The sequence below is a fragment of the Streptomyces sp. R44 genome, assembly GCF_041053105.1.
Lineage (GTDB): Bacteria > Actinomycetota > Actinomycetes > Streptomycetales > Streptomycetaceae > Streptomyces.
Map to the genome: position 1 here is coordinate 2,756,087 of NZ_CP163444.1, position 115,343 is coordinate 2,871,429.

Genomic DNA, 115,343 nt, shown 5'->3' on the forward strand with positions numbered 1-115,343 from the left:
AAGGCGCGGTACAGCGCCCCGTTGGTCGTGCCCTGCATCGGAATCTCCCACTCCCCCAGCGTCTCGACGACCTGACCGCCCGTGCCGAGCTTCCAGCGAAGCAGCCCGTGGGCGCGGTCGTCCGGATCAAGGGTGGAGGGTACCCCGCGCAGGTCGTAGACGGCGGCGCCGAGCGCGTGGGCGTCGAGCATCATGCGCCACTGGAGGGCGTTGGAGGGCCGGACCTCGCGGCGGTGGTCGGCGGAGGCGCCGGTCTGGTACCAGACGCGGCCGCCGACGGTGAGCATCGTGTGCGCGGCGAGGATCTCGCCCTCGTGGCGGGCGAGGTAGAGCCTCATGCGGCCGGGCTGCTCGGCGTTGAGGACGGCGTACTGGCGCTCGTAGTAGGCGAGGGAGCGGCCGAGGCGGAAGCCGTCGCGTTCCTCGGTGATGCGCAGCAGCCGGTAGAACTCGGGGAGGTCGGCGGCGGAGCCGACGACGACCTCGACGCCGGACTTGCGGGCCTTGCGGACGTTGCGCCGCCACTCCTGGTTGAGGCCGGTCCACAGGTCGTCGGTGCTGCGGCCGGCGAGCGGGACCTGGAAGACGTGCCGGGGCTGGGCGTCGGCGCCGTCCTCGGAGTCGCCGCCGCACTTGCGCCAGCCGCGGGCGCGCAGGCGTTCGGCGACGGCGGTTCCCAGCGGGTCGACCTCGTCGGCGAGGACGTCGGAGAGCCGGCGGCCCGCTCCGGTGCCGGCCTTGACGATGGCGGCGTTCCACCGGCGGTAGGCGGGTCCGGGTCCCATGCGGACGGCGAAGGCGCCCAGGGAGCGCAGATGGCCGAGGAGCGGGGCGAGCCAGCCGTCGAGGTCGGGGTCGGCCCAGTCGGCGACGGGCCCTTCGGGCAGATAGGCGAAGTACTTCCGGGTGCCGGGGAAGGGCCGGAGGAGGACGAGCGCGACGCCCGAGAGGGCCTCTCCTTCCCGTCCCCACCCGACCAGTTGGTGGCTCCAGCCGTCCTTCACCTGCGCCCAGGAGGGGAGTTGGAGGAAGCTGGGCCCCTCGGCGCCGGAGCGGGAGTCGAGGAACGCGCGGTACGCCTCGGGGGTCACGGGCCCGAGCCTGACCGGTCCTGCGGGGGCGCGGCGGTCGGTGGGTGCGGCCGTCACGAGCAGCGCTGACACAACGGGAGCCTCCTTGTTCCGCCCCTCGGTGGTGGGGCGCACAGCAGGCTCACAGCCGAATTCGACGGATGCGCGCGGCGATTGTGACCGGACGATGACCGTTCCGCCGCAGCCGCCGTCACAGAGGCGTCCGGCGCCCCGGGGGCGCTCGCCGGCGGCCTACAGTCCAGGACATCCCACCCTTTCTCCCTCACTCGCGGAGGTCTGCCGTGCTGCCGATACGCACATCCCGTCCCGCCCTGGCGGTCGTCGCGCTGACCGTGTCCCTCACCGCCTGCACGGCCCAGGCGGCCGACGGGGGCTCGTCCGGGGCGCGGGCCGGGGCGTCCGAGGCGGCGCCCCCGGCGAAGGTGACGGTGGTGAAGAAGACGGCCGGCAGCCCGGTGACGGTGACGGCGTCCGGCGGCACGCTCGCGGCGGTGCGGGTCGTGGACGCCGAGGGCGGTGTCCTGGAGGGCCGTACGGACGCGGGCGGTACGAGCTGGGTCTCGGACCGCAAGGCGGTGCCCGGCACCTCCTACACGGTCGAGGTGACGTCCCGTACCGCCGACGGCAAGGAGTCGACCAGCCGGTCGTCCTTCGCCACCCCGGAGCCCCGGAAGGTCAACAAGGTGACCCTGGCGCCCGGCAAGAACACCACGGTCGGCATCGCCCACCCCCTCTCGATCGTCTTCGACCTGCCGGTGACGCGGAAGGCGGACGTGGAGAAGCAGCTCAAGGTGACCACCTCGAACAACACCGAGGGTTCCTGGGGCTGGGTCAAGGACTACTCGGGTCGGGACCGGGTGGACTGGCGGCCGCGGGAGTACTGGAAGCCGGGCACGAAGGTCACCCTCGCAGCGGACCTCGACGGCACGGACTCGGGCGGCGGCTGGTTCGTACGGGACTACCGCACCGGCTTCACCGTCGGAGCGGCGCAGGTCGTCAAGGTCGACCTGGACGCACACCGACTGAGTGTCGTACGGGACGGGCGGACGGTCCGCACGATCCCCGTCTCCGGCGGCACCCCCGGCGGCGACAAGCGGTCCTGGCGGGGGACGGCCGTGCTGATGGCGAAGGAGGGCACCATCAACATGAACTCGGAGACGGTCGGCCTCGGCGACGCCTACAACAAGATGGTCAACTACTCGATGCGGCTGACGTGGTCCGGGATGTACACGCACGCGGCGCCGTGGAACGCGGCGTACTTCGGCCGGGAGAACCACAGTTCCGGGTGCATCGGGATGAGCGACGCGAACGCGGCCTCGTTCTACGCGTCGGTGAACGTGGGCGACCCCTTCGAGATCAAGGGGCGGGAGACGAAGGGGACGGTGGCCGAGGGCAACGGGTACGGGGCGTGGAACCTGAACTGGGAGCAGTGGAAGGCGAAGAGCGCCCTCGGCTGAACGGTCAGCCCAGGGCCTTGCGCCAGTCCCGCATCTCCCAGATCAGGACCTCCGCGTCGGACGTGGCGGCCAGTGCGGCTCCCCCGGTGCCGGTGAGCCGGGCCGCGTCGCCCGGCGCCAGCTCCTCGTCGCCCAGCGACACCCCGCCGCGCACCACGTGGACGTACGCGAAGTCGGCGGGCGGCACCTCCGCGGACTCGCCCGCCCCGAGGCGGTGGACGTGCAGGACCGCCCCGGCCGCCGGGAGGTCGTACGCGTCCTCCAGGTCCCGCACCACCTGGTACGACGGCTCGCCGCCCGGCGACAGCGGGGCGAGCCACATCTGGACGAAGACCAGGGGGGCGGCGCCGTCGTTGCGTTCGACGTGACGGACGCCGCCCGCCGCGCCGAGGTGCTGGAGGTCGCCGGGACGGACCACCGACGTGTGGCCGGTGCTGTCGGTATGGGTCAGCTCGCCCTCGACCACCCACGTCACGATCTCCGTGTGGCTGTGCGGGTGCTCGTCGAAGCCCGCCCCCGGCGCGAGCCGCTCCTCGTTGCAGGCGAGGAGCGCGCCGAAGCGGAGGTTGTCGGGGTCGTAGTGCGGCCCGAAGGACAGGGCGTGCCGGGTCTCGATCCCGGCCGCCGGGTCGCCCCCGGGGTAGCGCTCGGTGGCGCGCTGAATGCGTATCACGGACGTACCGTAGCCCCGACCCCGCACGCCGGCGTCCCGATAAGGCAGTCTTGTCCCCGTGCCTGAACCCGTGAACGCCGCCCATCCGCACGCCGCGACCCTGAAACGCCTCGAACAGTCGTCCGGGCGGCTCGCCGCCGGCGCCATCGCCCGCATGGACGAGACGCTGCCGTGGTACCGCGCGATGCCGCCCGAGAACCGGTCGTGGATCGGCCTGGTCGCCCAGGCCGGTATCGCCGCGTTCACCGAGTGGTTCCGGCACCCGGAGACCCCGCAGGCCATCTCGACGGACGTCTTCGGCACCGCGCCCCGCGAGCTGACCCGCGCGATCACCCTGCGCCAGACCGTGGAGATGGTCCGCACGACCATCGAGGTCATGGAGTCGGCGATCGAGGAGGTCGCCGCCCCCGGCGACGAGTCCGTGCTCCGCGAGGCGCTCCTGGTCTACGCCCGCGAGATCGCGTTCGCGACCGCCCAGGTGTACGCGCAGGCCGCCGAGGCACGGGGCGCCTGGGACGCCCGCCTGGAGTCGCTCGTCGTCAACGCCGTGCTCTCGGGCGAGGCCGACGAGGGCGCCGTGTCCCGCGCCGCCGCCCTCGGCTGGAACTCGCCCGACCACGTGTGCGTCATCCTCGGCACCGCCCCCGACGGGGACAGCGAGCTCACCGTCGAGGCGATCCGCCGGGCCGCCCGGCACGCCAAGCTCCAGGTCCTCACCGGCGTCCTCGGCGACCGGCTCGTCGTCATCGCCGGCGGCAACGACAACCCCCTCGCCGTCGCCAAGGCGCTGATCGGGCCCTACGCGCCCGGGCCCGTCGTCGCCGGCCCCGTCGTGCCCGATCTGCTCGCCGCGACCCGGTCCGCGCAGGCCGCCGCCGCCGGACTCAAGGCCTGCTCCGCCTGGCAGGACGCGCCCAGGCCGGTCCTGGCGGACGATCTCCTCCCGGAGCGCGCCATCGCCTCCGACCCTTCGGCCCGCGAGCAGCTGGTGGAGGAGATCTACAGACCACTGGAGGAAGCGGGCTCGGCGCTGCTCGAAACTCTCAGTGTCTATCTGGAGCAGGCGAGCAGCCTGGAAGGCGCGGCACGGATGCTCTTCGTCCACCCGAACACCGTGCGCTACCGGCTCCGACGTGTGACCGACGTCACCGGCTGGTCACCCTCCGATGTTCGCTCCGCGTTCACGCTGCGGATCGCCCTGATCCTGGGACGCTTGGCCGACGGAGATCCGCAGTCCTAGACTTTTGTCGAACACCAACAATTCCCCCGACGGTTCTTCGTCCTTGTCCCCACGGGCGCTCGGAGCCGTCCCCAAGAGAGAGTGTGAGGGTGCTCGTACTCGTCGCTCCCGGCCAAGGCGCCCAGACGCCCGGCTTCCTGACCCCCTGGCTCGAACTCCCCGGCGCAGCCGACCGCCTCGCGGCCTGGTCCGACGCGATCGGGCTCGACCTCGTCCACTACGGCACGAAGGCGGACGCGGACGACATCCGTGACACCGCCGTGGCACAGCCCCTCCTCGTCGCCGCCGGCCTGCTGTCCGCGGCCGCGCTCGGCGACGGGACCTCCGCCGCCGAGTCGGCGCGCGTCGCCGGCGTCGTCGCCGGTCACAGCGTGGGCGAGTTCACCGCCGCCGCCTTCGCGGGCGTCCTCGACGACGAAGCCGCGCTGCGCCTCGTCCGTACCCGTGGTCTCGCCATGGCCGAGGCCGCCGCGATCACCGCGACGGGCATGTCGGCACTGCTCGGCGGCGACCCCGAGGTCACCGTCCCGCACCTGGAGAAGCTCGGCCTGACCCCGGCCAACGTGAACGGCGCCGGCCAGATCGTGGCCGCCGGCACCCTGGAGCAGCTGGCCGCCCTGGAGGCGGACAAGCCCGAGGGCGTCCGCCGGGTCGTCGCGCTCAAGGTCGCCGGCGCGTTCCACACGCACCACATGGCCCCCGCCGTGGCGAAGCTGGAGGAGGCGGCGAAGGAGCTGTCCCCCGCCGCCCCGACCACCCGCTACGTCTCCAACAAGGACGGGCAGGTCGTCACCGACGGCGCCGAGGTCGTGGCCCGCCTGGTCGGCCAGGTCGCGAACCCGGTCCGCTGGGACCTGTGCATGGAGACCTTCCAGGCGCTCGGCGCGACCGCGCTGATCGAGGTGTGCCCCGGCGGCACCCTGACCGGCATCGCCAAGCGCGCCCTGCCGGGCGTGGCCACCGTCGCCCTCAAGACTCCCGACGACCTCGACGCGGCCCGTACGCTCATCGCCGAGCACGCGGCCGTCTGACAAGGAGTGTCGAGAAACATGTCGAAGATCAAGCCCAGCAAGGGCGCCCCGTACGCGCGGATCCTCGGTGTGGGCGGCTACCGCCCCACCCGGGTCGTGCCGAACGAGGTGATCCTCGAGAAGATCGACTCGTCCGACGAGTGGATCCGCTCGCGCTCCGGCATCGCCACCCGCCACTGGGCCTCTCCGGAGGAGACGGTCGCCGCCATGTCGGTGGAGGCCTCGGGCAAGGCCATCGCCGACGCCGGGATCAGCCCCGAGCAGATCGGCGCCGTGATCGTCTCCACGGTCTCGCACTTCAAGCAGACCCCGGCCGTCGCCACCGAGATCGCCGACAAGATCGGCGCCGGGAAGCCGGCAGCGTTCGACATCTCCGCCGGCTGCGCGGGCTTCGGCTACGGCCTGACGCTCGCCAAGGGCATGATCGTCGAGGGCTCGGCCGAGTACGTCCTCGTCATCGGCGTGGAGCGGCTCAGCGACCTGACGGATCTGGAGGACCGCGCGACGGCCTTCCTGTTCGGCGACGGCGCCGGCGCCGTGGTCGTCGGCCCCTCGGACGAGCCGCACATCGGCCCCACCGTGTGGGGTTCCGAGGGCGACAAGTCCGAGACGATCAAGCAGACCGTGCCGTGGAACGAGTTCCACGGCGGCGACGTCTCGAACCTGCCCCTCAACGAGCAGGGCGAGATCAAGTTCCCCGCCATCACGCAGGAGGGCCAGGCGGTCTTCCGCTGGGCCGTCTTCGAGATGGCGAAGGTCGCCCAGCAGGCGCTGGACGCCGCCGGCATCTCGGCGGACGACCTCGACGTCTTCATCCCGCACCAGGCGAACATGCGGATCATCGACTCGATGGTGAAGACTCTGAAGCTGCCGGAGCACGTCACGGTCGCCCGTGACGTGGAGACCACCGGCAACACCTCGGCCGCCTCGATCCCGCTCGCGATGGAGCGGCTCCTGGCGACCGGGCAGGCGAAGAGCGGCGACACCGCGCTCGTCATCGGCTTCGGGGCGGGTCTCGTCTTCGCCGCGACGGTCGTTACCCTCCCCTAGGCACACCGGATCTTCCGGTAGCCGTTTTCCTCAGTACAGACACAAGAAGGAGCGCCACATGGCCGCCACCGAGAAGGAGATCGTCGACGGTCTCGCCGAGATCGTCAACGAGATCGCCGGCATCCCCGTCGAGGACGTCCAGCTGGACAAGTCCTTCACCGACGACCTGGACGTCGACTCGCTGTCCATGGTCGAGGTCGTCGTCGCCGCCGAAGAGCGCTTCGACGTCAAGATCCCCGACGAGGACGTCAAGAACCTCAAGACCGTGGGCGACGCCGCCGCCTACATCCTGAAGCACCAGGACTGATTCGGTCCTCGCTGACTCGGTTCGCCACCCGGCGGTGGCGCCGTATTTCGACCATCACACACGTGGAGAAAGAATTCCTGTGAGCTCGACCAATCGCACCGTGGTCGTCACCGGTCTCGGCGCAACCACACCGCTGGGTGGCGACTCCGCATCGACCTGGGAAGGTCTGATCGCGGGACGCTCCGGCGTCAAGCCCCTCGAGGGCGAGCGCTTCGCCGAACTGCCCGTCCAGATCGCGGCCCTCGCCGCGGTCGACCCCGGCGACGTGCTGCCCCGCCCGCTGGCCCGCAAGCTGGACCGCTCGGCGCAGTTCGCGCTGATCGCGGCCCGTGAGGCGTGGGCCGACGCGGGCTACACCGGCCCGGCCGGTGAGGACGAGAAGATCGTGCCCGAGCGGCTCGGCTCCGTCATCGCCTCCGGCATCGGCGGTGTGACCACGCTGCTCGACCAGTACGACGTGCTGAAGGAGAAGGGCGTCCGCCGCGTCTCCCCGCACACCGTCCCCATGCTCATGCCCAACAGCCCCTCCGCGAACGTCGGCCTGGAGGTGAACGCCCGGGCGGGCGTCCACACCCCCGTCTCCGCGTGCGCGTCGGGTGCCGAGGCGATCGGCTACGCCGTCGAGATGATCCGTACCGGCCGTGCCGACGTGGTCGTCGCCGGCGGTACCGAGGCCGCGATCCACCCGCTGCCGATCGCCGCCTTCGCCAACATGATGGCGATGTCCAAGAACAACGACGAGCCGACGAAGGCCTCGCGTCCCTACGACACCGGCCGCGACGGCTTCGTGCTCGGCGAGGGCGCGGGTGTCGTGATCCTGGAGTCCGAGGAGCACGCGAAGGCCCGCGGCGCCCGCATCTACTGCGAGGTGCTCGGCCAGGGTCTGTCGGCCGACAGCCACCACATCGCGCAGCCCGAGCCGACCGGCCGGGGCATCGCCGCCGCGATGCAGAACCTGCTGGACTCGACGGACCTCAAGCCGTCCGAGGTCGTCCACCTCAACGCGCACGCCACGTCGACGCCGCAGGGTGACGTCGCCGAGATCAAGGCGCTGCGGAAGGTCCTGGGCGACGACCTGGACCACGTCGCGATCTCCGCGACGAAGTCGATGACCGGTCACCTCCTGGGTGGCGCGGGCGGCATCGAGACCGTCGCGACGGTCCTGGCCCTCCACAACCGCCTGGCCCCGCCGACGATCAACGTCGACGACCTGGACCCGGACGTCGAGGCGGACATCGTCCGCGACGAGCCCCGCGAACTCCCGCAGGGCACGATCGCCGCGATCAACAACAGCTTCGGGTTCGGCGGCCACAACGTGGTGCTGGCGTTCCGCACCGTGTGACCCGCGACTGAACAGCGAGGCCCGCTCCCAGCACGGGGGCGGGCCTCCGCCGTACCCGCCGGACGGAGTCCGGCACAGCGTCCCGAAGCCCGCGAAGCGGTGCGAGGGGCGCACGAGGAAGAGGCCAACAGCTTCGGCTTCGGCGGCCACAACGTGGTGCTGGCGTTCCGCACCGTGTGACCCGCGCCTGAACAGCGAGGCCCGCTCCCAGCACGGGGGCGGGCCTCCGCCGTACCCGCCGGACGGAGTCCGGCACAGCGTCCCGAAGCCCGCGAAGCGGTGCGAGGGGCGCACGAGGAAGAGGCCAACAGCTTCGGCTTCGGCGGCCACAACGTGGTGCTGGCGTTCCGCACCGTGTGACCCGCGCCTGAACAGCGAGGCCCACTCCCAGCACGGGGGCGGGCCTCCGCCGTACCCGCCGGACGGAGTCCGGCACAGCGTCCCGAAGCCCGCGAAGCGGTGCGAGGGGCACGAGGAGGAAGAGGCCAACAGCTTCGGCTTCGGCGGCCACAACGTGGTGCTGGCGTTCCGCACCGTGTGACCCGCGCCTGAACAGCGAGGCCCACTCCCAGCACGGGGGCGGGCCTCCGCCGTACCCGCCGGACGGAGTCCGGCACAGCGTCCCGAAGCCCGCGAAGCGGTGCGAGGGGCGCACGAGGAAGAAGCCAACAGCTTCGGCTTCGGCGGCCACAACGTGGTGCTGGCGTTCCGCACCGTGTGACCCGCGCCTGAACAGCGAGGCCCACTCCCAGCACGGGGGCGGGCCTCCGCCGTACCCGCCGGACGGAGTCCGGCACAGCGTCCCGAAGCCCGCGAAGCGGTGCGAGGGGCGCACGAGGAAGAGGCCAACAGCTTCGGCTTCGGCGGCCACAACGTGGTGCTGGCGTTCCGCACCGTGTGACCCGCGCCTGAACAGCGAGGCCCACTCCCAGCACGGGGGGCGGGCCTCCGCCGTACCCGGGACCCCGGCACAGCGTCCCGAAGCCCGCGAAGCGGTGCGAGGGGCGCACGAGGAAGAGGCCAACAGCTTCGGCTTCGGCGGCCACAACGTGGTGCTGGCGGCACCGTGTGACCCGCGCCTGAACAGCGAGGCCCACCCCCCGGGGACGGGGACCGCCGTTCCCCCGCCGGACGGAGTCCGGCACAGCGTCCCGAAGCCCGCGAAGCGGTGCGAGGGGCGCACGAGGAAGAGGCCAACAGCTTCGGCTTCGGCGGCCACAACGTGGTGCTGGCGTTCCGCACCGTGTGACCCGCGCCTGAACAGCGAGGCCCACCCCCTGGTCGGGGGTGGGCCTTTCTCGTGGGTCAGCGGAGGGCGAAGGCTGCCGGTTCGCCCTGGAGGAGGATCTGGTTGAGGACGACGTGGCCGCCGGGGACGGGGACCAGTTCCGGGTGGATGGAGACCGTCGGCCGCTTGCCCGCGTCGGGTTCGAGAACCCTGCGGACCTTGCCCGTCGAGCGGTCGAGGAGGGTGACGGAGGCGTCGAACCCCAGGTAGGCGACGCTGCCGTCGGGCTCCGCCGCGAGCGCCATCAGCTGTTCCTCGCTGTGGTGCGCCCATACCTTCCGGCCGTCCTTCAGGGAGTACGCGACGACCGTACTGGGCGAGATCGAGTCCTTCTCGGCGAAGGTGATGAGGAGGCCGTCGAGGACGAGCGGCCTGACGGTACGGCCGTCGGCCACGCTCCAGAGGGCGGAGAGGGCGCCCTCGGGGCCGGTGAGCGGCACGGTCGCGGTGGGGGCTCCCTCGTCGTCGAAGCCCAGGAAGGCGTGGGTACCGCGGGCGTCCGCCTCGTCGACGTCGACGACGACCGGGGAGACGGAGACCACCGACGCCCTGGCCGCCGACTCGACGGGCAGGTCCCGGGTCCACCGCCGGTCTCCGGTACGGGTGTCCAGGGCGACCAGCCGTGCGCCCTTGCCGCACTGCTCGACGAGGCGGGTACGGGTGGCGTCGGCGTCGAGCGCGAGGACCGTGCAGTCCTTGCCGAGCCGGCGCTGCCAGCGTTGTTCTCCGGTCTCGGTGGACCGGCCCCGTACGGCTCCGTCCTCGGCGGTGACGGCGGTGGCGCCGCCGACGGCGAGCGCGCCGCCGTCGAGACCCTCGCCGCCGAGTTGCCGCTTCCACAGGACCTTGCCGTCCGAGGCGCGGACGGCGAGCAGGGTCGCGCAGGGCTTCTCGTACCGGCCGTGCGCGACCAGGCCCACGCCCTCTCCGGTCTTCGGGGACATGGCGCAGAGCGCCTCGCGTGGGGGCGCGGGCACGCTCCAGCGGAGGGAGCCGTCGGCGGAGTCGTAGGCGAAGAGTCCGTCGATCCGTCCGTGGGCGACGGTGGGGCCGAGGCCCCAGGAGCCGACGCCCTTGTCGCCCCTCTGACCGGCGGCCGGGACCAACCACCCGACGGAGGGCTTCGCGTCGGAGGACGCCGAGGGTTTCGCGGGCGCCCCGGCCTCGGTGCCGTCCCCGGCCTCGGTGTCGTCCCCGGCCGTGAGCGTCCAGATGCCGCCGGCGAGGAGGGCGAGCGCCCAGACCACGGCGGCGGCGACGAGCGAGGACCGGCCGGGCCGTACGGGTTTCACGGCAGCGTCGTGCTCGGCGAGGTCCGAAACCGCGTCCCGTACCTCCTCCGGGGCCTCGGAGTCCCTACCGCGCCGCCGTACCGCGAGGAGCGTCGTCCCCACCGCCCCGCACGCGAGGGCGCACACGAGCGCCGCCCAGCCCGTCGGCCAGGCACCGCCGGCGACACCCGCCCCCAGGAAGACCGCCGCCGCGCCGAACGCGGCGCCCGGTGTACCGTCACGCATCGCTTCTCCCACCCGGCGCGCCCCCTGCGCGCCCGCGCGGAATCTACAACCCGCTGGTGAAGGGCGTCAGACGACCTGGTGAAGCCAGCGGACGGGGGCGCCCTCGCCCGCGTACCGGAAAGGTTCCAGCTCGTCGTCCCAGGGCTTTCCGAGCAGCTTGGCGATCTCCGCCTCCAGCTGGGTCTCGCCCTGCGCGGAGCGGGCGAGGGCGGCCCGCAGCCGGTCCTCGGGGATCAGGATGTCCCCGTGCATGCCGGTGACGGCGTGGAAGATGCCCAGGTCGGGGGTGGCGCTGTAGCGCTCGCCCTCGGCCGTGGGGCAGGGCTCCGCGGTGACCTCGAAGCGGAGCATCTGCCAGCCGCGGAGCGCGGAGGCGAGTTTGGAGGCGGTGCCGGTCTGGCCCTGCCAGGAGAACTCGGCTCTCCAGGTGCCGGGGGACGCCGGCTGGCGGATCCAGTCGAGCTGGACCCTCGCACCGAGGACGCCCGCGACCGCCCATTCGACGTGCGGGCACAGCGCGCGCGGTGCGGAGTGTACGTACAGGACTCCACGTGTCGTCACCGGGACCTCCAGTGTGGGACGAGGTTCGCCTTGCCCAGCGGCCTCAGTAAACAGCATCAGGAGCAGAACATCGCAAACCCTCAAAAAGGGGACAGCATGTGACGTGATGTAATTTACCGGAGCCGGTCGGCGAAGGCGCCTCTGGTTCGACGGGGGAAAAGCTACCGTGCCGCACCGTCATCGGTGTGACGTACGGTCGGTCCGGGGGCCGGTGAACACGAAGCTTTCACCCACCAGGACGCCGAACGAGGGGGCACGGGATGCGTGGCCGAGGCCGATTCCGTACCGCTGTCACCGCCGCGACGGCCGCGCTGCTGTGCGGCGGGGTGCTCTCCGGCTGCACGGTCGGGGACCCGGCGGCGAAGGCGCCCTCGGCAAGACCGGTGCCGAGGCCGACCCCGCTGTGGGACGTCTCCCCCGCCTCCGTCGCGGCCGTCGGCGACTCCGTGACCCGCGCCTTCGACGCCTGTTCGGTGTTGTCGGACTGCCCCGAGGTGTCGTGGGCGACCGGAACGGACGCCGCCGTCAACAGTCTGGCGCTGCGGCTGCTCGGCCCGGAGAAGGTGGCCACCCGCAGCTGGAACCTGGCCAGGACGGGTGCGCGGATGGCCGAGCTCCCGGAGCAGATGGCCGGGGCGGCCGCCGAGAAGCCCGAGCTGGTGACGGTGATGATGGGGGCGAACGACGCCTGTCGGGCCACCCCGGATCTGATGACCCCGGTGGCCGATTTCCGTGCCTCCTTCGAGTCGGCCCTCGCCCGGCTGCGGGCGGGCGCACCGAAGGCGCAGGTGTACGTGGCGAGCGTGCCGGACCTGAAGCACCTGTGGTCCACGGGGCGGGTGAGTCCGCTGGGGCGCCAGGTGTGGAAGCTGGGGATCTGCGGGGCGATGCTGGCGGACGCGGAGGACCTGGGTCCGGCGGCCGAGCGGCGGCGGGCTTCGGTGCGGGACCGGGTGGTGGCGTACAACGAGGTCCTGGAGCAGGTCTGCGCGAAGGACGCGCGCTGCCGGTACGACGGCGGGGCGGTCTTCGGGTTCCGCTTCGGCGGCGGGCAGTTGAGCCCCTGGGACTGGTTCCATCCGAGCAAGGACGGGCAGGCGCGGCTCGCGGAGCTCGCGTACCGGCGGATCACGAAGGAGTGAGGGACCCCGGGGCGGTTGTCAGGTTCCGCCCCGGGGCCGGTTCACGGGATTCCCGGGAGGGTCAGACCTCCAGGGTGGCGGTCAGGCGCCCGTCCGTCAGGGAGTGGGCGGCGACGACCTCGTACGCGCCGGTGACGAAGGCCCAGTCGTTCTTCTCCTCGTCCCAGATCTCGAAGGCGCGGCGCGGCAGCGCGATCTCGGTCTCGACGGTCTCGCCGGGCGCGGCCTCGACGCTCGCGAAGCCGGCGAGCCAGCGGGCGGGGCGCTCGGCGGTCGTGTTCCGCGCGCCGATCGGCGGAGTCGCGACCGGGGCCAGATAGATCTGGACGGTCTCGCGGCCGGGGCGGTCGCCGGTGTTGGTGATCCGGACGGTGACCGTGTCGGGGGCCGCGACCAGGGAGTCGTACGACCAGGTGGTGTAGCCGAGGCCGTGGCCGAAGGGGTACGCGGGGACGGCGCCGGCCTTGTCCCAGGCGCGGTAGCCGATGAAGACGCCCTCGGTGTAGTGCAGTTCGCCGTCCGTCGGGGTGACCTCGGTGACGGGGACGTCGGCGAGGGCGACGGGCCAGGTGGTGGGGAGGCGCCCGCCGGGCTCCTCGGCGCCGGTGAGGACGTCGGCGAGGGCGGCGCCGCCCTCCTGTCCGGGGAACCAGCTGAGCAGGATCGCGGCCACGTCCTCGCGCCAGGGGAGTTCGACCGGGGAGCCGGCGTTGACGACGACGACGGTGTTCGGGTTGGCGGCGGCGACGGCCCGTACGAGGTCGTCCTGGCGGCCGGGGAGGGCGAGGTCCTTGCGGTCGAAGCCCTCGGACTCGACGCGTTCGGTGGTGGCGACGACCACGACGGCGGTGTCGGCGGCGCGGGCGGCCGCGACGGCCTCGGCGATCAGTTCGTCGGGGTCACGGCGGGGACCGAGGTGGACGAAGGAGAACATGACGGCCGGGAGCGGGGCCGCGAACTCCTTGTCGAGGGTGTGCAGCAGGGAGACCTCGACGGTCTCGCCGGCGGTGAGCGTGACCTTGGCGCGCTCGACCGGGGAGCCGAAGAAGGCCTCGAAGGGGTCGGTCTCGGGGCCCATGACCTGGACGCCGTCGAAGACGGTCCCGCCGGCGACGCGGAGGGTGAAGGCGCCGAGGCCGCGGGTGCCGAAGGCATGTTCGCCGGACTCGCGCGGGGTGAAGGTGCCGACGACCTCGATGGAGGCGAGGGCCTCGTGGGTGACGCCCTCGGGGAGGTCGTCGCCGATCCACTGGACCTGGCCGTTGGGCAGGGAGCCCTCGCCGATGACGTTCCCGGCGGCGTCACGGCAGCGGGCGCGGAGGGTGAACCCAGGTGAGACGGAGCCGGCGGGGGCGAGTTCCTCGCTGGGGTCGGCGCCGACCGTGTAGGTCAGGGCGCCCTCGGGGAGGGTGGCGGTGAGGCCGTCGAGCGGGGAGACGACGTGGTCGGGGAAGACCTGGGCGGAGCCACCGCCGAGGACGCGGGCGTCGCGGGCGGCGGCGCCGGAGAGCGCGACGGTGCCGTTCCTCAGCGGGAGGGCGTTCGCGTTCCGCACCAGGACGAAGCCGCGGCGGGCGATCTCGCGGGCGAGGGCGTCGCCGTCGAGGGCGGCGGGGTGCTCGGTGACGACGGGCGGGGCGCCTTCGAGGGCGCCGACGCGGGCGGCGAGCCGCAGGACGTTGCGTACGGCCGTGTCGACGGCGGACTCCTCGACCTCGCCGGCGCGGACGGCGGCGGCGAGGGCCGGGCCGTAGACCGTGTCGGGTCCCGGCATGGCGACGTCGAGGCCGCCGGCGATGTCGGCGGTGGTGGAGCGGGCGGCCATCCAGTCGGAGACGTTGTAGCCGTCGAAGCCCCACTCGCCGCGCAGGACCTCGTTCACGAGCTGGTGGTGCTCGGTCATCGTCACGCCGTTGACCTGGTTGTAGGCGGTCATGATGCCCCAGGGGCGGGCGTTCCTGACGATGGCCTCGAAGGGGGCGAGGTAGAGCTCGCGGAGGGGGCGCGGGGCGATCCGGTTGTCGACGGTGAAGCGGTCGGTCTCGGCGTCGTTGGCGACGTAGTGCTTGACGGTGGTGCCGACGCCGCCGTCCTGGACGCCCTGGACGTAGCCGGTGCCGATGGCGCCGGTGAGGTACGGGTCCTCGCTGTAGGCCTCGAAGTGGCGGCCGCCGAGGGGGGTGCGGTGCAGGTTGACCGTGGGCGCGAGGAGGACGTGGACGCCCTTGCGGCGGGCCTCCTGGGCGAGGAGGCGGCCGGCCCGGCGGGCGAGCGCGGGGTCCCAGGTGGCGGCGAGGGCGGTCGGGGACGGCAGGGCGATCGACGGGTCGTCGGCGGTCCAGCGGACGCCGCGGACGCCGATGGGGCCGTCGGACATGACCAGGGACTTCAGGCCGATCTCCGGCAGGGCGGGCAGGGACCACATGTCCTGGCCGGCGAGCAGCCGGGTCTTGGCGTCCAGGTCGAGCTTGCCGAGCGCCGCCTCGACGACCGTGTTCCTCACGGTCTCCGCGCTGGTCTCCGCCATGGCCGTACCTCCTCGTTGACGTACCGAATGACCCCGATGCGCTCATCGTGCACCCACCTACCTGTAGATCGGTAGGTGACGTGATCATTCTGTTACTTCCCTGTCGTCGGGAGGGGGTACGGTCCTGTCGGACGAACCTGCGAAAGGGGGCCACGGCGATGGTGCGGGCCAGAAGCGAGGAGCGACGCGCGGACATCCTGCGCGCCGCCCTCGAAGTGATCGCCGAGCGCGGCTACCGGGGCGCCACCCTCGGCTCGGTCGCCGAGCGCGTCGGGCTGACCCAGCAGGGACTGCTGCACTACTTCCCGACGAAGGAGGCGCTGCTCGTCGCGGTCCTGGAGGAGCGCGACCGCTGGGACACCAGCGGCGGCCGGGACCGCGAGGGCTGGCGGCTCGACCTCCTGGAGTCCCTCGTCGAGTACAACGCGATGCGGCCCGGGATCGTGCAGACCTTCTCCGCGCTGCTCGGCGAGAGCGTCACCGACGGGCACCCGGCGCGGGAGTTCTTCACCGAGCGGTACGCGCAGGTGCGGGCCAACATGGCGGACGTCCTGCGCCTGGAGTTCGGCGAGCGGCTGCCCGGCGGCCTCACCCCGGAGCGCGCGGCCCCGCTGCTCACGGCGGTGATGGACGGCCTCCAGTACCAGTGGCTCCTGGATCCCTCGGCGGTGGACATGCCGGGCGCCTTCCGCGACTTCCTGCGGCTGCTGGCCGGACCGGAGGGCCGCGACTAGCGCGCCACCGCCGCCAGGTCCTCGCCGAGCAGGGCCGGGTCCTCCGTCAGGAGGGTGTGGACGGCCTCCAGGACGGGGAGCTTCGCCGCCGAGGTGGCCAGGGCGACGTCCTTCGCGGCGAGGGCGAGCGGGAAGTACGAGCCGGTGGCGGTGGCCCGGGCGACGGCGCCCGAGAGGGGGCCCGCGCCGAGGGTGCGCAGGGCGAGCTCGCGGGGCAGGCCGAGGGAGCCGGCGAGGGTGAGGGCCTCGGCGACGAGGGCGACCCCGCCGATGGCGGCGTTGATGAGGACCAGCTTGAGGGCGGCGCCGGTGCCGGGGCCGCCGCAGGGCGTGACCGTCCCGAGCCGGTCGAGGACGGCGGCGACGGGCGCGGTGTCGCCGCCCGCGAGGATGAGCAGTTCACCGGCGGCGGCCCGGTCGACGCTGCCCATGACGGGCGCGTCGATCAGGGTGACCCCGGCGGGGAGCCGGGCGGCGAGGGCGGCGACGGTGTCCGGGCCGACCGTCGAGGTGTCGATCCAGTGGGTGCCGGGGCGCAGCGCGGGGATCAGTGCGTCCGCGACGGCGAGGGCGGCGGCCGGGTCGGCGAGCATCGTGACGACGACGTCGGCGTCGCGGACGGCCTCGGCGGCGCTCGTGGCGCGGACGGCGCCGTCGGCGACGAGGGCGTTGGCCTTGGCGGCCGTACGGTTCCAGACGGTGAGGGGGTGGCCGGCGTCGAGGAGGCGGCGGGCCATGGGCAGGCCCATGGAGCCGAGACCGAGGAAGGCGATCTTCTGGGGGCTCTTCTGCGGGGTGGTGTCCATGACGTCGACGCTAGGACCGGCTCTCCCATGCGACAAGCGAATGTCTAGCATGCCTCCCATGCCTCATTCTCATGGCTTGTACGAGGTGTTCCTCGCCGTCGCCCGCGCGGGCTCCTTCACCGCCGCCGCCCGGCAGCTCGGCTACACGCAGTCCGCGGTCTCGCGGCAGATCCAGTCCCTGGAGGACGAGGTCGGCGCGGAGCTCTTCGAGCGGCTGCCGCGCGGGGTGCGCCTGAGCGAGGCGGGCCGGGTGCTCGTTCCGCACGCGGAGGCGGTCCGGGACCGCCTGGCCACCGCCCGGGCGGAGGTGGAGGCGCTGCGCTCCCTGGACGGCGGACTGCTGCGGCTCGGCTCCTTCTCCAGCGCCACGGCGGCCCTGGTCCCGCGCGCCCAGGCCGCGTTCCGGGAGCGGCACCCGGGGGTGACGGTCAGCCGGGTGGAGGGGCCGTCCGTGAAGCATCTGCGCCTGGTGGCCGCCGGGGAGGAGGACCTCGCGGTGGTCGGCCCGCCCCAGGACGCTCCCCCGCCGCCGGGCGTGACGCTGCATCACCTCCTGGACGAGCCGATGCTGGTGGCGCTCGCGCGGGGGCACGCGCGCGCGGGGCGGCGGTCGGTGCGGCTCGCGGAGCTCGCGGACGAGGAGTGGATCGTCGGCAACGAGCGCCTGGAGGACACCCTGTTCCGCCCGGCGGTCGCGGCCGGGTTCCGCCCGCGCACCGGACTGCTCGCCCACGACTGGATCGCCAAGCTCGGCGCGGTCGCGGCGGGACTGGGCGTCACGCTCGTTCCGGCGCTCGCGGCGGCCTCGGTCCGCCCGGACGTCACGCTCGTCACGATCCACCCGGAGGACGTCCCGTACCGCCGGATCTGCGCGGCCACGCCGCCGGCCCCCACGGTCGCGGCGAGCGCCTTCCTCGCCGTCCTGCGTGAGACGGCCCGGAAGCTAACAGACTCAATGCCATATTGACCCTTACACGCCTGCGAGGGAGGATGACCGCCATGATCGTCGCAGCCACCCAGTTCGCCCCGGTCGCCGGGGACATCGACGCCAACGTCCGCACCGTCGCCGGTCTGGTCCGGGCGGCCGGGGCGGAGGGGGCCCGGGTCGTGGTCTTCTCCGAGCTCTCGCTCACCGGGTACGAGCCGTCCCTGATCCGGGACACGCCCGGCCTCGTCCTCACCGAGGACGATCCCCGCCTCGCCCCGGTACGGGACGCGTGCCGGGCCGCCGGTGCGGCGGCCGTGGTCAACGGGCCGGTGCGGACGGAGGGTTCGGGTGCGGGGCTCACCACGCTCGTGATCGGCCCCGACGGCTCGCTGCTCGCCCGATACGACAAGCAGCACCTGTACGGCGTCGAGGCCGAGATCTTCGCGCCGGGCGCCACCGACGGGCGGTTCACGCTCGACGGGGTCCGCTTCGCCCTGGCCACCTGCTACGACAACCGCTTCCCCGAGCTCGCCGAGCGGGCCGCCGCCGACGACTGCGCCGTGTATCTGGCGAGTTCGGTGCTCGGCGCAGACAACGACTCCTTCGAGAAGGTGTATCCGGCGCGGGCCCGGGACTTCGGTCTGTACGTGGTGCTCGGCAACGTCCTGGGGGCCAACGAGGACGGCGTGGGCTGCGGCCTGGCCGGGGCCTGGGGGCCGGACGGCGGGCGGATCGCGGACGCGGGCTCCGAGGAGCCGGGGTTCGTGCTCGCCGAGGTGGGCTGAGCACGGAGGAAGGGCCGGACGGTCGTGGGACATACGACCGTCCGGCCCTCCGGGGAGGCTGACGCGGAACCCCCGGTCCGCGACGTCACCCCGCCCCCGTTACGGGGCGCTCAGGCCCAGCGTGTACGCGCCGGAGCCGCTGTACGCGTGGACCACGTACCGGTAGTAGCCCGCCGTGCCGTAGTAGCTGGTGTCCTCGTCGGCGGTCGCCGTGCCGCCGACGGCCACGTCCGCCCACGTCGACCCGTTCCACTTCTGCAGGTACAGGTCGAAGTCGGTGCCGGCCGGGCCGCGCAGGCAGCCCACGTGGGTGCCGGAGGTCGCCGAGTAGTAGTACGAGCCGTCCGGCTGGGCCTCGGCCTGTCCGGAGCTCAGGTTGCCCTGGTACGTGTACTCGGTGCCGTCGCAGCCGGTGGGCGGGGTCGTGGTGCCGACCGACAGCTGGTAGGTGACCGTGTGCGTGGCGGAGCCCGTACCGGTGACGGTGATCGGGTAGGTGCCGTTGGCGGTGCCCGCGGCGACCTGGACGGTCATCGTGGACGAGGAGCCCGAGGTCACCGAGGCGGGGCTGAAGGAGACGGTGACCCCGCTCGGGGCGCCGCTCGCGGAGAGCTGCACGGTCTGCGCGCTGCCGCCGGTGGTGGAGGTGTTCACCGTGGAGGTGACGGAGGCACCCGGCTGCGCCGAGCCCGAGGACGGGTTCAGGGCGAGCGAGAAGTCCGGGGTGGTGGTGCCGCCGCAGTCGGTCTCACCGGACTGGGCCGGCACGCCGACCGCGTTCCAGGCCGCCTTCACGGCGTTGCACTCGGCGCTGCCGTAGGTGTTCTTGGCGCTGGTCAGGGTCGCCTTGCGGGCCGCGAGGTGGTTCCAGGAGGAGGTCTTCATGAGCAGGGCGCCCATGAAGATCTTGCCGGCCTTCTGGATGCCGATGCCGGTCACCGAGGACGGACCGCCGGAACATATCGGGCTGCTGGGCTTGCCGCCGCCCGGGTTGGAGCCCTCGGCGAGCAGGTAGAACCAGTGGTTCTGCGGGCCGGCCGCCGCGTGCACCTCGGTGCCGGAGGTCAACTGCGGGTAGCAGTTGGGGGCGTTGTCGGCGAGCGAGGGGTTGTACATGTAGCGGATCGGCTTGTTGTCGCCGAGGAAGTTCAGCTTCTCGCCGACCGTGTAGTCCGGGGTGTCGTTCGGGTTGTTGGCGTAGTGCTCGGTGAGCGCGCCGAAGATGTCGCCCGTCGACTCGTTCATGCCGCCGTTCTCGTTGGACGAGCCCGAGCTGCCCGGCGTCCGGTCGAAGATCTCGTGGCCGTACTCGTGGGCGACGACGTCGATGCCGGTGAGCTGCATCGTGCCGTTCTGGTTGCGGCCGTACGTCGTCTTCGTACCGTCGTAGTACGCGTTGACCTCGGCGAGTCCGGCGCGGGCCGGGACCATGCCGCCCTGCCCGTTCTGGCCGTTGTAGCCGAACCACTCCTTGAGCATGGAGTGTTCCTTCTGCGCCGCGTACATGATGTCGACACAGGCCGTCACCAGGTCGTTGGCGGTGCCGTTGCCCCACGGCGAGGAGCCCGTGTAGGCGCTGCCGTTCTGGCCGCCGCACTTGAAGCCGGAGCGGACGGGGTCCGTCATGGAGGTGGCGGCGGTGTCGATGGTGACGTTGCCGTTGTGGTAGCCGCGGCCGTCGGCGTGCAGGATCTTGTCGGTGGCCTGGGCGACAGCCCCTGTGCGCGCGTCGACATAGGTGGCGAGGGAGCTCGGGGCGTCCTGGGCGGTGCGGCCGATGACCAGGGTGTGCCAGGCGAGGACGGCCTTGCCGCCCTTCAGGAGCACGGTCAGCTCGGGGGCGCTCGCGCTCTCGACCGAGGCCAGCTGCCCGCGGGCGGTGGCGAGGGCCGCGTCGGCCGTCACCGTCGCCTTCGTGGAGAGCCGGATCGCGGGGGCCGGGGCGCCGGTGACCTCGCGGACCTTGCCGGAGCTGTCGGAGACGACGACCGCGTCGCCGCCGACGACCGGCAGGCCGCGGTAGGTGCGCTCGTACGAGGCGTAGTACAGGCCGTTCGTCCACGGGGTGACGGACGTCCGGACGAGGTCCTCGTCGGCGCCGTGCCGCAGCTCGTCGAGACCGCTGCTCGCGGCCTTGTCGGCGGCGGCGAGGGCGAGCGCCTTGCCGTGCCCCGGGGGTACGGGCTGCGCCTGCGGGGTCGCCGCGGTCGCCGGTCCGACGAGGGCGGTCGCGAGGCTCGCCGAGAGCGCCAGGGCGGCCACGGCCGCCGTGAGTCTGGTCGGGTGCAACGTCGTGCTCCGTTCAAGGGTGGGGGAGACGGATCATCGCGCCGAGTATGGGCGTGGACATGGCGAGTTCGGGACATCTCACGCGGCATAAGACGCGGGTTATGGTGCAGACCAGCCACCGCTGCGTACGCTGCTGAAATGCAGCTGGAGTTGAGGCATCTCGAAGCCGTCTGCCGGATAGCCGAAGCGGGCAGTCTGGGGCGGGCCGCCGGGCGCCTCGGGGTCTCGCAGCCCGCCCTCTCCGCGCAGCTCCGCCGCATCGAGCGGGTGGCCGGCGGGGAGCTCTTCCTGCGCGGCCGGCACGGCGTGGAACCCACCCCGCTGGGCGAGTTCGTGCTCTCCAAGGCGCGGCTCGTGCTCGGCGAGATGGACGCGCTGGCCGCCGGGGCGCGGGCCGCCGCCCCGCACACCCCGCTGCGGCTCGGCTGCATCCTGCTCGTCCTCGTCGACCGGCTCCTCGGGGAACTGGAGGAGGTCATGGCGGGTCAGGAGATCGCGGTCACCGTGGAACACTCGGCGACGACGCTGACCCGGCAGCTCGGCGCGGGACGGTACGACGCCGTGCTGTACGGGGAGGTCAACGACCACGAGGTGCCGCTGCCCGAGGGGACGAGCGCCCGCACCCTCGTCCCCAAGGAGCCGTTCTGCGTGCGGCTCTCGGCGGCGCACCCGCTGGCGGGCCGGGAGCGGATCGCGCTCGCCGAGCTCGCCGGCGAGTCCTGGATGACGCTGGTGGAGGACGACGACGGCGGCCCCGAGGCGCTGGTCGCGGCCTGCGAGAAGGCCGGGTTCACGCCCTCGCTGCGGCACCGGGTCGCCGACCGCAAGATGCACTACGACCTGATCGCGGCCGGCCGGGCGATCTCGATGAGCCAGCCGACGGCCCCGGCGGCCGAGGGCACGGTCCTGCGGCCCCTGGAGGGCGATCCGGTGACGGGGCGGATCCGGCTCGCCTGGAACCGGGCTGCGGTCTCCGTCAAGCAGGCGGAGCTGCTGTACCGGACGGCGGCCCGCGCCTACCTCGCGAACGTCGACAACAATGCCTTCCACCGGTCCTGGTGGGACGCGCGGCCGGAGCTGCACCCGGCCCTTGAAGGCTGATGTGGCCTAAGATTCCCGACATTCAGTAACGTAGAGTGATGCTACGATTACCGACATGAAGATCGTAGTGCAGGTCAAGCTGATGCCGGAGGCCGGTCAGGCCTCCGCGCTGTCGGCGACCCTGCTTACGGTCAACGAGGCCGCGAACTGGGTCTCCGATGTGGCGTTCGAGAGACGTGTCCCGCGTGAGTACGAGCTTCGGAAGCACACATACGCCGAATTGAAGGCGCGTGGGCTGGGGGCGCAAGCCGCCCAGCACGTCATCAAGAAGACCCGGGAGGCCTACACCACGCTGAAGGCGAACATCCGCGCCGGGAACCTGGGCAGGCCGGGGTCGAAGCGCAGAGTCAAAGCGGAGTCGAAGCCCATCGCCTTCCGGACCGACTCCGCGCAGCCGTACGACGACCGGTGCCTTTCCTGGCAATACGACGCCGGAACGGTGTCGATCTGGACGACGGCCGGACGGCTCAAGAACGTCCGCTTCGCCTGCTCCCCGGGCGCGCTCAAGACGCTCCGCGAGCACCGCAAGGGCGAGTCCGACCTCATCGAACGCGGCGGCGTGTTCTACCTCGTAGCCGTCTGCGACATCCCCGAGGCCGATCAGTACGAGCCCGGCGGGTTCATCGGCGTCGATCTCGGCATCGCCAACATCGCCACCACGTCCACCGGCTTCCGGGCCGCCGGGCGCGGCCTGAACCGGTACCGGGCCCGGCAAGCCGGCCTACGGAGGAAGCTCCAGGCCAAGGGCACCAAGTCAGCGAAGCGTCTGCTCAAGAGGCGCTCCCGGAAGGAAGCCCGGCACGCCGCCAACGTCAACCACGTCATCTCGAAGACCATCGTCGCCACCGCTGAACGCACCGGCTCCGGTATCGCCCTTGAAGACCTCACGGGCATCCGCAGCCGGGTACGGCACCGCAAGGACCAGCGGACTTCCCTGCATTCGTGGAGCTTCCACCAGCTTGGCCAGTACATCGAGTACAAGGCAAAGCGGGCCGGAGTGCCGCTGGTCTACGTCGATCCGGCGTACACCAGTCAGCAGTGCTCCCAGTGCGGCCATATCGACCGGCGCAACCGCCTGTCACAACCGACGTTCGCCTGCCGGTCCTGCGGGACCCTCATGCACGCGGACGACAATGCGTCCCACAACATCGGCCACAAGGGCCAGACCGTGTGGACCGCGGGGCGTGAGTCACGCGTCCCAGCCACACCGTAAGGGTGTCCGGACGGAGGAGCCCACCTGGCAGCCGGCCAGGCGCTACCTCCAAGCCCGGCCCATCAGGGCAGGGTCAAGTTGACTGGCGGAGGTGATGCACCTCCTGGTCGCCACCGGCGGAAGGAAGGTTGCCGCCTTCCTGACCGTTTTCCTCGGAGTCGTCGGCGGAGGTCTCCCCGCGCAGGTCACGGGCCATCAGCGTCGCTCCGGCGACCGCTCCCGGCATGAGGAGGACGGCGACGAAGGGCACCAGGAAGGCGAGCGTCAGCGGAACGCCGAAGCCCAGGGCGGCCGTCCGGCGCCCGCGGAGCAGCCGCAGCCGCTCCTTCAGCTCGACGCCCCGGCGCTGGAGCGCCACGGCCGTCAGTTCCTCGGTGAGGAAGAAGCCGGAGACGCAGAAGCCGATGGCCGGGACGACGGTCTGGCCGACGACGGGGATGAACCCGCAGGCGAAGAGCAGGACGCCGTAGAGCGCGACCCGCAGCAGGACCCGCAGGCTGTCACGGGCCGAGATCCACAGCTCGCGCCAGAGCGGCAGGCCCGACTCGGGCACCTCGCCGCCCTCGCTGCGGTCGACCTCCTCGGACAGCGACTCGTAGAAGGGCTGGCCGACGAGGAGGGTGACGGCGGTGAAGGTGATGACCGCGAGGAAGAGCCCGAAGGCGAAGACGAGCCCGGTCAGGGTTCCGCGGAAGATGCCGAGCCAGGGCGAGCTCCAGTCGTCGGCGAACGGCGTCGCCCACGCGGCCAGGTCGTCGGCGCCGTAACCGAGGCCGACGAGCGCCCCCGCGTAGAGGACGAGCGTCACGAGCCCGGGCAGCAGCCCGAAGCCGAACCACCGACCGTGCTGTCCGACCCACTTCTGGCCCTGCAACAGGTATCTGAAACCCACCCCGAGATCACGCATGGGGGAAACCCTAACCGTCGGTGGTACGGAAGGACTCCAGGGCCGTGTCGAAGTGACGGCGGGCCTCGGCGGCGCGGCCCACCGGGGCCGAGGCCCACAGGTCGTAGAGGGTGCCGGCCTGCTCCCAGCAGAGGTCGACGGTGTGCCGGGGGCCCTCGGCGCCGGTGAAGCCGTCCCAGGTGAACTCCCAGCGGGCGGCGGGCAGTCCCTTGTGGCGCGTCTCCTCGACCGTGGCGTCGCGGTAGCCCTTGTTGGTCTTCGGCCCGGCCGCGTCGGCGGTGCGCATCACCCCGATCGCCCCGCCGGGCGGGATCGCCCGGATCCTGATCCCGACCCAGACGGCCCCGTCCCCCGTCGTGTAGAAGACCCGCTCGCCGTCGGTCGAGCGGTCCGCCCCGGCGGGCACGGCGAGGGTGAAGCCGCGCTCGTCCCGGACGGCGGTGTATCCGGCGGGGACGGGCGCGGGTGTCGCCGAGGAGCTCCGCCCACCGGTGGGCGAGGGCCCCGCCCCCGCGGGCGGCTCGTCGCGACCGGCGAGCAGCACGGCCACCGTCACCGCCGCGACGGAGGCGGCGACGGCGGCGACGACGAAGGGCAGCGCGAGCCCGCCACGGCGGGAGGGGTCGGCGGGGGCGGCGGCGGGGTGCCGTGGCTCCGGGGTGGTGTCCCTGGCGGTGTCCCGGGCGGTCGGCGGGTGGGGGTCCGGCGCCGGCTGGGGTCCGGCCGCGCACGCGGCGAGCAGGCGGCGGGCCTCGGCGGCGCCCAGGCGGCGGTCCGGGTCGCGTTCGAGGAGGCCCTGGACGACCGGGACGAGCGGTCCCATCCGTTCGGAGGGCCGGATCTCCTCGTACACGATCGCGTGCAGGACGGCGCCGATGGAGTCCCGGCGGAACGGCGACGTGCCCGTCGCCGCCGCGCAGAGCAGCGCGCCGAGCGACCACAGGTCGGAGGCGGGTCCCGCGTCGTCGCCCCGCATCCGCTCGGGTGCCGTGTACTCCGGGGTGCCGATGAAGACGCCGGTGCGGCTGAGCGTCGTCGCGCCGGGGAGGCTGGCGATGCCGAAGTCGGTGAGCACCGCCCTGCCGGTGCCCTCCTCCAGGAGGACGTTGGCGGGTTTCACGTCCCGGTGCAGTACGTCGCGGGCGTGGGCGGCGCACAGCGCGTCGAGCAGGTCGAGCCCGAGCCGCGCGGTCTCTTGCGGGGACAGCACCTCGCCGGCGGCCAGCCGGTCGGCGAGCGAGCCGCCGTCGACGAGCTCCATCACCAGGGCGGGCTGCCCCCGGTGCTCGACGACGTCGTGGACGACGATCACGTGCGGGTGGCGGACCTGGGCGACGACCCGGGCCTCCCGCAGGGCGCCCGCCGGGTCGGCGCCGGAGTCGAGCGCGAGCGTCTTGACGGCGACCTGGCGTCCGAGCAGCTCGTCGGTGGCCCGCCGGACGACGCCCATGCCGCCCTGGCCGAGCCGCTCGCCGAGGCGGTACCGCCCGCCGATCAGCTCGTGATCGGCCTGTTCCGACCCGTCGTACGCCACCACTCGTTCCCCCAGTCCGCAGGACACGGACATGATGCCGCAGCGCGTCCGGACACGGCGAGGGCCGCACCCCGGTCGGGGTGCGGCCCTCGCGCTACGCGTGCGTGACTCAGAGACTCAGACGGCGAGCTCGACCGTGATGTTGCCGCGGGTCGCCTTGGAGTACGGGCAGACCTGGTGGGCCTTCTCGATCAGGCTCTTGGCGGTCTCGGCGTCCACGTTCGGGATGGTCGCCGAGATCTTGACGATGATGCCGAAGCCGTCGTCGTTCTTGCCGATGCCGACCTGGGCGGTGACCGTCGAGCCGGAGACGTCGGCGTTCTCGTTGCGGGCGACGACGCCGAGGGCGCCCTGGAAGCAGGCGCTGTAGCCGGCCGCGAAGAGCTGCTCGGGGTTGGTGCCCGCGCCGGAGCCGCCCATGGCCTTCGGCGGGTTCACGACGACGTCGAGCTGACCGTCGTCGGTGGCGACGCGGCCGTCACGGCCGTTCTCGGCGGTGGCGACGGCGGTGTACAGGACGTCGGAGTGCTGGATCGACATGCTGTTGTCTTCCTTCTTCGGTTCGCCGCGACTCGCGCCCACGATCGCGACGGCTGAGGGAAGACTAGCGGGTCGCCGAGACGATCATCTTTCCGGTGTTGTCGCCGCGCAGCAGGCCGAGGAAGGCGTCCACGCCGTTCTCGATGCCCTCGACGAAGGTCTCGCGGTGCTTCAGCTCGCCCGAGGCGAGCCAGCCGCCGACCTCCTGGACGAACTGGTTCTGCAGGCCGTAGTGGTCGCCGACGAGGACGCCCTGGAGCCGCAGCCGCTTGCCGATGATCATCGCCATGTTCCGCGGACCGGGGACCGGCTCGGTGTCGTTGTACTGGGCGATCATGCCGCAGATGGTGGCGCGGCCGTGCACGTTGAGCGAGGAGATCGCGGCTTCGAGGTGGTCCCCGCCGACGTTGTCGAAGTAGACGTCGATGCCGTCCGGGGCGGCCTCGCGGAGCTGGTCCTTGACCGGGCCGTTCTTGTAGTTGAAGGCGGCGTCGAAGCCGAGCTCCTCGACGAGGAACTTGACCTTCTCGTCGGAGCCGGCCGAGCCGATGACCCGGGAGGCGCCCTTGAGCTTCGCCATCTGGCCGACCTGGCTGCCGACGGCGCCGGCCGCGCCGGAGACGAAGACGGCGTCGCCCTCCTTGAAGGAGGCGACCTCGAAGAGGCCGGCGTAGGCCGTGAGGCCGGTCATGCCGAGCACGCCGAGGTACGCGGAGAGGGGCGCGAGCGCCGGGTCGACCTTGGTGGCGCCCTTGGCCGGGACGTCGGCGTACTCGCGCCAGCCGAGGCCGTGCAGGACGTGGTCGCCGACGGCGAAGCCCTCGGCGTTGGAGGCGATGACCTCACCGACCGCGCCGCCGTCCATGGGGTGGTCGAGCTGGAAGGGCGGGATGTACGACTTCACGTCGTTCATCCGGCCGCGCATGTACGGGTCGACGGAGAAGTGCAGGTTGCGCACGAGGATGCGGCCCTCGGCCGGCTCGGCGACCGGGGTCTCGCGCAGGGCGAAGTCCGCCGGAACGGGCCAGCCGTGCGGACGGGCGACGAGGTGCCACTCACGGCTGGACGCGGGAAGAACGGACATGAGCACGGCCTCCAGGCAAAGCTTGACATCACAAAAGGTTCACTGACTGAAACAACCATGCGCCTGGATATTTCATGTTGTCAAGTATCTGGGTAGACTGAGTCCCATGGCCACCACACGCACGGACCCCCTGACCCTCGAAGTCGTCGAGCTGATCGGCACGGTCGTGGCGCGCTACTACGAGGAGTACGAGCAGGCGGCCGCGCAGCACGCGCTGACCGGCGCCCAGGCCCGCGTCCTCGGCCTGCTCTCGCTCGATCCGCTGCCGATGCGCCGCATCGCGCAGAAGCTGAAGTGCGAGCCCTCCAACATCACCGGGATCGTCGACCGCCTGGAGGCCCGCGGTCTGGTCGAGCGCAAGCCCGACCCGGACGACCGGCGGGTCAAGCTGGCCGTCCCCACGGACGAGGGCCGGGACACCGCCCGCCGCCTCCGCGAGTCCCTCGACTTCGCGCGCGAACCGCTCGGCGAGCTGACCGAGGCCGAGCGGACCCTGCTGCGGGACCTGCTGAAGCGGATGCTGGGCGTCGACGCGGCGTAAGGCCGGCCCGCGCTACACGCACCACCAGAGGAACCGGGTGCACGTCGGCTCCGGGCTGGGCGTCGGGCTCTGGCTCGGCGTGGGGCCGGTGGTCGACGGCCCGGGCGTACCGGGCGCACCCGAGCCGGTCGGCGCCGGGCCGCTCGCCGTCGGGGACGCGGTCGCGCCGGGCGGGGCGGACGGGGAGGCGGGTCCCGTGGTCGCCGGCGCGGTGGCCGGGGCGCCACCGGTCCCCCGGCCGGCGCCGGAGCCGGCACCCGTGCCCGTACCGGAGCCCGTACCACTACCCGTACCCGAGCCGGATCCCGAGCCGCTGCTCACCTGGCGGGGGCGTGCGGGGACGGAGCTCGGTGCGTCCGTCGCCGGGGCCGGGCTCGTCCCCTCCGGCGTCTCGGAGGGCTCCGCGGGCGTGGGAGGCATCGGGGTCTCGGTGACCTCCAGCTCCTCGACGGCCGTGGCGGCGCCGTCCTGCGGCGGGTCATCGAGGGCGAGCTTCGCCAGGGTCAGCGTCCCGGCCGCGAGGACCAGCCCCACCGTTCCCACCAGGACCGTACGGCCCCGGCGCGAGCGCGAGCCCCTCCCCCGCCGGGCGGTGGAGCGGCCCCGCGAGGCGGCGCGACGCCCGCCGGGGGCGGGGCGCGGCGGTTCGAGGACGTCCAGCTCGAAGACGTGCTCGGGCGCGGGCCGGTCGGGGTCGTCGTGGTCCCCGGACGCCTCCGGGGGGTCGTAGGTCCCGGACGCGTCCGGGGGCACCGGCGCGTCCGGGGGCACCGATGTCCCGGGCGACTCGTAGATCGCGGGGCGCATCGGCTCACCGTAGACGCCGGGGCGGGGCGGCTCGCCGTAGGCCGATTGCCCGTTCGGCGCACCGTAGGCCGCCTGCCCGTTCGGCGCACCGTAGGCCGATTGCCCGTTCGGCGCACCGTAGGCCGCGGGCGCGGGCGGCCCGCCGTACGGCGCCGACTGGTTCTGCCCGCCGTACGGCGCGGCCTGGTTCTGCCCGCCGTACAGCGCGGACTGGTTCGGCGTCTCGTAGACCGCGGGCCGGGTCGGCCCGCCGTAGCTGTGGTCCGGGGTGTGGACCGGTATGTGGGGGGTCTCGTACCGCAGTTCCTCGACGGGAGTCCCGCACCCGGCACAGGCGAGGGCCCCGTTGAGATGCCGCCGGCACGCGTGGCAGTAGTCCATGGGGCCCGCAGGCTATGTCGCCCGGTGCGGCGTCAGGTAGGCGCGGAAGTGAGGATCCTGTGTGGAAACCGCAGGTCGTCGGCGGTGCGCCGCGATTCTCCCGCTTCGGGTGGGATGACCTCCGCCGTGCTCCTCACCCGGAGTGCGGCCGCCGACACGGCCCGCACCGGAGCCCCGGGCGGCGCAGCCCAGCGCGCGCCGCGCCCCGGACGGCCGGACGATGCGAACAGGACCGCGAATCGCGACCCGCCTCGCCCGTGCCAGCACCGCACTCCGGAGGATCCGCCGTGACCGTCAGCCTTGAGCAGCTGCGTCGTTGCCATGTCGCCGTCGACCTGGGTGCCGCCCGCACCCGGGTCTTCGTCAAGGGCGCCGGACTCGTCGTCGACGAGCCGAGCGTCGCCGCAGTCAACACCCGTACCGGAGCGCTGATCGCCGTCGGCGCCCTCGCCGAGAAGATGACCGGCCGCACCCCCGACTACATCCGGGTCGTGCGCCCGGTCTCGGGCGGCACGGTCGTCGACATCGAGATGGCGCAGCGGATGCTCCGTCACCTCCTCGGCGAGAAGCTGCGCCGGCAGCTGCGCCGCAAGCCCCGGCTGCGCGCGGCGGCCTGCACCCCGCACGACAGCGATCCGCTGGCGCAGCGCGCCGCCGTGGAGACCCTCGTCGGTCTCGGGGCGCGCCGGGTCGAGCTGGTCGACACCCTGATCGCGGCGGCCGTGGGCTGCGGGCTTCCCGTCGAGCAGCCGACCGCGACGATGATCCTGGTGTGCGGGGCGGCGACCACGCAGGTCGCGGTGCTCTCGCTCGGCGCGATCGTCACGGCGGAGCGGATGCCGGTCGGCGGCGACGCCATCGACCACGCCGTCATCCAGCACCTGCGCCACCACCACGAGCTGATGCTGCCGAGCCAGTCGGTGCGCCCGCTGCAACTCGCCCTCAGCGGCAACGGCCTGACCACGCAGGGTCCCGCCTGGACGGAGATCCACGGCCGGGACGTCGCCACGGGCCTGGCCCGTTCGGTGACCGTCGACACCGCCGCCGTGCGGGACGCGATCCACACGCCGCTGACGGCGGTCCTCGACGGCATCGGGAAGGTGCTGCGGGACTGCCCGCCGGACCTGGTGGCCGACCTCGCGGACCGCGGGATCATGATGGTCGGCGGCAGCGCCCTGCTGCCGGGGCTCGACCAGATGCTGCGCGAGGCGACCGGGATGCCGGTGCACATCGCGGAACGGCCGGACGTCTGCGCGGTCCTCGGCCTCGGCGCGATGCTGGAGGGCAGGGTCCAGCCGATGGTCCTCGACCCGCTGGCCGAGCGCGACCCGCTCGCCGACGAGGACTGATATCGACCGGAACCGGGGGATTCGTACGACAATGAGACCATGACGATCATGGACGAGGACGCCGAGGCCGAGGACGCGGACACCGAGGACGGCACGAAAGCTCCCCGCCTGCCCATGCTGCTCGAAGCGGTCCTCAGCGTCGGCACGGACCTCGAACTCCGCGCCACCCTCCAGCACATCGTGGACTCCGCCACCGAGCTGACCGGAGCCCGCCACGGGGCGCTCGGGGTCGTCGACCCCGAGCGTCACCGCCTCACCGAGCTCTTCACCTCCGGCATGACGGACGAGGAGCGGCAGCGGATCGGCCGTCCCGACGACCTGACGGCCGATGCGCACCCGGCCGGCGTCACCCGGGACCGGCTCGGTGTCCCGATCCGGGTGCACACCCAGGTCTTCGGCCATCTGTACCTCACCGAGAAGCGCGCGGGCGGCTTCACCGAGGAGGACCTCGCCCTGCTGCGGGTCCTCGCCTCCCAGGCCGGGATCGCCATCGGCAACGCCCGGCTGTACGAGACGGCCCGCAAGCGGGAGCGCTGGATCGAGGGCGCGGCCGCGGTGACCACGGCGCTGCTCACCGGCGCCCCCGCCGAGAACGCCCTGACGACGGTCGCCGAGCGGGCCCGCATCCTCGCCGACGCCTCGGCCGGGGTGGTCCTCCAGCCCACCGAGGAGGGCGGGATGGAGATCGTCGCCGCCTCCACCATGGACGATCCGGGGGACCTGGTCGGCACGACGATCGCGCCCGGCTCCCCCGTCCTGGTCCAACTCCTGGGCGGGGAGCCGGTCTTCATCGAGGACTCGGCGACGGACCCCCGGATGACCACCCCCGTACGGTCCCGTTTCGGGCCGTCGATGATGCTGCCGCTGCAGAGCGGCGGGAAGCTCATCGGCACCCTCGCCCTGCCCCGGCGGCGCGGCGGCGCGCCCTACTCGGCCGTGGACCGGCTGCTCGCCTCGCAGTTCGCCTCGCAGGCGGCGCTCGCGCTGGTCCTCGCGGACGCGCGGCACGACCGGGAGCGGCTCGCGGTCTTCGAGGACCGCGACCGGATCGCACGGGACCTGCACGACCTGGTGGTGCAGCGGCTGTTCGCCACCGAGATGATGCTGGAGTCCACGCGTCGGCGGGCCGCCGGCTCCTCCGACGAGAACCTGCTGCTCGGCCGGGCCGTGGACGAACTGGACTCGACGATCCAGGAGGTCCGCACGACCATCTTCGCCCTCCAGCAGCCGCCCGCGGACGCGCCGGCCTCCTTCCGGGGACGGGTGCTGTGCGAGACCGGCGGTGCGGCGGCCCTGCTGGGCTTCCAGCCGTCCGTGCACTTCTCGGGCGCGGTCGACACGCTCGTGGACGAGGAGACGGCGGACAAGCTCCTCGCCGTGCTGCGCGGAGCGCTCGCGGCCGCGCACCGGCGGGCCGGGGTCGGTGCGATCACGGTCGAGGTGTCGGCGGGAGAGGGCGGCGTCCGGCTGCGCGTGGAGGACGACGGCGCGCCGCCGACGACGGTGACCTGGCCCTGACCCGTACGGCCCAACCCGGCGCGCCGGGCTTTGTCCCCGGATCTTGACTGATGACGTGACCACCGAGACCAAGCCCCCGACAGCGGCGGCCTACCGCAATCTGGTGATGGCCACGATCGGCTTCACGCTCACCTTCTGGGCGTGGGACCTGATCGCACCGATCGCGAGCTGGTACGGGGACCGGCTCGAACTCAGCTCCTTCCAGCAGTCGCTGCTGGTGGCGGTGCCCGTCCTGGTCGGCTCGGTCGGTCGCATCCCGGCCGGGGCGCTGACCGACAGGTACGGGGCGAAGCTGATGTTCCCGCTGGTGTCGGCGCTGACGATCGTCCCGGTGCTGCTGCTGATCGTGGTGAAGGACAGCTACGGCCTGATGCTGGTCGTCGGCTTCCTCCTCGGCCTCGGCGGCACGACGTTCGCCATCGGCATCCCGCTGGTCAACTCCTGGTTCCCGCCCGCCAAGCGCGGTCTGGCGCTCGGGGTGTTCGGCATGGGCATGGGCGGGGTGGCGCTCTCCGGCTACTTCACGCCCCGGATCGCCAGGCACGGCGAGGACCTGCCGTTCATCGTGGTGGCGATCGCGCTGGCGGCGTACGCGGTGCTCGCCGCGTTCCTGATCACGGACCGCCCGGACCGTCCGGTGCCGACGGCGTCCCTGGCGAGCCGCCTGGGCTCGGCGGCCCGGCTGCGGGTGACCTGGGAGCTGTCGGCGCTGTACGCGATCGGGTTCGGCGGCATCGTGGCGTTCGGCGTGTACCTGCCGACGTACCTGAAGACCTGGTACGCACTCGACCCGACGGACGCGGGCACGAAGGCGGCCGGGTTCGCCCTGGTGACGGTCGTGTTCCGCCCGATCGGCGGCTGGCTCTCGGACCGGATCCATCCGGCGCTCGTCACGGCCGTCGCGCTGGGGGTGGTCGCCCTCCTCGCGATCGTCCAGGCCTTCGACCCGCCCCTGAACCCGGGCGGCACGACGGCCCTGCTCATCATGGCCGCCGGGCTCGGCACGGCGAGCGGCTCCGTCTTCGCCCTGGTCTCCCAGGTCACCCCGCAGGCCAAGGTCGGCAGCGTGACGGGCATCGTCGGCGCGATGGGCGGCCTCGGCGGCTTCCTGCCGCCGTTGGTGATGGGCGCGATCTACAGCGCGAAGGGCTCGTACTCGATCGGCTTCATGCTGCTGTCGGACCTGGCGCTGGCGGGGTGTGTGTACGCGTACGGGCGGATGCGGGGGATCGTGCCGGGCGCCGGGGAACCGGACCCCGAGCGGGCCAAGGTCACGGCGGACCGCTCGTAGGGGCAGTCCTGAGGACGCCCCTGGGGGCAGCCCTCAGGCACCGGGCAGCCCTCAGGCGCCCACCCCCAGGAAGCGCAGTACGGCCAGGACCCGGCGGTGGTCGGCGTCCGCCTTGGGGAGATCGAGCTTGGACAGGATGCTGTTGATGTGCTTGGCGACCGCGCTCTCGCTGACCACGAGCCCGGCGGCGATGCCCGCGTTGGAGCGGCCCTCGGCCATGAGGGCGAGCACCTCCCGTTCGCGGGCCGTCAGCCGGTCCAGCGGATCGTTCGACCGCCGTACCAGCAACTGGGCGACGACCTGCGGATCGAGCGCGGTACCACCGTCCGCCACCCGCCGCAGCGCCTCGACGAACTCCTCCACGTCCGCGACCCGCTGCTTGAGCAGATACCCCACACCGCTGGTGTTGGCGGCGAGCAGGTCGGCCGCGTAACGCTCCTCGACGTACTGGGAGAGCAGCAGCAGGGCGGTCGACGGCCGGCTGCGGCGGATCGACAGCGCAGCACGGACCCCCTCGTCCGTGAAGCCCGGCGGCATCCGGACGTCCACCAGCGCGAGGTCGGGCCGGTGCTCCTCGACGGCGGCGAGGAGACCCTGCGCGTCGCCCACCTCGGCGGCCACCTCGAAGCCGGCCATCTCCACCACCTTGACCAGGCCCATCCGCAACAGCACGGAGTCCTCGGCGATCACCGCACGCCGCCTGCCGGACTTCTCGTGTCCCGTGCCGGCAACGGCACCCTTCAGCTCTGGCACGGCAGCTCCACGCTCATCATGGTCGGTCCCCCCAGGGGACTGCTCATCCGGAATGTTCCGTCGACGGACCGCACGCGCTGGGCGAGCCCCGTCAGGCCGCTTCCCTTCCCGGGGTCGGCCCCGCCCAGGCCGTCGTCCGCGATCACCACCCGCAGTATTCCGCCCAGCAGGGTGGCCGTCACCTCCGCCCGGGTCGCGTCCCGTGCGTGCTTGGCGACGTTCGTCAGCGCTTCGGAGACCACGAAGTAGGCGACGGCCTCCACGGCTGGCGCGCATCGCCACGGCAGGTCCGCCCTCAGCCGCACGGGCAGCGGGGCGCGGGCCGCGAGTCCCGACAGCGCCGCGTCGAGACCGAGTTCGTCCAGGACGGCGGGATGCAGCCCCCGCACGAGACCGCTCAGCTCCTCGATCGCCTCCTTCGCCTCCCGGTGTGCCGTGTCGATCACCTCGCGCGCCTCCGGCGGCAGATCCACCAGGGTGGCCTTGGCCAGGCCCAGGTTCAGCGCGAGGGACACCAGTCGCTGCTGCGCGCCGTCGTGCAGGTCCCGTTCGATGCGCCGTCGTTCCGCGTTCGCGGCGTCCACCGCGCCGGCCCGGCTCTCGGTGAGGTCCTCGACCCGCCGCGCCAGGTCCTCCTCCCTGCTGCGGCCGAGCAGGGTGGGGACCACCTGGGTCTCCAGGCGTACGAGGGCCGCCGCCAGGGGCGGGACGGCGGCCAGCACGGCCAGTCCCGCCACGGAGACGTAGGCCGCCTGCGTGGCGTAGCCGAGGTGGTCCATCCGCCACTGCCGGGGCAGCGCGTAGACCCACAGCGAGGCCAGGGCCGCGGCGGCTCCGGCCACCAGCAGCGCGACCACCAGCGCTTCGAGCCCGCCGAACAGCGCCCCGGCCAGGCTGTGGTAGCCGAACTGTCGCCATGGCCGCCGCCATCCCGGGCGGGGGATGTCGATCCCGAGCAGCCGCCGGAAGCGCCAGGACTGGGCCACGGTCAGCGCCGGCACGGAGACCGCCGTCACCAGGAGCGCGAGCCCGAGGACGTACGGCGCGCTGCCGTCGTTTCCCGCGACGATCTCCCACACGAGGCCGAGGACCACGAACAGCAGGAAGCCCATGAGGAGATGGAGCGGCACCCCGAGAGCGAGGAACGAGGTGTCGCGCGTCAGCCGGGTGAGCGCCCGCCGCAGCCGGGGCCGGATCTTCATGATCCCACCGTAGGGGCCGGTCCCCACGGCCTGCCATGAACCTGTCGTCCGCAACGGGGGTGTAGCCAGTGCCACCCCAGGACGGACAACGGTGTTACTGACTCCGGGGGCCGGAGACCGGAGGGTTGATCACGAGCCCGACGGCCGGGTTCGCGACAGCGAAAGAGACCTCCGACATGGCCACCACCTCCCTCATCCCCCTTGCCGCTGACGCCAGTCGCCCCTCCGCCGACATCCCTCGCCTCAGCCTCGCCCGCCGCCGGCAGGCCCGCCTGCTCATGGGCGCCGGCCTCGCCCTGCTGCCCTGGCTCGGTTACCTCGCCGGCACCCTGCCGCCCGCCGAGGCCGCCGCCTGGGTCACCCTCGACGCCCTGGAGGCCGCCGCGCTGCTCACCGCCGGCAGCCGTCTGTCGCGCGGCGACGCCCGTCACCGCGCGCCCGCGGCCGCGGCGGCGGTGCTCCTCCTCGCCGACGCCTGCATCGATCTCGCCACCTGCGCCTCCGGCCCGGAACTGGCCGTCGCCGTCGCCATGGCCGTGGCCGCGGAACTCCCCCTCGCGGCCCTGTGCGCGGTCATCGCCGCGCGCCCGTCACGGAGTGGTCCCCGACCCGGGTCATCGGCCACGCCGCTCCCGCGGCCCGGGCAGAATTCCTCCTGGTAGCCCCTGCCGTCGACGACCCGAGGAGTACGACCGGTGAGTGCGCTCTTGCCCGCCCTGCAGGACCCGTCCGACCGCCCCGCCCTGCGCTTCGGCCCGGACGTCCTGACCTACGACGAACTCGCCCGCGCCGCCTCCGCCCTCGCCGCCCGCATCCGTACCGCCCGGCGCGTCGCCGTGTGGGCGACGCCCTCCGCCCGTACCGCCGTCGCCGTCGTCGCCGCTCTGCTGGCCGGCGTCCCCGCCGTACCGCTCAACCCCCGCACCGGTGAGCGGGAGCTGGCGCACATCCTCGGCGACAGCGAGCCCGACCTCGTGCTCGCGGGGCCGGAGGACGAGCTGCCGACCGCGCTCCCCCGTATCGACGTGGAGCTCACCGGGGACGAGACGACCCCCTGGCCCCCCGTCGACCCCGAGTCCCCCGCGCTCGTCGTCTACACCTCCGGCACCACCGGTCCTCCGAAGGGCGTGCTCCTCTCCCACCGGGCCGTCGCCGCCTCCCTCGACGCGCTGGCCGAGGCCTGGGCCTGGACGGAGGACGACGTCCTGGTGCACGCGCTGCCGTTGTTCCACGTCCACGGGCTCGTCCTCGGCATCCTGGGCCCGCTGCGGCGCGGTGGCGAGGTCCGGCACCTGGGGGCCTTCTCGACGGAGGGCGTCCGGCGGGAGCTGGGCGACGGGGGGACCATGCTCTTCGGCGTACCGACGATGTACCACCGGATCGCCGACGCCCTGGACGGGGACGCGCGCCTCACCGGCGCCCTGGCCCGCGCCCGGCTCCTCGTCTCCGGATCCGCCGCGCTCCCCGTGCACGACCACGAGCGGATCACCGCCGCGACGGGCCGGACCGTCGTGGAGCGGTACGGGATGACCGAGACGCTCATGAACACCAGCGTGCGGCCGGGCGGCGAGCCCCGCCCGGGGACCGTCGGGACCCCGCTCGCGGGCGTGGACCTGCGGCTCGTGGACGAGGACGGCTCCGTGCTCGCGGAGCTCGACGGGGAGTCGGTCGGCGAGGTGCAGGTGCGCGGACCGAACCTCTTCTCCGGCTATCTCAACCGGCCGGACGCGACGGCCGCCGCCTTCGACGGCGACTGGTTCCGCACCGGCGACATGGCGGTCCGTGAGGCGGACGGCGGGGTGCGTCTGGTGGGCCGCAAGGCGACGGACCTGATCAAGAGCGGCGGCTACAAGATCGGGGCGGGCGAGATCGAGAACGCGCTGCTCGACCACCCCGGCGTCCGCGAGGCCGCCGTCACGGGCGAGCCCGACCCGGACCTCGGCGAGCGGATCGTGGCCTGGGTGGTGCCGCAGGACGGGGAGAAGCCGCCGGCCGAGGCGGATCTGGCCGACCACGTGGCGGGGCTGCTCGCCCCGCACAAGCGTCCCCGGGTGGTCCGCTACCTCGACGCCCTCCCCCGCAACGACATGGGCAAGGTGCTGAAGAAGGCGTTGCCGGGCGCACGTTGACCGAGTGAAGGCCGGGCCCCCGGCAGAAAGGGGGCCCGGCCTTCCCTACGTACCTACTTCACGCCGACCGCGCGGATCAGCTCCTGCGTCACGGAGCCGCCCCGGTCGTCGCTCGCCCCGGCCCGCAGCGAGACGGAGCCCGCCCCGGACGGGATCCGCAGCTCACCGGTCCAGGAGGCGCCGCGCCACGACTTCTTGAGGGCGACCTTCGTCCAGGTCGTGCCCTCGTCGTAGGAGACCTCCAGGGTGCCGGTGCCGATCGTGCCGGTGCCGGCCGCGCCCTGGACGTACGAGGCGGAGATCCCGACGGGCAGCCGGCTGCCGGCGCGGACGTCGCCGTACAGGTCGGTGTCCAGGTCGAGGCCGAGGTTGAGCAGCGGCAGGTAGGTGACCTTGTCGGAGGGCGTCTCGGCGGAGCGGAAGGTCCACTCGCTGTGGCCCTTGGTGGCGAGCCGCCAGCGGTCCGCGGCGAGCGCGGTGTCGGTGACGACCTTGTACGTGGCCTCCTCCGCCGGCGCGTCCCAGGCGTAGGCGCCGGAGCTCTTCTTGCGGTCGACGCGGACGCCGTTCACGTACACCTCGGTGTACTGGGTCATCGTGTCGTCGCTCCACACGTTGCCGAAGCCGGTGTGGTCGCCGCCGGAGTCGCCCCAGCCGGGGGTGTTGAAGCGCAGGTCGTTGCCGGTGCGCTGCTGGCCCCAGCCGAGGCCGGTGCCCAGCCAGGGGTGCCAGACGGGGCCGAACCAGTCGAGGGCGACGCGGCTGCCGCCCCGGTAGACGGACTGGCCGCCGCGCTGCTCCAGGGAGTCGCCGAGGTCGACGGACTCGTGCCAGCGCTGGCCGGTGCCGGTGGAGACGTACTCGGTGCGCTCGGCCGGGAAGGCGATCCACTCCTTGAAGCCGAAGCCGATCCGGAAGGTGTCGGTGAGGGAGTAGCGGAACTCGCCGCCGAGCTCCTTGCGCCTGGTCGGCATGCGGAACGTGGAGTCGATGGTGGCGAGTTCGTCCTCGTCGGGCCGGAGGACGAGGTCCGTGCCGATGGCGCCGGGGTGCCCTTCGGAGAGGTCGTAGGTGTACGGGGTGAAGCGGGTGCCGGTGAGGTCGGCGCGCAGGCCGCGGGCGGCGCCGGCGGCGAGCCGGGCGGCGTCGGCGGTGTTCACGGTGGCGACGGCGAGCGGCCGGTCCTCGTAGGCGTCGGTGCCGAACCACGTCATGAGCCGGCCGGGCCGGTCGTCGGTGACGAACAGGGCCTTGGCGCCCGCGTCCTGGGCGGTCTGGGCGAGCCGCGTCGGGTCGGCGCCCTCGGTGAGCCGGACGAGCACGGCCTTGCCGGTGACGTCCTTGCCGGTGTACTCGGCGGGGGTGCCGGTGCCCGCGTCGGCGAGGCCGAGGCGGTGGCGGCCTTCGAGGAGGGTGCCGCCGGCCTGCGGGGTGGCGTCGGAGAGCCGGACGCCGTCGACGGACGCTTCCAGGAGCGGCTTGCCGAGCCGCCAGACGGTCCGGTACTCGAAGGTGCCGGTGGCGGGCTTGCGGGTGGGCGCGGCGAAGATCGAGTCGTACGTCGCGGGGACCTGGACGGCTCCGCCGTAGGAGGCGCCGTTCGCCTTCCGGTCGAACTCCATGAGGAGCTGGCGGGTCTCGGTGCGCTTCTCGACCTCGGCGCGGATCTCGCGGAGCCGCCGCCCGTCGAGGGTGATCTCGCGGTCGCGGTCGAGGACGATCTCGGGCTCGGTGAGGAAGCCGAGGCCGAGGGAGTCCGCGCCGTGGGAGCCGCGCACGTCGAGGAAGGTGTCGACGGTGTACGTGCCGGGCTTGAGGCGCAGTTCGAGGGTGCCGGACTCGCCGACGGCGGCCGGGAAGGGGTCCTCGCCCTCGGCGAGCTTCTGCACGCCGAGGTGGGCGGGGGCGGGGGCGCCGTCGCGGTCCTTGACGTGGACGGTGAGGGTGTAGCGCTCCTCCTCCTTCACCAGGCCGAGCGCGGTGTGCGCGACGGGCGTCCCGCCGGCGGTGGCGGTGATCCGGCCGGAGGACTGTCCGACGGGGGCCCGGGTGCCGTCGCCGGTGACGGTGGTGGACGCGGAGCCGTGGGCGGGGACGGTGAGGGCGGTGTCGGCGAGGGTGGCGACGCCGGCGGGCATGCCCTCGACGGCGAGGTTCAGCTCGACGGGGGCGTCGGAGGAGTTGGTGTAGGTGACGGTCCGGGTGACCGGCTTGCTCTCCTGGTACGGCCAGGAGGTGAAGCCCAGGTCGGCGGAGCCGGTGGCGGTGATGTCCGCGGCGATCGCGGCGGCGACGTCGACCCGGCCGGCGCCGAGTTCGTACGCGCCGGCGTCGAGGGTCTTCGAGGAGGACATGAGCGCGTTCTTGAGCTGGGCGCCGGTCCAGTCGGGGTGCTGCTCGGCGAGCAGCGCGGCGACGCCGGCGACGTGCGGGGTCGCCATCGACGTCCCGCTCATCGAGGTGTAGGGGCCGCTGCCGGAGACGAGCCGGGAGCGGGCGGCGAGGATGTCCACGCCGGGCGCCGACACGTCGGGCTTGAGGGCCTGGTCGCCGTGGCGGGGGCCCTGGCTGGTGAAGTAGGCGGCGCGGTCGGCGGAGTCGACGGCGCCGACGGTGAGCGCGGAGTCGGCGGCGCCGGGCGAGCCGATGGAGCCGGGGTAGCCGGAGTTTCCGGCGGCGATGACGAAGAGGGCGCCGGTCTCGGCGGAGAGGGTGTTGACGGCCTGGGCCATCGGGTCGGTGCCGTCGCTGGGTTCGCGGGAGCCGAGGCTCATCGAGACGATCTTCGCGTCGATGTCCTTGGCGGCCCATTCCATGCCCGCGATGATCTGCGACTCGGTGCCGGAGCCCTCGTCGCTGAGGACCTTGCCGACGGCGAGGGTGGCGCCGGGGGCGACGCCCTTCTCCTTGCCGTCGCTCGCGGCGCCGGAGCCGCCGACGGTGGAGGAGACGTGGGTGCCGTGGCCGTTGCGGTCGGCGACCTCCTGGCCCTCGATGAAGGACCTGGTCTCGGTGATCCGGCCCGCGAGGTCGGGGTGGCCGAGGTCGGCGCCGGTGTCGAGGACGGCGACCTTGACGCCCTTGCCGGTGAGCCCGGCCTCCCAGGCCTTCGGGGTGCCGATCTGGGTGTTGGACTCGGCCATGGCGGCGTCGACGCGGCCGTCGAGCCAGACCTTGCCGGGACCGGGGTCGGCGGCGCGGGCGGTCCGGGTGCCGCGCGCGGTGAAGTCCTGCCAGAAGGCGGCGGGGTCGGTGGCGGTGACGGCGGCGCCGCCGATGCTGGGCAGGGTACGGACGGTCCGGGTGCCGCGCGGGGCGGCGGCGCCGCTCCGGGCGGTCGTGGCTCCGTTCGTGACGATCAGCGGGAGGTCGCCGGTGATGCCCTGCTCGACGAGGCCGGTGACGTCGAAGAGGCGCGGGTCGAGGGCGCCGGAGTCCAGGTAGGGGCGGGCCTCGTCGGGGACGACGGTGACGCGGCCGTTCACGGTCCGGCTGCGTATCGCGCCGGTGGCGCCCTTCGCCCGGTCGACGGTGACGGTCCTGGCGCCGTCGCCGAGCTCGGTGAGGGTGACCCGGTCGCCGGTGACGAGGGTGACGGTGCTGCTCGTCGCGGGCGCCTTGAAGGTGTCCGGCACAGGGGGGGCGGTGTTCGCGGCGGCGGCGGTCTGCCCGGCCGAGAGCATCACGAGGGAGATGCCCGCGGCGAGCAGCGCGGCCCTCCCTCTGTCGAAGGGTGCGGTCCTCGACGTCATCGTGGGAACTCCTCGCGGACCCGGGGTCGGGGTGGTTCCGGGTGCCGCGAGGAGTCTTGGCCTGTGGGGCGGGAGTTGACCCCTGTCACTCCTGGCGGTTATGTGCCGTGGCGGCCAACCGCCAGGAGCGGACGGGTCGTTGGGGACATTCGGTCACGGAGTCGGATCGAGGGCGTCATAGCGGCGGAATCCGCGTCCGTAGAGGGCGAGGAGTCCGATCGCCAGGACGCAGGCGATCCCGCCGCCGGTGATGGCGACCGCGGGCGAGGTGAGGTCGGCGACGGAGCCCGCGAGGAAGTCGCCGAGCCGGGGCCCGCCCGCGACGACCACGATGAAGACGCCCTGGAGCCGGCCGCGCATCTCGTCCGGGGCGGCGACCTGCATCATCGTGTTCCGGAAGATCATCGAGACGGTGTCGGAGTAGCCGGCGAGGGCGAGCAGCAGCAGCCCGAGCCAGAGGTTCCGGGTCAGTCCGAAGACGGCGATGGCGGTGCCCCAGGCGGCGACGGCGAGGAGGATCGCCTGCCCGTGGTGGCGGATGCGGCCCTGCCAGCCGGAGAGGACGCCGCCGAGGAGCGCCCCGAAGGCGGGGGCGGCGACGAGGAGTCCGGTGGTCTTCGCGTCGCCGCCGAACCAGAGGACGGCGACGGCCGGGAACAGGGCGCGGGGGTGGGCGAGGATCATCGCGCAGAAGTCCGAGAAGAACGTCATGCGCAGGTTGGGGCGGGTGGCGAGGAAGCGCAGCCCGTCGAGGACGGAGGCCCGCTTGCCGCCCGACCGCTCCGGGAGCATGGACGGCAGCCGCCACATGGCGTAGAGGCTCGCGGAGAAGGCGGCGACGTCCACGAGGTACGCGGTCTGGTAGCCGGCGAGCCCCACGATCAGGCCGCCGAGGCTCGGCCCGACGAGCATGCCGAAGGTCATGACCATCGAGTTGAGCGCGTTGGCGGCGCGCAGCTGCTCGGGCGGCAGGAGCCGGGGGATCATCGCCGAGCGGGCGGGCGCGTTGAGCGCGGTGCACACGGCCTGGAGGGCGACGATCCCGTACAGGAACCAGACGTGGTGGAAGCCGGTGATCGCGGCGCCGGCGAGGGCGACGGAGAGCGCGGCGGAGCCGCTCGCGCTGGCGAGGCCGAGCTTGCGGCGGTCGACGGTGTCGGCGATGGCACCGCCGTACAGGCCGAAGACGACGAGCGGGACGAGGGCGAAGAGTCCGACGAGCCCGACGGAGAAGGGCGAGCGGGTGATGTCGTACACCTGGAGGGAGACGGCGAGCGACGTCATGCCCTGGCCGACCCAGGAGACGGTGTTCCCGAACCAGAGGCGGCGGTAGTCCGCGGAGGTGCGCAGCGGGGTCAGGTCGGCGAAGACCTTGCGGCGGTCCTGCTCCTGCTTCTCGGTGTCCTGGGTGGCGGTCACGCGATGTCGTACCGCAGCTCGGGGCGCTCCCAGTGGATGCGTCCGGTGGGGCGCACGGTGCCGGTGCGGACGGCGCCGGTCCGCAGGTAGAACTCCTCGGCGGGCGGGTGGGCGACGACCCGCACGGAGCCGAGCCCGGCGGTCCTGGCCTGCTCGGTCATGTGGTCCATGAGGAGCCGGCCTATGCCGCGCCCCTGGGCGGCGTCGGCGACGAACGCGAGGTCGAGCTCGGCCTCGTCGACGAGGAGCGCGTAGAACCCGAGGACGCGGCCGCCGTCGGCGTCGTCGACGGCGACGTAGACGGGGTGGTGCTCGATGTACGGCCCGCCGACCTGGTAGCCCTCGACCATGGCGGCGTAGTCGCCCCGGTAGGCCCGGGAGGTCCGCACGAGCCGGGTGAGCCGTGGGGAGTCGTCGGCGGTGGCGCGCCGGATGGTGATGTCGGACATGGATCGAGTATAGGAGCGAGGGCGGCTGATGCTCCTTACAATTTCATGAACGCGAAACGGAAGCCCCTTCCGCTCACCGCTCGGCGAGCCTCATCGGCTGCGGCCCCGGGGAGAGGACGATGCGCGGGACCGGGCGGGGCGGGCGCGGGGCGACGGGGGTCAGGCGCCAGTGCGAGGCGATCGCGGCGAGCGCGAGTCCGGCCTCGGCCGTGCCGAACACGTCGCCGACGCACTTGGTGGCGCCGAGTCCGAACGGCAGCCAGGCGTCCCGTGGCACGCCCGCGTCGGCCCACCGGCCGGGGTCGAAGAGCGCGGGTTCCGGGAAGAGGTCGGGCCGCCGGTGGAGGAGGTAGAGGCAGCAGATGACGGTGGCCCCGGGCGGCAGCGTCAGCCCGGCCAGCTCGGTCTCGCGGACGGCGGTGCGGGTGACCGCCCAGGCCGGCGGATAGAGGCGGAGCACCTCGCGCACCACGTCGCGGGTGTACGGCAGGCGGGGCAGGTCGGCTCCCGTGACCGGCCCTCCGGCCAGGACCCCGTCGAGCTCCGCGTGCAGCCGGGCGGCGGCCTCGGGGTGGTCGGCCAGGAGGCGCAGGGCCCAGGCGACGACGGACGAGGTGGTCTCGGCGCCCGCCAGGACCAGGGTGGCGACCTGGTCGCCGAGCTCGGCGTCCGACAGCGCCCGGCCGTGCTCGTCGCGCACGGCGAGGAGCAGCGAGAGCGCGTCGCCGTGGTCGACGCCGGCCGCCCGGTACGCGGCGACGATGGCGGCGACGCCGGTACGCCAGCGGGCGAGGGCCCGGCGGTAGCGGCGGCGGGCCGGCGAGGGCACCCGGTCGACGGCGGGCGCCACGACCCGTGTGTAGACCCCGCGCAGCAGGATTTCGAGGGCTTCGCGCAGTTCCTCGGCGGCGTGCGGGGTGATGCCGGCGGAGAACAGGGTGCGGACGGCGACGGCGGTCGTGAGCCGGAACGCCTCCTCGGTGACGTCGACGACCGCTCCCGGCCGCCAGCGGGCGGTCAGGGCCTGGGTCTCGGCCGCCATCACGGCGGTGTAGCGGGGCAGGAGGGAGGGGTGGAAGGCGGGCTGGAGGGCCCGCCGCTGGTCGCGGTGCTCGGCGTTCGGGCAGGTGGCGAGGCCGTTCCCGAGGAGGGCGCGGACCTTCTCGTACAGGACGCCGCTGCGGTCGAAGGAGCGCCGGTCGGTGAGGACGCGGCGGACGAGCGCGGGGTGCGTCACGACGTGCGCGGTCCGGGTCCCCATCCGCACGCGGACGACGTCACCGTGACCGGGCAGGGAGTCGAGGAAGGCGAGGGGCCGGCCGGCCAGGTGGGGCAGATGCCCGAGCAGGGGCCAGGCCCCGGGCGCGTCGCCGTGGCGGGGCGGGGGCAGGGTCCGGAGCGCGGCCTCGGACGGGGGTGCGGGTGTCGGGTCGTCCGGACGGTTCACGGTGCGATCACCCTTCCCCGCGCCCTGGCGAACGCCCCTTCTCCGGCCCGGCGTTCGTGTTCCGCGAGGGCCGACTCCCAGGCCTCGGGGAGGCGTTCGGCGCCGGGGAGGGCCCGGTCGGTGAGGAAGGTGACGTGGAGGCGGCGGCGGTGCGTGACCCAGGCGACGAAGAGCGGCTGGCCCGGGACCATGACCGGCAGGGCGTACACCCCGGTCGCGGGGGTTCCGGCGAAGCCGAGGGGCCGGCGGACCCGGAGGTCGGCCACGCTGAGCGGGGTGTAGCGGGCGTCGATGCTGCGGGACAGCGCCAACCGGCCGATGCCGTACGGGAGTCTGCGCAGGATCACCCGGTGCGCGTCGGCGAGGCGGGCGAGCCGGGCGTGGTCGAGGGCCTGCCCGAGGCGGGCGAGCCGCCGCGCCGGGTCGGGTTCGCCGCAGGGGAGGTCGACGCCGGCGACGGCGACCCGGTTGCCGAGCAGGGGGCGCGGGTCGTCGGGGTCGCGGACGCCGATCCCGAGGTTGGCGCGGAGCGCCAGGCCGTGGCCGGGGCCGTCCGGACCCCAGCCGTCGGGGTGCCAGGCGCGCAGCGCCTCGGTCGTCAGGGCCAGGCAGAGCTGCGGGACGGTCGCCCCGGTGAGGCGCCCGAGCGCGTGCAGCCGGGCGGTGTCGACGTCGGCGAACCCGGCGGCGTAGGCCTGGGCGGGCGGGATGTCGAGGGTCGGCCACCAGGTGACCCGGCGTGGCGGCCGGAACTCGGGGAGGACGGCAGCCCAGTCCACGGGCCGGGGCGCCCGGAAGGAGAGACCACGCGCGGGCGGCGGCTCCTCGGGGCCGAGGAGCCGCTCCAGGGTCGCGACGGCGGCGGCACCGTCCTGGAAGGCGTGATGGGCCCGGTAGCAGAGCCCCCACCGCCCGTCGCCCACGCCACGGACGAGCCAGATCCCCCACAACGGCCGCTCGCGCGAAAGGGGTTGCCGCAGGAGTCCGGCGACGACCGTCAACGGGTCGGCGCCTCCGGATAGCTCGTACAGGTGATCGTCGGGGTCGAAGCCGGGGTCGGGCTCCCAGCGCGGGCGTCGCGGGCTCCCCGCGAGCCGGTGGGCGAGCTCCGGAAGCCGGCCGACGCGACCCCTCAGGTGCTCCAACACCCTTTCCCGGGAGGGCGGTTCGCCGTCGAGGACGACCAGGCCGCCGAGGTGCAGGGCGGAGTCCGTCGCATGCAGCTCCGCCACGTCGAGGGAGAGCCGGTCGAGCACCGCGAGCGGCACCGCCGCGGAAGATCGAATTGGATCTGAAGATCGCACAGGGCGCTACGATACGTCATCATGCAATCGCAAAGCGTGACGGAATGCGTGACGGATGGCATGCCCCCCGACTTCCTCGACGACGAGGCCGTGGCGGCCTGGACCGCCTCCGGAGCCCCCCTCGTCGACCTCCTCCGCCAGGCGCACACCCCGGGCCGGCTGACCGGATTCCGCCGCGGCGGCCGGGCATCGCTGCTGGTCACGGAGGCCCGGCACGTGCACCAGGTGCTCGGCCTCGGCGGCGAGCGGTACGTGAAGCGCTCGCACCGGGCGAGACCCCTCCTCGGCGACGGCATGATCACCGCGACGGGCGAGGCCTGGCGGTCCCAACGGAAGCTGCTCCAGCCGATGTTCACCGGCCGGGCCATCCAGCGCTGGGAGCGGCACATCGCGGAGGCGGCGGCGGGGGTGGTCGGCCGCTGGTCGGAGCGGGCCCGCCGCGGCGAGCCGACGGACATCGCGGAGGACGTGCAGTTCTTCACCGTCGACACGATCTGGCGCTCGCTCACCGACCGGCCCCTGGACCGGGAGACGTACGTCGACCTGGCGGCCGTGCAGGACGTCGTCGCTGCGCTCCCCGCCGAGGTCGGCGGCGCGAGCACGCTGCCGCCGGAGACGGAGGCGGCGCTCGCCGCGCTCGACGAGCGGATGTACCGGGCGCTCGCCGACGCCCGGGCCCGCCACCCGGCGGACGGCGCCGCGTCGAGCGTCCTGGACCGGCTGCTCGACGCGGCCGGGACGGATCCGGCGTACACGGACCGGTTGATCCGCGACGAGCTCGTCACCCTGCTGGTCGCCGGGTACGAGAGCAGTGCCCGCACGCTGACCTGGGCGTTCGTCCTGCTCGACGCGCACCCGGAGGTCATGGAGCGGGCCGCGGGGGACGCGGGGGCCGTCGAGGCGGTGCTGTCCGAGACGCTGCGGCTCTACCCGACGGGCTGGCTGCTGCCCCGACACAGCGCGGCGGACGAGACGCTGGACGGCTGGGCGATCCCCGCCGGGACGGACCTCCTCGTCTGCCCCTACCTCACCCACCGCGACCCGGAGGTCTGGCCGGAGCCCGAGGTCTTCGACCCGGGCCGCTTCCCGGCCCGCTCGCCGCTGCCGCCCGGCGCGTACCTCCCCTTCGGCATGGGTCCGCGGGCCTGTCTGGGGACCCGATTCGCGATGCGGGAGATGGAGGTGCTGCTCGGCGCGCTCCTCGCCAGGTTCGAGGTGGAGACGACCGAACCGGTGGGCGAGCCCGTGTTCGGCATCAACCTGCGCCCGGCGGGCCCGCTGCGCGCACGCGTCCGCGAGCGCGCATGACCCCGCCGGCACCCGGGAGTCAGGGCTCCGAGCGCGTCGACTACGTCGACCCCCGGGACCGGGTGGTGACCCAGGGCGGCCGTGCCGCCGGGCCTCCCGACGGGCTGCTCCGCCGGTACGCGGCGACCGTCTGCACCGACCACGGCGGCCGGGTCCTCCTCTACCGGCGGACCGCCTCGGCACCCGCCTACCCGGGTCACTACGACGTCCTGATCGGCGGGGCGGTCCGCAGCGGCGAGGAGTACCGCGCGGCCGCGCTGCGGGAGCTCCGCGAGGAGCTGGGCTGGGAGCAGGCGCCCGGGCTCGCCGAGGCGTACCGGATCCGCGTGGACGATCCGCACGGCGCCTGCTTCCTGACCGTCCACCGCTGGCTGGCGGACCGCGCGCCCCGGCCCGATCCGCGGGAGATCGCCTGGTGCGGCTTCGTCGCGCCGCTCGCGGTCCTGACCGGCGGCTACACCCCGCTGGTCCCGGCCGGCGCGGAGGCCGTGAGGCGCCTCTTCCCCTGCTGAACGCCGCCGCTTTTCGTACGACACCTGTGAAGGACACCATGACGCACTGCGCGCTGCCCTTATCCGGCGCCTCCCTCGCCGCCCCCGGCCCCCGGCCGGACCCCCTCCCGGGAACCGGGCCGCTCGACCGCGCCCGGGCCCGGCTCGCCACCCGGGTGGTGGCGGCCGCGGGACCCGACGGGCTGCTCCGGGCCCCCTGCGACAGCCGGCTCCTGGAATCCGCCCTGGCCCTGCGGCTGCTCACGGTGACGGGCGTGGACCCGGACGCCCAGGAGCGGCTCACCCGCCGGCTGAAGACCGCCGTCGACGAGGGCGCTCCCGACCCCGTGCAGGAGGCCGCGGCGCGGGCGGCCCTCGGCGAGTACGTGGACGGGCGGGGCGCGCTCGCCCGGCTGCTCGGCGGCTTCGACCACTTCACCGCGGGGCGCAAGCGGCTGATGTTCCGGATGCTCCTGGCGGAGCTGGGCGCCGACTCCTTCCCCGAACTCCCCTCCCCCGAGGCCCTGTTCGAGGCCCGTGGCCAACAGCGGTGGCTGATCACGGAGATGGCCGCCCTCAAGGTCCTGTACGCCCACGGGTCCGGTGCGGCGCGGCTCGTCACGGAGGAGGACTGGCGGGCCCTCGAACCCTGTGCGCTGCCCGGCCCGCCCCCGTACGGCAACCATCTCGCCCGGGTCCTGGCGCTGCTCGCGCTGTGGCGGCGGCCCCGGTACGCGGCGGCCGTACGGGAGCGGGCGCGGGAGCTGCGCGGCTGGCTGCGCGAGGACGGCGGGCTGCCGTTCCTCACGGGCATGGACGTGTTCGCGACGGCGACCGGCGGGCTGGCCCTGGCCGGGGCGGGCGCCCCGGCCCACACCCTGCGGGTCCTCGCGACCGCCCTGGCGGAGCACCGGAACGCCGACGGCGGCTGGGGTTTCGACCGGCGGGTCGCGCAGAGCGACGTGGACGACACCGCGTACTGCGTGGAGTTCCTGCGGGCGACGGACCCGGGTCTTTTCGGCGCCGAGGTGGCGGCCGGCGAGCGGTACCTCCTGGCCCGGCAGGGCGCGGACGGCGGCTTCCCGACCTTCGAACGGGGCACCGCCTCCGAGGTCGCGATAACGGCGGCCGCAGTGAACGCGCTCGCCCCCGAGCCCGCGCACCGGCCCGCGGTGGAGTCCGCCGTCCGGTTCGCCGTGGCCCGGGCGGAGGCCGCCGGGCCGTTCGAACGCAGCTGGAGCCTCAACGAGAGCAACGCCCTGTTCCGTTCCGTCCTCGCGTACGACTCCTTCCTGGCGGTGGCGCCCGGCCGTCCGGCCGCGACCGAAGTGGCGCGGGCCCGGGCGCGGGCGGTGGCCCGGCTGGTCGACACGCAGAACGCGGACGGCGGCTGGGGGCACGTGCCGTCCGATCCGAGCGACCCGATCAGTACCGCGTACGCGCTGATCGCGGTGGCGCGGACGCCGACCGTGCCGTCCGCCCGGGGTGCGACCGGGCGGGCGGTACGCCACCTGCTGGAGCGGCAGCGGCCGGACGGCGGCTTCGTGTCCCGCCCCGACCAGGCCGGGCCGCGCCCGCTCGCGTACCACGTGCCGCTGCTGACGGACGTGTGCGTGCTGCTCGGCCTGAACCACGCGCGCGCGTACGCGACCCGTATCTCTCCCGAGGAGCGTCCATGACCTTCGACGAACTGAAGACCCTGCTCGTCCAGCTGGGCCTCGACCCGGCGGACATCACCCCCGAGGCCGGCCGTGAGGAGGCCGGGCTCGACTCGCTCCTGCTCACCGAGCTCGCCCTGGTCCTGCGCAAGGAACGGGGTGTCCCGGTGCCCGAGGAGGAGCTGTACGCGGCGCCCACGGTAGCCGCGATCGAGGAGCTCGTCTCGCGGTACGCGGAGGTGGTCTGATGGCCGCCGCGCGGCACGCCGCCGCCGTCACCGGCATCGGTCTCTTCACCCCCGCCGGCGCGGACGCCCCCACGACCTGGGAGACCGTCCGCGCCGGGAAGGCCACCGCCGTCCTCGAAGAGCGGGACGGGCTGCGCCATCTCGCCTGCCGGGCGCCCGGTCTTCCCGGGGACCTCGGCCGGGCGGTGACGGCCCGGCGGCCCGACCGCAGCGCGCTCCTCGCGCTGGTCGCGGCGCGGGAGGCGCTCGCCGACGCCGGCCTGGACCCGGCCGGCTGGGACGGGGCGCGGGTCGGCGTGGTCGTCGGGATCGGGGCGGGCGGTGTCCTCACCTTCGAGGCGCAGCAGGAGGTGCTGCGGACGGACGGCCCCCGGGACATGTCGCCGTTCGCGGTGCCGGGCGCGCTGCCGAACGGGGTCGCCGGGCAGCTGGCCGTCGCGTTCGGGATCCGCGGGCCGTCGGCGGCGGTGACCACGGCGTGCGCGGCGGGGGCGACGGCGATCGGCACGGCGCTCGATCTGCTGGCCCTGGGGCGGTGCGACATCGTCCTGGCGGGCGGGGCGGAGGCCTCGCTGAGCCCCTTCTACATCGCGGGCTTCGACCGGCTCCGCGCGCTGTCGCGCCGGTTCGAGGACCCGGCGGGCGGGCTGCGGCCGTTCGACAAGGACCGGGAGGGCTTCGTGATGGCGGAGGGCGCCGGGTTCCTGGTCCTGGAGCGCCCGGCGGACGCCGCCGCGCGCGGGGCCGGGGTGCGGGCGCTGATCGCCGGGTACGGGGCGACCTCGGACGCGCACCACGTGGTGGCGCCCCGGCCCGACGGCTCGGGCCTGGCGGCGGCGGTGCGGGGCGCGCTCGCGGAGGCGGGCGCGACGCCGGGCGAGGTCGGCCTGGTCAACGCGCACGGGACGGGTACGCCGAAGGGCGACGCCGTGGAGGCGGCAGTGCTCGCGGCGCTCTTTCCGCACCGGCCGCCGGTGACGTCGACGAAGGGGGTGACCGGGCATCTGCTCGGCGCGGCGGGGGCGGTGGAGGCGGCGCTCACGGTGCTGTCCCTGGAGGAGGAGACCGTGCCGCCGACCGCGAACTTCGCGGAGCCGGGCGAGGGCATCGACCTGGACGTCCCCACGACGGCCCGGGCCGCGCGGCTCCGGCTCGCCGTCTCCACCTCGGTGGGCTTCGGCGGGCACAACGCGGCCCTGGTGGTCGCGGCGCCCTGAGATCCGTACGACACGCGCGCCGAGCGCCTGAGCCTCAGAGGCCGGTCGCGCAGGACGCGAGGTCGTCCGGGTCGACCGCGTCGAGCCGGGCGGCGAGCGCGTCGAGCCGCTCCCGCAGCTCGACGATCTCGTCGAGCCCGAGGCCGGTGGCGGCGGCGATCCGGCGCGGCACGCCGAGGGCCTTCTCGCGCAGGGCGGTGCCGTCGCCGGTGAGGCGGACGGTGACGGACCGCTCGTCCTCGGGGCTGCGGCGCCGCTCGACGTATCCGGCCGCTTCGAGCCTCTTGAGCAGCGGCGACAGCGTCCCGGAGTCGAGCCGCAGCCGCTCACCGATCCCCTTCACGGGCAGCTCACCGTGCTCCCAGAGCACGAGCATGGCCAGGTACTGGGGATAGGTGAGCCCGAGCTCCTTGAGGGCCTCGCGGTAGACGCCGTTGAAGGCGCGGGTCGCCGCGTGCAGCGAGAAGCAGATCTGGTGGTCGAGCCGGAGGAATTCGGCGTCCGGGACCGAGTCGAGCGTCTCCATGACTCCAGGATACGCGAGACCCCTCACACGCCATTAAGTTGTGCACAACTAAATCGTGCGCTACAAATAAGAGGTCACCACTTCCCGGAACCCGGACAGGACGGAAGAACACCCATGGACGCGATCTACACCGCAGTCGCCACCGCCAACGGCCGCGAGGGCCGCGCCGTCAGCTCCGACGGCCACATCGACCTCCCCCTCGCCCACCCGCAGGCGCTCGGCGGCAACGGCCAGGGCACCAACCCCGAGCAGCTCTTCGCCGCCGGGTACGCGGCCTGCTTCGCCAGCGCCATGGGCGTCGTCGCCCGCCAGGAGAAGATCGACATCTCCGAGGCCTCCGTCACCGCCGAGGTCTCCATCGGCAAGGACCCGGCCGACGGCGGCTTCGGGCTCGCGGTCGTGATGCGCGCCGAGTTCCCCGACCACCTCCAGGGGGAGGCGGGCCTCACCCTTCTGAAGAAGACGCACGCCTTCTGCCCGTACTCGAAGGCCACCCGCGGGAACATCGAGGTCGAGCTCGTCGTCGAGTAGTCCGGCGCGCGGATCAGCGCGTGGTTTTCTGTTGGTTCCCGTACGCCCCCGGTGGTCATCGACCCACCGGGGGCGTTCGGTTGTGAGTTTTCACGTTCGGGCACGGGGGGTTCGTCTGCCGTACGACGGGCAGTCATGGGACGGCCGCCGGGCGGTGGTTCACGGGCGCTCTTCTGTGGGGCGCCCGTCGGCCGGTCCGCCCGGCCGTCGCACCCGCACCCCCACCGTCGTACTCACACCCGGAGGGCAACTCCCCCATGGCCGACCTCAACCGCCGCCGGTTCCTTCAGCTGACCGGCGGCGCCGCCGCGTTCACGATGCTCTCGGAGAGCATCGCCCGCGCCGCCGCGATACCGGCGCAGGGCTCCACCGGCACGATCCAGGACATCGAGCACATCGTGGTCCTGATGCAGGAGAACCGTTCCTTCGACCACTATTTCGGGGCGATGAAGGGCGTACGGGGCTTCGGCGACCCGCGCCCCGTGACCCTGCCCAGCGGGAAGTCGGTCTGGAACCAGTCGGACGGCAGCAAGGTCACGCTCCCCTTCCGGCCGACCAGCGACAAGCTGGGCATGGAGTACCTCCAGGGCCTCAACCACGACTGGGCGGGCGGCCAGAGCGCCTTCAACAAGGGCAGGTACGACAACTGGATCCCGGCCAAGACCAAGGCCACGATGGCCCACCTCACCCGTGAGGACATCCCCTTCCACTACGCGCTCGCCGACGCCTTCACCATCTGCGACGCGTACCACTGTTCGTTCATCGGCGCGACCGACCCCAACCGCTACTACCTGTGGACCGGTTACGTCGGCAACGACGGCACGGGCGGCGGCCCCGTCCTGAACAACGCCGAGGCGGGCTACGGCTGGACCACCTACCCCGAGCGCCTGGAGGCGTCGGGCGTCTCCTGGAAGATCTACCAGGACATCGGCGACGGCCTGAACGCCGCCGGCTCCTGGGGCTGGATCAGCGACGCCTTCCGCGGCAACTACGGCGACAACTCCCTGCTCTACTTCAACAACTACCGCAACGCCCAGCCCGGCAACCCGCTGTACGACAAGGCCCGCACCGGCACGAACGCCAAGGCCGGCGAGGGCTTCTTCGACAAGCTCCGCGCCGACGTCCAGGCCGGCGCCCTCCCCCAGATCTCCTGGATCGCCGCGCCCGAGGCCTTCTCCGAGCACGCCAACTGGCCGGCGAACTACGGCGCCTGGTACATCGCGCAGGTCCTGGACGCGCTGACCTCGAACCCGGACGTGTGGGCCCGTACGGCCCTGTTCATCACGTACGACGAGAACGACGGCTTCTTCGACCACGTGGTCCCGCCGTACGCCCCCGGCTCGGCGGCGCAGGGCCTCTCGACGGCCCCCACCGCCCTCGACCACTTCGGCGGCAAGACCGGCTACGTGGCCGGCCCCTACGGCCTGGGCCCCCGCGTCCCGATGATCGTCGTCTCCCCCTGGTCCAAGGGCGGCTACACCTGCTCGGAGACCTTCGACCACACCTCGGTCATCCGCTTCATGGAGAGCCGCTTCGGGGTGCGCGAGCCCAACATCTCGCCCTGGCGCCGGGCGATCTGCGGCGACCTGACCTCGGCGTTCGACTTCACGCGCACGGACGCCCAGCCGGCCGCGCTCCCGCCGACGGCCGGCTACTACCCGCCGGACAAGAACCGTCACCCGGACTTCCTGGCCACGGCCCCGGCGGTCGGCACGATGCCGCGCCAGGAGCCGGGCGCCAAGCCCACCCGCCCGCTGAAGTACGCCCCGTACGTGGACGGCGCGGCGGACGTGACGGCGGGCACCTACCGCCTCACCTTCAGCGGCGGTCCGGCGGCGGGCGCCCAGTTCTACGTGACCTCGGCGAACCGCACCGACGCCCCGTGGACGTACACGGCCGAGGCGAACAAGTCGATCGCGGACACCTGGAACACCAAGTACTCCAAGAGCCTCACCGACCTCACGGTCCACGGCCCCAACGGCTTCCTCCGCCGCTTCCGCTCCCCCGGCAAGACGGCGGTCCCCGAGGTGTCGGCCCGCCACAACGCGAGCACCGGCGCCCTCGACCTGACCTTCACGAACGCGGGCACCACCGCCACCGTGACCGTCACCGACGCCTACGGCGGCTCCCCCACGACCCTCTCGGTCGCCAAGGGCGCCACCGTCACCCACACCGTCGACGCCCCCGCCGCCCACCGCTGGTACGACGTCACCGTCACGTCCTCCGCGAGCGCGGACTACCTCCGCCGCCTCGCCGGCCACGTGGAGACGGGCGCGCCCGGCCAGTCGGACCCGGGCATCCTGACGTACTGAGTCCCTCGACGAGGGCCCGTACCCACCTCCCCGGTGCGTACGGGCCCTCGTCCGCTCCCGGCCGTCCGTCAGCCGAAGCGGCCCTCCACGTAGTCCGCGGTGCGCTGGTCACGGGGGCTGGAGAACATGGCGTCCGTGGGGCCGTACTCGACGATCACGCCCGGGGTCGCCTGCTCGGCGAGGAAGAAGGCGCACTGGTCGGAGACCCGGGCCGCCTGCTGCATGTTGTGGGTGACGATCACGATCGTCACCTCGTCCGCGAGCTCCCGGACGGTCTCCTCGATACGCCGTGTCGAGGTGGGGTCGAGCGCCGAACACGGCTCGTCCATCAGCAGGATGCGCGGCCGGACCGCAAGGGACCGGGCGATGCACAGGCGCTGCTGCTGGCCGCCGGAGAGCGCGCCGCCCGGCTGGCGCAGCCGGTCACGGACCTCCTTCCACAGGCCGGCCCGGGTCAGGCACTCCTCCACCAGGCCGTCCCGGTCGGGTCCGGAGACCCGGGTGCCGGTCAGCTTCAGGCCGGCGGTGACGTTGTCGTACACCGACATGGCGGGGAACGGGTTCGGCTTCTGGAAGACCATGCCGATGTTGCGGCGGGCCTCGGTGAGACGGCGCCCGCGCGCGTAGATGTCGTCGCCGTCCAGGAGCACCTCGCCGGCGAGTTCGGCGCCCGGGATCAGCTCGTGCATCCGGTTCAGGATGCGCAGGAACGTCGACTTGCCGCAGCCGGAGGGCCCGATCAGCGCGGTGACCCGGCCGGCCGGCATGGTCAGCGAGACCCGGTTGAGGACCTTGCGGGGCCCGAACCAGGCGGAGAGGGAACGTGCGTCCAGGTGGGAAGCCACGACTGTCCTTACAGGAGGTTGGGAAGGAGGAACGCCATCCGGTCGCCGACCGTGAGCCCGAACGCGAGCAGGACGGGGAAGCCGACCAGCCACACATGGGCCCGGGGCACCCGCGACCTCGCCCAGACGAGACCGGCGGCGGCGAGCAGCAGGGCGTGCGACCACAGGACCAGCGGCAGCCAGGACGACGGCTGTCCCGCGAGCGGGAGTTCGTCGGCCGGGACGCGCTCGAAGCGGAAGGCGGGGACGACGCCGGGCTGCGGCGGGGTGATCAGGTCCGCGTCGACCTGGAGGACCCCGTCCGGCCGGTACGGGGAGCCGGTCGCGGTCATCAGGGTGAGCCGGCCCGTCCCGGCCCGGAGGGCGGGCGGCTTCGGGTCGCCCGCGCGCCGGACGCCGCGCACCCGGTAGCTGTGCTCGCCCTGGCCGGTGGTGACCTTGATGGTCTCGCCGGGCTGCAGGCTCGCGAGGTGCCGGAACGGTCCGCCGTAGCCCGCCCGGCGGCCCATGACGATGCTGAGGCCCGCCTGCCCGGGCAGCACGGTGTCGCGGCGGTGCCCCGGTCCCGAGGCCAGCACCTCCGCGGAACTGCCCTCGCGGATCACCTCCTTGACCCCGAGCTGGGGGATCGAGAGGAGGGCGATGGGCGTGCCGGGTTCGGTGGAGGCGCCGATCGGCGTGGTGGCGTTGGCCAGGGTCGAGCGGACGTCCGCGTAGCCGACGCGGCGGTCCCGCTCGTGGCGGAGGTGGCCGAGCGGGCCGACCTCGGCGACGAAGCCGAGGAGCAGCGCGCCGAGGATCGTCAGGATGCCGCCGACGGCCCACAGCGGGCTGTTGCGGGGCGCGCGGCCGGCCGGGACCGGGGAGGCGCCGGGCCTCCCCGGCCCGGCGGGGGCGGGACGCACGTCCACCAGGGTGGGGGTGGCTGTCATCGCGTGTGCTCCGTACGTCAGTGGGGGCCGAAGGTGATCAGTCCGCGGCGGCGCGCCCACCGGACGGCGAGGGCGCCGGCGGCGAGCAGGGCGGCGCTGAGCAGCCCGAGGAGGAGGGGGTCGGTGCCGGTGTGCGCGAGCCCGCCACCGCCATGGCCGCCGTTGCCGCCGTTGCCGTCGCCGGTGCCGCCGGATCCGGAGCCCGAGGCGTCGCCGGTGCCGCCGCCTGCCGTGGAGGGGCCGGTGGCCGAGGCCCTCGGCGGGATGCTGGTGGAGATGCCGACGCTGTCACCGCCGGTGGCGGTCGCGGTCGGCGAGGGCGAGGCGGTGCCCGTCGGGGTGGCGGTCCCGGTGGCCGTGGCCGTCGCCGTCGCGGTGGGGGTCGGGGTGGCGGTCTCCGTCGCGGTCTCCGTCGCCGTGGGGGTCGGGGTGGCGGTGCCCGTCGGCGTACCCGTGGGGGTGCCCGTGGGGTTCGGGCCGGCCGGATCGGTGTCCTGGTAGGCCGTGTCCGACGTGAACCACAGGGAGCCGGTGAACTCCCCGTAGGTCTCGCTGCCGAAGGCCTTGCGGCAGATGACCGTCAGGTCGTACCGGCCCTCCAGGGTGGTGAACCCGGCCTCGTTGGCGTAGTCCCTCATGGTCATGGTCAGCGGGACGACGAAGCCGGTGCCGGCGGGGTCGTGGGGGTAGGTGGTGAGGGGCGCGTTGCCGACCACGTTCTTGCCCTCGGCGGGGAAGCCCCGGCCGGTCACCTTCACGAGGACGTTGGTGGCGGGCGCCGGGCAGGGGCCCGAGGTGGTCAGGGAGATGCTGGTCTCGTCGGTTCCCCGGCCCGGGGTCACGGCGGCGGCGCCCAGGGGGGCGGCCGTGGCCGTGGGCACCGTGAGGACGCCGACACCGGCGAGGGCCGTCGCCGCGGCGAGGGCGGCACCGGCCGCTGCCCGCCGGGGGAGGCGTGTGAACTGCACGAGGAGCTCCTTGTACGGGGTCTCGGGGTCGTTCTTCGGATGCGGGTCCGCCCCGGCGGCCGCCGTGCCCCCTCCCTCGCCCCGGCCGGTGCTCCGGTCTCGGCGCCGTCGGCGCCACAGGACGCCCGCGACGAGCAGGAGCAGCAGGGCGAGCGCCGTCCACGGCACGGTCCACAGCGGGACCGAGCGGGTCAGCGAGGGGAGCCGGGGGTCGACGCCGTCCCGGGTCGCGACCGGCTGGACGGAGACGACGGCCGAGGCGCGCAGCAGCGGCGTCACCTCTGCGGCCTCGGCGGTGACGGTGAGGGCGCTGCCGGGGAGCACTTCGCCGAGGTCACGGGCGCCTTCGGCGATGACCGAGGAGCCGAACACGCCGTTGACGCGGACGGCCTGGCGGGCGCCGAGGCGGACGTTGCCGGTGTTGCGCAGGGTGTACGTGACCGTGGCCGAGCCGGCGGAGAAGGGGTTGAGGGTCCCGTGGTACTCGGCGCGGACGTTCTCCACGGTGAGCTCCGGTTTGATCGTGCCCGCCACCCGCAGGTAGACGCGGGCGCCGACCCGCTGGTCGAGCCGGACCCGGTTGCCCCGGGTGTCCTTGCCGGTGCCGGAGAGCGAGGCGACGATGCCGCCGGTGTGGTCGCCGGGGGTGACCCGGCGGGGCACGGTGAGGGTGAAGGGGACGATGACGTTGCCCTTGGGCGGCACCGTGACCTTGTTCTTCGCGAGCGTGATCCAGCTGCCGGCGTCGGTCGGCTTCCGGCCTGCGGGGAGGAGGTCGAAGCCGCCGTCCGTGGTGTTGACGGCGTCGCTCGCGTAGACGGCGAGCGTGAGCGGCTCGGAGCCGTAGTTCCACAGGGCGATCTGGTCGCGGATGCCGGCGCCGCCGGTGACCCCGTACGAGAAGTGGGGCCGCTGGTCGGGCTTCTTCGGGCCGGCGGGCTGGACGCCGAAGACGGCCTTTCCGTCGTTCTTCCCGCTGTCGGCGGGAGCGGCGGCCGTGGCGTGCGGGGTTCCGGCGAGGGCGAGCAGGAGGACGAGCAGCGCCGTGCGGAGGGCGCCGGTCCGGTGGGCGGGGCGGGGTGTGGTCATGGTGGGTCTCCAGGGGTCAGGGGCGGGGCGGGGCCGCGGCGCGGCTCCGCCCCGGAGCTCACGCCTGGATCAGATGGCGGTGAGGGTGAGGGTGGTGGTGTACGTGCCGGCCTGGGTGGAGGTCGGGACGTTGAGGGCCAGGTCGGCACCGATGTGCGCGGTGCCGAGCCCGGTGCCGTGGGCGAGGGTGCGCGCGCCCTTCAGGCCCGCGGTGCCGGTGTCTCCGGGGGCCGCGCCGGAGGCGGCCGGGACGGCGGAACCGGGGGTGACGGTCTGCGCGGGCGCCTTGTCGACGACCTTCGGGGACCAGCCGAGGTTCTGGCCGTTGATGGTGTGGGTGGCGCCGTCGGTGAAGTCGGCGACCTGGCCGCTGACGGTCCAGCCGGGGTTGCCCGCGCGGGTGTCGGTCAGGGTCACCGGGCTGAGGGCGCCGGCCGTGGTGAGCAGGTCGCCGTCGTTGTTCAGGACCGGCGAGGCCAGGGTGACCTGCGGGTTGGCGACGCTGATGACGAGGGCGCCGGCGTTGACGGTGGTGGTGATGGTCTCCGAGGAGGTGACTCCGGTGAACGCGCCGATCGTGTACGGGATGGCGGCGGAGTCCGAGCCGGTGTACCGGGCCGGGTCGGCCGGGACGAAGACGGCGGTGAAGGAGTGCGGGCCGGCCGGCAGGCTGGAGGTGGTCAGGACGGCGGTGCCGTTGCTGACCGGGACCGTGCCGAGCGGGGTGGTGGTGCCGCCGACGGTGTCGGTGAACCGGAGGGAGCCCGCGGCGCCGGCCGGGGAGACCGTGCCGGTCAGGGAGACCGGGCTGTACTGCGGGGTGCTCGCCGCCGGGGAGACCGCGAGGGCGGTGGTGGTCTGGGTGGCCGCGGCCGGCTTGACCTCGTGGGAGACGGGCGACGAGGTGGAGCCGTTGTACGAGGCGTTGGACGGGGTGAACACGGCGGTGAGCGCGTGCGTGCCGGCCGTCAGGTTGCTCGTGGTGAGGGTCGCGGTGCCGCCGTTGACGGTGACCGGGGTGCCGAGGTCGGCGGAGCCGTCCTTGAACTGCACGGAGCCGGCGGCGCCGGAGGGGCTGACCATGGCGGCCAGGGTGACCGCGGTGCCGACCTGGGCCGGGCCGGCCGGGGTGACCGCGAGCGAGGTGGTGGTGTCCGTCTTCACCGCCGGGTCGTTCGCCTGGTACGTGGTGTTCGACGTGAACCAGACGGCGCCGGTGAAGTCACCGAGGCTGGTGCCGTTGAACGCGGTGCGGCAGATGACGGTGAAGGCGTACTTGCCCTGGAGGGTGGTGAAGCCCGCCTGGGAGGCGTAGTCGCGCATGGTGGACGTCAGCGGGATGACCATGCCGCCGTTGCCCGCCGTGGGGTACGTGGTGATGGGCGAGTTGCCGACGACGTTGAGGCCGCCGGCCGGGAAGCCGGAACCCTCCACCTTCACCAGCACGTTGGTGGCGTTGGCCGGGCAGGCGCCGGAGGTGGTGAACGACATGCCGCTGGTGTCCGCACCGGTGGCGGGGGTGATCTCGAGGGTGCCGATGGGCGCGGCGTAGGCGGCGCCCGCGGTGGCCAGGCCCGCCGTGAAGGCGGTGGTGACGGCCGCGACACCCAGGGCGAGGGCCCGGAGGACTCTGTTCTTCAGCACGCGAAGCTCCTGATCAGGGGGTCTGCTTGGTGGTGTCGCCGCAGTTCGGGTTGGTGGCGAAGCCGTAGGTGTTGATCACGGCGGCCTGCTTGCAGATGCCGGAGTTCGGGCCGACGAAGACGTCGCTCCACGGCGAGGTGCCGACCTTGCTGGTCGGGATGACGTTGTAGACATCCCGCTTCACGCCGAAGCCGCTGTTGAGGACCGTCGGGGACAGGCCGTCGATGGTGCCGAGGATGGCGCGGCCGCGCAGGTCGGCGATGGTCTGCGAGGACTGTGCCTGGTACTGCGCGATGGAGAACGGCACGATCGACTTGTCGTCGAGGACGCGGCCGTCGTGCTCCTGGACCGGGGCGGTGCCCTTCTTGTCCTTGACGCAGGGGTAGATGCCGGCGACGACGTCCGCCTCGGTGATGCCCATCTGCGACTGCCAGAAGGAGCGCGTGCCGGAACCGGCCTGCGGCAGGTAGACCGTCACGTCGTAGTTCGGCCCGGTGCCCACGTAGTTCGGGTCGCAGTGATAGATGGCCTTGAGGTCGGCGAGGGTCAGCTTGCGCGGGATCGAGGAGCCCGGGGTGATGGCGTAGCTGACCGCGTCGACCGCGAACGGCACGTAGGTGAGACCGGGGCTGGCGGCGCCCAGGTTCAGGGAGGAGGAGCGGGAGAAGTCGAGGCACCCGTTCCCGGCCTGGAGCGAGTTGAGGAGGGCGGCGCGGCCGGCGCCGGAGCCGTTGGGACGGGCGAGGGTGCAGTTGGGGTCGGTCGCCGGGTTCTTCGTGGTGATGCTCGCGGACCCCGTGGCGTCGTAGGAGCCGATGACCTTCTGTCCGTTCACCGTGACGACGTCGGCGAGGCCGTTCATGACGTCCTGGGTGGTGTCGGAGCCGACGCCGGAGAGCTGGCGGTACTGCGGGGGGCCGGCCGGGTCGGCGGTGGCGAGGCCGCCGCCGACGGTGACGACCGCGAGCGCCGCGACGGCGAACGCGAGGCCGGTCTTCTTCTTGTTCACTGGGGGTTCTCCTCAGCTAGGCTGCGCTCCGGGTGGTGTCCGGGGCGCGTGTGCAGGACTTCCGTTGGCGCGGACGAATCAGACGTTCTCGGACATCACCTCCCCGCACGGTGGCGGGCGGCCGCGAGCAGGCGCGGCAGGTGTCTCGGCAGCATCGGGCCGGTGAAGGCCGCGAGGGCGCCGACGATCAGGCAGACGAGCAGCACGTTCCGTACGGCGCCGATCGCCCAGGCGGGGGTCGGGGCGCCCACGGCCGTGACGGTCTGCGGCGCGGAGGCGGGTGCCGGCGTCGGCTTGGGGCTCGCGGGGGGCGTGGTGGACGCTCCGGGGCTCGCGGAGGCACCCGTTCCGCCCGCCGTGGCGCCGGCGGAGCCCGTACCGGAGCCGCCGGAGTCCGTACCCGATCCTCCGGACCCGCCCGTACCGCCGGACCCGCCCGTACCGGCGCCGGCATCACCGCCGCCCGAGCCGCCGCCCGCCGCGGAGCCGGCGGGGTGGGCGGGGCCCGTGCCGCCGGACGTGATCCCGCTCGTCCCGCCGGTTCCGGGCGGGTCGGTCGGGGTGGTGGGGGTGGGCAGGGGTGTCGGTGTCTCCGTCGACGGGGTCCTGCCCGCCTCCGTCGTCACCCGGTGCGCGGCCTTCCGGGTCTGCTCGCGGAGGGCCTGCGGGAGCGGTGCGTAGCCGTGCGGCAGGTTGCCGGCGGCGACGCCCGGGGTCTGTCCCGCTCCGGCCGCGTACGTCAGGAGGGTTCCGTAGTCGCGGCCCTCGGCGGTGGTGAGGTCGGCCGGCACGGTGGCGGCGTAGGTGAGCACGGTGAGCGGGTAGGCGGCCGGGTCCCTCGTGCCCGGGTCCGGCACCGTGACCCCGTCGCGGCCCGGCTTGCGGGCGTTCGCGGCGGCCGTCAGGGACTCCGTGTCGGGGGCGGTGAACCGGCCCGCCGCGTTGAGGAGTTCGGCGCGCATCAGGCCGTACCGCTCGGCGGTCGCGGTGTCCGTCACCGCGAGGACGGCCCGCTGTCCGGCCGGCTGCGGCGGGTCCTTCTTGTACGCGGGCGGGGTGGCGGTCGCGTCCCAGGAGGTACGGGCCAGGGTGTCGCCGCGGCCGGCCGCGCGCGCCGCCGCGTGCATGTCGGTGGCGTACGGATGCTTGTCCTGGATGCACAGCGGGTGGTCCGGCCGCTCGTCGAACTGCTGGCAGTACGGGTCGCTCTTGGGGAAGGAGTCGAGCGGCAGGGCGGCGTCCCGGTAGTGCGGGTTGACCTTCATGCCGGCGTTCCCGGGGTCCCCGTGGGCGCCCTCGTCGTCGGGGGTGCCCTTCAGGAACTCGGCGGCGGCCGGGTCCTGGGCCACCCACTCCCACAGCTGACGGGTGGTGTCGGCGAGCGGCTGCGGGACCAGGGCGTCGCCGAGCTTGCCGCCGAAGTCGAGGTCGGCGTACTCGGGGTTGTGGCGGATGAACTCCGGGTCGCGGCCCAGGTTCTCGGGGTTTCCGGCGACGCTGTCGGCGAAGCGCGAGACACCGTCGCGGTACGACTCGGTCAGGAGCTTGGCGACCAGTCGGGGGGTCAGCCGCAGGGTCGTCATCCGGGTGCCGTTGCGCCGCCGCACCTCGTCGGGGGCCCGGAACGACGCCTGGCTCTCGACGGAGTAGCCGATGGTGATGCCGGAGAGGGCCACCGGGGCGTACACCGGCTTGCGGCCCGTCTGCGCGGGGTCGGCGGCGCGGCCGACGAAGACCATGCCCGGCGCGCCCGAGAGCAGTTTGACGCGGGCGGTCTCGTCGGGGACCTGGGCGTAGCCGTAGATGGCCCGGGCGCCGGTTCTGCAGAGGGCCGGCTGCCAGCGGGTGACGGCCTCGGCGGCCATCTCGCTGCCCAGCGTGCCGCGTTCCTCGGCACCGATCGGGCAGTAGCTGCCGATGGGCTCGAAACCGAGCGGCACGGTGATGCGGTGCTTCCAGTTGGCCGGGCTGAGCGGCGAGGACTGCAGCTGCCCGCTGGACTGGGCGGTGTACGGGGTGCCGTCGACCTCGCTGGTGCCGCGCGGCACGATCACCAGCCAGCAGCCGCGACCGGTGACCGTGCCCTGTTCCTCGACGGCGGCGCCACAGCCGAGGCCGGGGGCCTCGACGCCGGTCTGCGCCTCGAACCAGACCTCTCCGGCGCCGCGGGCGTCGGTGCGGGCGTAGGGGATCTCGTTGGTGCTGTTGAGGTCGAAGAACTCGTTCCAGTTGCCGGGGCTGACGTCGTCGCCGGTGACCGAGCGGAAGGGGGCGTACGAGATGCCGCTCGGACTCGGCGGGGGCATCGGCAGGTTCTCGGAGTCCTTGAGGTTCGGGCCGTAGTTGAGCTGCCGGCCGTTGGTGTAGGCGCCGGCGGCCTGGTTGCCGGCGCCCGCTCCGAGGGCGGAGGACCCGCCGAACTGGCACTGGTCGGTGCCGGGGCCCCGCTCGTCGCCCCAGCACTGCATGATCTGGAGGTAGTTGGCGGCGTACGCGGTGTCGGAGACGGTGGGCGCGCCGCCGGTCCAGGAGACCTTGACGACCTGGTTGACGAGGTTGCGGGTCTGACTGACGGTGATCTTGAGGTCGGCGAACTCACCGGTGCCGGAGACCGTCACCGCCGAGCCCTCGCCGTCCGCCGCCCAGGCGGGCCCGGCGGACGGGTCGAGGCCGGTGCCGACGGTGGCGACGACGGGAACGAGTGCCAGACAGAGGGTGCCGAGGAGGGCACGCAGCCGGCCGGGGCGCGGGGGGCGACCGCCGGTCGTCCGGCGGCTCCCGCGCGGAGGACGTGTGCCGGTCATCGGGTTTCCTCCCCCGCGCGGCGGGCGGCGAGACGCCGGTGCAGCAGCGGCGGGCCGACCGTGACGCCGCACAGCAGCAGCGCGCCGAGCACCATGAGGGTGGTCTGGAGTCCGCCGCCCACGCTCGCGGCGGTGGTCACGGGGACGCCGTACAGATCGCCGCCGCCCGCCGCGCCGGAGCCGGGGCCGCCGCCGGAGCCGCCGGAGCCGGAGCCGCCCGAGTCGCCGGCCGCGAGGGGCTGGCCCGTGTCGGGGTCGAGCGCGCCGCCCGTGGCCGCGCCCGAGCCACCGGCCGTACCGGCTCCGCCGGAGGCCGCCGCGCCGCCGCCCGTGGCGCCGCCGGTCGCCCCGCCCGTCCCCGTACCGCCGGAGCCCGTACCGCCGGAGCCCGAACCGCCGCTGCCGCCCGTGCCTCCGGTCCCGCCGGTCGTGTCGGCGCCTCCGCTCGTCCCGCCGCTCGTACCGGCCCCACCGGTCGAACCGCCCGTGTGAGTGGGGGTCTTGTCGCCGCCGGTGCCGGTGTCGCACTGGTCGGGGCCCTTGAGGTCACAGGGCTTCGGCATCGGAGCGGTCTTGGCGAGGGTGTTGGTGCCGTCGCTGGAGAACGTCGGGTTCTTGCACTTCCTGATGTCGACGCTCTCGGCGACGACGCCGGGGATCCGGCGGACCTGGGCCAGTCCGGCCTGCACCAGGTTGACGGGCAGCGGCGAGTAGCCGAGCCGGTCCACCGACTGCTGCCCCTGGCACAGGAAGTAGTAGGCGAAGGCGCCGAGCGACTTGCCCTTCTGGGGGTTGAAGTTCGACTCCACCGCCGTCGGGACGATCATGTAGCTGTAGCTGGAGAGCGGGTAGGTCCGCGGGTCCGTGCTGTCGTAGACCTCGTCGAGGCGCTGGGTGAGGTCGGGGTTGATGCGGGCGGAGGTCAGCGAGACCGCCACGTTCTGGGCGGTGGGCTCGGTGTAGTACCCCTTGGCGTTGAGGATCTTGGCCACCGGGAAGCCGGTGGTGGACACCGCGTACGAGTACTCGACGTAGGTGATCGTGCCCTGGTTGCCCTCCTGGGCGACGTAGCCGGAGACGCCGTTGGACCCGGACTGGCCGACGAAGCCCTTGCCGCCGACGACGGGGTAGTTGGAGGTCGGCCCGCAGGGGGTGCGGCGGCCCGCCTGGGCGCAGTACGCGTCCCACAGTGCCGAGTGCCGCTTGCTCAGCCAGGTGGTCAGCTGGGCCGTCGTGCCCGAGCCGTCGGAGCGGACCACCGGGACGATCCGGCGGGCGGGGAGGCTCGCCGCGAGGCCCGGGTTGTCGGCCTTGAGGGCCGGGTCGTTCCACAGGGTGATGCCGCCGGTGAAGATCTTGGCGACGGTCTCGCCGGAGAGCCGCAGATTGGTGACCCGGCGGTTGCCGATCCGCAGGTTGTACATGAACGCGGTGCCGCCCGCGACGATCGGCATGTAGCTGAACTTCCGCGAGGGCGGCGGGTCGGCGACGCCCGAGTCGTTGATGCCGTACGGGATCTCCGAGACGGCGAAGTCGACGGTGCCGTTGCGGAACTGGTTGCGTCCGTCGGAGGAGCCGGTGCCGTTGTAGTTGACCGTCATCCCGTACTGCTTGACGTTGGCCCGCCACTGGTCGAGGGCGTTCTGGCTCCAGGTGGAGCCCGCGCCGGAGACCGGTACGTAACTCTCTGCGGCGGCGGGCGGCGCGAAGGGCACCACGAGCGCGAGGGCGGTGACGAGCACGGCCAGGGTGCGCCGCAGCACACGCGCGGGGAATGCCGGTGGGCGTCCGGACATCGGGGTTCTCCTGATCGGTGGCGGGCGGTGCGGTCGAGCGGCTGGTTCGGGGCGTACGTCGTTCCGGGCGTACGGGGCGCGGTCGTGCCGCGCCGGATCGGCGGTGGTCAGCCGCCCGCGGGCGGTGCGCCGGAGGCCTCGGGCCCGGGCCCCTCCGGGCTCGGCGGGCGGCCTGGTGCCGCGGCCGACGGGCCGGGGTGGCCCCCCATCCGCTCCAGGTCGCGCAGCGAGGCCGCGGTCCTGAGCCGCTGCTGACGCCGGCTCAGCTGGCCGGGGCCGCGGCCGCCGATGACCCGGGCGAGCAGGAACAGCAGCAGGACCAGGGCCATCAGCAGGGCGGCGCAGCCGAAGCCGCGGGCGATCATGTTCTTCTCCGGCGAGGCCACCAGGGTGAAGGTGGCCAGCGGCAGCGAGGTCTGCGGCCCGTCGAAGGGGTTGACGTTGAGGCCGGTCGCGGCGCCCGAGGTCAGCAGCACCGGGGAGGTCTCGCCGATGCCGCGGGCGGTGCCGAGGATCACGGCGGTGGTCAGGCCCGAGCGTGCGGTGGGCAGCGTCACCGTCCACACCGTGCGCCACTGCCCGGCCCCCAGCGCGTACGAGGCCTCCTTGAGCGAGCCGGGCACCAGACGGAGGACCACGTCCGAGGCACGGATGATGATCGGCAGCATCATCACCGAGAGGGCGAGGGAGGCGGCGAAGCCGGACTTGCCCAGGCCCAGGGCGAGGATGGCGGTGGCGTAGACGAACAGGCCGGCCACGATGGACGGCAGGGCGGTCATCGCCTCGACGATGGTGCGGACGAACGTGGCGTACCGGCCGGGCACCTCGTTGAGGAAGACCGCGCAGGCGAGCCCCAGCGGCACCGTGATCAGCAGCGCGATGCCGATCTGCTGGAGCGTGCCGACGATGGCGTGCAGCATGCCGCCGTCGGTGATCGGCTGGAGGGGTCCGGTGCCGGACATGTCCGCGGTGAAGAAGTTCAGGTGGGGCAGGGCCTCCCGGCCGCGCCACAGCGCGTAGCCCACGATGAAGAGCAGCGCCGCGAGCAGCAGCGCCGCCAGGGCGTGGACGAGCGTCTGGGCGAGCCGGGCGCGGATCGTGGCGCTGTTCTCGTCGAGGGAGATCAGGACCGCGTACAGCGCCATGAAGGCGAGGTGGGCGACGGCGGTGAAGCCGAGCGGGGCGTCGAAGGGCAGCACCCGGCCGAAGAGCACCGCGGTCAGGGCCACGGCCGCGGCGCCCGAGCCGAGCAGCGCGAAGACGTCGCGCGCGTGCAGGACGGACGTGGTGCGGCGGGGCTCGGCGGGCGCTCCGGGGCCGTCGGGGACGACGTCGGGCGTGACCGTGGCGGCCGGCCGGGTCTCTTCGGTGGTCAGGGTCATGCCTCGGCTCCTGCTCCGGACCGGCTGCGGGCGACCACGGAGGACGCGATGAAGTTGACGACGAGGGTCATCAGGAAGAGCGAGAGGCCGGCCGCCATCAGCGCGGACATGCCGAAGGGGCTGGCGGCTCCGTAGCGCAGGGCGATCAGCGCGGAGACGGAGTTGGCGCCGTTCTCCAGGATGTGCGGCTGGAAGAAGAAGACCGGCGAGATGATCATGACGACGGCGATGGTCTCGCCGAGCGCCCGGCCGAGCCCCAGCATCGTGCCGCCGATGATGCCGCCCTTGCCGAAGGGGAGGACGACCGTGCGGATGACGCCCCACTGGCTCGCGCCGAGCGCGAAGGCCCCTTCGCGCTCGCCGGGCGGGGCCTGCGCGAAGGCCTCGCGCATCACCGAGCAGGCGATGGGGGTGACCATCAGCGCCACGACGATCCCGGCGATGAAGGTCGAGGAGGTGTAGACGGTGGCGGGCGCGAGCGGGTCGTTCGGGTCGGCGCCCTCCACCGCGAAGACCGGGATCCAGCCGAGGTAGGTGGAGATCCAGCGGGCCAGGCCCGTGATGTGGGGCTGGAGGAAGAAGAAGCCCCAGAGGCCGTAGACCACGCTGGGCACGGCGGCCATCAGGTCGACGAGGCTGACGAGGGTCCGGCGCAGCCTGCGGGGCGCGTACTCGGTGATGTAGAGCGAGGTGCCGAGGGCGAGCGGCAGGGCGAAGGTGATCGCGGTGACGCCGATGAGGACGGTGCCGGGCAGGACGGCGGCGATGCCGAAGTGACGGGAGTCGGGTTCCCAGGCCGGGGTGGTCACGAAGGAGCCGCCGGCTCCGGCGAGGGCCTGGCTCGCGCGGACGCCGAGGAAGACGCCGACCAGGGTCATGGTGACCAGGACGACGGCTCCGGCACCGCGGGCGCCGATCCGGAAGAGCCGGTCGGCGGGGTCCTTGGCCGCGGACCGGGCGCGCGGCACGTCGGCGCCGGCGGTGGCCGGGGTGGTGACGGTGCTCAAGAGACGTTCCCCCGGACGGCGTCGGGCAGTCGCAGGCCGCGCAGCCTGCGGGTGTACGTCACTCCCGTGGCCACCTGCCCGGCGACGGCGGCGGCGAGGAAGAGCTGGAGGCTGTCGCGGCACTCGCGCTGGCGCCGGTACGTCCGGGCGGCGACGGCCACGCAGCGCTCGTCCAGGGCGAGTTGCCAGGTCCAGGTGCCGGCGGAGCCGGCGGCCATGGTGACGAGGGGGACCGCGCGGTCGAGCCCGTCGCGCAGCCGCACGACGGCGGAGTGGCAGGCGGAGTGGCCCCGGTGGAAGTCCGGGCCGCGTCCGAGTTCGTGGTTGTTGGCGCCGACGAGCCGCCAGCTCACCGCTTCCGTACGGTGCGCGGCCGGCGTCCACTCGTCCGGCGCCTGACGTCTTTCGGCGTCCACCCATGACACAAAGAGAAACCGTGGCCGAGACACGGAGCCGCCCCCTTCGCCCGGAACTCAGCGTGGCCGACAACCGACCACGCAGCCGTGGCTGCGGGCATGACAATCACGCCGCTGGGCGCTGGGCGCTCCACGGACCGGTGAAGCGGCGACGTAGAAAACGTGAACGAGAGGTGGAAGCCCTCGGGGGAATCTGCGTTATCCGGACAGGCGGCAGGGGCGCATGGCGGGTGTCCCATGCGGTGGCCTTGTGGTCAGCGGGCCTGGCCGTCAGCCGTCGCATCCCCGGCAGGCGCGGAGAGTCGGTGGACCGATGGGCCCGCTTCGGGCTTCGCGTGGGTGCCGGAGGAGGGCCTGGCGGCGGCGTGCCCCTGCCCCGAGACCTCTGCGGCCGCCTGGAGGGAGTCGCAGTAGGCCGCGACGTCCTTGCCGTCGGCCGCGGCGACCAGGCGCTCCCGGGCCGCGGCCTCCATCGCCCGACCTCCCTTGCCCAGGGATTTCCCGTACGCGTGGCAGAGGGCTTCGCCCGACCCGGGTGGGTGAGCCGCGTGGTGGGGAGCGCCGGGTGGGGTGGAGGCTCCGCGAGGGGCGGCCGGCGGGATCGGGTCCGGGGACGCGGACGGCGGGATCACCGGCCACCGCGGCGGCAGCGGAACAGGCGCGCCGCGGCTCGCTTCGGGTGCGCGGTTCTCGGTGTCGTCGTGGGGCTCGTGCGTCGCGGCCGCGGCGAACGCCACGCCGCCCAGGGTCAGGCTCGCGGCCAGGGCCGCCAGCGCGGTCTTCAGCGAGCGTCCCGTGCCGCGTTCCGGTACGGGACGCCAGTCCTCGCGGCGTCGGGTGCGCCGGGAGCCGTGCAGGCCCGCGTCGCGGGCGGTGCGGAACGCGGCGAGGGCCGCCCGGGCCGCGGCATCGTTCACGCCCCGGGGGCGCAGGGCCGCGGCCAGCGCTGCCTCGACGTCGTCGTGTTCCCGCATACCGCCTTCACCACTCATCCCAGCATGTCCTTCGCGAGCCGCTTCAGCCCGCGGTGGGCGGCGGAGCGCACCGCACCCACCCGCTTGCCCAGCACCCGGGCCGCGGCGGGTCCGTCGAGACCGACGACCACCCGCAGCAGCACCGCCTCGGCCTGGTCCCGGGGCAGCCCGGCGACCAGGGCCAGGGCTTCGGCGGTGGACAGGGCCTCCAGAGCCTCGCCCGCCGTCTCCCCCGGCGAGGGCAGGTCGAGGACCTCCTGCTCGAACGGGGCCGTGCGCGGGCGGGAGCGCAGGCGCCGCAGATGGTCGAGCGCGCGGTGGCGGGCGATGGTCGCGGTCCAGCCGCGGAACCCCGCGCCGTCTCCGCGGAATCGCCCCAGGTCGCGGGCTATCTCGAGCCACGCGTCGGAGGCGACGTCCTCGGCGTACTCGCCGACGAGCCCTCGCAGGTACCCCAGCAGCCCCGGCTGCACGATCCGGTACAGGTCGGCGAACGCCTCGTCGTCACCGTTCTGCGCGCGTTCCACCGCATGCTGCAGAGTGGCGTCGTCCGCCCTCAAATGATCTTCCCCTGGTCTTCCCGCGTAGCGCTGCCCAGGGCATCACCCTACGCGGCTGTCAGACGCCGGCCGTCCGCCGTCCCCGGCGACAGCGGGAGGGGCTTCGGACGGCGCGGGACCAGCAGGAAGAGCTCGTGAGCGGATTCGCCGGGGCCCAGCTCGAAGCGGTTGACCACCTTGCCGAGCGGGTTCCACGCCCGTCCGTCGGGGGTCCGGACGCCGACCGGCTGCCGGAACATCTCGGACGTCATGTCGTCGAAGTCGACCCAGCGGGCCGGCGCGTGCCGGACGATGACCTCGCCGACGTACGCCCCGAGCTCCTGGAGGATCGGTGCGGCGCCGGCCGGGTCGCCGGCCCCCCGCCGCAGACCGTCGACCACGCGGTCGACGATGCGCAGGCTGGCCGCGGAGAAGTCGAGGGGGAGCCGCGTCTTCGCGGTCGTGCGGGCGGCGAACGCGGAGGCGTACCGGCTCATGTCGGCGGCCCGCAGCGTGCGGCTGACTCGGTCCATCGGTACCACCCCTCGTGTGTGAACCGGTGTGGTCCCCCGGTCCCCTGGTTCCTCGGGAGGACCGCAGGTCTTCCACGTCCTCCCAACAGGCCAGCGGAAACGGCCGCCGAATCATCACGGGTCCGAGCTGTGATCAGCGTCACACCTCAGGGCGGGCCTGCCGTCAGCCGAAGTTCGGGTCGGCGGAAATGCGCTTGTAGTGACACGAGAAGGAATAGGATTCCCCCCCGTCCGCCTCGACAGTTCCGTTCACCTGCAGCTTCCCCTGCTCCAGGGTGAACGGCAGAAACTCGCGGTCGTTCCGGTGGTCGAAACGGAGCACCAGGTAGGGCGGCAGACCGGGATCCTCGTTGACCGCGTGCCATTTCCCGTCGGCCGAACGGCGTGTCACCTTCGAGTCCGGTCCGGGGCCGTTCCAGTCGACCGGAAGGTCCTTGGCGGTAAAGGTGTAGTCGTCACGCAGCCGAATCACCGGCGAGCCGCATTTCGAGTCCCCGGTCCCGTCCCATCGGCCGACCAGTTCGGAATGCTGTACGGCCTCGGGAAAGACGGGGGCGGGTCGGCCCGGCCCGCAAGCGGTCGAGGCGATCACCGTCAGGGCGGCAGTCGCAAGGCCCGCACTCATGCGACCCACGCGACCCATGCGCCCCAGGTGAATCAGGTCGAGCTTCACGGCTTCTTCTTCCAGTCGTTGGGCGGCGGGGCTGCCCCCCAGGCATCCCTGGGAGGCAGCCCCGCCGTTGTTCAGGACGCGTCCCGGCCGGTCCACCAGCGGGAACGAGTGCGTCGGTCTGCCGTCAGAAGAGGCTGCCCAGGAAACTTGTCACGGTGTCCAGGAAGCTACTCGAATCCCCCGACGACGAGGACGAGGACGAGGACTGCGACGGGGCCTTGGGATCGGCGAGGTCGATCGTCTCCGTCCAGTAGATGTTCTGCTCCTTCGAGCTGAACCGCCCCGATTCGTAGTGATTGAGGAGGGGCTCGGCGATGTGCTCACCCCACCACTTGCTGTACCCGCCGAGCTCCGGAGCGATATGCGTCCCGGAGTCCATGTCACTGGTGTTCCTCACATGGAATTGAACGGTCGCCGTACCCGCCTCCTTGTCGATCGACTGGACCGTGTAGTCCATGGTGTAGGAACCGAGGAACGCCGCGGACAGGTTGGACGTGAAGTCCAGGACGAGGGTCTTGGAGTTCAGCGAGTGATTCAGACCGAGGTTGTCCGTGATCCCCGTGTCCTTGTGGTACTCCTGGGCGACCTTCGCCCCGATGTTGTAGTTGCCGATATTGATGTTGTCGGCCGCGATCTCCCGCACGCGCTGGACGTGGTAGTGGTCCATGAGCGACTGCGTGACGGCGTCGTTTCCGCCGAAGGTTCGGTTCTTGGGCCCGGTGCCGGCGACCCACTCGAATCCCAGGTCCACGGCATTGGGGTTGTCGGGCGTTCCGAAGCAGCTGGGGCAGTGCTCCCGAAGGACCGGCTCCGCGGCGAGCACGGGGGCGGCGAGCGAGTCGAAGGTGGTCTCGACGGCGCCGACGTAGGCGGAGGCGAAGTTGTCGTCCCAGGGGCAGAAGTTGTTCCCCTCGCACCAGTCGGCCCAGTGACCGTCGATCTCGACGCCGCTGATCGGGTTGCCGCCGGTGAAGGCGTAACGGTTCCCCGTGAAGGGATCCGAGCCGAGCCGCATGTCGGAGAGGGCGCCGTTGTACATGTCCCGGCTGGTGAAGCGGTTCAGGCCGGGGCTGTAGTCACGGAAGCCCATGTCGTACGTGCCGCTGGCGGCGTCCCAGCGCTTGCCGTTGAAGCGGTAGGGGTTGTACGCCTCCTTGTCGGGCTGCGCCGTGTCGGGCTTGTCGATGCCGGTGAACTCGGCGTCGTTGTTGGTGCCGTAGGCGGTGTAGCCGTAGGTGGACTTGGTGTCACCGGTGGTGTCGGTGAGGGTCTCGACGTCGGTGTGGCCGTTGTAGCCGTAGACGCCGAGCTCCTCGGAGCCGTCGGTGTTCTTCTTCAGCTGCGTGAGGCGCTCGCCCCACGGGCTGTACTGGTAGGACTTGGTGACCGCGCCGGCAACCGCCTCGTTCAGCACCTCGCTGGAGGTACCGAGGTAGTTGAAGTCGGTGGTCTTGCCGGCCTCCGTCTTGGACGCCGTGCGGTCCAGCGGGTCGAAGACGTAGGTGGTCGTCTTCGTCGTGACCCCGTCGGTCTGCAGCTTGGCGTTCTTGACCACGTGGTCGAAGCCGTCGTAGTCCCGGTCCTCGACCACCTTGCCGCCGGCGACGACCGTGTCCAGTCGGCCGTACGGGTCGTAGTTGTAGTTGTTGGTCGCGGCGCCGATGCTGGAGCTCAGGAGCCGGTTCCGGTCGTAGCTGTAGTTGGTCGTGACGTTCTTGATCGTCTGGGTGACGACGTTGGCGTTGTTGTCGTGGACGTAGGTCTCGGTGCCCGCGCCGGTACCCGTCTTCACGGACTGGGCGAGCCGGTCGACCGGGTCGTACGTGTAGTCCGTGGTGGAGTTCAGGTACGCGCCGTGGTTGTCGGCGTTCATCTTGGACGCGACGTCCTGCGCCTGGTTGCCGTTGGCGTCGTAGGCGTAGGTGTGCGAGGAGACCAGGGTGGCGTTGGGCTTCTTCTCGGTCTGGGTCTTCAGCGCCGCGTTCAGGTAGTACGTGTAGTCGACCGTGTTGCCGTTGGCCTTGGTCTCCTTCAGCCGCAGGCCGCGGTCGGTGTAGGTGTAGTCGGTGACCTTCGGCGAGGCGTCCGAGACGGACTTGCCGACCTTCACCGTCTTGACCAGCTCACGCGCGTCGTAGAAGTACTGCGCGTACTGATCCGGGTGGCTCGTCGTCGCCTTCTGGCCGTTGGCGTCGTAGGTGAACGACGTGGCCTTCTTCTCGACGCCGGACAGGGACTCGCTGACCTTCTGGACCTGGTTGAGGCCGGTGTAGGTCATCGAGTACGTGTCGATCTTGGCACCCGAGGAGGTGTCGGTGATCGACGTGAGGTTGCCGTTGAGGTCGTACGAGTAGGTGAAGTTCTTCTTCTCGTTGTCCGTCTCGGTGACCGTACGGACGATCTTCACCGCGTCGGCGACGACCTTGCCGGAGGTGTCGGTCCCCAGGGTGATCTTGGACGCGATCCCCTGCTTGAAGGTGAACGAGCCCAGCGAGACCCAGGTGCCGCCGCCGGTGGTCTGGTTGACCGTCTTGACGGTGGTGCCGGCGTCGTGGGTGACGGTGTACTTCGCCGCCGTGGAGGCGCCCGAGGTCGTCGGGTACTTCGCGTAGGCGGTGTAGCTGCCGTCCTGCGGGACGTTCAGCGTCCAGGTGAACGTGTCCGTCGACGTGCCCGCCGCGTGGGTGCGGTGGTCGTAGCCCTGCTGGCCGGTGGCCGAGGCCGTGGCCCAGGTACCGGTCGCAGCCGTGGTCTGGGTGTCGGAGTTGTCCGCCACCACCACGTGGGCACCGACCGGGATGCCGTCGTCGGAACGGGACTGGATGCTGCCGTCGGGGTAGTACGCCCAGCCCTGGGTCCGCGAGCTGGAACCGCCGGCGGAGGTGAGGGTGCGCGAGACCTGCTGGCCCATCGTGTTGTAGCCGTAGGAGGTGACGATGTCCCACGGGTCGGTGGACGTCTTGGCCCAGCCGTTGTCGAAGTAGGTGTAGTCGGTGTCGTTGCGGACCGTCTGCCCCGCCGACGGCGGCGCGGAGACCCGCGCGACGCGGCCGACCACGTCGTAGGTCGTCTGGGTGTAGACGTTGGGGTCGTTGTAGCGCGAGTCCGCCGGGTCGTACGGCTGGTACTTCTTGACCGGACGGTTGAGCTTGTCGTACTCGGTGCGGGTGGTGAAGTCGTCCACGGCCGCGGTGGCGGTGCCACGCGGGGTGATCACCTTGGTGGGGTTGCCCATCTGGTCGTACTCGTACTTCGTGGTGCGAACCACGCCACTCGAGTACGGGACCCGCTGCTCGATCGTCTTGCCACGCTGGTCGTAGACGACCTCGCTGGTGTTGCCCTCCTTGTCGGTGCTCCTGACCAGCAGCGAGTCCTTGTCGTACTCGCTCGTGGTGAACTTGCCCGCCGCGTCGGTGACCTTGGTGACGCGGTGGTTGAGGTCGAAGGAGCTCTTGCTGGTGTAGTCGGTGGTGTCGGCGGTCGCGTTCTTCTTCGGGTCGATGACCGTGACCGCGTTGCCGACGTTGTCGTACTCGTAGGAGACCTTGTCGCCCTGGGCGTTCACCACCGCCATGAGCTGGTAGATCTCGTCGTAGGTGTTGGTGGTGACGTAGTCGTCCGGGACGGAGGTCGTCGCCACGCCCTTGGGCTCGGTCGTGGTCTTGAGGTTGCCGACCTTGTCGTAGGTGTAGCGCGTCGTGCGACCGCTCAGGTTGTTGTCCGGGCCGGTCGACTCGGTCACCTGGTCCGCGGAGTCGTAGACCGCGGTGGTCACCACGCCGTCCGGGGCGGTGCTGGTGGTGACGTTGTCGTTGGCGTCGTACACCGGGGCCGGGGTGGTGAGGAACAGTCCCTGCGCCTGGTCCTTGGGCACCTTGTTGACCAGCGGACGCTTGTAGACGTCGTAGGTCTGGGTGGTGGTGGTGCCCAGCGTGTCGGTCACCGAGGTGACCTGGCCGCGCTCGTCGTAGACGAACGAGGTGGCGTGGTTCTCCGCGTCGGTGATCGTCTTGGGGTAGCCCATGACGTCGAAGGTGGAGTTGACCGTCGAGTTGCCGTTGGCGTCGGTGGCCTTGGTCAGCTGACCGTACGCGTCGTACTCGTACTTCGTGGTGTAGTCGTCCGGCACCGAGGTGGTGGCGGCGCCCATCGGGTCGGTGACCGTCTTCAGGTTGCCGAAGGCGTCATAGCCGAACTGCCACTTGCGGCCCTCGGGGGACGTCTTGGTGGCCAGATCGGCCGAGAAGCCGTCCGCACGGGTCACGTACGTGTAGACCGTCCCCGCCGTGCCGTTCTTGTTGGCCTCCGCGTCCTTCTTCGTCAGCGGGTTGCCCGTCTTCGGGTCGTACGTCCAGGTGGTCTGGGCGCCGTTCGCCTCCTTCTGGAGGATGACGTTGTTGTCCGCGTCCCAGGACATGTCCATGGACTGGGACTTGGCGTTGGTGGCCTTCACCTGGCGGCCGAAGTCGTCGAGGACGTAGTCCGTGGAGTGCGACTCGGAGTCCGTGACCTTGGTGTCGGTGAAGTTGGGGTTCCCCGTGTCCGCCTTGTAGGCGAACGTGGTGTTGTTGTTCAGGCGGTCCGTGATGGTCTTGGTCCACCAGTGGTACTTCGGGTCGTCGCCGGTCTGCGGGGCGTAGTAGTCCAGCTTGGTGGCGTTGCCCCGGGGGTCGGTGGCCGCCACCATCTTGACGTTCTTGTTGCCCTGCGTGGCGTCGTAGGTGAACTTGAACACCTTCGGCTGCGAGGAGCCGACGCCGTCGGTGAACTGGCCGAGCAGACCCTTGTCCGTGTACCAGAAGTTGATCTTACGACCGGAGATGTCGGTGACCGACTTGACGTGGTCGTAGATCTTGGAGTTGGTCAGGTTCGAACCCGTGGCGATGGTGCCGGTGTCCGAGACGTACTCGTAGGAGTTGTCGCCCTTCTTGAAGTAGTCCACCGTCAGCGTCTGCCGCGACGCGGGGTCGGTGATGTACTTCAGGAACTTGGTGGGCTTGTTGTTGGACTTCCGCTCCTCGTAGGTGAACAGCATGGTGTTGCCGTTCTTGTCCACCGTGGAGGTCAGGTAGCCGTCGCAGCCGAAGAGGAACCGGCTCCCGTCGGGACGGATCGCCGTCCAGGCGTCGGGGATCGGGTCCTTCAGCGGGGTGCAGTCCAGACCGGGCTTGGCGGACAGCTTGTAGTGGACACCGGCCGGTGCCTTCCACGAGCTGGTGGCCGAGTCCCAGCGGAACACGTGCGTGGTGCCGTCACCGTCCGGGAGACGGATCTCCGTCGGGTTCGGGTTCGGGTGGAAGTCCAGCGGCGAGCCGAGCCGGATCGGGCCCGAGGCCTGCATGGACCAGCCGTAGCCGGAGACCGTGTCGGAGGTGTCCAGGCTGTTGTAGGCCATCCGGAAGAACGTGTTCAGACCCCGGCCGGGGTTGTTGATCGCGTTGTACGACCACACGACGTTGCCGGAGGCCATGTTGTTCATCATGCTGGCGCCGGCACCGGTGTTCTTGCCGGTGTACCCGTAGAACTTCTCCAGGCCGAGGCTGTTGGAGGTGGGGTCCTCGACCGCGACGTTCTGGGTGAGGCCGGGGATGCCGGAGGTGCCGGAGGTCCAGGTGCCGGTCGTCTTGTTGTAGACGTCCCAGGTCAGGACGTAGTCCGTGCGCTTGTTGCCGTTGTCCGAGTTGATCGGCGTCTTGATCTGCGCCTGCAGGCTGACCGAGCCGCCCGGGGCGACGTTCGACGGCAGCGCCGTCTGGACCTGGTTGCCGCCGGTGGTGACGTCGCTGCCGTCGGGCAGGGCCCACTTGTAGGTCAGGACGTTGTCCGCCGAGGTCCAGGTGGACGCGGTCGTGTTGGTGAGGTTGAAGTCGACCGTGTAGTCGCTGTTCGGCGTCATACGCGCCGGGGTCTGCGGCGCGTAGTACGTCGAGTCCGTGGTGGAGTCGATGTACGTGACCACGATCCGGGGCGCGAGCCGCGGCTCGGTGCCCTCGGACGACAGGAACAGGGTGCGCTCCTGGGAGGCGGCCTCGTCGGCCATCTTCAGGACGACGCCCTTCTGGGAGGCCGGGGTGGTCACCCAGGACTGGGCGAGGGAGGTGACGTTCCAGTCGTGACGGGCGGGGTCGTTGGTCATGGCCCCGGTGTCGGCGGTGACGGCGCCGAAGTCGCCGCCCGCGGTCGTCCAGTTCGTCGCCGCGTCGGCCTTGGCCCAGGTGGCGGTGGCCTCGTCGAAGTCACGCGTCAGCGGGCGCAGCTCGTAGAGGGCGCCGGTGGTGTCCTGGGCGGTCTGGGTGGACCACAGGCGCACGTTGGCGTCCAGGACCCGGGCGGTGGTGGGGATGCCCAGGGCCGGGAACTTCAGCAGTGCGCGGGTGTCGCCGTAGGTGGCGGAGTTGTTGCCGACGGACAGCCAGTTCTTCGGGCCGGAGTCGTCGATGGTGTCGTGCGCGAGGGTGGACTGCGTCGAGGACAGGGTGGTGTCCTGCGAAGCGGCGTACACCTTCGTCGTGCGGCCGGCCTTCGGCAGACGCACCAGCTGGGTGGGCGCGGCGACGACCTGTCCGTCCTTCGTCTTGACCGCGACCATGTAGTAGTAGGCGCGGCCGTAGGGGTCGGGGTCGTCGGCCTTCGTCGGCGTCGCGGAGGTGTCGGTGTACGACGTGGTTCCGGGCGTGACGGGTGCCACGAGGGTGGCGGCCGAGGGGGTGAAGGTCTGGCTGACCGAGCGGTGGACCTGGTACTCGACGATGTCGTCGCCGGTTGCGACGGGGTCCTTGTCCTGGTACGCGGACCAGTTCAGCTCGGCACCGGTGTCGTGGATGGTGGTCGGGGCGGCAAGGTCGACGCCCTGACGGCCGAAGGTGAGGACGAGACGGGGGTAGTTGGCGGTCTCGCCGCCGTACCCGAACTCCGAGCCCTCGTAGCGCGGACCGCCCTTGGGGCCGTTCGCGGACTCGTCACCGGCCTTGATCACGAAACCGTTGTTGACGTTCGTACCGTCGATCCACGACTGGACAGTCTTGGTGACGGGGAAGGTGTGCCAGGTGTTCAGCTCACCGGGCTGCTTGGTGACCACACCACCCTTCGTGAACCGCACCGCATCGGCAATGACGGACGTGGTGGTCGATGCCGGACCGTCACCGAGAACGATCTTGCCGAGGGTGCCCGCCTTGAACGGGTGCGAGCCGAGGGTCTTCCAGACGCCGGCGGTGCCGGCCTGCTGGTTGACGGTGTAGGCCTTCGTGCCGCCGTCATAGGTGACGGTGAACGGCGCATTGGTGGCACGGTCCGAGGCCGGGACGTTGTGCGTCTCGACCTGATAGGTGCCGTCCTCGGGAAGACTCGGCTGCCAGGTGTACGTGTCACCCGCGACCGAATCCTTGTTGTACATGTACGTCTGATTCACCGCGTACTGCGTGTACGCCGTGTTCCCCGACGCCGGCCACGAACCCACCGCCGCCGTACGACCAGCCTCACCGTTGTCCACGACCACGGCCGTCCCGGACAACTCACCGGTGATCGCGTTCGCGTTGCTCCACGTCGCACCCGACTCGGTCCACGCCTGCGTCGCCCGGTGCGCCTCCAGCTGCACCTCGGTGTCACCCGTGGTGTGCGTCTGGTCGAAGTACATCCGCAGATCGGCCGAGTCCAGCTTGGTGCCGGCCGGGATGCTGCTGACCGGGAAACGGATCAGCGCACGCGAAGAACCCGTGGAGGTGTTACCGACCGACAGACGCCAGTTGTCGTCATAGTTCGTCGTCGCACCGTCCGACGAGATCATCACATCCTGCGCCGTCGACGGCGTCGGAGCGATCGAGATCGTCGGATCGATGGTCACCGGGTACTGCCGCTCGGGCGCGGCCAGCCACGATGCGTCGGGCGTGACCGTGAGGTCCCAGCCCTTGCCGGCCCGCGTCAGCTTCTGCGTCACGTTCCCGCTGTACGCGGAGCCGTACGGCGAGGAGGCGTTCTTCTTCGCGTCCGTCATGAACGCGGCCGGGATGACCAGGACCGGGTCCGCGCCCTCACCGAAGAAGGAGACCGAGCCGTCCTTGTTCTGCTTCGGCGTCAGGCCACCGGTGTTCAGGGTGAAGGTGAAGGACACCGGACCGGACGGCTTCGCGTCCAGGACGATGTTCTCCTTCACCCGGCCCGGACCGACCACGTACGACAGATCCGCACCGGACACCGCGTCCTTGTACGTGACCGTGTCGCCCTTGGCCACCGGCGCGAGCTTCCCCGCACCCTTCAGACCCAGCGTCACCGCGTGACCGTCGGCCTGGAAACGCAGCAGCCGCTCCGCGTCCGAACCGAACCAACTTCCCGCCGCGTTCGTCGTGTTGGAGAATGCAAAGCCCTGGGCGTTGGACGGGACGACCGTCGGGTCGATGTCCTGCCAGGACTTCCCCGCCCGGTAACCGGTCGGGACCGCCGACACCTCGGCCTGCACCCGGCCGTCGGACAGCTGCCAGTAGCGGGCGTTCGCCGTCCGCTTCCCGGTCAGCTCCGCGACCCGCTTCGGCTTCGCGGCGGCCTTGCCCTTCGGCAGCTTCTCCCGGCTCGGCAGCACCGAGGCCCCACCGGTCGCGGACGCCTCGGACCCGGATCCGTCCTGGTTCTCGTCGTCCGAGAACCAGCCCGCGATCGTGTCGGAGACGCTCTTGTCGTCACCAGTCGCCGGCGGCAGCGGAGCCCCATAGGCGACCTGCGGCAACATCGTGCCGGCTACCGCCGACACGACAAGACAGGAGAGATATCTCCTGTACGGAACTTTCACCTCGAATGCCTTTCGGTATCGGCATACCCGTGTCGCTGCACGCGAAATGGGCATGCCGAAGGAGCGGGTGCGGAGGTTTCCGCCCAGCTTGGAGCAATGCGGAGTGATCGCGCGGAAGAGGGGAACCACGAGTTCACGGGCATTGCAGCGGGATTTCTAGCCACTCCTTCGAGGCCCGGTCAACCCCCGAGACATAAAGGGACAATCGGCTGGCAGAAGGGGGTGTGGTTCGCCCGATTCTTCCGCTCGCTCGCACGCGGCCGGTGGCGTGGTGTATAACCACCCGGTTCATCAGCCACCCACTGAAAGCCGGGCTCTCATGTCGTCGAATGAACTCGCTGAAAACGCCGTGCGAGAGGAGAACGAACACGAGAGCACGGGGGGCTCCCCGGTCCGGCGGGGGCTGCTGATCGCCGGCGTCGCCCTGCTGGCCTGCCTCGGGCTCGTCGCCTACGGCACCCTCGGCACCGACGACCGGCCGAAGCCGAGCGCCGCGCCGACCGCCGAGGTGACGTACGAGGTCACGGGCACGGGGACGGCCGAGATCTCGTACCTGGCCCGCGGCGAGGACGGTGCGACCGTGGTCGAGAAGGACGTCGAACTTCCCTGGACCAAGTCGGTCCAGGCGCCGGTCGGCAAGGCACCGGCCGTCGCCATCGTCCTGGACGGCAAGGGCGGGCAGGCGTCGTGCACGCTGACCATCCGCAAGAAGCACATCCAGCGCGCCACGGCGATGGGCGCATTCGGACGCGCCACCTGCACGGGAGAGGCTCAAGCGGCCCAGCAGGGCTGATTCTCGGCGAATCGCCGGATTGTCGGCGTCGATTTCTCGGGGATATCGGCTTATTCGGGCTTGTGTCGACCGAAGCTCATTTCCTGGCTTTGTTGTCGTACTCGGACGACAGCAGCCCGACCCCGAACTTCCACCCGACGTGGTGGAAGGCGCCCCTCGTCTCGACCCTGCCGGGACTTCCACTTCTGGTCGGGGAGTTCACCCTCTTCTGGACCGAGGGCCATACCGGCGGCTTCGAGACCATGCTCGCGGTCCTGATGGGCCTGGCCATGGCCTCGGGCCGACGCCTACCGCCGGGGCGGGCCCACGACGAGCGACTCCAGGGCTTCGGCGGACTCAGGGGCGAGGCGGTAGATCCCGTGCACGCTCGCGGCGTGCCTCAGCTCACCGTCGACGACGTGCTTGATCCGGCGTTCGCTCCGCCGTGACCGGTACGTGAGCGTGGAGAGGACGTCGCCGGGGACCGCTGTGCCGAAGTCCAGCGGCGTCCCGGGCGGGCCGACCAGGACCTCGCTGACGCAGCCCGCCTTGAGCGGCTTCCAGTGGACCAGCCGGAGGTAGTCCTCCATCTCCAGGTGGTCGCCGACGGTCTCGTACTCCAGCAGGCGGGCGACCTCCATGGACCCGAGCACCCACATCCGCCGACGGAAGACGCGTACGGGGTAGACGCGGTCCCCCGGCCGGACGCCGGCGCGCACGAAGCTCGGCAGCGACTGATGCCTGCCGCCGAACAGCACACTCAGTCGCCGGCCCTCGAAGCCGCCCTTGACGAGCTCCTTGCACAGGTCGTTGGTCCACAGGGTGGTGTACGCGTCCGCCATGGCCGGACCGTATCGGGCACGACTGACAGCGACGACCGGTCTCGTCCTGACCGACCCGGCGCCGAGAAAGGCGCGGACATTCGGTGTGGTGTGCGGCGTGTCACACGCGGGAGCCGCGGGATGCGCGTGGGACCATCGACGTGGCTCTACACAGACGCTCCATCAAGAACCCCGGCCGAGAAGGCACAGGCCCGGCGAGACGGGCCGAAGGCGCCTGTCCCGCCACGCGCGAAAACACCCCTCAAGGGGGCGTTTTCGCAGGTCAGAACGTTTTTCTTCGGTGGGGCGGGTGGGACTCGAACCCACGGCCGACGGATTATGAGTCCGCTGCTCTAACCGGCTGAGCTACCGCCCCGTACGGTGAGGCGCGTACATGTGTGCGCGCCGTCTGCCGCAGCATAGCCGCTCATACGATCTCCTGCTCCGGATGATCGGCTCTGCTCGACCATGAAGACCGCAGCGCGCCCCACATGGTTCCCGTAGACGCGAAAAAGGACCCCGAAGGGTCCTCTTCCGTCTCGCTCCCCCGACTGGACTCGAACCAGTAACCCTCCGGTTAACAGCCGAATGCTCTGCCAATTGAGCTACAGGGGATCGCGCTCCCCCGACTGGACTCGAACCAGTAACCTGCCGGTTAACAGCCGGCTGCTCTGCCAATTGAGCTACAGGGGATTGCTGCGTTGCACCGATCGGATCCACCTCGGGCCTTCCCGGGCGGCGCTCGCTCGCTGCGAGACATACATTAGCGCAAGCAGGGGGGTGCTCCGCCAATCGGTTCCCCCAGGGCCTCCAGGGAAGGATCGCAGCCGTGCGGTACAAGCTGACGTTCGTCGTGGGACTCGCCCTCGGTTACGTGGTCGGCACGCGGGCGGGACGCGAGCGATACGAACAGATGAAGAAGTCCGCGAAGGACTTCGCGCAGAACCCGGCCGTGCGGAACGCCACCGAGTCCGCCGCCCAGACCGGGCGCCAGGCCGCGGGCAAGGCCCTGCACGTCGTCGGGGAGAAGCTCCCGCACTCCGTGACCGACCGGGTCCACGCGCTGCGCGAGCGCGGCCGGGGCAACGGCAAGGTCGATGACGAGAACTGGGGCACCAGCAACACCTGAACCCCCTCGAGTGCGGCAGAATCATCTGTCATGGGGATAGTCGCCGGACTGGACAGCTCTGCGGAGTTCACACGCATCGTCGTCTGTGACACGGACACGGGTGCCGTACTGCGGCAGGGGTACGCCGCGCATCCTGGCGAACCCAAGGCCGTCGACGTCGATCCGCAGACCTGGCTGCTCTCGCTCGGGGAGGCCGCGACCGGCGGGCTCCTGGAAGGCGTGGAGGCCATCGGCGTCTCCGCGCAGCAGCACGGGCTCGTGCCGCTCGACGCGCAGGGCGGCCTGGTGCGGCCCGCGCTCGTCCGCAACGACAAGCGGGCGCAGGTCGCCGCCGCCGACCTCGTCGAGTCCCTGGGCGGGCGGCAGGCCTGGGCCGAGGCCGTCGGCAGCGTGCCCGGGGCCGGACAGGCGGTCGCCAAGCTGCGCTGGCTGGCCCGTACGGAGCCCGAGAACGCCCAGCGCGTCGCCATGGTCCTCCAGCCGCACGACTGGCTCGTCTGGCAGCTGCTGGGCCGGCCCGCCCGCCGCACCACCGACCGCGGCGCCGCCTCCGGCACCGGCTACTGGTCCGTGCGGACCGGGACCTACCGGCCCGATCTGGTCGACCTGGCGCTCGGCCACCAGGCCGTGCTGCCCGAGGTCCTCGGGCCCTCCGACGCCGCCGGCATCACCCCCGAGGGCCTCCTCGTCTCCGCCGGCACCGGCGAGACGATGGCCGCCGCGCTCGGCCTGGGCCTCGGCCCCGGCGACGCGGTGGTCTCGCTCGGCGCCTCCGGCTCCGTGATGGCCGTCCACCACGAGGCCCTCGTCGACCCGACCGGCATGATCACCTCCTTCGCCGACGCCACCGGCATGTACCTGCCGGTGGTCTCCACCTCCAATGCCGTTCGGGCGCTGCGCGGGACCGCCGAGATGCTCGGTGCGGAGTCCCTGGAGGAGCTGTCGGCCCTTGCGCTGAAGTCGACGCCCGGTGCCTCCGGGCTCGTTCTGCTGCCCTATCTGGAGGGCGAGCGGACCCCCAGCCTCCCGCACACCGCCGGCACGCTCAGCGGGCTGCGGCGCGAGTCGATGAAGCCCGAGCACCTGGCGCGGGCGGCGTTCGAGGGGATGCTCTGCGGGCTCACCGACGCCATGGACGTGCTGCGCGGGCGGGGCGTGGAGGTGCGGCGGGTCTTCCTGCTCGGCGCGGCCGCCGCCCTGCCGGCCGTGCAGGCCCTCGCGCCGGCGATCTTCGGCGCCCAGGTCGTCGTTCCCCAGCCGGCCGACTACGCGGCGCTCGGAGCGGCCCGGCAGGCCGCCTGGGCGCTCGGGGTCGCGCGGGGCACGCTCTCCCCGTCCGCTCCCCCGGCCTGGCAGGGCGCGGTCGCGCAGATCCTGGAGCCCGGCGAGGAACGGGCGGTCGGACAGGCCGTGCGGCAGCAGTACGTGGCGACGCGGGACCAGATCCACCCGGGCGCGTTCGGCGGCTGAGGTTCGTACAGGGGTTCGTAAAGTCTTGACCAGGGCTCCGCCCGTGCCCCGAAACCGAGTCGTAACGCTCCCGGGGTGCGGGCGATAGTAGGAGCCGTGCTCATAAGACTTCTCCGAACCCACCTGCGGCCGTATCGAAAACCCATCGCCCTGCTCGTCCTGCTGCAGTTCCTGCAGACCTGCGCGAGCCTCTACCTGCCCACCCTGAACGCCGACATCATCGACAACGGTGTCGTCAGCGGGGACACCGGCTACATCCTGCGCTTCGGCGCCCTGATGGTCGGCGTCTCCGTCGTCCAGGTCGTCTGCAACATCGGGGCCGTGTACTACGGCGCGCGCACCGCCTCCGCGCTCGGCCGTGACGTGCGCGGCGCGGTCTTCGACCGGGTGCAGTCCTTCTCCGCCCGGGAGCTCGGCCACTTCGGCGCGCCCTCGCTGATCACCCGCACGACCAATGACGTCCAGCAGGTGCAGATGCTGGTCCTGATGGCGTTCACCCTGATGGTCTCGGCGCCCATCATGTGCGTCGGCGGCATCGTGATGGCCCTCGGCCAGGACGTCCCCCTGTCGGGCGTGCTGCTCGCGGTGGTGCCGGTCCTCGGCGTCGCCGTCTCGCTGATCGTGCGGAAGATGCGGCCGCTCTTCCGGACCATGCAGGAGCGGCTCGACACGGTGAACCGGGTGCTGCGCGAGCAGATCACCGGCAACCGGGTCATCCGCGCCTTCGTGCGGGACGGGTACGAGGAAGAGCGCTTCCGCGGCGCCAACGGCGAGCTGACCGACGTGTCGATGGCGACCGGGCGGCTGATGGCGCTGATGTTCCCGACGGTGATGACCGTCGTGAACGTCTCCAGCGTGGCCGTGGTCTGGTTCGGCGCGCACCGCATCGACAGCCAGGGGATGGAGATCGGCGCGCTGACCGCCTTCCTCGCCTATCTGATGCAGATCGTGATGGCCGTCATGATGGCCACCTTCATGTTCATGATGGTGCCGCGCGCCGAGGTCTGCGCGGAGCGCATCGAGGAGGTCCTGGGGACGGAGACGAGCGTCGTGCCGCCGGCCGAGCCGGTGACGAAGCTGCTGCGGCGCGGGCACCTGGAGGTCAGGAACGCGGACTTCCGGTACCCGGGCGCGGAGGAGTCCGTCCTCAGGGACGTGGCGCTCGTCGCCCGGCCCGGTGAGACCACCGCGATCATCGGCTCGACGGGCAGCGGCAAGTCGACGCTGCTCGGGCTGGTGCCCCGGCTCTTCGACGCCACCGGCGGCGAGGTGCTCGTCGACGGGGTGGACGTGCGCGAGCTCGACCCGAAGCTGATGGCGAAGACCGTGGGGCTCGTCCCGCAGAAGCCGTACCTGTTCTCGGGGACGGTGGCGACGAACCTGCGGTACGGGAAGCCCGACGCGACCGACGCGGAGCTCTGGCACGCCCTTGAGGTCGCCCAGGCCAAGGACTTCGTGGCCAAGCTGGAGGGCGGTCTGAACGCCCCGATCGCGCAGGGCGGCACCAACGTGTCCGGTGGGCAGCGGCAGCGGCTCGCGATCGCGCGGACGCTGGTGCAGCGGCCGGAGATCTACCTCTTCGACGACTCCTTCTCGGCGCTCGACTACGAGACGGACGCCCTGCTCCGGGCCGCGCTCTCCGAGGAGACGGCGGACTCGACCGTGGTGATCGTCGCCCAGCGCGTGTCGACCATCCGCGAGGCCGACCGGATCGTGGTCCTCGACGAGGGCCGTGTGGTGGGCACCGGACGGCACCTGGAGCTGATGGCGGAGAACGAGACGTACCGGGAGATCGTGCTCTCCCAGCTGACCGAGGCGGAGGCAGCCTGATGGCCGGTCCTGGCGGACGCATGATGGCCGGTGGCGGCCCCGACCAGCGGTCGATGGACTTCAAGGGCTCGGGCAAGCGGCTGCTCAAGCAGCTGGCGCCCGAGCGCGGCCCGCTCTGGGTGATGCTGATCGCCGGCGTGCTGTCGGTGGCGGCCTCCGTGGTAGGGCCGAAGATCCTCGGCAAGGCGACGGACCTGATCTTCGCGGGCGTCGTCGGGCGGAACATGCCCGAGGGCGCCACGAAGGCCCAGGCCCTGGAGAAGCTGCGGGCCAGTGGCGACAGCGGCATGGCCGACATGCTGTCCGGGGTCGACTTCACCCCCGGCAAGGGCATGGACTTCGGCGCGATCGGCGAGGTCCTGCTGTGGGTCCTCGCGATCTACGTGGCGGCGGGCCTGCTCATGCTGGTCTCCACCCGCATGTCGATCAAGGTGATCAACCGGACGGTCTACCGGATGCGGGAGGACGTCCAGACGAAGCTGGCGCGGCTCCCCCTGTCGTACTTCGACAAGGCGAAGCGCGGCGAGGTGCTGTCGCGGGCGACCAACGACATCGACAACATCTCGCAGACGCTCCAGCAGTCGATGGGCCAGCTGATCAACTCGCTGCTCACGATCGTCGGCGTGCTCGGGATGATGATCTGGATCTCGCCGCTGCTCGCCCTGGTGGCCGTGGTGACGGTGCCGGTCTCGGTGTTCGTCGCGGCGAAGATCGGCAAGCGCTCGCAGCCGCACTTCGTGCAGCAGTGGAAGTCGACCGGCACGCTCAACGCGCACGTGGAGGAGATGTACACCGGGCACAGCCTGGTGAAGGTCTTCGGCCGGCAGGAGGAGTCCGCGCGGGACTTCCGCGAGCAGAACGAGGCGCTGTACGAGGCCGGGTTCAAGGCGCAGTTCAACAGCGGTGTGATGCAGCCGGTGATGTTCTTCGTCTCGAACATCAACTACGTCCTGGTGGCCGTGGTCGGTGGTCTGCGGGTGGCGACCGGCAGCCTGTCCATCGGTGACGTGCAGGCCTTCATCCAGTACTCGCGCCAGTTCTCGATGCCGCTGACGCAGGTCGCGTCGATGGCGAACCTGGTGCAGTCCGGTGTGGCCTCGGCGGAGCGGATCTTCGAGCTGCTGGACGCGGAGGAGCAGGAGCCGGACGCGCCGACGAGCGAGAAGCCCGTGGACCTCAAGGGCAAGGTGGCGCTGGAGGGCGTCTCCTTCCGGTACGAGAAGGACAAGCCGCTCATCGAGGACCTGTCCCTCACCGTGGACCCGGGCCAGACGGTCGCGATCGTCGGTCCGACCGGCGCCGGCAAGACGACCCTGGTGAACCTGCTCATGCGGTTCTACGAGGTGACGGACGGCCGGATCACCCTGGACGGGGTGGACGTCGCGAAGATGTCCCGCGAGGAGCTGCGCAAGGGCATCGGCATGGTCCTGCAGGACACCTGGCTCTTCGGCGGCACCATCGCGGACAACATCGCGTACGGCGCCACGCGCACGGTGACCCGCGCCGAGGTCGAGGAGGCGGCGCGCGCCGCGCACGCCGACCGGTTCATCCGGACCCTGCCCCAGGGCTACGACACGGTCGTCGAGGACGACGGGGCGGGGGTCAGCGCGGGCGAGAAGCAGCTGATCACCATCGCGCGGGCGTTCCTGTCCGACCCGGTGATCCTCGTCCTGGACGAGGCCACCAGCTCGGTCGACACCCGCACCGAGGTCCTCATCCAGAAGGCGATGGCGCGCCTGGCCCACGGCCGGACGAGCTTCGTCATCGCGCACCGGCTCTCCACGATCCGGGACGCGGACGTGATCCTGGTGATGGAGAACGGCTCGATCGTCGAACAGGGCACGCACGAGGAGCTGTTGTCGTCCGGCGGGGCCTACGCCCGGCTGTACGCGGCGCAGTTCGCGCAGGCGGTCGCCGAGGTCGACTAGTCGAGGTAACCGCGCAGCTGGTCGGCGTAGGCATGGTCCCGCAGCTTGTTGAGGGTCTTGGACTCGATCTGGCGGATGCGTTCGCGCGTCACGCCGAAGATGCGTCCTATCTCCTCCAGGGTGCGGGGCCTGCCGTCGTCGAGGCCGTAGCGGAGCTGGACGACCTTCCGTTCGCGCTCGCCGAGGGTGGACAGGACGTCCTCCAGGTGGCGGCGGAGCAGCAGGAAGGCGGCCGACTCGACGGGTGAGGCGGCGTCGCCGTCCTCGATGAGGTCGCCGAGGGCGACGTCCTCCTCCTCGCCGACGGGGGCGTGCAGGGAGACGGGTTCCTGGGCGAGGCGGAGGACCTCGCCGACCCGCTCGGGGGCCAGGTCCAGCTGGGCGGCGACCTCTTCGGCGGTGGGTTCGTAGCCGCGTTCCTGGAGCATGCGGCGCTGGACGCGGATGACCCGGTTGATGAGTTCGACGACGTGCACGGGGACGCGGATGGTCCGGGCCTGGTCGGCGAGGGCCCGGGACATGGCCTGGCGGATCCACCAGGTCGCGTACGTGGAGAACTTGTAGCCGCGCGCGTAGTCGAACTTCTCGACGGCCCTGATGAGGCCGAGGTTTCCCTCCTGGACGAGGTCCAGCATGGTGAGGCCGCGGCCCACGTACCGTTTGGCGACGGAGACGACGAGGCGGAGGTTGGCCTCGATGAGCTTGCGCTTGGCGATCCGGCCGAGGACGACGAGCCGGTCCAGATCGCCCGCCAGCCGGCTGTCCAGGTCGGGGGTGTTGGCGAGTTTCTCCTCGGCGAAGAGCCCGGCCTCGACGCGGCGGGCGAGTTCGACCTCCTCCTCGGCGCTGAGCAGCGGGATGCGGCCGATCTCGCGCAGGTACTGGCGGAAGAGGTCGGAGGAGGGGCCGTTGCCGCCGGGGTCGCCGGTGCGGCGGCGCTGGACGGGTATCTCGGGGAGTTCGGGCGGCTCGTCCGGTTCGGTGGTCCTGGTCGTCTGGATCTCGGTCTGCACGGCGGGCGACCTCCAGGGTGGGGCGGAACGGCTCCGTCACCCAGTGTGGGGTACGACACATCGCCGCCACGAGGGGCGTGCGGTGACTTTTTGAGTCCGTTCCGTGACCGACGGTCAGAGCGCGGCGGCGCCGTTGTTCCGCAGGGACTGCCCGTACTGGGTGAGGACCCACAGCTCGTTCTGCACGGCGGCGAGCTGCTCGGGGTCGCCGTTCGCCCCGAGCCGGGCCAGGGTGCCCTGGACGTCGCGGATGCGGCGGTCGACGGCGCGGAGGCGGACCTGGACGAGCTGGGCTCCGGCATAGACCTCGTCGATCGTCTTGGCGAAGATCGTCTCGACGGCGAGTTCGGTGACGAGGGCCCGGACCGAGTCGTTGGGGGCGGCCTCGCGGACGGCGTCGAGGTAGTCGGAGGGGGCGCCGGTGGCGCCGCCCGCGTCCTGGACGCACTGCCGGACGGCCGCGTAGGGCGGGGCGGTGAACTCGTCGGCCCCGTACGCGTCGAAGGCCGGGGAGACCAGCTCGGGCCGCTGGAGGGCGAGCTTGAGGAGCTCCCGCTCGGTGCGGTGGGCGGGGCTGCGCAGGTTGAGCGCCGGGCCCGAGGGGGCGGCGGCCGGGGCGGGGGTGTCGTACGTCCGCTGGGGCTGCTGCTGCCTGCTGGGGCCGCGCTCGCCGCCCTGGCGCTGCCAGCGGGCGATCTGGGCGACGCGCCGGACCACGAACTGGGTGTCGAGGATGCCGAGCATCCCGGCGAGCTGGACGGCGACCTCGTGCTGGGAGGCGATGTTCTTGATCTTCGCGACGATCGGGGCGGCCTCGTCGAGGGCGGCGGCGCGCCCCGCCGGGGTCTCCAGGTCGTAGCGCGTGACGATCTGGCGGAGGGCGAACTCGAAGAGCGGGGTGCGGGGCTGGACGAGTTCGGCGACGGCCTCGTCGCCCTTGGCGAGCCGGAGTTCGCAGGGGTCCATGCCGTCGGGGGCGATGGCGATGTACGTCTCGGCGGCGAACTTCTGGTCGTCCTCGAAGGCGCGCAGCGCGGCCTTCTGGCCGGCGGCGTCGCCGTCGAAGGTGAAGATGACGCGGGCCGAGCCGTTGTCCATCAGGAGCCGGCGGAGGATCTTGATGTGGTCGCCGCCGAAGGCGGTGCCGCAGGTGGCGATGGCGGTGGTGACGCCGGCGAGGTGGCAGGCCATGACGTCGGTGTAGCCCTCGACGACGACGGCCCGGCTGACCTTGGCGATGTCCTTCTTGGCCAGGTCGATGCCGTAGAGCACCTGGGACTTCTTGTAGATCGGCGTCTCGGGCGTGTTGAGGTACTTGGGGCCGTTGTCGTCGTCGCGGAGCTTGCGGGCGCCGAAGCCGACGATCTCGCCGCCGACGTCCTTGATCGGCCACATGAGGCGGCCGCGGAAGCGGTCGATGGGGCCGCGGCGGCCGTCCTGGGAGAGGCCGGAGAGGATCAGTTCCTTGTCGGAGAAGCCCTTGCCGCGCAGGAAGCGGGTGAGGTGGTCCCAGCCGGCCGGGGAGTAGCCGACGCCGAAGTGCTCGGCGGCGGCCTGGTCGAAGCCGCGCTCGGCGAGGAACTTCCGGCCGATCTCGGCCTCGGCGGAGCCGAGTTGTCCGGCGTAGTACTCGGCGGCGATCTTGTGGGCCTCGATCAGGCGGATGCGTTCCCCGCGCTGGTGGCCGGGGTTGTAGCCGCCCTCCTCGTACCGCAGGGTGATGCCCGCCTTCGCGGCGAGGCGCTCGACCGTCTCCGAGAAGGAGAGGTGGTCGATCTTCATCACGAAGGCGATGGTGTCGCCGCCTTCCTGGCAGCCGAAGCAGTGGAAGAGTCCCTTGCTCGGGCTGACCTGGAAGGAGGGCGACTTCTCGTCGTGGAAGGGGCAGAGCCCCTTCAGGTTCCCGCCGCCCGCGTTGCGCAGCTGGAGGTACTCGGACACGACGGCGTCGATCGGGACCGCGTCCCGTACCGCCTTCACGTCGTCATCGTTGATCCTGCCTGCCACGCATGAATTCTACGGGTGCCGGAGACGGTTCAGACCAGGCTCTCCAGGGGGACGGAGGGGTCGGCGAGGGCCTCCGGGTCCACGGCCGTACGGGCGCGGATGAGCTCCTGGACGGTGTCTGTGACGTCCCACACATTCACGTTCATGCCGGCGAGGACCCGGCCCTCCTTGAGCCAGAAGGCGATGAACTCGCGCTTGCCGGTGTCGCCGCGGACCACGACCTGGTCGTACGAGCCGGGCGGCGCCCAGCCGGAGTACTCCATGCCGAGGTCGTACTGGTCGGTGAAGAAGTACGGCACCCGGTCGTAGGAGACGCGCTGCCCGAGCATGGCGCGGGCGGCGGCCGGGCCGCCGTTGAGGGCGTTGGCCCAGTGCTCGACGCGCAGCCGGGTGTGCAGCAGCGGGTGGTGGAAGGCGGCCACGTCGCCGGCGGCGTAGATGTCGGGGTCGGAGGTGCGCAGGGACTCGTCGACGGCGATGCCGCCGCCGTCGGCCCGGTCGACGAGGGCGAGCCCGGAGTTCTCGGCGAGGACGGTACGGGGCGCGGCGCCGATCGCGGCGAGCACGGCGTGCGCCGGGTGCTCCTCGCCGTCGTCGGTGCGGACGGCGAGGACCATGCCGTCCTGGCCGACGATCTCGGTGAGCCGGGCGCCGAAGTGGAAGCGGACGCCGTGGTCGGTGTGCAGATCGGCGAAGAGCTGGCCGAGCTCGGGGCCGAGGACCCGGTGCAGCGGGGTGGGGTCGAGCTCGATGATGGTGACCTCGGCGCCGTAGCCGCGGGCGGCGGCGGCGACCTCGAGACCGATCCAGCCTCCGCCGGCGATCACCAGGTGGCCGTTGTCCCGGCCGAGGCCGGCGAGGACCTGGCGGAGCCGGTCGGCGTGGGCTAGCCGGCGCAGGTGGTGGACGCCGGCGAGCTCGGTGCCGGGGACGTCGAGGCGGCGCGGCTCGGCGCCGGTGGCGAGGAGCAGCTTGTCGAAGCGGATGACGGTGCCGTCGCCGAGGCGGACGGTGCGGGCCTCGCGGTCGATGGCGGTGACGGACTGGCCGAGGTGGAGCTCGACGTCGTTCGCCGCGTACCAGACGGCCTCGTGCACGAAGACGCTGTCGCGCTCCTTGGCGCCGGTGAGGTAGCCCTTGGAGAGCGGTGGACGCTCGTACGGGTGGTCGCGTTCGTCGCCGATGAGGATCACCCGGCCGTTGAACCCCTCGGCGCGCAGGGTCTCCGCCGCCTTGGCGCCTGCCAGGCCCCCGCCGACGATGACAAAGGTCTGATCTGCGTCGACCACGTCGTTTCCTCCTCGTTGCGACCGGTTCCAACCTACGCCCCCGGGCGTTCGTCCCGTCGTACCTCTCCGGGCCGTGCCTGCGAGGGTCCCGTACGGACGGAGGTGACGGAAGAGGCCCTACGCCTGCCGGGTGCGGAGGCGGGCGTGGAGGGCGCGGGCGGAGGCGTCGGTGAGGTTGGCGATCTGGTCGACGATGACGCGCTTGCGGGCCCGGTCGTCGGCGGCCGTGTCGAAAGCGGCGCGGAACTGCGGTTCGAGGCCGTCGGGGGCGCGGGCGACGAGCGCCTCGGCGAGCTCGGCGACGACGATCCGCTGGTCGGCGCGGAGGGCCTCCTGCTCGGCGCGCTGCATCACGTACCGGTCGGCGACGGCCTTGAGAACGGCGCATTCGTTGCGGGTCTCGCGGGGGACGACGAGCTCGGCGGCGTACCGCGTGAGCCGCCCCGAGCCGTATGCCTGCCGGGTGGCGCCCTCGGCGGCGAGGCAGAAGCGGCCGATGAGCTGGCTGGTGGCGTCCTTGAGCCGGGCCTGCGCGACGGCCGAGCCGTCGTAGCCGTGCGGCCACCACTCCTGGTCGACGAGCCGGTCCAGGGCCTCGGCGAGCTCCTGCGGGTCGGTGTCCTCGGGTACGTAGCGGCCGATGGCGACCGCGAAGACGTCGGCGCGCTCCGGCTCCGCGTACAGCATGTTCGGGTCGATGTGCCCGGCGTGCAGCCCGTCCTCGAAGTCGTGCACCGAATAGGCCACGTCGTCGGACCAGTCCATGACCTGGGCCTCGAAGCACTTGCGGTGGGCGGGGGCGCCCTGCCGGATCCACTCGAAGACCGGCAGGTCGTCCTCGTAGACGCCGAACTTCGGCGAGCCGGGGTCCTCGGGGTGACCGCCGCGCGCCCACGGGTACTTGGTGGCCGCGTCGAGGGCGGCGCGGGTGAGGTTGAGCCCGACGCTGACGAGCTCCCCCTCGTCGTCCTTGACGAAGCGCTTGGGCTCGATGCGGGTGAGGAGGCGGAGCGACTGCGCGTTCCCCTCGAAGCCGCCGCAGTCCTTCGCGACGTCGTTGAGCGCCTGCTCGCCGTTGTGCCCGAACGGCGGGTGGCCCATGTCGTGGGAGAGACAGGCCGCCTCGACGAGGTCGGGATCGCAGCCGAGGGCGGCGCCCAGCTCGCGGCCGACCTGGGCGCACTCCAGGGAGTGGGTGAGCCGGGTCCGGGGGCTGGCGTCCCAGGCGTGGCTCCTGGTGCCGGGGGTGACGACCTGCGTCTTGCCGGCGAGCCGGCGGAGCGCGGCCGAGTGCAGCACGCGGGCGCGGTCCCGCTGGAAGGCGGTGCGCCCGGGGCGTTTGTCGGGCTCGGCGGCCCAGCGCTCGGTCGCGGCGGAGTCGTACCCGGGGGTGTCGGTGATGCCTGCGATGTCTGCGCTGCCCTTGGTGTCCTCGATGCCTTCCATGTCTCGAAGGTAACCGGAGGGACCGACAGAAGAGCTCAGACGGCGGCGAGTTCCCGGACGCGGGCCGTCTCATAACGGTGCAGGACCAGGCGGGCGAGGGCCGGATGGGCGCCGAGCGGGTCCGACGCGATCCAGGGGGCGTGGGCGGCGGCGCGGCTCGCGAAGAGGCCCGGGGCGGTGAAGCAGGAGGCGACGGCGACCCGGCGGCCCCTGGCTTCGAGGGCGCGGACGGCGTCGGGGACGGTGGGCGCGGCGGCGGAGGCGTACGCGGGGACGACCGGGACGCCGCCGAGGCGCTCGCCGAGGAGGGCGGCGATCCGGCGGATCTCGGCGCGGGACCGGGGGTCGCGGGAGCCGGCGGAGGCGAGGACGACGCCCCGGTTGCCGCCGGGGGTCCAGCCGGCCTCGGCGAGGCGGTCGGCGAGGGCCTCGACGAGGAGGGGGTGGGCGCCGAGGGGTTCGGCGACGCGGGCGGTCGCGGCCGTCGCCGCGACCGCTGCGGGCAGGTCGTGGGTGACGTGGTGGCCGGGGGCGAGGAGGAGGGGGACGAGGACGGCGTCCCGGCCGTCGGCGACCGTCTCCGCGAGGGTCTCGCCGAGGAGCGGGGCGTTCAGCTCTATGTGCGCGAGGCGGACGTCGAGGCCCGGGCGGAGCTCGCGGACGCGGTCGAGGAGGCGGGAGAGGGTGGCGCGGGCGCGGGGGTCCCGGCTGCCGTGGCCCACGGCGACGAGGGTGGGCTTCATGGGCGGGTGTGCCTCCTCGTGGCGGGGGCCGTACGGGCGTACGTGGCCGAGCCGGGTCCCGAGCTGCTCGCCGATCCTGCCGAGCAGTTCGGCGGCGCTGTCGAACGTGGCGTCCGGGTGCGTCATGGAGTGATGGTGCCGGGGGCGCGTTGCCGGTGCGTTTCACCGCGATGACGGCCCTTTGCGCGGCCCTCACGCCGCCGGGCCCCGCGCTGTGGGCCTGCGCCCCGCCGTTGTGGGCAATCGTTCCGCAAGGGGCGGAGCCCACCCGCCCGGACGGCGCCCACCCCGTTGTGGGCAATCGTTCCGCAGGGCGGAACGGGTGGGCACAACGGACCCGCGCCTTGCCGGCGCCCGAGGCTCCCGCGCCTGGACCCGCACCGGATGTGCGCCGCCGCGGTCGGTGCGGGTCCAGGCGCGGAACGCGGAGGCGCCGCTGAAGGGCGCCGTCCCGTGTGCCCACCCGTCCCGCCCCTGCGGGACGATTGCCCACACGGGGGGCGGGGGCGCCGCCCAGCACGGGCGCGGGCCCACCCGGGCCCGGTGCGGGCCCGGGCCCTTACCCGTTCAGCCAGACCCTGAGCGCGCCCAGTTCCCTGAAGCCCGCCGCGCGCGCCGCGGCCAGGTCCTCGCCCGATTCGTAGCCGACCACCGGGCGGTCCGAAGGCGCGGACGCGAGCACGCCCGCCCAGATCGCGGCCGGGTCCGCGCCCTCCCCCGTGAACAGGTTCGAGACGCCCGTGACGCGCGCGCTCGCGCTCAGTACCGCCCCGCCCAGGATCCGGCCGTCCTCCGTCCGGCCCGCGACGATCGTCGTCGCCGGGTCCGCCAGGAGTTCCGGGCGGAAGAGTGCCGCGTCCCCGGCGTCGTCCCCGCTCCAGGCCAGGGCCCAGGCCGCCAGTTCCGCGGGGGTGCGGACCGGACGCCAGTCGCCGGGAGCGGCAGGGGTCGGGAGGCCTGCCGGGCGGGCTATCCACTGCGCGTCGACGATGACCTGGAAGCCCTCCGGCTCCAGGTCCACGCGCGCGTAGCTGTCCTTGACCGACGCCCAGGCCGTGCGGTCGATACCGGCGAGGAAGTCCCCGGCCTCCGCGTCCTCCGTCAGCGTCACCGCGTCCGGGTAGTACAGCGGCGTGCGGGCGGCGCTCGTCCAGGCGCGGGGGCCGAACGTGCCGGTCAGGCCGTGGGCGCGGCACATGCTCTGGCACCACTCGGCGTTGTTGCGGACCGCGTCCCCGAGGACCTCGTCGTCATTGATCACGAAATCGGATCGTACGGGGGTCACACCCCTCCCCTCCCCCCTTTTTTCATTCCGAATCACGGAATATCTTTTCCACCATGAGAATGTCCCCGCCCGCGCTCCCCCGGCGCGCCGCCGCCGAGTTCATCGGCACCGCCTCCCTCGTCGCCGTCGTCGTCGGCTCCGGCATCCGCGCCGACTCCCTCAGCCAGGACATCGGCGTCCGGCTGCTCGCCAACGCCGCCGCCTCCGCCCTCGGCCTCGGCCTGCTCATCGCCCTCATCGGCCCGCTCTCCGGCGCCCACTTCAACCCCGTCGTGACCCTCTCCGAGTGGTGGTCCCGGCGGGACGAGACCAGGGGGCGGGAAGCCCTCGCCTACATCGGCGCCCAGCTCGCCGGGGCCGTCTCCGGCGCCCTGCTCGCCGAGGCCATGTTCGGGCGGACGCCCGGCTCCTGGGCCACCGAGCCCCGCTCGGCGCTCCATCTGCTGCTCGGGGAGGCCGTCGCCACCGCGGGCCTCGTCCTCGTCGTGCGGGGGCTGCGGCACATCTGCCGCCCCGGGCTCGCCCCGGTCGCCGTCGCGGGGTACATCGCGGCGGCGATCTGGTTCACCTCCTCCGGCTCCTTCGCCAACCCGGCCGCCACCGTCGGCCGTGCCTTCTCCGACTCCTTCACCGGCATCGCCCCCGCCTCCGTCCCCGCCTTCGCCGCCGCGCAACTGCTCGGCATGCTCCTCGGGATGGGCCTCGCGGGTGTGTTGTACGGAACAGGCCGGGCTTCCGGTGAACCGAACGCCGCCGACGCGCGTCGGACCGGGTGACACCAGTTCCCCGCTCACCGGAGGTTTCCGCATGCCGGCACGGCTCACCCGGTCGATCCCCCGCACCACCCGGGCCCGCCGCCGTACCGTCCAGGCCGTGATGTTGGGCGCCGTCCTCGCCCTCGCCCCGGCCACCTGGATGCAGACCGCCGCCGCCGGGAAGATCCGTACCACCGCCGACGTGCCCGCCCGGGACGTCGCCGTCGTCTTCGGCGCCGGCCTCTGGAAGGGCCGCCCCACCCCGTACCTCGCGCACCGTCTCGACACCGCCGCCGAGCTGTACCGCACGGGCAGGGTCCGGGTCCTCCTCGTCACCGGCGACAACAGCCGGACCGCGTACGACGAGCCGAGCGCCATGCGCGCGTACCTCACCGCGCGCGGGGTGCCGGACGGCCGGATCGTCAGCGACTACGCGGGCTTCGACACCTGGGACTCCTGCGTCCGCGCCCGGAAGGTCTTCGGCGTCGACCGGGCCGTCCTCGTCACCCAGGACTTCCACATCAAGCGGGCCGTCGCGCTGTGCGACCGCGCCGGGGTCGACTCGTACGGGGTCGGCGTCCCCGAACCCCACGACCGCACCTGGTACTACGGCACCACCCGCGAGCTCTTCGCCGCCGGCAAGGCCGCCCTCGACGCCGGGCTCCGCCCCGACCCGCACTTCCTCGGACCGCGCGAGGAGGGCATCGCCAAGGCGCTGGCCTCACCCGACACCGCCCGCCCCGCGGAGGGCATGGCACCGCGCCCGTAATACGCCGCGCCGCCCCGCGTAACACGCCGGACGCATCCTGGCGGCATGCCCGACGCCGCCACCGTGCCCACCCACTGCCCCTACTGCGCCCTGCAGTGCGGCATGTCGCTCCGCCCCACCGGCACCCCGGAGCTGCCCGCCGAGGTGGTCGAGCGGACCGACTTCCCCGTCAACCGGGGCGCCCTGTGCGGCAAGGGCCGCACCGCCCCCTCCGTACTCTCCTCCCGGGTCAGGCTCACCGAGCCCCTGGTCCGACGCCCTGACACGGGGGCCCTGGAGCCCGCGTCCTGGGAGGAGGCACTCGCCGCCGTCGCCGACGGGCTGCGCCGGACCCGCGCCGACCACGGTCCCGATGCCGTGGGGGTCTTCGGCGGCGGCGGCCTCACCAACGAGAAGGCGTACACGCTCGGCAAGTTCGCCCGGCTCGTCCTCGCCACCTCGCAGATCGACTACAACGGACGCTTCTGCATGTCCTCCGCCGCGGCCGCGCACCAGCGGGCGTTCGGGCTCGACCGAGGGCTCCCCTTCCCCCTGGAGGACATCCCGAGGACCGGCTGCGTCATCCTCGTCGGCTCCAACCTCGCCGAGACCATGCCGCCCGCCCTGCGCTACCTCACGGAGCTGAAGGAGAACGGCGGGAAGCTGATCGTCGTCGACCCGCGCCGCACCCGCACCGCCGAGCAGGCCGATCTGCACCTCGCACCCCGCCCCGGGACGGATCTCGCGCTCGCCCTCGGCCTGCTGCACCTGGTGGTCGCCGAGGGGCGGGTGGACGAGGAGTTCGTCGCCGAGCGCACCGACGGCTGGGAGGCCGCCCGCGCCGGGGCCATGTCCCACTGGCCCGAGCAGGTCGAGCGGATCACGGGCATCCCCGTGCCGCAGCTCCGCGAGACCGTCGCGATGTTCTGCGACGCCGACAGCGGCATGGTCCTGACCGCCCGCGGACCCGAACAGCAGTCCAAGGGCACCGACACCGTCGGCGCCTGGATCAACCTCTGCCTCGCCACCGGGCGGGCCGGCCGGCCGCTCAGCGGCTACGGCTGCCTCACCGGCCAGGGCAACGGCCAGGGCGGCCGCGAGCACGGCCAGAAGGCCGACCAGCTGCCCGGCTACCGCAAGCTCGACGACCCGGCCGCCCGCGCGCACGTCGCCGGGGTGTGGGGCGTCGCGCCGGAGTCGCTGCCGGGACCCGGGCGGAGTGCGTACGAACTCCTCGACGCGCTCGGCGGCGAGGTGAAGGCGCTGCTCCTCATGGGCTCCAACCCGGTGGTCTCCGCGCCGCGCGCCGCGCACGTCGAGGGACGCCTCCGGTCGCTCGACTTCCTCGCCGTCGCCGACGTGGTGCTCTCCGAGACCGCCGAACTCGCCGACGTCGTCCTGCCCGTGACCCAGTGGGCGGAGGAGACGGGGACGATGACCAACCTGGAGGGCCGGGTGCTGCTCCGCCGACGCGCCCTCACCGCGCCCGACGGCGTCCGCAGCGACCTGGAGGTGCTGCACGGGCTCGCCGGGCTGCTCGGCTGGGAGAAGGGCTTCCCGACCGATCCGGAGGAGGTCTTCGAGGAGCTGCGCCGCGCCTCGGCGGGCGGCCCCGCCGACTACGCGGGCATCAGCTACCGGCGGATCGAGGAGGAGCGGGGCGTCTTCTGGCCCTGCCCCGAGCCCGGGCACGCGGGGACGCCCCGGCTGTTCCTGGACCGGTTCGCGACGGCCGACGGGCGCGCCCGGTTCGTGCCGGTGGTGCACCGGGCGGCGGCCGAGGAGACGGACGCCGACTACCCGGTGGTCCTGACGACCGGCCGGGTGGTGTCCCAGTACCAGTCGGGGGCGCAGACCCGGCGGGTCGAGGAGCTGAACGCCGCCGCGCCCGGCCCCTTCGTGGAGCTGCACCCGCGGCTCGCCGAACGGCTCGGGGTCGCCGAGGGCGAGCGGATCGCGGTGGTCTCGCGGCGCGGGCGGGCCGTCGCCCCGGCCCGTATCACCGCGTCGATCCGGCCGGACACGGTCTTCATGCCGTTCCACTGGTACGGGGAGGGGCGGGCGAACACCCTGGTGAACCCGGCCCTCGACCCGGTCTCGCGGATGCCCGAGTTCAAGGTGTGCGCGGTGCGGCTCGAACCCGTGGAGGCTACGGGCGCATGAACCAGTCGCCGCTCTCGATGACCGGGCCCAGGGGCGCGTCCGGCGCCGCCAGGAACACCCAGGCGGAGACCCGCGCCCCGTCCCGTACCCGTACGACGTCCATCGCCACCCGCTCGTAGCCGACGGGCAGCTCCAGGCGGTCGAGCAGGCCGAACAGGTCGCTGTAGTCGCCGGAGGAGGGCGTGAGCAGGGTGCCGACGACCCGGCCCTCGGCGGCCGGGACGACGTACGGATAGCCCGGTCCGTCGTGCAGGACGGCCCCGTGCAGCACGGCGTCCGCCTCGGTGCCGATCCGGCCGGCGAGGAACCGGTCGTGGTTGTACGCGCCCGGGCGCAGCGTCCCGTACACGAAGAACGGCCGCTCGTCGGGGGCCGGGGTCTCGATCTCCGCGGCTCCGGCGGTCTCCCGCTCGACCCACCGGGCGTACCCCTCGCTGACCCGGGTCACCCGGGTGGCGAGGATCTCGGGCGTCTCGTAGTCGTGGGCGGCGAGGAGGTGGGCCTCCAGGGCCTGGTAGCGGGCCTCGGTGGTCTTGAACACCACCTCCCACTCCTCGGCGGTCTCGATGGCTCCGTGCCAGTGGTAGACGGAGGTGACGGGTCCCGAGATCTGCGCGCAGGCGACGAGGCGGGCCTCGACGGCGCCGCGCGCCAGGGCGTCGGCCTTGGCGCGGGCGTCGGTGGTGGTGCGGACGGTGACGATCACGTCTCCACCGTACGGGCGAACTGGGCGGCGTGCAGCCGGGCGTAGGCGCCTCCGGTGGCGAGGAGTTCCTCGTGGGTGCCCTGCTCGGCGATCGCGCCCCTGTCCATGACCAGGATGGTGTCGGCGTCGCGGATGGTGGAGAGCCGGTGGGCGACGACGAAGCTGGTGCGGCCGGCCCGCAGGGAGGTCATGGCCTGCTGGACGAGGCGTTCGGTGCGGGTGTCGACGGAGCTGGTGGCCTCGTCGAGGACGAGGATCACCGGGTCGGAGAGGAAGGCGCGGGCGAGGGTGACCAGCTGCTTCTCGCCGGCGCTGAGGCCGCCGCCGTCCTCGTCGAGGACGGTGTCGTAGCCGTCGGGCAGGGTGCGGACGAAGCGGTCGGCGTGGGCGGCCTTCGCGGCGGCGACGATCCGCTCGCGGGAGACCTCTCCGGGGACTCCGTAGGCGATGTTGTCGGCGATGGTGCCGCCGAAGAGCCAGGTATCCTGGAGGACCATGCCGGTGGCGGAGCGCAGCTCCTCGCGGGTCATGGCGGCGGTGTCGACGCCGTCGAGGGTGATCCGGCCGCCGGTGACCTCGTGGAAGCGCATGAGGAGGTTGACCAGGGTCGTCTTGCCGGCGCCGGTGGGGCCGACGATGGCGACGGTCCGGCCGGGTTCGACGGTGAGCGACAGGTCCTCGATGAGCGGCCTGCCGTCCTCGTAGCGGAAGGCGACCTTCTCGAAGGAGACCCGGCCGCGGAGTGCGGCGGGCTTCTTCGGCTCGGCCGGTTCCGGGGACTCCTCCTCGGCGTCGAGGAGGTCGAAGACCCGCTCGGCGGAGGCCACTCCGGACTGGAGGAGGTTGGCCATGGCGGCGACCTGGTTGATGGGGCCGTTGAAGTCGTACGAGTACTGGATGAAGGCCTGCACGTCGCCGACGGTCAGCGTCCCGCTCGCCACCCGCAGTCCGCCGACGACGGCGACGACGACGTAGTTGAGGTTGCCGACGAGGGTCAGGGCGGGCTGGATGAAGCCGGAGACGAACTGGGCGCGGAAGCTCGCCCGGTAGAGCTCCTCGCCGAGCTCGTCGAAGCGGCGCACGGCCTCGGCGCGGCGGCCGAAGGCGACGACCTCGGTGTGGCCGGTGATCATCTCCTCGACGTGGCTGCCGAGCCGGCCGGTGACGGCCCACTGCTTCACGAACTGCGGCTGGGCGCGCTTGCCGACGAAGGTCGCGACGGCGACCGAGACGGGCACGGTGGCGAGGGCGACGAGGGCGAGGACCGGGGAGATCCAGAACATCATCACGAGGACCCCGGCCAGCGTGAGCAGGGCGCGCGTCATCTGGCTGAAGGCCTGCTGGAGGGTCTGGGTGATGTTGTCGATGTCGTTGGTGGTGCGGGAGAGGACCTCGCCGCGGGGCTGTCCGTCGAGGTAGGTGAGGGGCAGCCTGGCGAGTTTGTGCTGGGCCCGTTCGCGGAGGCGGTGTCCGGCGCGCTGGACGACGGTGGTGGCGATCCGGAGCTGGACCCAGGTGAGGGCGGAGGAGCCGGTGACGACGGCGACGGAGAGGGCGAGGATCCGGCCGACGGCGGCGAAGTCGACGCCGGTGGTCCCGCTCGCCCCGGTGATGACGAGGTCGGTGGCGCGGCCGAGGAGGAGGGGGCCGAGGACGGAGAGGGAGACGGCGGCGGTGCCCGCGGCGAGGACGGCGAGGAGGAGGGCCCGGTCGGGGGCGAGGGTGCGCAGGAGGCGGAGGCCGGAGGAGCGGAAGGAGAGGGAGCGTTCGAGGGAGGGGGGGCGAGGCCGGGACCGCGCTGGGGGGGGGGGGGGGGCGGTGCGGGCGGGGGTCTTCGCGGGGCTCGGGGCGCGGGGTGACGGTCGCCGTGCTCATGCGGCTTCCTCCTCGGTGAGCTGGGAGAGGACGATCTCCCGGTAGGTGGGGTTGTCCCGCATGAGGGACGTGTGGGTGCCGGTGCCGACGGTGCGGCCGTGGTCGAGGACGACGATCCGGTCGGCGTGCCGGATGGTGGAGACGCGCTGGGCGACGATGACGACGGTCGCGTCGGCGGTCTCCTCGCGCAGGGCGCCGCGGAGCCGGGCGTCGGTGCGGGGGTCGAGGGCGGAGAAGGAGTCGTCGAAGAGGTAGACGCGGGGGCGGGCGACGAGCACGCGGGCGATGGCGAGGCGCTGGCGCTGGCCGCCGGAGAAGTTGGTGCCGCCCTGGGAGACGGGGGCGTCGAGGCCGTCGTCGAGCGCGCGGACGAAGTCGGCGGCCTGGGCGACCTCCAGGGCGTGCCAGAGCTCCTCGTCGGTGGCGTCGGGTCGGCCGTAGCGGAGGTTCGTCGCCACCGTGCCGGAGAAGAGGTACGGCTTCTGGGGGACGAGTCCGACGGTCCGTGCCATCAGTTCCGGGTCGACCTGCCGGACGTCGACGCCGTCGACGAGGACCTCGCCGTCGGTGGCGTCGAAGAGCCGGGGCACGAGCCCGAGGAGGGTCGACTTGCCGCTGCCGGTGGAGCCGACGACGGCGGTGGTCTCGCCGGGGCGGGCGACGAGCCCGATGTCGTGGAGGACGGACTCCTCGGCACCCGGGTAGCGGAAGCCGACGCCGTCGAGGTCGAGGCGGCCGGTGCCCGGGAGGGCCCGGACGGGGTGGGCGGGCGGGGTGACGGAGGAGCGGGTGTCGAGGACCTCGCGGACGCGCTCGGCGCCGGCTTCGGCGCGCGGCATGTGCATGAGCAGGAAGAGGACCATCATCACGGACATGGAGGTCTGGAGGAGGTAGCCGAGGAAGGCGACGAGGCCGCCCGGCTGGAGGGCGCCGGCGTCGATGCGGTGGGCGCCGACGTACACGAGGGCGACGGTCGTGAGCTGCCAGACGATCAGGACCGTCGGGAACATGAGGGCCTGGAGCCGGCCGGCCTTGAGGCCGACGGTGAGGAGTTCGTCGTTGGCCTCGGCGAATCGTTCCCGCTCGTGGCGGTCGCGGACGAAGGCGCGGACGACCCGGACGCCCGTGATCTGTTCGCGCAGCACGCGGTTGGCCCGGTCGACGCGCTCCTGCATGCCGCGGAAGAGGGGCCGCATGCGCAGCACGACGGTGCCGACGGCGCCGGTCATCACGGGCACGAAGGCGAACAGGACGAGCGCGAGCGGCACGTCCTGGCGCAGGGCCATGACGAGTCCGCCGGCGCAGAGCAGCGGGGCGGCGACCAGCATGGTGAGGACGAGGACGGTGAAGGTCTGGATCTGCTGGACGTCGTTGGTGGTGCGGGTGATGAGGGAGGCGGCGCCGAAACGGCCGCGCTCGCGGGCGGAGAAGTCCTGGACCCGGCGGAAGACCTCGGAGCGCAGGTCGCGGGCGGCGCCCATGGCGACCTTGGCGCCGGTGTAGGTGGCGGCGGCGGCCGCGGCGGCCTGGAGGAGGGTGACCGCGATCATCGCGGCGCCGCCGGAGAGGACGCGGCCGGTGTCGCCGCGCAGGACGCCGTGGTCGATGACGCCGGCGTTGAGGGTGGGCAGGGCGAGGGAGGCGAGGGTCTGGACGAGCTGGAGGGCGACGAGGAGGACGAGGAGGGTCCGGTACGGCCGGAGGCGGGGGACGAGCAGTCGGAACAGCATGCCGAGGATCGTGATACCTCAAGTTTGGTTGAGGTCAAGTGCGGCCCACGGGGACCCGCGATCGAAGCCGCGCACGATCCGCCGGGACCCGCGATCGAAGCCGCGCACGGTCCGCCGGGACCCGCGATCGGGGCCGCGCACGGTCCGCCGGGACCCGCGATCGAGGCCGCGCGCGGCCCGGAGGAGAACCCGGCAGAGGCCAAGTGCCGTACGGGCGCCGTACGGTGAAGGCATGACGACACCTCCCCCGCACATCGAGATCGACGGAACCCCGGCGGCCGATCCGGAGCTCCTCGCGGCCCTCATGAGCGGCTACGGGCACTTCACGGCGATGCAGGTACGGGACGGGCGCGTGCGGGGCCTCGCACTCCACCTCGACCGGCTCGACCGCTCGACCCGCGAGCTCTTCGACCGGAAGCTGGACGGCGAGCGGGTGCGCGGGCTCGTCACCGGCGCCCTCGCGAACGCCGGGCGGCGAGACGCCTCGGTCCGGGTGTACGTGTACCCGGGCGTCCGCACCGCGGTGACCGTCGCCGACCCGGCCCCCGACGGCCCCGGCGCCCCGCAGCGCCTGACGACCGTCGACTACTGGCGGCCCGCGCCGCACATCAAGCACCTGGGCGGCTTCGGGCAGCGCTTCCACGGCGAGGCGGCCCGCCGGGCGGGCTTCGACGAGGCCCTGCTGACCTCCCCGTACGGCGAGGTGGCCGAGGGCGCGGTCACCAACATCGCCTTCTGGGACGGCACTTCGGTGGTCTGGCCGTCGGCGCCCTGCCTCGCCGGCATCACCATGGCCCTCCTGGAGCCGCGGCTGCCCTCGGTCCGGCGCCCGGTCACGCTGGCCGATCTCCCGGGCTTCCGGGCCGCGTTCGTGACCAACTCCCGGACGATCGCGCCCGTGACGGCGATCGACGAGACGGCGTTCGCGGTGGACGAGGAGCTGATGGGGCGGGTGTACTCGGCGTACGACTCCGTGGAGCGGGACAGGCTCCAGGGCTAGCGGGACGGGGGGATCACCGAGATGGTCGCGAGGTACGTCGTCTCGCCGCGCGGGGGCCGCCGGGCCCACCGCGACATCGCGTCGGCGCTCCGCGCGGCGGCCGCACGGGGCCGGGCGGCCCTGATCGAGATCGCGCCCGGGCGGTACGAGGAGGCGCTCACCGTCCGGGGCGAGGTGCGGCTGGTCGCGGCCGAGGGCCCGGGCTCCGTCCTGGTCGGCCGGACCCGGGGCGCGGCCCTGGACGCGTTCGGAACGGTCCAGGTCCACGGGCTCGTCCTGGTCGGCCGCGAGGCGGACGTCGTCGGCTGCCACACCGGGACGCTGACGCTGGAGCACACGGAGATCCGGGCCCACGGCGGCGTCGCGCTGCACGCCCGGCCGGGCACCTCCGTCACCCTGCGGGACAGTGTGGTCGCGCACGGCCGGACGCTCTTCTCCGGCGGCGCGGGGCTCGTCGAGCGGTGCCGGTTCACCGATGCCGCGGACAACGCCGTCGCCGTCATCGACGGGGCCCGCGTCTCGGTCCGGGGCAGCCGGATCGAGGGCAGCCGGATCCACGGCGTGCGGGTCAGCGACGCACAGGCCGAGGTCCTCGGCTGCGAGCTGACCGGCACCGGAAACGCGGCGCTCATGGCGGACGCCCGGGCTCACCTCACCGTCGCGGACTGCGCGATCACCGCCGTGCACGCGGAGGGGATCATGTTCACCGAGCAGTCCCGGGGCTCCGTCGACACCACGCGCGTCACGGACGCCCAGCACGGGATCGCCGCCGCGAACGGGGCGGACCCCCTGGTGCGCGGCTGCGTCCTCACCGACTGCCGGGACACCGGCATCAACGTCCAGAGCGGGGCCAGGGGCCGCTTCGAGGACTGCGAGGTCCTGAACGCGAGGAACGTCTCGGTGTTCTCGACCAAGGGCGGCGCGCCGGAGGTGCACGGCTGTCGCGTCGCGGGAGGGAACGTCGGCATCGCCGTCACCGAGGGGGCGAGGGGACACTTCACGCGCGTCCGGATCCAGGACCTGGCGAACTCCGCGCTGCGGGTCTGGAACGAGTCCGGAGCCGTGTTCGAGGGCGTCCGGGTGGACCGTTGCACGCTGGGCCTGGACACCAAGGGTGACGGCGGCACGACGGCCGACCTCTCCGACGTGGTGTTGCGTGACTTCGAGACCGCGGTGACCGCGCTCGGCGAGTCGAGGGTCACGCTCAAGGGCGTGACGGCGGAGCGCGGGGCGGTGGGCTTCTTCGCGGGCGAGGAGGCACGGGTGCTCGTGCAGGACAGCACCGTAACCGCCGTGAGCATCGGCGGGGCCGTTGCGGCCGGCAAGGGGAGGCTCTCCGCGAGGAACCTCACCGTGAACGGCTCCGAGGGAACCGGCCTGGCCGGGAGCGAGTCCGGCTACCTGGACGTGGCGAACAGTGAGTTCACCGACTGCGCGAGCGCGGGCGTCGCCTTCGCCGACCAGAGCTCCGGCCGCCTGGTGGACTGCTCCGTGAACGGGACGGGCGGAGCCGCCGTCCTGCACAACAGCCGCGTCGAGTTCGTCTCGCTGCGCACAACACTGCCGGTCGTCCGCAGGACCATCCGCACGGTCGACCAGCCCCCGACGGTCGTCAACCAGATCGGTCCGGTGTTCCACAGGGACGTCCACGGCGCCCAGTTCGCCTGGAACAACGACCACGTCACCCAGAACCAGCAAACCGAAGGAGACGATTCCTCCCGATGAGCGACCAGCAGAACACCCCGCGCAGCGACGGACCGGTCTTCAACCATGGCGTCTCGCACTCCCAGTTCGCCTGGAACAACGAGACCGTCACGCAGAACCAGCAGAGCAACAGCACGGTCGCACCGGGGTACGAGACGCTCGCCGAGCGGGTGAACGAACTCCTCCGGGAGCTCCCCCGGGCCGGCCTCGCCGAGCCGGACCGCCAAGGCACCCAGGAGGCGGCCGAGGAGGTCCTGGCGGAGATCACCGGGCCCGAGCCCGTCGAGCCGGGCCGACTGCGCCGCGCGCTCACCACCCTGCGGGGCGCCCTCGCGCCGGTCGCGACGGGGGTCGCGGCCGGGACGGCGGCGGGGGCGCAGGAGTGGGCCGTGGCGGCGATCGGCGGGCTGACGGGGATCGGGTAGCCCCGGGTCCCCTCCGGTGCTCACCCGTTCGGCACGGCCCGTCAGCCGGCACCCCGCGACCAGCCCTGACCTGCGAAAAGGTCGGGAATCCAGCCGACACACCGTATCGAACGGACCAATCCTGATGCCCCATCAGCAGGCGGGGCGGGCAGCGCGGCTCTTATCTCGGTCTCAGAAGGTCCGGCTCCGGGATGTCCCTCCCGGCAGGACCAGCCGGCATGACCGCTCGCGCGCCCCGGAGGACCCCATGCGCACCACTGCCCGCCTGTTCACCGGTACCGCGCTGGCGGTCCTCGCGATAGGGGCGTTCGGCGCCCCCGCGGCGTACGCGAACGACAACCAGGAATGGAACAGCGAGAGCCACGAGTCGAGCGGGAACAGCGGGAAGCACGAGTCGCTGGAGATCTTCCCGTCGTCCGCGTCCCCGGGCGAGACCGTCACCGTGAACACGCTCGCCTGTGGCAAGCACGGCCACGGCGTCGGGGACGCGAACTCGCTCGGCGCGGGCGAGTTCCAACTGAACCCGAGCACGCACAAGGAGGTCGTGGTCGGACAGTTCAAGGTGCCGGAGCACGTCAAGTCCGGCTCCTACTGGATCAGCGTGGCCTGCGACAACGGCAAGACCGCCCGGGGCGACCTGTGGGTCAAGCACCGGAGTCCCAGCGGCCACGTCCAGACCGGTGTCGGGGGCAGTGTCGGCCCCGACACCGCCCAGGTCACGGCAGGCGTGGCGGTGCTGGCCGCGGCTGCCGTCGGCGGGGTCGTGCTCCTGCGTCGCCGGGCGAGCGGCGCGCAGGGCCACTGAGACCACCGCCCGTCCTGCCCCCGCCGCGCGCCCGAACACGGCCCGGCGGGGGCAGGGCCACATCCACGAAGCGACCGAGGGAATCAGGGAACCCAGGTGAGCAACAGGACCAAGGGCTGGGTCATAGCCGTGGCCGCCTGCGCCGGACTCTGGCTCGTCCAGAACGGCTCGGAGAACGTCACCCCGCCCGTGCCGTCGGCCGCGCAGGCCTTCGCCGCCGGGCCGAGCGTGCACACCGACGCCGCCGCCGACCCGCTGCCGCCCTCCGCGCCGGTCCGGCTGCGGATCCCCGAGACCGACGTGGACACCCCGATGATGCGGCTCGGCCTCGCGGAGAACGGCGCGCTCGCCGTGCCGCCGGCCGCCGACCGGAACATGGCCGGCTGGTACGGGGACGGCACCACGCCCGGTGCCAAGGGCACCGCGATCGTCGCCGGCCACGTCGACAACGCGGAAGGGCCCGCCGTCTTCTACACCCTGGGCGCGCTCAGGAAGGGCCACCGGATCGAGGTGGACCGGGAGGACGGGAGGACCGCCGTCTTCACGGTCGACGCGATCGAGGTCTACGACAACAAGAACTTCCCGGACAAGAAGGTGTACGCGGAGGCCGACCGGGCCGAGATCCGGGTGATCACCTGCGGCGGCGGCTTCTCGAAGAAGAACGGCTACCAGGGGAACGTGGTCGCCTTCGGCCACCTCATCGGGGTCAGGTAGGACCCCTCACGCCCACTGGTCGAAGGCCAGCTTCGCGACCAGCGAGAGCACCACGACGAGCAGCACCCCGCGGACGAACTCGGCGCCCTTGCTCAGCGCCATCCGCGCCCCGACCGTCCCGCCGACCAGGTTGAAGACGGCCATGACGCCCGCGAGCTGCCAGTACACACTGCCCTGGTACGCGAACATCGCGAGCGCGCCCGCGTTGGTGCAGACGTTCACGATCTTCGCGGTGGCGGACGCGGTCACCAGGTCCAGGTGGAGCACGGCGGTCAGCGCGAGGACCAGGAAGGTGCCCGTGCCCGGCCCGAACAGACCGTCGTAGAAGCCGATCCCGCCGCCGACGACCACGATCGCGGTCATGATCCGCGCCCGGGTCAGCGGCGCCCGCTCCTCCCCCTCGGTCTTCGCGCCGAAGGAGGGCCGCAGCATCACGAAGGCGGCGACCGCGAGCAGCACCACCATGATCACCGGGCGCAGGACGTCGCTGCTGATCCCGGCCGCGAAGAACGCGCCGCTCATGGAGCCGGCGAGGGCCGCGAGCCCGATCCGTACCGCCGTCCACACCCGCACGGGCGCCTTGCGGACGTAGGTGACGGCCGCCCCGGTGGTGCCGACGATGGCGACGGCCTTGTTGGTGCCGAGGATCTGCGCGGCCGGGACGTGGGGCAGCCCGAGCAGCAGGGCGGGCAGCAGGAGCAGCCCGCCACCGCCCACCACGGCGTCGATCCAGCCGGCCACGAGCGCGGCGAGGCAGAGCAGGACCAGGGTTGTCAGCGTGATGTCGGGCATGGCCGTGAGCCTAGGGAGGAGATCGTTGCCCCGTCCATCAATCCGCTGATCGTTGAGCTACGTCTGAGCTTGCGGCGCCCGGCTCCCGGTCGGGGGCGGGCGGGGCCGCCGGGGTGACGACGGCGGTGAGCAGGGTCGCGGCGAGCGCCCCGGCGCCGAGGAGCGCGGCGGCGAGCCGGCGCCGGGCGAGCTCGGTGGGGCGCGGTGCTCGGTGTCTAGGCGGCATGGTCGAAGTCCTCGCTGTGGATACGGGAGGCCGGCACCCCGGCCCTGAGCAGGGAGGCGGTCGCGGCGCGGGCCATCGCGGGCGGTCCGCACAGGTACACGTCGTGGGTGGCGAGTTCGGGCACGAGGTGGCGCAACGCGCGGGGCGCGAGGGGGTCGAAGGCGCCGTCCGAGGGCCCGAGCAGGAAGTGCAGGGCGGCCTGCCGTGCGCGGGCGATGGTCTCCAGCTCGGCGCGCAGCACGAGCCCCGCCTCGTCCGAGGCCCGGTAGAGGAGGGTCACGTCACCGGGCCCGCCGGGCAGGGTCTCGAACAGGGCGCGGAGCGGGGTGATGCCGACCCCGCCGGCGAGCAGCAGGACCTTGCGGCGGGTGCGGCGGTGGGCGGTGAGCGCGCCGAAGGGTCCGGAGGCGAGGACACGGGTGCCGGGGCGGAGCCGGCGGATGCGCCGTGTGTGGTCGCCGAGCGCCTTCACGGTGATCCGCAGGGTGTCGTCGCGGACCGGCGCGGAGAGCGAGAACGGCAGGGCGGTCGCCCAGAGCCCGCGCCGCAGGAACCGCCAGCGGAAGAACTGGCCGGGCTCGGCGCGCAGCAGCGCCACTCCCCTGCCGCGGACGAGGACCGACACCACCCCGGGGCCCTCGTCGCGGACCTCGGCGACCCGCAGCTCGTGGCGGAGGGCGGCGCGGACGGGGACGACGAACCGGTACCAGACGAGGAGGACGGCGACGGTGCCGTGCGCCATCGACCAGAGCCAGCGGGTGAGGAGACCGCCGGCGAGGTCGGGTCCGGCGAGCTGGTGGACGAAGCCGAGCGCGGCGGCGAGCAGGGCGCCGAGGTGGACCGCCCGCCAGGTCTCGTGCCGGATGCGGCGGCGGACGGCCCGGGCGGAGGTGACGCCGACGGCGACGAGGAGGCCGGTGCCGGCGGTGGCGGCGGCGATCGCCCCGTACGCGAGGAGGTCCCCGGTGGCGGTGACGAGATCGGTACGGGTGTGCACGGCGTAACCGCACAGGGCGAGGAGGGCGTGGGCGCCGATCAGACCGAGGACGTACCGGCCGCCGAGCGCGTGCCAGCGGGCGAGCCGGTCGGCGCCGACGCCGTGCTCGACGGCCGGGACGCGGGCCATCAGCAGGAGCAGGACGAGGACGCCGTACCCGGCGAGGAGGCCGGTGAGGTGGGCGCCGGTCGCGAAGAACGCGTCGAGGCGGGCGGAGGGCCTGGCCTGCACGCCCCACAGCAGGGCCACGGCCCCGGCGCCGGCGGCGATCGCGTTCCGCAGCCGCTCGGGAGGCAGGCGCAGGGCCGTGGGCAGAGGTACGTGGGACGGGGGGTGGCTGGCCTCGATGGTCACGTCCGGCACCCTAGGGCGGCCCGTATACGGGAACGGCGTCCTTAAGGCGCGCTTGAGCCGAGACTGACCGGGCGTTAATCCGGCGGGCCTCACAGCGCCCGGCCCGACGGACGGAGATCAGCGTTCCGTACGGGAAACAGTCGGGATGCCGACGGGTAACACCGGCCCCGCACCCTTCCGGTATGAGTACACGGATCGTGGTGGTCGGGGGCGGAACGGCGGGCGCCCGGCTCGCCCAGCGCCTGCCCGTCACCCTCCTCGGCGAGGAACCGCACGCCCCGTACAACAGGGTGCTCCTCGCCGACGTCCTCGCCGGACGGTACGCCCCCGAGGTCATCGCCCTGCCCGGGACCCGGGAGCCGGTACGGCTCGGGGTGCGGGCGGTACGCATCGACCGCGCGGCCCGGACGGTCGCCTGCGCGGACGGCTCGCTCGTCCCGTACGACCGGCTGGTCCTGGCCACGGGCTCCAACCCGGTCCTCCCGCCGCTGCGCGGAGCGCGTGGGGCGGCCCTCCCGTCCGGGGTCCACCCCTTCCGCACCCTCGACGACTGCCTGGAGCTGCGCGCCGTCGTACGGCCCGGGGTACGGGCCGTGGTCATCGGCGGCGGGCTCCTCGGCGTCTCGGCCGCGCGGGCCCTCGCGGCGCTCGGCGCCGAGGTCGTCCTGGCGCAGCAGGGCGAGCGCCTGATGGAGCGCCAGCTCGACGAGCAGGCCTCGGCACTGCTCCGGGAGCACGTCGAGGCCCTCGGGGTCGAGGTGCACACCGAATGCCGGGTCAGCGGCCTGCGGCAGCGGGACGGGACGGTGACGGCGGTCGAACTCGCCGACGGCTTCGTCCTCGACGCACAGGTCGTGGTCCTGGCGTGCGGGGTCCGGCCCCGGGTGGCCCTGGCGAGGGAGGCGGGCCTGGAGGTCGCGAGGGGCATCGTGGTCGACGACGCCCTCCGTACCTCGGACCCGTACATCCACGCGATCGGCGACTGCGCGGAGCACGGCGGCCACGTGTACGGCCTGGCGGGCCCGGCCCTGGAACAGGCGGACGTCCTGGCGGAGGTGCTCCTGGCGGAAACCTCCACCCCCGCGCCCACGCGCACACGGGACGGCGCGCTTGACCCCGCACCCGCACCCGCACGGGACGGCGCCCGCCCGCCGTGTGGGCAATCGTCCCGCAGGGCGGGACGGGTGGGCACACGGGACGGCGCCCTTGGCGGCGCGCTCAGCTTCCGCACCGACCGGCACCCCAAGGACGCCGCGCATCCGGTGCGGGTCCAGGCACAGGAGGCGGAGGCACCCGCAAAGGTGCCGTCCGCTGTGCCCACCCTCCCCCAAGCTCTCGGCTTCGCTCGAGCAGGGGGGACCCCCATCGCCCCGGCGGAACGCATGCCCACAGCAGCGGAAGCTGCGCCCACCGCGGCGGCCGAAGCGGCGCCCACAGCGGCGGAAGCCGCGCCCACAGCGCGCTACACCGGCACCCGCGCCCTCACCCGTCTCACCCTCGGCGGCCCCGAGCCCCTCGACCTCGCCGCGTTCGGCGAGACGACTCCCCAGCCCGGCGACGACGTCGTCCAGCTCACCGATGCCACCCGCGCCGCCTACCGCAAGGTCGTCGTCCGCGGCGACCGCCTCGTCGGCGGCGTCCTCCTCGGCGACCTCGCCGCCGTCGGCGCACTCGCAAGGGCCTGGGAGGGCGACGAGGCCCTGCCCGACGAGGCCCCCCTGCTCCACCTGCTCACCCACGACGGAGGCTCCTGATGACCACCCCCACCATCGTCCTGGTCGGCCACGGAATGGTCGGCCAGCGGTTCCTGGAGGCGCTCGCCGACCGTGGCGTCACCGAGCGGGCCAGGGTCGTGGTCCTCTGCGAGGAGCCGCGCCCTGCCTACGACCGCGTCCAGCTGACCTCGTACTTCTCCGGGAAGACGCCCGACGACCTGTCGATGGTCGAGGACGGCTTCATGGAGAAGCACGGCATCGAGCTGTACACGAACGATCCGGCCGAGACGATCGACCGCGCGGCCCGGACGGTGACCGCCCGCTCCGGGCGGGTCGTCGCGTACGACACGCTCGTCCTCGCCACCGGCTCGTACCCCTTCGTGCCGCCCGTCCCCGGCAAGGACGCCACGGGCTGTTTCGTCTACCGCACGATCGAGGACCTCCTCGCGATCGAGGAGTACGCGAAGACGGCGACGACCGGCGCGGTCGTCGGCGGCGGTCTGCTCGGCCTGGAGGCGGCGGGCGCGCTCAAGGGCCTCGGTCTGGACACGCACGTCGTGGAGTTCGCGCCGCGTCTGATGCCGGTGCAGGTCGACGAGGGCGGCGGCACGGCCCTGCTGCGGACGATCGAGCGGATGGGCCTGACCGTCCACACGGGGACGGGCACGCAGGAGGTCGTGACGGCGGACGGCGCCGTGACGGGCATGAAGCTGTCGGACGGTTCCGAACTGGCCACGGACATGGTCGTGTTCTCGGCGGGTGTGCGCCCCCGGGACCAGCTGGGCCGGGACTGCGGTCTGGACGTCGGCGAGCGCGGCGGCATCGCCGTGGACGAGCTGTGCCGGACCTCCGACCCGGCGGTCTTCGCGATCGGCGAGTGCGCGCTGGCCTCGGACGGCCGGGTCTACGGCCTGGTCGCGCCGGGCTACGAGATGGCGCAGACGGCGGCGGCGGCGATCGCCGAGGAGACGGTCGACGGCTTCACCGGGGCCGACATGTCGACCAAGCTGAAGCTGCTCGGCGTGGACGTGGCCTCGTTCGGCGACGCGCACGGCACGGCCGAGGGCTGCCTCGACGTCGTGTACTCCGACTCCCGCTCGGGCGTCTACAAGAAGCTGGTGATCTCCGGCGACGGGGTGCTGCTCGGCGGTGTCCTGGTCGGCGACGCCGAGCAGTACGGGCTGCTGCGCCCGCTCACGGGTTCCGTGCCGCCGGTCTCCCCCGAGCAGCTGGTGCTCCCGGCGGGCGCGGGCGCCCCGGTCGCGCTCGGCCCGTCCGCGCTGCCGGACGACGCCGTGATCTGCTCCTGCCACAACGTGACGAAGCACGCGATCGGCCAGTGCACGAGCCTCCCCGAGGTGAAGAAGTGCACCAAGGCCGGTACGGGCTGCGGCAGTTGTGTGAAGACGATCGAGAAGCTGCTGCCGGCCGCCACCGACAAGGGGCTCTGCGGCTGCTTCTCGTACACCCGGAGCGAGCTGTACGAGATCGCCCGCACCCTGCGGCTGACCTCCTTCGCCGCGCTGCTCGACTCGCACGGCCGCGAGGAGGCGCGGGGCGGTGAGGGCTGCGAGGTCTGCAAGCCGACCGTCGGCTCCATCCTGGCCAGCCTAGCCCCGACACTCGGCATCGGCGGCTACATCCTGGACGGCGAGCAGGCCTCCCTCCAGGACACCAACGACCACTTCCTCGCCAACATGCAGCGCAACGGCTCCTATTCGGTGGTGCCGCGCATCCCCGGCGGCGAGATCACCCCGGACAAGCTGATCGTGATCGGCGAGGTGGCCCGCGACTTCGGGCTCTACACGAAGATCACCGGCGGTCAGCGGATCGACCTCTTCGGCGCCCGGGTGGACCAGCTGCCCTCGATCTGGACCCGGTTGGTCGACGCCGGCTTCGAGTCGGGGCACGCGTACGGCAAGGCGCTGCGCACGGTGAAGTCCTGCGTCGGGCAGACCTGGTGCCGCTACGGCGTCCAGGACTCCGTGAAGATGGCGATCCGCCTTGAGCTGCGCTACCGGGGCCTGCGCGCCCCGCACAAGCTGAAGTCGGCGGTCTCGGGCTGTGCCCGCGAGTGCGCGGAGGCCCAGTCGAAGGACTTCGGGATCATCGCGACGGCCAACGGCTGGAACCTGTACGTCGGCGGGAACGGCGGCGCGACCCCGCGCCACGCGGACCTGCTGGCGCAGGACCTCTCGGACGCCGAACTGGTGCGGCTCATCGACCGGTTCCTGATGTTCTACATCCGGACGGCGGACCGCCTGGAGCGGACGTCGACCTGGCTGGAGCGCCTGGAGGGCGGGCTCGACCACCTCAAGGACGTGGTGGTGCACGACTCGCTCGGGCTCTGCGACGAGCTGGAGGCGCTGATGGCCGCGCACGTCGCCGGCTACCGGGACGAGTGGGCGGAGACCCTGGACGACCCGGAGCGGCTGCGGCGCTTCGTCTCCTTCGTGAACGCGCCGGGGGCGCCGGACCCGTCGGTCCGGTTCGTGCCGGAGCGCGACCAGATCAAGCCGGACCTCACGATCCTCACGATCGGAAACCTGGAAGGGGCCACTTCCCGATGACGACGACGCTCGAAACGGCGGGGACGCTCGAACTCTCCCTGTCTCCCGACCTGTCCGGCGATTCCTGGATGGCGGTCTGCGAGGAGGCCCGGCTGACGCCCGGCCGGGGCGTGGCGGCGCTGCTGCCGGACGGCCGGCAGGTGGCGGTCTTCCGGGACCGCTCGGGCCGGACGTACGCGATCGACAACCGCGATCCGTTCACGGGGGCGCAGGTGCTGTCCCGGGGGCTCGTCGGCTCGGCGGGCGGGCGGCCGTTCGTGGCCTCGCCGCTCCTGAAGCAGCGTTTCGACCTGGAGACGGGCCGGTGCCTGGACGACGACGGGGTCGCGGTGGCGGTCTATCCGGTGCGCACGAAGTAACTTGACCGAGCGTTCCAGATAGTCGTACGGTCTCCTCGTGGCCAGGACCAAGGAATTCGATCCGAAGGCCGCGCTCCAGGCGGCGCTCGAACTGTTCTGGGCGCGCGGCTACGAGGCGACGACGATGTCCGACCTCGTGGAGCACCTCGGCATCGGCCGCGCCAGCATCTACGCGACCTTCGGCAACAAGCACGAGCTGTACCTGAAGGCGATGGACCGCTACCTGGAGACCCGCGACCCGCGGATCGTCGAGGAGCTGTCCGCGCCGGGCCCGGCCCTGCCGGCCGTGCGGGCGCTCGTCCGCCGCTTCGCCTCCGAGGCGGCGGCGGACGGGGAGCGGCTGAACGGCTGCTTCGTCACCAATTCGGCGGCGGAGCTGGGCCCGCACGACACGCTGGTCGCGCGCCGGGTCGAGCTGAGCTGGGAGCAGATCGAGACGCTGCTGTACGGGGCGCTCGTCCGGGCCCGCGCCGGGGGCGAGCTCCCGGCGGACCGGGACCCGCGGGCCCTGTCCCGGATGCTGCTCGTCCTGCTCCAGGGGATCCGGGTGGTCGGCAAGGTGTCGAGCGAGCCGGGCCGGGTCACGGACGCGGCGGAGCAGGCACTGGGACTGCTGGACTGAGGAAAGGGCGCCCACGGGGGCGCCCTTTCTTCGGCACTCAATCTGGAACGTACGGTCAAGTTCAATCTCGGGGGGTTCGGATGTCGATGACCACGGTGCGGGGCGCTCGGGAGGCCACCGGCCGCCGGGGTTTCCTGCTCCTCGGAGCCGTGCAGACGACGCTCGTCTTCACGCTCGCCT

90 protein-coding genes, 3 tRNA genes and 1 pseudogene (2 of these 94 running past the window's edge) are annotated in these 115,343 nt (G+C 72.7%); 43 read left to right on the plus strand and 51 right to left on the minus strand.

Translation table 11 applies throughout. The features are described 5' to 3' along the window. Positions 1-1,163, minus strand: partial view of a lipid II:glycine glycyltransferase FemX gene (locus AB5J54_RS12845; RefSeq protein WP_369144055.1) — the 5' portion only. 25 nt of this gene lie to the left of the window's left edge; the window shows 1,163 of its 1,188 coding nt (coding positions 1-1,163); it begins with the start codon at positions 1,161-1,163; its stop codon lies off the left edge, out of view. A 209-nt stretch (positions 1,164-1,372) separates the two neighbouring features. Here AB5J54_RS12845 and AB5J54_RS12850 point away from each other — a divergent pair, with 209 nt between their 5' ends. Next, positions 1,373-2,548: an Ig-like domain-containing protein gene (locus AB5J54_RS12850; protein ID WP_369144056.1), complete on the plus strand. Its 1,176-nt coding sequence runs from the start codon at positions 1,373-1,375 to the stop codon at positions 2,546-2,548. Positions 2,549-2,552: 4 nt separating this feature from the next. On the opposite strand, the gene AB5J54_RS12855 is transcribed toward AB5J54_RS12850, so the two are convergent. Further along, complete coding sequence (locus tag AB5J54_RS12855) at positions 2,553-3,221, minus strand: pirin family protein (RefSeq protein WP_369144057.1); 669 nt, start codon at positions 3,219-3,221, stop codon at positions 2,553-2,555. A 58-nt stretch (positions 3,222-3,279) separates the two neighbouring features. On the opposite strand from AB5J54_RS12855, the gene fasR reads away from it, so the two are divergent. The 5 genes from fasR (at position 3,280) to fabF (ending at position 8,191) form a co-directional block, all read left to right on the plus strand. After that, positions 3,280-4,461 carry a fatty acid biosynthesis transcriptional regulator FasR gene (gene fasR / locus AB5J54_RS12860; protein ID WP_369144058.1) on the plus strand — a complete coding sequence of 394 codons (1,182 nt, stop codon included), beginning with the start codon at positions 3,280-3,282 and terminating at the stop codon, positions 4,459-4,461. 89 nt (positions 4,462-4,550) lie between these two features. Beyond that, complete coding sequence (locus AB5J54_RS12865) at positions 4,551-5,492, plus strand: ACP S-malonyltransferase (RefSeq protein ID WP_369144059.1); 942 nt, start codon at positions 4,551-4,553, stop codon at positions 5,490-5,492. A gap of 18 nt (positions 5,493-5,510) precedes the next feature. Then, positions 5,511-6,542: a ketoacyl-ACP synthase III gene (locus tag AB5J54_RS12870; protein ID WP_369144060.1), complete on the plus strand. Its 1,032-nt coding sequence runs from the start codon at positions 5,511-5,513 to the stop codon at positions 6,540-6,542. Positions 6,543-6,600: 58 nt separating this feature from the next. Continuing rightward, positions 6,601-6,849, plus strand: coding sequence for an acyl carrier protein (locus tag AB5J54_RS12875; RefSeq protein WP_351191550.1), 249 nt, complete (start codon positions 6,601-6,603; stop codon positions 6,847-6,849). A gap of 79 nt (positions 6,850-6,928) precedes the next feature. Continuing rightward, complete coding sequence (gene fabF, locus AB5J54_RS12880; protein ID WP_369144061.1) at positions 6,929-8,191, plus strand: beta-ketoacyl-ACP synthase II; 1,263 nt, start codon at positions 6,929-6,931, stop codon at positions 8,189-8,191. 1,305 nt (positions 8,192-9,496) lie between these two features. On the opposite strand, the gene AB5J54_RS12885 is transcribed toward fabF, so the two are convergent. Then, complete coding sequence (locus tag AB5J54_RS12885; protein ID WP_369144062.1) at positions 9,497-10,996, minus strand: PQQ-binding-like beta-propeller repeat protein; 1,500 nt, start codon at positions 10,994-10,996, stop codon at positions 9,497-9,499. A gap of 66 nt (positions 10,997-11,062) precedes the next feature. Then, entirely contained in the window at positions 11,063-11,557 is a 495-nt protein-coding gene (locus AB5J54_RS12890) for a DUF3145 domain-containing protein (RefSeq protein ID WP_041129084.1), read from the minus strand. Positions 11,558-11,817: 260 nt separating this feature from the next. Between AB5J54_RS12890 and AB5J54_RS12895 the strand changes: the two genes are divergently transcribed. Next, positions 11,818-12,699, plus strand: a complete 882-nt coding sequence (locus tag AB5J54_RS12895) for an SGNH/GDSL hydrolase family protein (protein ID WP_369144063.1) — start codon at positions 11,818-11,820, stop codon at positions 12,697-12,699. A gap of 61 nt (positions 12,700-12,760) precedes the next feature. On the opposite strand, the gene AB5J54_RS12900 is transcribed toward AB5J54_RS12895, so the two are convergent. Next, a complete protein-coding gene (locus tag AB5J54_RS12900) occupies positions 12,761-15,226 on the minus strand; it encodes a beta-glucosidase (RefSeq protein WP_369144064.1) in 2,466 nt (821 codons plus the stop codon). Positions 15,227-15,384: 158 nt separating this feature from the next. Here AB5J54_RS12900 and AB5J54_RS12905 point away from each other — a divergent pair, with 158 nt between their 5' ends. Further along, complete coding sequence (locus AB5J54_RS12905) at positions 15,385-15,960, plus strand: TetR/AcrR family transcriptional regulator (protein WP_369144065.1); 576 nt, start codon at positions 15,385-15,387, stop codon at positions 15,958-15,960. On the opposite strand, the gene AB5J54_RS12910 is transcribed toward AB5J54_RS12905, so the two are convergent. Beyond that, positions 15,957-16,766: an NAD(P)-dependent oxidoreductase gene (locus AB5J54_RS12910; protein ID WP_369144066.1), complete on the minus strand. Its 810-nt coding sequence runs from the start codon at positions 16,764-16,766 to the stop codon at positions 15,957-15,959. The genes AB5J54_RS12905 and AB5J54_RS12910 overlap by 4 nt on opposite strands. 58 nt (positions 16,767-16,824) lie before the next feature. Between AB5J54_RS12910 and AB5J54_RS12915 the strand changes: the two genes are divergently transcribed. Together AB5J54_RS12915 and AB5J54_RS12920 are read left to right on the plus strand one after the other, a co-directional pair. After that, positions 16,825-17,733, plus strand: coding sequence for a LysR family transcriptional regulator (locus AB5J54_RS12915; RefSeq protein ID WP_369144067.1), 909 nt, complete (start codon positions 16,825-16,827; stop codon positions 17,731-17,733). A gap of 32 nt (positions 17,734-17,765) precedes the next feature. Next, positions 17,766-18,479: a carbon-nitrogen hydrolase family protein gene (locus AB5J54_RS12920; protein ID WP_369144068.1), complete on the plus strand. Its 714-nt coding sequence runs from the start codon at positions 17,766-17,768 to the stop codon at positions 18,477-18,479. Positions 18,480-18,578: 99 nt separating this feature from the next. Here AB5J54_RS12920 and AB5J54_RS12925 read toward each other — a convergent pair whose 3' ends face one another. Then, positions 18,579-20,768, minus strand: a complete 2,190-nt coding sequence (locus tag AB5J54_RS12925; protein ID WP_369144069.1) for a M4 family metallopeptidase — start codon at positions 20,766-20,768, stop codon at positions 18,579-18,581. A 138-nt stretch (positions 20,769-20,906) separates the two neighbouring features. Between AB5J54_RS12925 and AB5J54_RS12930 the strand changes: the two genes are divergently transcribed. Both AB5J54_RS12930 and AB5J54_RS12935 read left to right on the plus strand, forming a co-directional pair. Then, entirely contained in the window at positions 20,907-21,869 is a 963-nt protein-coding gene (locus AB5J54_RS12930) for a LysR family transcriptional regulator (RefSeq protein ID WP_369144070.1), read from the plus strand. 55 nt (positions 21,870-21,924) lie between these two features. Then, a complete protein-coding gene (locus AB5J54_RS12935) occupies positions 21,925-23,082 on the plus strand; it encodes an RNA-guided endonuclease InsQ/TnpB family protein (protein ID WP_369144071.1) in 1,158 nt (385 codons plus the stop codon). A 73-nt stretch (positions 23,083-23,155) separates the two neighbouring features. Here AB5J54_RS12935 and AB5J54_RS12940 read toward each other — a convergent pair whose 3' ends face one another. The 4 genes from AB5J54_RS12940 to AB5J54_RS12955 form a co-directional block, all read right to left on the minus strand. Beyond that, entirely contained in the window at positions 23,156-23,989 is an 834-nt protein-coding gene (locus tag AB5J54_RS12940) for an EI24 domain-containing protein (protein WP_369144072.1), read from the minus strand. 10 nt (positions 23,990-23,999) lie between these two features. Continuing rightward, positions 24,000-25,556: a serine/threonine-protein kinase gene (locus tag AB5J54_RS12945; RefSeq protein WP_369144073.1), complete on the minus strand. Its 1,557-nt coding sequence runs from the start codon at positions 25,554-25,556 to the stop codon at positions 24,000-24,002. 84 nt (positions 25,557-25,640) lie between these two features. Beyond that, positions 25,641-26,063, minus strand: coding sequence for an organic hydroperoxide resistance protein (locus AB5J54_RS12950; RefSeq protein WP_359670340.1), 423 nt, complete (start codon positions 26,061-26,063; stop codon positions 25,641-25,643). Positions 26,064-26,127: 64 nt separating this feature from the next. Beyond that, positions 26,128-27,147 (minus strand): NADP-dependent oxidoreductase, encoded by a 1,020-nt coding sequence (locus AB5J54_RS12955; RefSeq protein WP_369144074.1) that lies wholly within the window; start codon positions 27,145-27,147, stop codon positions 26,128-26,130. Positions 27,148-27,253: 106 nt separating this feature from the next. Between AB5J54_RS12955 and AB5J54_RS12960 the strand changes: the two genes are divergently transcribed. Then, positions 27,254-27,688 carry a MarR family winged helix-turn-helix transcriptional regulator gene (locus tag AB5J54_RS12960; RefSeq protein WP_369144075.1) on the plus strand — a complete coding sequence of 145 codons (435 nt, stop codon included), beginning with the start codon at positions 27,254-27,256 and terminating at the stop codon, positions 27,686-27,688. A 12-nt stretch (positions 27,689-27,700) separates the two neighbouring features. Here AB5J54_RS12960 and AB5J54_RS12965 read toward each other — a convergent pair whose 3' ends face one another. Beyond that, on the minus strand, positions 27,701-28,876 hold the full coding sequence (locus AB5J54_RS12965; protein WP_369144076.1) for a hypothetical protein: 1,176 nt from the start codon (positions 28,874-28,876) through the stop codon (positions 27,701-27,703). A gap of 287 nt (positions 28,877-29,163) precedes the next feature. On the opposite strand from AB5J54_RS12965, the gene AB5J54_RS12970 reads away from it, so the two are divergent. The 3 genes from AB5J54_RS12970 (at position 29,164) to AB5J54_RS12980 (ending at position 33,034) form a co-directional block, all read left to right on the plus strand. Continuing rightward, positions 29,164-30,225 carry a rod shape-determining protein gene (locus AB5J54_RS12970; RefSeq protein WP_369144077.1) on the plus strand — a complete coding sequence of 354 codons (1,062 nt, stop codon included), beginning with the start codon at positions 29,164-29,166 and terminating at the stop codon, positions 30,223-30,225. A gap of 48 nt (positions 30,226-30,273) precedes the next feature. Then, positions 30,274-31,743: a GAF domain-containing protein gene (locus AB5J54_RS12975; protein WP_369149310.1), complete on the plus strand. Its 1,470-nt coding sequence runs from the start codon at positions 30,274-30,276 to the stop codon at positions 31,741-31,743. 106 nt (positions 31,744-31,849) lie between these two features. Beyond that, on the plus strand, positions 31,850-33,034 hold the full coding sequence (locus tag AB5J54_RS12980) for an MFS transporter (protein WP_369149312.1): 1,185 nt from the start codon (positions 31,850-31,852) through the stop codon (positions 33,032-33,034). A gap of 51 nt (positions 33,035-33,085) precedes the next feature. On the opposite strand, the gene AB5J54_RS12985 is transcribed toward AB5J54_RS12980, so the two are convergent. Next, positions 33,086-33,724 carry a response regulator gene (locus AB5J54_RS12985; protein WP_369149314.1) on the minus strand — a complete coding sequence of 213 codons (639 nt, stop codon included), beginning with the start codon at positions 33,722-33,724 and terminating at the stop codon, positions 33,086-33,088. Positions 33,725-33,774: 50 nt separating this feature from the next. Continuing rightward, the gene (locus tag AB5J54_RS12990; RefSeq protein WP_369144079.1) at positions 33,775-34,989 is read right to left on the minus strand and encodes a sensor histidine kinase; all 1,215 of its coding nucleotides are present in this window, start codon (positions 34,987-34,989) and stop codon (positions 33,775-33,777) included. A gap of 176 nt (positions 34,990-35,165) precedes the next feature. Here AB5J54_RS12990 and AB5J54_RS12995 point away from each other — a divergent pair, with 176 nt between their 5' ends. Together AB5J54_RS12995 and AB5J54_RS13000 are read left to right on the plus strand one after the other, a co-directional pair. After that, positions 35,166-35,651: a hypothetical protein gene (locus AB5J54_RS12995; protein ID WP_369144080.1), complete on the plus strand. Its 486-nt coding sequence runs from the start codon at positions 35,166-35,168 to the stop codon at positions 35,649-35,651. Positions 35,652-35,684: 33 nt separating this feature from the next. Continuing rightward, entirely contained in the window at positions 35,685-37,118 is a 1,434-nt protein-coding gene (locus AB5J54_RS13000; RefSeq protein WP_369144081.1) for an acyl-CoA synthetase, read from the plus strand. A 53-nt stretch (positions 37,119-37,171) separates the two neighbouring features. On the opposite strand, the gene AB5J54_RS13005 is transcribed toward AB5J54_RS13000, so the two are convergent. The 5 genes from AB5J54_RS13005 to AB5J54_RS13025 form a co-directional block, all read right to left on the minus strand. Beyond that, entirely contained in the window at positions 37,172-40,870 is a 3,699-nt protein-coding gene (locus AB5J54_RS13005) for a S8 family serine peptidase (RefSeq protein WP_369144082.1), read from the minus strand. A 153-nt stretch (positions 40,871-41,023) separates the two neighbouring features. After that, complete coding sequence (locus AB5J54_RS13010) at positions 41,024-42,289, minus strand: MFS transporter (protein WP_369144083.1); 1,266 nt, start codon at positions 42,287-42,289, stop codon at positions 41,024-41,026. Beyond that, positions 42,286-42,738 carry a GNAT family N-acetyltransferase gene (locus tag AB5J54_RS13015; RefSeq protein WP_369144084.1) on the minus strand — a complete coding sequence of 151 codons (453 nt, stop codon included), beginning with the start codon at positions 42,736-42,738 and terminating at the stop codon, positions 42,286-42,288. Before AB5J54_RS13015 ends, AB5J54_RS13010 begins: the two co-directional genes overlap by 4 nt. Before the next feature lie 73 nt (positions 42,739-42,811). Beyond that, positions 42,812-44,185, minus strand: a complete 1,374-nt coding sequence (locus tag AB5J54_RS13020) for a cytochrome P450 (RefSeq protein WP_369144085.1) — start codon at positions 44,183-44,185, stop codon at positions 42,812-42,814. Beyond that, the gene (locus AB5J54_RS13025) at positions 44,182-45,453 is read right to left on the minus strand and encodes a wax ester/triacylglycerol synthase domain-containing protein (RefSeq protein WP_369144086.1); all 1,272 of its coding nucleotides are present in this window, start codon (positions 45,451-45,453) and stop codon (positions 44,182-44,184) included. The genes AB5J54_RS13020 and AB5J54_RS13025 overlap by 4 nt, the downstream gene beginning before the upstream one ends. A 57-nt stretch (positions 45,454-45,510) precedes the next feature. On the opposite strand from AB5J54_RS13025, the gene AB5J54_RS13030 reads away from it, so the two are divergent. Genes AB5J54_RS13030 through AB5J54_RS13050 form a run of 5 tightly spaced genes read left to right on the plus strand, consistent with a single transcriptional unit; the run spans position 45,511 to position 50,411 of the window. Beyond that, positions 45,511-46,797 carry a cytochrome P450 gene (locus tag AB5J54_RS13030; protein ID WP_369144087.1) on the plus strand — a complete coding sequence of 429 codons (1,287 nt, stop codon included), beginning with the start codon at positions 45,511-45,513 and terminating at the stop codon, positions 46,795-46,797. Beyond that, a complete protein-coding gene (locus AB5J54_RS13035; protein ID WP_369144088.1) occupies positions 46,794-47,309 on the plus strand; it encodes an NUDIX domain-containing protein in 516 nt (171 codons plus the stop codon). The genes AB5J54_RS13030 and AB5J54_RS13035 overlap by 4 nt, the downstream gene beginning before the upstream one ends. Positions 47,310-47,347: 38 nt before the next feature. Beyond that, positions 47,348-48,967, plus strand: a complete 1,620-nt coding sequence (locus AB5J54_RS13040) for a prenyltransferase/squalene oxidase repeat-containing protein (protein WP_369144089.1) — start codon at positions 47,348-47,350, stop codon at positions 48,965-48,967. Next, a complete protein-coding gene (locus AB5J54_RS13045) occupies positions 48,964-49,194 on the plus strand; it encodes an acyl carrier protein (protein ID WP_369144090.1) in 231 nt (76 codons plus the stop codon). Before AB5J54_RS13040 ends, AB5J54_RS13045 begins: the two co-directional genes overlap by 4 nt. Continuing rightward, positions 49,194-50,411 (plus strand): beta-ketoacyl synthase, encoded by a 1,218-nt coding sequence (locus AB5J54_RS13050; RefSeq protein WP_369144091.1) that lies wholly within the window; start codon positions 49,194-49,196, stop codon positions 50,409-50,411. Before AB5J54_RS13045 ends, AB5J54_RS13050 begins: the two co-directional genes overlap by 1 nt. A gap of 34 nt (positions 50,412-50,445) precedes the next feature. Here the strand turns inward: AB5J54_RS13050 and AB5J54_RS13055 are convergent, their stop codons facing one another. Further along, positions 50,446-50,937 (minus strand): MarR family winged helix-turn-helix transcriptional regulator, encoded by a 492-nt coding sequence (locus AB5J54_RS13055; RefSeq protein ID WP_369144092.1) that lies wholly within the window; start codon positions 50,935-50,937, stop codon positions 50,446-50,448. Positions 50,938-51,051: 114 nt separating this feature from the next. On the opposite strand from AB5J54_RS13055, the gene AB5J54_RS13060 reads away from it, so the two are divergent. After that, a complete protein-coding gene (locus AB5J54_RS13060) occupies positions 51,052-51,468 on the plus strand; it encodes an organic hydroperoxide resistance protein (protein ID WP_351191498.1) in 417 nt (138 codons plus the stop codon). 257 nt (positions 51,469-51,725) lie between these two features. After that, positions 51,726-53,780, plus strand: a complete 2,055-nt coding sequence (locus tag AB5J54_RS13065; RefSeq protein WP_369144093.1) for a phosphocholine-specific phospholipase C — start codon at positions 51,726-51,728, stop codon at positions 53,778-53,780. Positions 53,781-53,848: 68 nt separating this feature from the next. Here the strand turns inward: AB5J54_RS13065 and AB5J54_RS13070 are convergent, their stop codons facing one another. The 15 genes from AB5J54_RS13070 to AB5J54_RS13140 form a co-directional block, all read right to left on the minus strand. Beyond that, a complete protein-coding gene (locus tag AB5J54_RS13070; RefSeq protein ID WP_369149315.1) occupies positions 53,849-54,613 on the minus strand; it encodes a phosphate ABC transporter ATP-binding protein in 765 nt (254 codons plus the stop codon). Positions 54,614-54,633: 20 nt separating this feature from the next. Next, positions 54,634-55,557, minus strand: a complete 924-nt coding sequence (locus AB5J54_RS13075) for a sortase (RefSeq protein ID WP_369144094.1) — start codon at positions 55,555-55,557, stop codon at positions 54,634-54,636. 17 nt (positions 55,558-55,574) lie between these two features. Then, positions 55,575-57,614: a DUF916 domain-containing protein gene (locus AB5J54_RS13080; protein WP_369144095.1), complete on the minus strand. Its 2,040-nt coding sequence runs from the start codon at positions 57,612-57,614 to the stop codon at positions 55,575-55,577. 69 nt (positions 57,615-57,683) lie between these two features. Beyond that, on the minus strand, positions 57,684-59,258 hold the full coding sequence (locus AB5J54_RS13085; RefSeq protein ID WP_369144096.1) for an Ig-like domain-containing protein: 1,575 nt from the start codon (positions 59,256-59,258) through the stop codon (positions 57,684-57,686). 13 nt (positions 59,259-59,271) lie between these two features. Continuing rightward, a complete protein-coding gene (locus tag AB5J54_RS13090) occupies positions 59,272-60,267 on the minus strand; it encodes a substrate-binding domain-containing protein (RefSeq protein ID WP_369144097.1) in 996 nt (331 codons plus the stop codon). Between the two features lie 95 nt (positions 60,268-60,362). Continuing rightward, positions 60,363-63,071 carry a hypothetical protein gene (locus AB5J54_RS13095; RefSeq protein WP_369144098.1) on the minus strand — a complete coding sequence of 903 codons (2,709 nt, stop codon included), beginning with the start codon at positions 63,069-63,071 and terminating at the stop codon, positions 60,363-60,365. Beyond that, the gene (gene pstS / locus AB5J54_RS13100; RefSeq protein ID WP_369144099.1) at positions 63,068-64,867 is read right to left on the minus strand and encodes a phosphate ABC transporter substrate-binding protein PstS; all 1,800 of its coding nucleotides are present in this window, start codon (positions 64,865-64,867) and stop codon (positions 63,068-63,070) included. Before pstS ends, AB5J54_RS13095 begins: the two co-directional genes overlap by 4 nt. Positions 64,868-64,974: 107 nt before the next feature. After that, on the minus strand, positions 64,975-66,249 hold the full coding sequence (gene pstA / locus AB5J54_RS13105; protein ID WP_369144100.1) for a phosphate ABC transporter permease PstA: 1,275 nt from the start codon (positions 66,247-66,249) through the stop codon (positions 64,975-64,977). Continuing rightward, positions 66,246-67,256: a phosphate ABC transporter permease subunit PstC gene (gene pstC, locus AB5J54_RS13110; RefSeq protein WP_369144101.1), complete on the minus strand. Its 1,011-nt coding sequence runs from the start codon at positions 67,254-67,256 to the stop codon at positions 66,246-66,248. The genes pstA and pstC overlap by 4 nt, the downstream gene beginning before the upstream one ends. After that, positions 67,253-67,672 carry a hypothetical protein gene (locus AB5J54_RS13115; RefSeq protein WP_369144102.1) on the minus strand — a complete coding sequence of 140 codons (420 nt, stop codon included), beginning with the start codon at positions 67,670-67,672 and terminating at the stop codon, positions 67,253-67,255. The genes pstC and AB5J54_RS13115 overlap by 4 nt, the downstream gene beginning before the upstream one ends. Positions 67,673-67,926: 254 nt before the next feature. Further along, positions 67,927-68,646 carry a hypothetical protein gene (locus AB5J54_RS13120; RefSeq protein WP_369144103.1) on the minus strand — a complete coding sequence of 240 codons (720 nt, stop codon included), beginning with the start codon at positions 68,644-68,646 and terminating at the stop codon, positions 67,927-67,929. Positions 68,647-68,660: 14 nt separating this feature from the next. Next, entirely contained in the window at positions 68,661-69,206 is a 546-nt protein-coding gene (locus AB5J54_RS13125) for an RNA polymerase sigma factor (protein WP_369144104.1), read from the minus strand. A gap of 47 nt (positions 69,207-69,253) precedes the next feature. After that, on the minus strand, positions 69,254-69,718 hold the full coding sequence (locus tag AB5J54_RS13130) for a hypothetical protein (protein WP_369144105.1): 465 nt from the start codon (positions 69,716-69,718) through the stop codon (positions 69,254-69,256). A 163-nt stretch (positions 69,719-69,881) separates the two neighbouring features. After that, positions 69,882-70,391: a hypothetical protein gene (locus tag AB5J54_RS13135; RefSeq protein WP_369144106.1), complete on the minus strand. Its 510-nt coding sequence runs from the start codon at positions 70,389-70,391 to the stop codon at positions 69,882-69,884. A gap of 124 nt (positions 70,392-70,515) precedes the next feature. Beyond that, positions 70,516-79,110 (minus strand): DNRLRE domain-containing protein, encoded by an 8,595-nt coding sequence (locus AB5J54_RS13140; protein ID WP_369149316.1) that lies wholly within the window; start codon positions 79,108-79,110, stop codon positions 70,516-70,518. Between the two features lie 409 nt (positions 79,111-79,519). Here AB5J54_RS13140 and AB5J54_RS13145 point away from each other — a divergent pair, with 409 nt between their 5' ends. Beyond that, positions 79,520-79,963, plus strand: a complete 444-nt coding sequence (locus tag AB5J54_RS13145; RefSeq protein WP_369144107.1) for an MmpS family transport accessory protein — start codon at positions 79,520-79,522, stop codon at positions 79,961-79,963. Positions 79,964-80,250: 287 nt separating this feature from the next. Here AB5J54_RS13145 and AB5J54_RS13150 read toward each other — a convergent pair whose 3' ends face one another. From AB5J54_RS13150 to AB5J54_RS13165, 4 genes are all read right to left on the minus strand, one after another. After that, positions 80,251-80,784 (minus strand): hypothetical protein, encoded by a 534-nt coding sequence (locus AB5J54_RS13150; protein ID WP_369144108.1) that lies wholly within the window; start codon positions 80,782-80,784, stop codon positions 80,251-80,253. Between the two features lie 281 nt (positions 80,785-81,065). Next, positions 81,066-81,139 (minus strand) — tRNA-Ile (locus tag AB5J54_RS13155). A 166-nt stretch (positions 81,140-81,305) separates the two neighbouring features. After that, positions 81,306-81,378, minus strand: a tRNA-Asn gene (locus AB5J54_RS13160). Positions 81,379-81,383: 5 nt separating this feature from the next. Further along, a tRNA-Asn gene (locus AB5J54_RS13165) sits at positions 81,384-81,456 on the minus strand. Between the two features lie 136 nt (positions 81,457-81,592). Here AB5J54_RS13165 and AB5J54_RS13170 point away from each other — a divergent pair. From AB5J54_RS13170 to AB5J54_RS13185, 4 genes are all read left to right on the plus strand, one after another. Next, complete coding sequence (locus tag AB5J54_RS13170; RefSeq protein ID WP_369144109.1) at positions 81,593-81,892, plus strand: YtxH domain-containing protein; 300 nt, start codon at positions 81,593-81,595, stop codon at positions 81,890-81,892. A 30-nt stretch (positions 81,893-81,922) separates the two neighbouring features. Next, on the plus strand, positions 81,923-83,362 hold the full coding sequence (locus tag AB5J54_RS13175) for an FGGY family carbohydrate kinase (RefSeq protein WP_369144110.1): 1,440 nt from the start codon (positions 81,923-81,925) through the stop codon (positions 83,360-83,362). 96 nt (positions 83,363-83,458) lie between these two features. After that, positions 83,459-85,192, plus strand: a complete 1,734-nt coding sequence (locus tag AB5J54_RS13180) for an ABC transporter ATP-binding protein (protein WP_369144111.1) — start codon at positions 83,459-83,461, stop codon at positions 85,190-85,192. Beyond that, positions 85,192-87,120 (plus strand): ABC transporter ATP-binding protein, encoded by a 1,929-nt coding sequence (locus tag AB5J54_RS13185; RefSeq protein ID WP_369144112.1) that lies wholly within the window; start codon positions 85,192-85,194, stop codon positions 87,118-87,120. Before AB5J54_RS13180 ends, AB5J54_RS13185 begins: the two co-directional genes overlap by 1 nt. Here the strand turns inward: AB5J54_RS13185 and AB5J54_RS13190 are convergent. The 6 genes from AB5J54_RS13190 to AB5J54_RS13215 form a co-directional block, all read right to left on the minus strand. Next, positions 87,117-88,133, minus strand: coding sequence for an RNA polymerase sigma factor (locus AB5J54_RS13190; protein ID WP_369144113.1), 1,017 nt, complete (start codon positions 88,131-88,133; stop codon positions 87,117-87,119). The two genes, AB5J54_RS13185 and AB5J54_RS13190, sit on opposite strands and share 4 nt — an antisense overlap. Before the next feature lie 114 nt (positions 88,134-88,247). Then, positions 88,248-90,140 carry a DNA primase gene (gene dnaG / locus AB5J54_RS13195; RefSeq protein ID WP_369144114.1) on the minus strand — a complete coding sequence of 631 codons (1,893 nt, stop codon included), beginning with the start codon at positions 90,138-90,140 and terminating at the stop codon, positions 88,248-88,250. A gap of 29 nt (positions 90,141-90,169) precedes the next feature. Continuing rightward, positions 90,170-91,429, minus strand: a complete 1,260-nt coding sequence (locus AB5J54_RS13200; protein ID WP_369144115.1) for an NAD(P)/FAD-dependent oxidoreductase — start codon at positions 91,427-91,429, stop codon at positions 90,170-90,172. Positions 91,430-91,546: 117 nt separating this feature from the next. Continuing rightward, positions 91,547-92,875, minus strand: coding sequence for a deoxyguanosinetriphosphate triphosphohydrolase (locus AB5J54_RS13205; RefSeq protein ID WP_369144116.1), 1,329 nt, complete (start codon positions 92,873-92,875; stop codon positions 91,547-91,549). A 35-nt stretch (positions 92,876-92,910) separates the two neighbouring features. Next, positions 92,911-93,744, minus strand: coding sequence for a sirohydrochlorin chelatase (locus AB5J54_RS13210; protein ID WP_369144117.1), 834 nt, complete (start codon positions 93,742-93,744; stop codon positions 92,911-92,913). A 433-nt stretch (positions 93,745-94,177) separates the two neighbouring features. Further along, the gene (locus AB5J54_RS13215) at positions 94,178-94,879 is read right to left on the minus strand and encodes a hypothetical protein (RefSeq protein WP_369144118.1); all 702 of its coding nucleotides are present in this window, start codon (positions 94,877-94,879) and stop codon (positions 94,178-94,180) included. A 77-nt stretch (positions 94,880-94,956) separates the two neighbouring features. On the opposite strand from AB5J54_RS13215, the gene AB5J54_RS13220 reads away from it, so the two are divergent. The 3 genes from AB5J54_RS13220 to AB5J54_RS13230 are packed head-to-tail and all read left to right on the plus strand — an operon-like array spanning position 94,957 to position 98,569. After that, entirely contained in the window at positions 94,957-95,679 is a 723-nt protein-coding gene (locus AB5J54_RS13220) for an aquaporin (protein WP_369144119.1), read from the plus strand. Positions 95,680-95,710: 31 nt separating this feature from the next. Next, positions 95,711-96,427: a vancomycin high temperature exclusion protein gene (locus AB5J54_RS13225; RefSeq protein ID WP_369144120.1), complete on the plus strand. Its 717-nt coding sequence runs from the start codon at positions 95,711-95,713 to the stop codon at positions 96,425-96,427. A gap of 45 nt (positions 96,428-96,472) precedes the next feature. Continuing rightward, positions 96,473-98,569 carry a molybdopterin oxidoreductase family protein gene (locus tag AB5J54_RS13230; protein ID WP_369144121.1) on the plus strand — a complete coding sequence of 699 codons (2,097 nt, stop codon included), beginning with the start codon at positions 96,473-96,475 and terminating at the stop codon, positions 98,567-98,569. On the opposite strand, the gene cutA is transcribed toward AB5J54_RS13230, so the two are convergent. From cutA to AB5J54_RS13245, 3 genes and pseudogenes are all read right to left on the minus strand, one after another. Further along, a complete protein-coding gene (gene cutA / locus AB5J54_RS13235; protein ID WP_369144122.1) occupies positions 98,556-99,275 on the minus strand; it encodes a divalent cation tolerance protein CutA in 720 nt (239 codons plus the stop codon). The genes AB5J54_RS13230 and cutA overlap by 14 nt on opposite strands. Next, positions 99,272-101,053, minus strand: a pseudogene (locus AB5J54_RS13240) (ABC transporter ATP-binding protein); the annotation flags it as partial. The pseudogene AB5J54_RS13240 and the gene cutA, both read right to left, overlap by 4 nt. Before the next feature lie 93 nt (positions 101,054-101,146). Further along, positions 101,147-102,880, minus strand: coding sequence for an ABC transporter ATP-binding protein (locus AB5J54_RS13245; RefSeq protein ID WP_369144123.1), 1,734 nt, complete (start codon positions 102,878-102,880; stop codon positions 101,147-101,149). 232 nt (positions 102,881-103,112) lie between these two features. On the opposite strand from AB5J54_RS13245, the gene AB5J54_RS13250 reads away from it, so the two are divergent. The 5 genes from AB5J54_RS13250 (at position 103,113) to AB5J54_RS13270 (ending at position 107,528) form a co-directional block, all read left to right on the plus strand. After that, a complete protein-coding gene (locus tag AB5J54_RS13250; protein ID WP_369144124.1) occupies positions 103,113-103,880 on the plus strand; it encodes an aminotransferase class IV in 768 nt (255 codons plus the stop codon). Positions 103,881-103,901: 21 nt separating this feature from the next. Then, a complete protein-coding gene (locus AB5J54_RS13255; RefSeq protein WP_369144125.1) occupies positions 103,902-105,605 on the plus strand; it encodes a right-handed parallel beta-helix repeat-containing protein in 1,704 nt (567 codons plus the stop codon). Continuing rightward, positions 105,602-106,009, plus strand: coding sequence for a hypothetical protein (locus AB5J54_RS13260; RefSeq protein ID WP_369144126.1), 408 nt, complete (start codon positions 105,602-105,604; stop codon positions 106,007-106,009). The genes AB5J54_RS13255 and AB5J54_RS13260 overlap by 4 nt, the downstream gene beginning before the upstream one ends. A gap of 247 nt (positions 106,010-106,256) precedes the next feature. Further along, positions 106,257-106,814: a hypothetical protein gene (locus AB5J54_RS13265; protein WP_369144127.1), complete on the plus strand. Its 558-nt coding sequence runs from the start codon at positions 106,257-106,259 to the stop codon at positions 106,812-106,814. Positions 106,815-106,910: 96 nt separating this feature from the next. After that, the gene (locus tag AB5J54_RS13270; RefSeq protein ID WP_369144128.1) at positions 106,911-107,528 is read left to right on the plus strand and encodes a class F sortase; all 618 of its coding nucleotides are present in this window, start codon (positions 106,911-106,913) and stop codon (positions 107,526-107,528) included. 6 nt (positions 107,529-107,534) lie between these two features. Here the strand turns inward: AB5J54_RS13270 and AB5J54_RS13275 are convergent, their stop codons facing one another. From AB5J54_RS13275 to AB5J54_RS13285, 3 genes are read right to left on the minus strand one after another with little or no spacing between them, the layout of a single operon-like run. Then, positions 107,535-108,320, minus strand: coding sequence for a sulfite exporter TauE/SafE family protein (locus AB5J54_RS13275; RefSeq protein ID WP_369144129.1), 786 nt, complete (start codon positions 108,318-108,320; stop codon positions 107,535-107,537). Between the two features lie 37 nt (positions 108,321-108,357). Further along, positions 108,358-108,546 (minus strand): hypothetical protein, encoded by a 189-nt coding sequence (locus AB5J54_RS13280; protein ID WP_369144130.1) that lies wholly within the window; start codon positions 108,544-108,546, stop codon positions 108,358-108,360. Further along, entirely contained in the window at positions 108,536-109,897 is a 1,362-nt protein-coding gene (locus AB5J54_RS13285; RefSeq protein WP_369144131.1) for a ferric reductase-like transmembrane domain-containing protein, read from the minus strand. Before AB5J54_RS13285 ends, AB5J54_RS13280 begins: the two co-directional genes overlap by 11 nt. Before the next feature lie 182 nt (positions 109,898-110,079). Here AB5J54_RS13285 and AB5J54_RS13290 point away from each other — a divergent pair, with 182 nt between their 5' ends. From AB5J54_RS13290 to AB5J54_RS13310, 5 genes are all read left to right on the plus strand, one after another. Then, complete coding sequence (locus AB5J54_RS13290) at positions 110,080-111,651, plus strand: NAD(P)/FAD-dependent oxidoreductase (RefSeq protein WP_369144132.1); 1,572 nt, start codon at positions 110,080-110,082, stop codon at positions 111,649-111,651. Then, a complete protein-coding gene (gene nirB / locus AB5J54_RS13295) occupies positions 111,651-114,182 on the plus strand; it encodes a nitrite reductase large subunit NirB (RefSeq protein ID WP_369144133.1) in 2,532 nt (843 codons plus the stop codon). Before AB5J54_RS13290 ends, nirB begins: the two co-directional genes overlap by 1 nt. Then, complete coding sequence (gene nirD / locus AB5J54_RS13300; protein ID WP_369144134.1) at positions 114,179-114,541, plus strand: nitrite reductase small subunit NirD; 363 nt, start codon at positions 114,179-114,181, stop codon at positions 114,539-114,541. Before nirB ends, nirD begins: the two co-directional genes overlap by 4 nt. 37 nt (positions 114,542-114,578) lie before the next feature. Further along, positions 114,579-115,163, plus strand: a complete 585-nt coding sequence (locus tag AB5J54_RS13305) for a TetR/AcrR family transcriptional regulator (protein ID WP_369144135.1) — start codon at positions 114,579-114,581, stop codon at positions 115,161-115,163. 80 nt (positions 115,164-115,243) lie between these two features. Next, positions 115,244-115,343 carry the 5' portion of an MFS transporter gene (locus AB5J54_RS13310; RefSeq protein ID WP_369144136.1) on the plus strand. 1,256 nt of this gene lie beyond the right edge of the window, so 100 of the gene's 1,356 nt are visible here — the first part of the coding sequence; the start codon lies at positions 115,244-115,246; its stop codon lies off the right edge, out of view.

Coding starts and splice junctions, on each gene's coding strand:
- AB5J54_RS12870 (WP_369144060.1), top strand. CDS start 5,511: ATGTCGAAGATCAAGCCCAGCAAGGGCGCCCCGTACGCGCGGATCCTC.
- AB5J54_RS12875 (WP_351191550.1), top strand. CDS start 6,601: ATGGCCGCCACCGAGAAGGAGATCGTCGACGGTCTCGCCGAGATCGTC.
- AB5J54_RS12885 (WP_369144062.1), bottom strand. CDS start 10,996: ATGCGTGACGGTACACCGGGCGCCGCGTTCGGCGCGGCGGCGGTCTTC.
- AB5J54_RS12895 (WP_369144063.1), top strand. CDS start 11,818: ATGCGTGGCCGAGGCCGATTCCGTACCGCTGTCACCGCCGCGACGGCC.
- AB5J54_RS12900 (WP_369144064.1), bottom strand. CDS start 15,226: ATGGCGGAGACCAGCGCGGAGACCGTGAGGAACACGGTCGTCGAGGCG.
- AB5J54_RS12905 (WP_369144065.1), top strand. CDS start 15,385: ATGGTGCGGGCCAGAAGCGAGGAGCGACGCGCGGACATCCTGCGCGCC.
- AB5J54_RS12910 (WP_369144066.1), bottom strand. CDS start 16,766: ATGGACACCACCCCGCAGAAGAGCCCCCAGAAGATCGCCTTCCTCGGT.
- AB5J54_RS12915 (WP_369144067.1), top strand. CDS start 16,825: ATGCCTCATTCTCATGGCTTGTACGAGGTGTTCCTCGCCGTCGCCCGC.
- AB5J54_RS12920 (WP_369144068.1), top strand. CDS start 17,766: ATGATCGTCGCAGCCACCCAGTTCGCCCCGGTCGCCGGGGACATCGAC.
- AB5J54_RS12930 (WP_369144070.1), top strand. CDS start 20,907: ATGCAGCTGGAGTTGAGGCATCTCGAAGCCGTCTGCCGGATAGCCGAA.
- AB5J54_RS12935 (WP_369144071.1), top strand. CDS start 21,925: ATGAAGATCGTAGTGCAGGTCAAGCTGATGCCGGAGGCCGGTCAGGCC.
- AB5J54_RS12940 (WP_369144072.1), bottom strand. CDS start 23,989: ATGCGTGATCTCGGGGTGGGTTTCAGATACCTGTTGCAGGGCCAGAAG.
- AB5J54_RS12945 (WP_369144073.1), bottom strand. CDS start 25,556: ATGTCCGTGTCCTGCGGACTGGGGGAACGAGTGGTGGCGTACGACGGG.
- AB5J54_RS12950 (WP_359670340.1), bottom strand. CDS start 26,063: ATGTCGATCCAGCACTCCGACGTCCTGTACACCGCCGTCGCCACCGCC.
- AB5J54_RS12955 (WP_369144074.1), bottom strand. CDS start 27,147: ATGTCCGTTCTTCCCGCGTCCAGCCGTGAGTGGCACCTCGTCGCCCGT.
- AB5J54_RS12960 (WP_369144075.1), top strand. CDS start 27,254: ATGGCCACCACACGCACGGACCCCCTGACCCTCGAAGTCGTCGAGCTG.
- AB5J54_RS12965 (WP_369144076.1), bottom strand. CDS start 28,876: ATGGACTACTGCCACGCGTGCCGGCGGCATCTCAACGGGGCCCTCGCC.
- AB5J54_RS12975 (WP_369149310.1), top strand. CDS start 30,274: ATGGACGAGGACGCCGAGGCCGAGGACGCGGACACCGAGGACGGCACG.
- AB5J54_RS12980 (WP_369149312.1), top strand. CDS start 31,850: ATGGCCACGATCGGCTTCACGCTCACCTTCTGGGCGTGGGACCTGATC.
- AB5J54_RS12990 (WP_369144079.1), bottom strand. CDS start 34,989: ATGAAGATCCGGCCCCGGCTGCGGCGGGCGCTCACCCGGCTGACGCGC.
- AB5J54_RS12995 (WP_369144080.1), top strand. CDS start 35,166: ATGGCCACCACCTCCCTCATCCCCCTTGCCGCTGACGCCAGTCGCCCC.
- AB5J54_RS13005 (WP_369144082.1), bottom strand. CDS start 40,870: ATGACGTCGAGGACCGCACCCTTCGACAGAGGGAGGGCCGCGCTGCTC.
- AB5J54_RS13015 (WP_369144084.1), bottom strand. CDS start 42,738: ATGTCCGACATCACCATCCGGCGCGCCACCGCCGACGACTCCCCACGG.
- AB5J54_RS13030 (WP_369144087.1), top strand. CDS start 45,511: ATGCAATCGCAAAGCGTGACGGAATGCGTGACGGATGGCATGCCCCCC.
- AB5J54_RS13035 (WP_369144088.1), top strand. CDS start 46,794: ATGACCCCGCCGGCACCCGGGAGTCAGGGCTCCGAGCGCGTCGACTAC.
- AB5J54_RS13040 (WP_369144089.1), top strand. CDS start 47,348: ATGACGCACTGCGCGCTGCCCTTATCCGGCGCCTCCCTCGCCGCCCCC.
- AB5J54_RS13045 (WP_369144090.1), top strand. CDS start 48,964: ATGACCTTCGACGAACTGAAGACCCTGCTCGTCCAGCTGGGCCTCGAC.
- AB5J54_RS13050 (WP_369144091.1), top strand. CDS start 49,194: ATGGCCGCCGCGCGGCACGCCGCCGCCGTCACCGGCATCGGTCTCTTC.
- AB5J54_RS13055 (WP_369144092.1), bottom strand. CDS start 50,937: ATGGAGACGCTCGACTCGGTCCCGGACGCCGAATTCCTCCGGCTCGAC.
- AB5J54_RS13060 (WP_351191498.1), top strand. CDS start 51,052: ATGGACGCGATCTACACCGCAGTCGCCACCGCCAACGGCCGCGAGGGC.
- AB5J54_RS13065 (WP_369144093.1), top strand. CDS start 51,726: ATGGCCGACCTCAACCGCCGCCGGTTCCTTCAGCTGACCGGCGGCGCC.
- AB5J54_RS13075 (WP_369144094.1), bottom strand. CDS start 55,557: ATGACAGCCACCCCCACCCTGGTGGACGTGCGTCCCGCCCCCGCCGGG.
- AB5J54_RS13080 (WP_369144095.1), bottom strand. CDS start 57,614: ATGACCACACCCCGCCCCGCCCACCGGACCGGCGCCCTCCGCACGGCG.
- AB5J54_RS13095 (WP_369144098.1), bottom strand. CDS start 63,071: ATGACCGGCACACGTCCTCCGCGCGGGAGCCGCCGGACGACCGGCGGT.
- pstS (WP_369144099.1), bottom strand. CDS start 64,867: ATGTCCGGACGCCCACCGGCATTCCCCGCGCGTGTGCTGCGGCGCACC.
- pstA (WP_369144100.1), bottom strand. CDS start 66,249: ATGACCCTGACCACCGAAGAGACCCGGCCGGCCGCCACGGTCACGCCC.
- AB5J54_RS13120 (WP_369144103.1), bottom strand. CDS start 68,646: ATGCGGGAACACGACGACGTCGAGGCAGCGCTGGCCGCGGCCCTGCGC.
- AB5J54_RS13130 (WP_369144105.1), bottom strand. CDS start 69,718: ATGGACCGAGTCAGCCGCACGCTGCGGGCCGCCGACATGAGCCGGTAC.
- AB5J54_RS13140 (WP_369149316.1), bottom strand. CDS start 79,110: ATGTTGCCGCAGGTCGCCTATGGGGCTCCGCTGCCGCCGGCGACTGGT.
- AB5J54_RS13150 (WP_369144108.1), bottom strand. CDS start 80,784: ATGGCGGACGCGTACACCACCCTGTGGACCAACGACCTGTGCAAGGAG.
- AB5J54_RS13175 (WP_369144110.1), top strand. CDS start 81,923: ATGGGGATAGTCGCCGGACTGGACAGCTCTGCGGAGTTCACACGCATC.
- AB5J54_RS13185 (WP_369144112.1), top strand. CDS start 85,192: ATGGCCGGTCCTGGCGGACGCATGATGGCCGGTGGCGGCCCCGACCAG.
- AB5J54_RS13205 (WP_369144116.1), bottom strand. CDS start 92,875: ATGGAAGGCATCGAGGACACCAAGGGCAGCGCAGACATCGCAGGCATC.
- AB5J54_RS13210 (WP_369144117.1), bottom strand. CDS start 93,744: ATGACGCACCCGGACGCCACGTTCGACAGCGCCGCCGAACTGCTCGGC.
- AB5J54_RS13220 (WP_369144119.1), top strand. CDS start 94,957: ATGAGAATGTCCCCGCCCGCGCTCCCCCGGCGCGCCGCCGCCGAGTTC.
- AB5J54_RS13225 (WP_369144120.1), top strand. CDS start 95,711: ATGCCGGCACGGCTCACCCGGTCGATCCCCCGCACCACCCGGGCCCGC.
- AB5J54_RS13230 (WP_369144121.1), top strand. CDS start 96,473: ATGCCCGACGCCGCCACCGTGCCCACCCACTGCCCCTACTGCGCCCTG.
- AB5J54_RS13245 (WP_369144123.1), bottom strand. CDS start 102,880: ATGCTGTTCCGACTGCTCGTCCCCCGCCTCCGGCCGTACCGGACCCTC.
- AB5J54_RS13250 (WP_369144124.1), top strand. CDS start 103,113: ATGACGACACCTCCCCCGCACATCGAGATCGACGGAACCCCGGCGGCC.
- AB5J54_RS13255 (WP_369144125.1), top strand. CDS start 103,902: ATGGTCGCGAGGTACGTCGTCTCGCCGCGCGGGGGCCGCCGGGCCCAC.
- AB5J54_RS13260 (WP_369144126.1), top strand. CDS start 105,602: ATGAGCGACCAGCAGAACACCCCGCGCAGCGACGGACCGGTCTTCAAC.
- AB5J54_RS13265 (WP_369144127.1), top strand. CDS start 106,257: ATGCGCACCACTGCCCGCCTGTTCACCGGTACCGCGCTGGCGGTCCTC.
- AB5J54_RS13275 (WP_369144129.1), bottom strand. CDS start 108,320: ATGCCCGACATCACGCTGACAACCCTGGTCCTGCTCTGCCTCGCCGCG.
- AB5J54_RS13280 (WP_369144130.1), bottom strand. CDS start 108,546: ATGCCGCCTAGACACCGAGCACCGCGCCCCACCGAGCTCGCCCGGCGC.
- AB5J54_RS13290 (WP_369144132.1), top strand. CDS start 110,080: ATGAGTACACGGATCGTGGTGGTCGGGGGCGGAACGGCGGGCGCCCGG.
- nirB (WP_369144133.1), top strand. CDS start 111,651: ATGACCACCCCCACCATCGTCCTGGTCGGCCACGGAATGGTCGGCCAG.
- nirD (WP_369144134.1), top strand. CDS start 114,179: ATGACGACGACGCTCGAAACGGCGGGGACGCTCGAACTCTCCCTGTCT.